Here is a 113,405-nt window from a genome sequence, read left to right as displayed (position 1 = left end):
CTTCACGATCGACGACATCCTGAACGCGGATCAGACGGCTGAGGCCGCCGCAGGGGATGCCGCGCTCGCGGATGCCGAGGACGCGCTCCTGCACGACCTCAAGCGCCTCCAGGCCGAGTACGCCAACTACCGCCGCCGCACCGAAGAGCAGCGTCAGGTCGAGATCGAGCGCGCGAAGGGCGAGGCCGCCAAGGGCCTCATCCCCGTGCTCGACGATCTCGACCGCGCCGCCCAGCACGGCGATCTGGTCGAGGGCACGCCCTTCGCCGTGATCGCGGGCAAGGTGCGCACGGTGGTGGAGCGCCTCGGTGTCGTCTCGTACGGTGAGAAGGGCGAGGAATTCGACCCGCAGCGCCACGAGGCGATCTTCCAGCAGCCCACCCCGGGCGTCGAAAAGACCACGGTGCTCGAAGTCGTCGAGGTGGGTTACCGCCTCGGTGATGTCGAGCTGCGTCCCGCGAAGGTCGTCGTCGCCGTTCCCGCAGAGTAGGTGATCGATGGCTAGCCAGGACTGGTTCGACAAGGACTTCTACAAGACCCTCGGGGTCTCGAAGGACGTCAGCGACGCCGATCTCAAGAAGACGTACCGAAAGCTCGCTCGCAAATACCACCCCGACTCCAATCAGGGTGACGAGAAGGCCGAGGCGAAGTTCAAAGAGATCAGCGAGGCGTACTCGGTGCTCTCTGACGCGGAACAGCGCAAGGAGTACGACGAGATCCGCGCGATGGGCTCGGGCGCACGCTTCACGGCGGGCGGCACGGGCGCGGGCGGCTTCGAAGACGTCTTCAGCCGGTTCGGGCAGCAGGGGCGAGGGCAGCAGCAGTCCGCCGACTTCGAGGACATCTTCGCGATGTTCAATCAGGGTCAGGGTGGCTCGTTCGGCTCCGGTCGGTTCGGGCAGACCTCCGGTGGATTCCGCGGGTTCGGCGGCCCCCAGAAGGGAGCCGACGTCACGGCGCGCACCACGCTCGACTTCGCCACCGCCGTGCAGGGTGAGACCATCAGCCTGCAGGGCGAAGACGGCAAGCCGTTCAAGGTGAAGATCCCCGCCGGCGTCGCCGACGGTCAGAAGATCAGGCTCCGCGGCCGCGGCCGCCCCTCGCCGGACGGCGGGGAGCGCGGTGACGTCGTGGTGCAGATCGCGGTGCGGCCGCATCCGGTGTTCACCCGCGAGGGACTGAACCTGCGGGTGGTCGTGCCGGTGACCTTCACCGAGGCGGCGCTCGGCGCGACCATCGAGGTTCCGACGCTCGGCGGCGACACGGTCAAGCTCCGTGTCGCCCCCGGCACCCCGTCCGGACGCGTGCTGCGCGTCAAGGGACGCGGCGTGACCACCTCGAAGGGCACGGGCGACCTGCTCGCCGAGCTGCAGATCGCGGTGCCGTCGCACCTCGACGAGGCTGCTCGGGAGGCGCTGGAGAAGTTCCAGGCACTCGAGCCGTCTGAGAACCCCCGGGCCGACCTGATGGCCAAGGCCCGTCGGTAGAGATTCGGTCGGAAGAGAACGATGACGAACGCGAGCACCGAGGAAGAGGTGATCCACAGTGGCTGACCAGCGCATGGATGCCGACACCCCGGTGTTCGCGATCGCCGTCGCGGCTGAGCTCTCGGGCATGCACCCCCAGACCCTTCGGCAGTACGACCGCATCGGACTCGTGGTGCCCGGCCGCACATCCGGCGGCTCGCGCCGCTATTCGACCCGCAACATCGAGCAGCTCCGCGAGGTGGCCCAGCTGTCGTCCGAGGGCGTGAGCCTCCCGGCCATCGCCCGACTCCTCGATCTGGAAGACGAGAATCGGATGCTGCGGCGCCGCGTCGCAGAGCTCGACGCCGCGCTGCGTGCGGAGCGGGAGAACCGCCCCGGCGTCCGCGTGTTCGCCGCCGGTGCCGCGGGTGTCATCCCGATGCCCAGTGGTCGCCGCCTCCGCCGCTCGGCCGAGGTCGTCCTCTGGCATCCGGGCGGCGGGCGGGACTGACCCGCCGAGGGCGACCCCTACGACGATCGCCACACCTTGGTGGCGAGGTTCGCGACCTCCTTGTCGAGGGTGTCGAGTCGGTGGTCGAGTATGTCGATGCGACCGTTCAGATGCGCATCGAGCGCTTCGATCTGTCCAGTGAGTCGGTGGTCGAGTGCTTCGATCTGCCCAGTGAGTCGGTGGTCGAGCGCTTCGATCTGCCCAGTGAGTCGGTGGTCGAGTGCTTCGATCTGTCCGGTGAGCCTGCCGTCCAGCGCCTCGATCTTCCCGGTGAGTGTTCCCTCGAGATGGCCGATCTTTCCGGAGAGCGTGCCGTCGAGACGGCCGATCTCGGCCCGCACCACTCTGCCGAAATGCGTCGTCACAAGGGTGAAGCCACCCAGGAGTGCGGCACCGAACACCCCTATGAGCGTCCAGACCTGAGGCTCGTTCATCGTCATGACTCCATCCTGTGAGCGTCGCGCCAGAATGGCAGTGTGGGGTCGTCGGACGCCGACCGCCCGTGCGCGATCCTGCGGGTCTGGGGAGAGTCGGGGCGAGCCCCGCTTCGGTGCAGAAGGGAATACCGAACCCGCGCATCCATCCGCGCGCGGTATCGTTGCGACACGATGAGGATGACGCGTCGCACACTGCTGATGGGCGCCGGAGCCGGCGTTCTGGGGGTCTTGCTGGCCTCCTGCACGCCCGAGCCGGCGCCGTCGCCCACGCCCGACCGGTCGCCGACTCCGAAGCCGACATCCGACACGATCACCCCGGCGGCGTTCGCCCGCAGCTCGTGGTCCACGGATCCCTTCGCGCTCGGCGCCGCGAGCTTCACGCCCGTCGGCACACAGGTCAGCGAACGCGATGCGCTCGCGGAGCCGATCGACGACCGCCTGTTCCTGTCTGGCGAAGCGACTGACACCGAGGCGCCGGGCACGATCGCGGGCGCTCTCCGCTCGGGTGACCGCGCCGCCGGGCAGCTCCTGCGTGCGGCGGCGACAGGCGAACGGGTCGCGGTGATCGGCGCGGGGTTGGCCGGGGCCGCGGCGACAGCACGGCTCGTCGCCGACGGTCTGCAGGTCACGGTCTTCGAGGCGCGCGATCGCGTCGGCGGACGCATCCATTCCGTCGTCGACGACAAGGCCTGGCCCTTCCCGGCGCAGCTGGGAGGATGGCTTCTCGGCGCATCCGACGGTGAGATACGCGACCACCTCACCGAGCTCGATGTCCGCGACGTCTCGCTCACCGGAACGCGATGGCGGTCCGCCGACGGCGACGTCGAGCCGGTCTCCACCGAGCCCGTGCAGGCGGCGATCGCCTCGGCGCAGCAGGGCGTCACCGACATCTCTCTCGAGGATGCGCTGACCGAGGCGGGGGCCGACCCCACCGAGCCGGGGCTCGCGGCGCTGCTCGCCTCGATCACGGCGTTCTCCGGGGCTGACGCCGCGCAGGAGTCGTCGTGGTTCCCGCCGGCGCTTCCGGCCGATGAGTACATCGCGCCGCTCGGCGACCTGACGCCTGTGATCGAGGGGCTGCTCGACGGTGCGAAGCTCAGTCTCTCGTCGCCCGTGAGCCGCATCGCCTACGACGAGAAGGGTGTGAGTCTCGGCATCGCGTCGGGCGAATCGCTGTCGTTCGACCGGGTGCTGATCACGGTGCCGCTCGGAGTGCTCAAGGGTGAGGGGCTGCAGTTCGCTCCGGCGCTGCCGTTCGGCCACCGCGGTGCGATCGCCGCGCTCGGCATGGGGCGCATCGAGACCGTCTGGCTGAGGTTCGACGAGCCGCTCGCCTTCGCGGCGCCGCAGACCGAGGGCGAACCCGAGGCGGCGATCTGGCATGCCGTCGGCGGCGACGGGCTCATCCGCACCTGGTTCAACCTCGCCCCGGTCACGGGGGAGGACGTCGTCGTCGGCATCGTCGGAGGAGAAGCCGCCGACGCGTTCGCGAAGCTCGACGATCAGAAGGTGCTGGAGGCGGCGATCGCCTCGCTCGCGCCGTTCCTCACCGCCGTCTAGCGGGGTCCTGCGCGGGGTTCAGACCTCGGGGCGCTCGTGGCCTCGCCGTCGCATCCTGCTGACGAGCACGATGACCGTTGCGACGAGGGCAAAGATCGCCAGAGCGATCGCGCTCGTCAGCAGGAACTCGGGCGGGCCCGACACCTGACGAGGATCCAGGAAGTAGTAGGGGTACCAGCCCACCGAGGGGCCGCGCCACAGGGTGACCCCTCCCCAGGCGAGGGGAAAGGCCAGTGCCGTCGGCACGACCCACCACGGCACACCGCGGTGCCCCGGCGTGAGCACCCAGGCGATGGCCGTGCACGCGGGCAGATAGAAATGCAGCACCTGATCGGACCAGGGCACGTCGACGCGGATGCCGCGCAATCCCGCCTGCCACACGATCAGCGCGAAGGCGAGCCCTGCGGTGATCGTCCAGGTCAGCACCAGCGCCAAGGAGACGGTGAACCAGCGTGGATCCGCGGGCCGGATGAACGCCAGCACCGCCCCGATCAGCAGCACGACGACGAGCGCGCAGTTGGACTGCACGGTCAGGTAGGCGAAGAAGTTCTCGCCCGCGATCGTGCGCGAGCTCAGGCCCCAGAACAGGCGATGCACGAGCGCGACGGTGCACACGGATGCCGTCGCCAGGCGCAGCACACCGAATGCCGATCGTGCCCTCACCTTCGTCCCTGCCCTCTCCCGGCTGCGACCATCGCCCTCCCCAGCGTGATTCACGCCACCCGGCGAGTCTACGGAAGGCTGCTCGACGCGGGCTCCGAGTAGGGCGCGCTCAGGAGAAGGAAAAGTGCGCTTTCTACCGTGGGAGCAGGGAACGACCCTGCTCCGCGCCTGGCGCGCGGTGTCCTGCCACGAAGGAACATCTCCTCATGACGAACACCACCGCCCCCTCCGCCGCCTCTTCGCTGGGACTCCTCGTCCTGCGCGTCGTCGTCGGCTTCGTCTTCGCCGCTCATGGAGCGCAGAAGATCTTCGAGTACACCCTCCCCGGGGCCATCGGCAGCTTCGCCGGCATGGGCGTCCCGCTGCCCGAGATCGCCGCGCCCGTCGTCGCGTTCGTCGAGCTGATCGGCGGCATCCTGCTGGCGCTCGGACTCTTCACGCGCCCCGTCGGCATCCTGCTCGCGGTCGACATGGTCGTGGCGCTCGTCGCCGTGCACCTGCCCGCGGGCCTGTGGGTGGGCGAGGGCGGATACGAGTTCGTCGCGGTACTCGGGGTCGCAGCGCTCGCGCTGGCCTTCACCGGAGCCGGACGCTTCTCGCTCGACGGGGCGTTCCTCCGCGGACGCGTTCCCGCCTGGCTCAGCTGACGGGAAGGTGCTCGGCGCGAGGCCGAGAGAGGGAGCGCCGTCGCGGCGCTCCCTCCGCCTTGTCGCCCGGTGTGTATCCTGTCAACTGTTAACAGGAGGTCACCGTGACACAGACCGTGAAGCGCGGAGAGTCCCTCGGAGCGCAGGTCGCGCAGGTCCTGCGCCAGCGCATCGTCCGCGGAGAGCTGGCGCCCGGCGCCCGCATCACCGAAGAGGCCCTCGCCGAGGAGTTCTCGGTGAGCAGGGGACCGATCCGCGACGCGCTCACCCAGCTCAGCTTCGAGAAGCTCGTCGAGGTGCAGCGCCCTCGTGGCGTGTACATCACCGGACTCTCGCAGGACGACGTCGATCAGCTGTACAGCCTGCGCGGCGCCCTCGAGCAGCTGGCGCTCTCGCGGGCCATGCGAGTGGACGACGACGCGCGCTGGGCGGCGATGGCTGCGGCCGTCGGGCGGATGGGTGCCGCCGCCGACAGTGGTGATCACGCGGCTTTCGTCGCCGCCGACCTCGAGTTCCACTCGGAGATCTACGCGCTGGCCGACCACCCCCGGCTGCAGGGTGCCTGGAGCCAGTACCTGCCGACCTTCGCCTCGCTCCTCGAGGTCACGATCAATCACGACGACGACCTCCACGAGTCGTCGGACGATCACGTGAAGTTGATGGACGTGATGCGCTCCGGCACACCGGAGGAGGCGGCCTCGGTCCTGACCGCCCATCTCGACGGCGCCCGCGATCGGATGCTCAGCGAGCTCGCCGGCCGCCCGGCCTGACGGTCGACTCTCGATCCCGAACCTGCGCGGACCGACTCGACCGCACGGCTTCGAGCACCACTCCGAGTGTTGACTGTTAACAGTCAACACTGCTACGGTCGGAGGGTCGACAACAAGGTCGACCCACGTAGAGGAGCAAAGATGCCCCGCATGCGCATCACCCGGGCGGCCGCCGCGATCGCGGCCGCCGCCGCCACCGCTCTCGTCCTGTCGGCCTGCACCAAGGTCGAAGAGGGTGAGGATGCGGCATCCGCCTTTCCCGAGAACGACATCCGCCTGATCATCCAGGCCAACCCCGGCGGCGGGTCCGACCTGTCGTCGCGCGCCCTCGCCACCGAGCTCGAGGGGATCCTCGGCGTCAGCGTCATCCCCGAGAACATGCCCGGTGCCGCAGGCGCGCTCGCCATGGAGTACGTCGGCGCGCAGGATCCCGACGGCTACGTGATCGGATTCGCCCCGGTCGAGATCGCGATGCTCAACACCACGCAGAGCGCGAACGTGCTCCCCGAGGACTTCGATCTGCTCGGCCAGATCATGCTGGCTCCCGGAGTCATCACGGTCGGCGCCAACAGCGGCATCGAGTCGCTCGAAGACCTCGTCGCCCAGGCGAAGTCCGGCGCCGTCACGGTCGCCAACTCCGGTGCCGGATCGATCTGGGAGGCCGCGACCGTCGGCCTCGGCGATGCGACCGACGCGACCTTCTCGCCCGTGCCGTACGACGGTGGTGCGACCGCCGTCGCCGCCGCCGCATCCGGAGAGACGGTCGCCGCGGTGTCGGGTCTCGGTGAGGCCCTCGCGCAGGGCGAGGCCGTGCGCATCCTCGCGGTCATGAACGACGAGCGCCACCCGGATGCCGAGGACGTGCCGACGGTCGATGAGGCCATCGGTGAAGACGTGGTCTTCGGAGGGTGGGGTGGCATCTACGCCCCCAAGGGCCTGCCGGACGACGTCAAGGGCGAGCTGGAGTCCGCGGTGAAGGAAGCCGTCGAGTCCGACACCTACCAGCAGTTCCAGAAGGACGCGGGAAACCTCGTGGTCTACCGCGACTCGGCGGAGTGGACGACCTTCGTCGACGAGCAGTTCGACCTCTTCAAGGAGCTCCTGGGCTGACCGGCACTCGGAGAGCGGGGCCGGCTCATCACCGGCCCCGCAGCATCCGATGCCGCACGTCAGACCAGGGAAGGAGCACCATGTCCCACGCCGATGCCACCAGCCCGGCCGAGCAGGACGAGCAGCAGGGCGCACCCGCGTCGCGGCCGCTCGAGATCGTCTTCGGATTCGTCGCCCTCGCGTTCAGCGCGGGCTATCTGTTCCTCGCCACCCAGATCCCGCTGCGCCGCGAGGCTGCGCCCGGTCAGATCGATGCGCGCTTCTGGCCCATGGTCATCGCCGTCACCGCCGTGGTCATCTCGCTCGCCGTTCTCGCGGTGGCCGTCACACGGCCCGCACAGGGCCGCGAGGACCTCGACCGCATCCAGTCGGGAGGTGTGATCCGGGTCGTCGCCACTCTCGCGATCGCGGGTGTGTTCATCGCCGTCTGGTCGCTCGGCACCGTCATCCTGTTCGGCTATCGCATCGAGGTCTTCCCGGTGGCGGCCGCCCTGCTGATGGCCGGCCTCATGCTTCTCTACGGCCACCGCCGCTGGCTGAGCCTGATCATCTACTCCGTCTCCGTCACGGCGTTCGTCTACGTCGTGTTCGGCATGCTACTGAGGATCCCGCTGTGAACGCGCTCATGGAGGGGCTGAACTCGCTCCTCGACATCTCGATCCTGCTCTACATGCTCGTCGGGCTCCTGCTCGGCTTCATGGTCGGAGCCTTCCCCGGCATCACCGCGACCATGGCCGTCGCCCTCGCCGCCGGATTCACACTGACCCTCGAGCCCGTGCAGGGCCTCGCCGTGCTGCTCACGATCTACGTCGCCGCGAACTTCGGTGATCGCGTCCCCTCGATCCTCATCAACACCCCGGGCACCCCGGCGTCGATCGCCACGACGCTCGACGGCTATCCGATGGCGAAGCAGGGCAGAGCAGGCCTCGCCCTGACGATCTCGGCGATCGTCTCGGCCGTCGGCATCCTCGCCTCCCTCGTGCTGTTCGCCGTCGCGGCGGTGCCGATCGCGAGTTTCGCCCGCGACTACTTCAAGTCGCCGGAGCTCTTCGCGCTGGTCGTCTTCGGCATCTCGATCATGATCGGCATCTCGTCGAAGTCGATGCTCAAGGGCATCCTCGCCGGTCTCTTCGGCCTCATGCTCGGCACCGTCGGAACGTACGCCGCCACGGCCGACCAGCGCTTCACCTTCGGGGTGCTCGAGCTGGTCGAGGGCGTCAACTTCATCGCCGTGATCATCGGACTGTTCGGCATCGCCGAGCTCTTCGACCAGCTGCTCACGTATCGGAAGTCGAACGTGCGCCCCATCTCGAGCCTCGGTCGCTGGTGGCCGAATCGCTCGGAGCTGAAGCAGAGCGGGCGGGCGACCGCGGTCGGCGGCGCTGTCGGACTCGGAGTCGGGCTCATCCCCGCGGCCGGTGGCGACATCGCGGGCCTCATCGGCTGGGAGCGTGCCCGCAAGGCCTCGAAGCACCCCGAGATGTTCGGCAAGGGGTCGATCGAGGGCGTCGCCGCCTCCGACACCGCCTCGAGCGCCACACTCGGCGGCTCACTCACGACGACGATGGCGCTCGGCATCCCGGGTGACTCGGTGATGGCGGTGATGATCGGCTCGATGATCATTTGGGGCATCACCCCCGGCCCGACCCTGTTCACGAACCGCCCCGACCTCGTCGTCTCGATCGTGGGCATCATGCTCGTCGCGACGCTGCTCTCGCTGGGTCTGAGCCTCGTCCGCATGAAGGGCATGGTCAAGCTGCTCGACGTGCCGCAGCCGTACCTGTGGAGCGGCATCCTGATCTTCTGCATCATCGGCACGTACGCCACCTCGAACAGCCTCTCGACCGTCGTCACGATGCTCGTGTTCGGTGTGATCGGCGTGCTGCTCAAGCGGATGCAGGTGCCGGCCGGGCCCATCGTGCTCGGCCTGCTCCTCGGCCCGCTTGCGGAGGAGAACCTGGCTCGCACGCTGGCGATCCTGCCGACCCGCCCGTTCTTCGAGGTCGTGAGCCCGATCGCGATCGTGCTGCTGGTGCTCGCGGTGCTGTCGATCGTGATGCCGGCCATCCGTGCGGCCCGCAGCCCTCGTGGTGAGCGCGCCTCGCTCGAGGACTCGATCCTGTCGGCCTCGACGGTCGAGCAGATCGAGAAGGCGCACGAAGAGCTCGCCGCGGACCCCGACCTGCTCACGTCGACCGTGCGCAATGTCGACACCTCAGCCCGCGCGGCCCGCAAGGCCCGCAAGAACTCCAAGGAGACCGAGAAGTGACCCGCTACGACATCCTCACCGCCGTGCCCACCGCCTTCCACAGCGACGGCGCACTCGATCTCGAGGGGTCGCGGGCGATCTTCCGGTTCGTCGCAGAGTCCGGGAACGAGGGCGCCTTCGTGCTCGGCACGACCGGCGAGTTCCCCGCGGTCGACGCCACCGAGTTCGCGGCGATCGTCGAGGCGGCGCTCGCGGAGCTGAAGGATCGGATGCGCGTCGTCGTGCACGTCGGCCAGCCCAGCACGTTCGAGGCCCTGCGCCTGGTCGAGATCGCGAAGGGACTGGGCGCGACCGAGTTCGCCGCGCTCACGCCGTACTACCTGAAGGCGACGGACGACTCGATCTTCGAGTACTTCGCGGCCCTGTCCGATGCGATCGGCGACGGCCGGCTCTACGTCTACATCTATCCGGCCCGCAGCGGCAATCCGGTCTCGGTCGAGCTGCTCGCGCGCCTCGCCGAGCTGCCGAACGTCGTCGGTGCGAAGGTCAGCGAACTGTCGCTCGACGAGATCGCCGCCTACCGCGCCGCGGTGCCCGCCGACTTCGATCTGTACACGGGCGCCGATCGCGACCTGATCGCCGCGGTGCAGGTCGGCGCGCAGGGTGTCGTGTCGGGCGTCTCGTCGGTCACCCCCAAGCCGTTCCGCGCGCTGGCCGACGCAGGACGCTCGGGGGATGCCGGCGCGATCGCCGCCGCCCAGGCCGCGGTCGACGATGTGGTCTCGCTCATCGGCGGCGACATGGCGCGCATGAAGGAGGCCTACCGGGTGCTCGACGTCGTCGACACGCACTGCCGCATGGCGATCGCCGAGCCGACGGATGCCGAGCGCGCCGCGGTCGCGCAGGTCGTGGCCGCCCACCGGTAGGGGGCGGGGGAGGGCGGGGCGGCAGGGCTTCGGCGCTGTCGCCCTTTCTGTCGCCCCTTCTCACAGGCGCCCGCGACATGATGGGGTCATGCCCGTCAATCCGTACGACTCCCGCCCGTGGCTCGACTCCTATGCGGATGGTGTCCCCGCCGACATCGAGACTCCGTCCCAGACGTTGCCCGAGATGATCGAGGCGAGCATCACGACGTTCGGCCGACGACCGGCGCTCGAGTTCTTCGGCGCCGTCACGTCGTATCGTGACCTCGGCGATCAGATCCTGCGCGCCGCCGAGGGGCTGCGGCGCCTGGGCGTGAGCAAGGGCGACCGTGTGGCGCTGGTGCTGCCCAACTGCCCTCAGCACGTCGTGGCCTTCTATGCGGCGCTCCGCCTCGGCGCGATCGTCGTCGAGCACAACCCGCTCTACACCGCCAGGGAGCTGCGGCATCAGTTCGAGGATCACGGGGCCAAGGTCGCGATCGTCTGGGACAAGACGGTCGACACGATCGCGGACTTCCCCGCCGACCTGCGGGTCGAGCACATCGTGAGCGTCGATCTGACCGAGGCCATGCCCGCTGCGCAGCGGCTCCTGCTGCGGTTGCCCCTCCCGAAGGCGCGCGCGTCGGGGGCGAAGCTGACGAGCACCCCGAAGGCGCGCAGAGCGCTGCCCTGGAAGAAGATGGTCGATCATCGCCGCCTCTCGCGCCGCGTCGAGGGCCCGACCCTCGGAGACACCGCACTCCTGCAGTACACGAGCGGGACGACGGGCGTGCCGAAGGGCGCGATCCTCACGCACGCGAACCTGCGCGCCAACGCGATGCAGGGGCAGGCGTGGGTGCCGGGTCTGGTCGCCGGGGAGGAGACCTTCTACGGCGTGCTGCCGCTGTTCCACGCCTACGGCATGACGCTCTGTCTGACCTTCGCGATGAGCATCGGCGCGAAGCTGGTGCTGTTCCCGACGTTCGATCTCGGCCTCGTCACGAAGGCGGCGCGCACGAGCCCACCGACGTTCCTCCCCGCTGTCCCGCCGATCTACGACCAGCTCGCGAGGGCCGCATCCCGCGGAACGATCGACCTCTCGACCGTGAGGTTCGCGATCTCCGGCGCCATGAGCCTGCCGGTCGCGACGGTGCAGCGATGGGAAGAGGCGACCGGAGGGCTGCTCGTCGAGGGCTACGGCATGACCGAGAGCTCACCCGTCGCGCTCGGCAACCCGATGGGTCGCAGTAGGCGCCCCGGAACAGTGGGCGTGCCCTTCCCGAGCACGGAGATCCGCGTCGTCGATCCGGCGGACACCGACATCGACGTTCCCGTGGGGGAGCGGGGCGAGCTGCTGGTCCGCGGCCCGCAGGTGTTCCAGGGATACTGGCGCAGACCGAGTGAGACCGCCGACGTGCTGCTCGCTGACGGGTGGCTGCGCACCGGCGACATCGCCGAGGTGTCGGCCGACGGCTTCGTGACGATCGTCGACCGCCTCAAGGAGCTCATCATCACGGGCGGGTTCAACGTATCTCCCACCGAGGTGGAGGATGCGCTCCAGGCGCACCCCGACGTGCTCGCTGCCGCCGTGGTCGGCCTCCCGCGCTCGAGTGGCGGCGAAGAGGTCGCGGCGGCCGTGGTGCTCCGTGACGGCGCGGAACTCGACGCGGGCGCCCTGCGCGACTTCTGCCGCACGAGGCTCACTCCCTACAAGGTTCCCAAGCGCATCGTCGCAATGGATGATCTTCCGCGCTCGCTCATCGGCAAGGTGCTGCGTCGTCAGGTGCGGGATCGGATGCTCGCGGGTTGAGTCACGGGCGTGCGGGGCCGTGTGTGCTCGCCGCGAATCGTGAAACCGGTTACAGTGTGCCGATGGTCACGATCTACGACGTCGCCCGGCTCGCGCAGGTCTCGCCGGCCACCGTCTCTCGCGTGTTCAACGGGACCAGCGTCTCCGACGAGAAGGTCGCTGCCGTGCGCCGCGCGGCCGAGCAGCTGAGCTTCACGCCCAATCGCACCGCACGCAACCTGCGTCGGCAGAGCTCCGAGGTGATCGCTCTCGTCATCCCGGACATCGAGAATCCGTACTTCACCGAGATGGCCCGCGGTGTCGAGGATATCGCCTCCGAGGCCGGGTACTCCGTGGTGCTGTGCAATACGGACGCCCAGGTCGAGAAGGAGGCGACCTACCTGCGGATCGCCATGGCCGAGCACATGTCGGGCGTCATCATCGCGACCGCCGACGAGGATTCCGACCTCGACAGCATCCTCGCGACCGGTCGTCCCGTCGTCGCGGTCGACCGCAGCACGAGCTACGACATCGACGGCGTCGTCATGGCGAACCGGGCGGCGGGCATTTCGGCAGCGAAAGATCTCATCGATGCCGGATACCGTCGCATCGCCTACATCGGCGGGCCGGAGCACATCGACACGGCCGCCGAGAGAGCCGCCGGATGGCGGTCGGCGCTGGGGGCGGCGCATCCGGATCTCGACCTCGACGAACTCGAACGGTTCGCCACGTTCCGCGTCGACGGAGGGCGCACGGCGATGGAGGAGCTCCTCGCGCTCCCCGAGCCGCCGGATGCCGTCGTGGCCGGGAACAACCTCATCGGCGTCGGCGCGATCCAGGTGCTGACGGAACACGGGCTGACCCCACCGCAGGTCGGCGTCGCCGTGATCGGATCGCTGCCTTTCACCACCCTCTCGCCGACCGCGGTGACGGTCGTTCGGCTGCCCGCCCGTCATATGGGAGTCACAGCGGCGCGCATGCTGCTGGAGCGCATCGGTGGCGACGGCCAGCCCTCGCGCACGGTGGTGCTGCGCAACGAGATCCAGCCGGCCAGCGTCGTCAGGGTCTGACGGAGTCTGCCGCGCTCTCTCGCTGAGACGGGAGCATCCTCACGCCTTGTGCCGTGAAATCGATTTCGCGTACAGTGGCAGAACACGTGCGATCAAGGAGGACGCGAGTCATGACCTACACCCTGCCGGCACCGGCATCCCGACCGGCATCTGCCCCGAAGACCGCGTATCTGATCGCCTCGGGCGACCTGCGCGAAGCCGCGAACACCGGCGGCTGGCCTGTGCAGGTCGAGCTCGAAGCCGGCGTCACCGGAGTCTTCGCGGATCTCGGCTGGACCGTCATCCGCGCCAACGACGTCGACCCCGCCACCGGGCACGGCTTCATCTCGAGCCAGCGCATGGGCCTCGACGTCTTCAAGAACATCCCCACGGATGCTCCGCTCATCGTCGCCGAGGCCGTGTGGCAGTACTCGCACCACGTGCTCGCCGGCCTTCGCACGCACGAGGGGCCGATCCTCACCGTCGCGAACTTCGCGGGGGACTGGCCAGGACTCGTCGGACTGCTCGGCTTGAACGCCGGCCTCACGAAGATGGACAAGCCCTACGCCACGATCTGGTCGGTGGACTTCACCGACGAGTGGTTCAGAGCCGGGATCCGCGAGTGGACGGAGACCGGATCGATCACGCACGACGCCTCGCACGTGCGTCCCCTGCCCGAGCTGCCCGACAGCCCCGAGAAGCAGCTCGGAGAGGCGCTCGCCGCCGAGCTGCTCGCCGAGAAGGCCATCATCGGCGTCTTCGACGAGGGCTGCATGGGCATGTACAACGCGATCTTCGATGACGAGCTGCTGAACCGGACGGGCATCTACAAGGAGCGCCTCTCGCAGTCGGCGCTCTACGCCGAGATGCTCGAGGTCTCGGATGCTGAGGCGGATGCCGCGTACGACTGGCTGATCGACGCCGGCATGACGTTCCGCTACGGCGAGGACGCCGAGACCGAGCTCACCCGTGAGCAGGTGCAGTGGCAGCTGAAGATGTACATCGCCGCCCTCCGCATCGCCGACGACTTCGGGCTCGACGCGGTCGGCATCCAGTACCAGCAGGGTCTGAAAGACCTGGTGCCGGCATCCGACCTCGCCGAAGGCATCCTGAACTCGACCGAGCGCCCGCCGGTGACCTCGCGTGACGGCTCGCGCGTGCTGCACGAGGGCCGCGCCTTCCCGCACTTCAACGAGGCCGACGAGGGCGTCGCCGTCGACGCGCTCGTCACCGATCGGGTGTGGCGCGCGATGGGGCTCGTCCCTGACAACACGCTGCACGACGTGCGCTGGGGTGAGGACTTCGACGGGCAGTTCGTCTGGGTCTACGAGATCTCGGGCTCGGTGCCCGCGTCGCACCTCGGCGGCTGGCAGCACGCCGAGGGCTGGCGTCAGGGGCACGTCTTCTTCCCGGCGGGCGGCGCCACGATCAACGGCGTCTCGAAACCGGGCGAGATCGTGCTGTCGCGCGTGTTCATCGCCGACGGCATCCTGCAGGCCGACATCTTCCGGGCCTCGGTCGTCGAGCTGCCGGACGCAGAGACCCAGCGCCGCAAGGATGCGACGAACCCCGAGTGGCCGATCGCGCACGTGGTGCTGCACGGCATCTCGCGCGACCAGTTCATGGCCCGCCACAAGGCGAACCACGCGCAGCTCGTCTACGCGCCGGACGCAGAGACCGCCGACAGGGCGCTCATCGCGAAGGCCGCGATGTTCGCGGGCATGGGCATCAAGGTCAACGTCGTCGGAGACGCGACGATCTGAGCGAGGGCTGCGGGCCCACGGATCATTACAGTGAGGGGATGAGCCCGGCGAGACGCGTGACGATCACCGACATCGCGCGACTCGCCGGGGTCTCGCCCGGGGCGGTCTCGTTCGCGCTGAACGGGCGCCCGGGGGTGAGCGCGGAGACGCGCGCCCGCATCCTCGAGGTCGCCGCGCAGCACGATTGGCTGCCCAGCTCGACGGCACGCGCGCTGGCGGGCGCTCGTGCCGGGGTCATCGGATTCGCGGTGAACCGGCCTGCCCGCACGCTGGGCGCCGAGGCCTTCTTCACCGATCTCATGGCCGGTGTGCAGTCGGCCCTCGCGCCGCATCGTCTCGCGTTGCAGACGGTGCTCGTGCCGTCGATCGACGACGAGATCGCGACCTATCGGCGCTGGCGCAGCTCGCACCAGGTCGACGGGGTGGTCGTGATCGATCCCCGTGACGATGATCCGCGGATGCCGGTGCTGCGCGACCTTGGCCTGCCCGCCGTGATCATCGGCAGCGTCCGCTCCGAGCCCGGCCACCCTGCGACGCTTCAGGTCGACGACCGGCGGGTCGCGCACACGCTGTTCGCACACCTGGCCGGTCTCGGCCATCGCCGCATCGCGTACGTCTCGGGTCCGGCGGAGTTCCAGCACACCAGGCTGCGGTCCGAGGCTCTGTCAGGGCTTTCCGCTCAGGGGATCGCCGGTGCGGTGATCCCGACCGACTCGTCACCGGCCGCGGCATCCGCCGCACTCGGCCGACTGCTCGCGGATGGGGCGTCGCCGAGTGCCGTCGTCTTCGACAGCGACGTGATGGCGATCGCGGGCCTCCGCGCCGCGCAGGAGCGCCGCATCGCCGTACCCACGGAGCTGTCGATCGCGTCGTTCGACGATTCGACGGTGGCCGCACTCGTGCATCCGTCGATCACGGCCATGACAAGAGACACCTTCGGACTCGGAGCGGATGCCGCGAACTTCCTGATCGACCAGATCGCCGCGCCCGCGCCGCTTCCCGACCGCACCGGCTCGGCGCCTGTGCTGACGGTGCGCGAGAGCACGGCGCGGGCGCGCTGAGGCCCGCCCTCGCCCGCGGTGCGGCCGCGGACTCGGGCTACTCCGCCCTGTGCTCGACCACCGTGTTCTGCGACTCGTACGACCAGGGCTCGACGGTCGGGCGCACGAGTTCGGTGATGCCGCGCGCCGCGAGCACGGACGGATCCGCGGCGTCCTTCGAGGTCACGAACGCGGGATCGGCCCCTGCCTCGCACGCATCGACCCAGGCCTGGAAGATCGACCCCCCGGGGCTCATGGCGCCGCGACTGACGGGAGTCTCGGCCTCGTCGACCTCCACCACGATGCCGAGAGTGCGCGCCGGGGCGGGCTGGCGCTCGCGCAGCTCGGGGATCAGCTCGGCGAATCGGCGTCCGATCGGCTTCGCCTCGCCGTTCTGGTCGACCAGGCCCAGGGTGTACTCGAGCTCGGGGAAGTCCGCGAGACTGCGGCTCACGTCATGCGAGCACCACCACGTGACACCCCAGAGGTCGTCGGTGCGCACGACCGAGCGCAGGGTGGCCTCGAGGAAGTCGGGCGTCTGCTCCGGCGTCAGGCAGTTCGACGGGGCGCCGACCTCCTGCAGCCAGATCGGCTTTCCGGGTTCGGTGGTGAACGCGCGGGCGAGCTCGATCATGTACTCGGCGTGGCGATCGGATGCCACGGACCGGCCGCCGTACTTCTGGGCGGTGCCGTTGAAGATCCAGGAGTGCACGGTCGTGATGTCGCCGAGGCGCGAGGCGAGCGCCGGGGTGAACCCGTGGCCGTCCATGTACCAGGCAGCGTCGTACTCGCTGTGCACGTGCTGTTGCCTTGGCGCCGAGCGGTGCGCGGCGTCCAGCAGCGTGCTGATCCAGTTCGCGGCCTCGGCTTCGGTGACCGGCCACGGCGACGGGTGGGTCCGCGCCGAGAACTGGTTCGTCTCGTTGCCGAGCGTGAAACCGAGGAAGTTGTCGGCGTCTCCGAGCCGCTCGCCCAGACGCGTGACGAGCTCGGCCTGACCGCTCAGGGCGTCGGGATGCGTGAACATGTTCTTGTCGTGCCACGTGAACAGCCATGACGGGATGAAGTCGAAGCTCGACAGGTGCCCTTGGATCACGTCGACACTCGCGTCGAGCCCGAACTCCGCTGCGACGTCGACGACCGCGCGCACGTCGTCGACGGCCTCGGCGCGGATCAGGGTGCGGTTCGGCTGCAGCACGGTCCACAGCGGGAAGATCCGCAGATGATCGAGGCCCAGCTCGGCGAGCGAGGCGAAGTCCCGACGCACGTCGTCGAGGTCGAGCGACATCCATGCGTGCATCCACTGGGAGCGGGGCGTGTAGTTCGCGCCGAAGCGAAGAGGGGCGGCAGAGGAGGGCATCGCTGTCCTTTCGGGGGTCGGTGCACAGACTCTAACGCGATTCGGCTCTCGCAGCTATATCGCTTTAGTAAATTAGGCTGAGAAACCCGGCTTCGATGGAGAACACCGCATGCATGATGGAACCTCGCTCACCGTAGGCCGCGTCAGACGGGTGCTCGACGAGCGCATCCGTCCGGCGATCCACTCGGCATCCGTGCCGCTGGAGGTGGAGGTCAACGAGCTGCCGGGGGAGCCGATCGGCCCGAGTGCGGGGCTCGCGCTCGAGTTCGCGCCCGCATCCGTTCCCCGCACGTGGGGTCCGGCCTGGTCGACCACATGGTTCCGGCTCTCGGGGCGCATCCCGGCCGAGTGGGCCGGCCGCAGGGTCGAGGCGCTGATCGACCTCGGCTTCAGCGATCACATGCCCGGTTTCCAATGCGAGGCCCTCGCCTACCGCCCCGACGGCACTCCGATCAAGAGCATCAACCCGCGCAACCAGTGGCTCGCCATCGCGGATGCCGCCGAGGGCGACGAGAGCGTCGAGTTCTATCTCGAGGCAGCCGCCAATCCGCTGATCCTGGACTTCCCCTCCTTCGCGCCCACGCAGGAGGGTGACATCCGCACCTCGTCGCCCGAGCCGCTGTACCGCACCCGACGCCTCGAGCTCGCGGTGTTCGAGACCGAGGTGTACGAGCTGTCCCTCGACCTCGAGGTGCTGTTCGAGCTGCAGGCCGAACTGCCCGAGACCTCGCCCCGCCGCATGCGCATCCTGCAGGCCATGGATGACGCCCTCGACGTTCTCGACCTGCAGCATGTCGCGGCGACGGCATCCGATGCCCGTGCCGTGCTCGCTCCGGCTCTCTCGGCCCCCGCGGAGGCGAGCGCCCACCGCATCTCGGCCGTGGGCCACGCACACATCGACTCGGCCTGGCTGTGGCCCCTGCGCGAGACGATCCGCAAGGTCGCGCGCACGACCTCGTCGATGACGACGCTCATCGAGGAGCAGCCGGAGTTCCAGTACGGCATGTCCAGTGCGCAGCAGTACGCGTGGCTCAAGGAACACAGGCCGGAGGTGTGGGAGCGGGTGAAGGCGGCCGTGGCGGCCGGGCGCTTCCTGCCGCTGGGCGGTATGTGGGTCGAGTCCGACACCGTCATGCCGTCCGGCGAATCGCTCGTGCGGCAGTTCTCGTACGGTCAGCGGTTCTTCGAGCGCGAGTTCGGCATCCGCTCGAAGGGTGTCTGGCTGCCTGACAGCTTCGGCTACTCCCCGGCGCTGCCGCAGCTCATGCGCCGCGCGGGCTTCGAGTGGTTCTTCACGCAGAAGATCTCGTGGAATCAGCAGAACGTCTTCCCGCACCACAGTTTCCTGTGGGAGGGCATCGACGGCTCCCGCGTCTTCACTCATTTCCCCTCGATGGACACCTACAACTCGCAGCTCAGCGGCATGGAGGTCGCGAAGGCCTCGCGCCAGTTCAAGGAGAACCGCGTCAGCTCGAGGTCGATCGCGCCGGTCGGCTGGGGCGACGGCGGTGGCGGCACGACGCGCGAGATGACCGGCAAGGCGACCCGACTGCAGAACCTCGAGGGCAGCGCTCGGGTCGAGTGGGAGCATCCTGACGTCTTCTTCGACGCCGCTCGCGCCGAGATCCCGAACCCCGCCGTCTGGGTGGGCGAGCTGTATCTCGAGCTGCACCGTGGAACGCTCACCAGCCAGCATGCGACGAAGGCGCTGCACCGCTGGGCCGAGCATACGCTCGTCGAGGCGGAGCTGTGGGCGGCGACGGATGCCGTGCGCACCGGCGCCGCGTATCCGAAGGCCGAGATCGACCGCCTGTGGGAGACCGTGCTGCTGCATGAGTTCCACGACATCCTCCCCGGCACCTCCATAGCGTGGGTGCATCGCGAGGCGGCCGAGGTCCTCTCGGGCGTGGTCTCCGACGCGCAGGCACTCGCGGATGCCGCCCGCCGGTCGCTCGCCGGCGAGGGCGAGCGTGAGCTGCGATTCGTGCCGAGCTCGGTCGGTGCAGGGCGCGCGCTGGGCGCCGCCTTCGCCGAGGCTCCGACCGCGGCATCCGTCTCGCTCACCGAGGAGGACGGCGGATGGCGCCTCGAGAACGAGCTCGTCTCGGTCCTCGTGTCGGCGAACGGTCTCATCGTCTCAGCGGTCGACAAGGCGTCCGGTCGGGAAGCCGTGGCCGAGGGGCGCGCCGCGAACCTGTTCCAGCTGCACCAGGACTTCCCGAACATGTGGGACGCGTGGGACATCGACAAGTACTACCGCAACAGCGTCGACGACCTCACCGAGGTCGCGAAGATCGCGGCGTCCGTCGTCGACGGTTCAGCGGTCGTGACCGTCACGCGGGCGTTCTCGGAGTCGACGATCGAGCAGACGATCGTGCTCGCGCCCGGCTCGCGCTCGGTCGCACTGCGCAACGACATCGACTGGCACGAGACCGAGAAGCTGCTGAAGCTCGCCTTCCCGCTCGACATCCAGGCGGCGCACACCGAGGCGGAGACGCAGTTCGGATACCAGTCGCGCGTCACGCACACGAACACGAGCTGGGAGGCGGCGAAGTTCGAGACCTCGATGCATCGGTTCGTGCTGGTGCGCGAGCAGGACTTCGGCGTCGCGCTCGTGAACGACTCGATCTACGGGTACGACACGTCGCGGGAGGTGTCGGACGACGCGGTCGCCACGACCGTCCGCCTCTCGCTGCTGCGTGCGCCGCGCTTCCCCGACCCCGACACCGATCACGGTCACCACGCGATCGAGGTCGGTTTCGTGATCGGAGCGGATGCCGCGATCGCGACGGCCGAGGGCATCGCGCTCAACAGCCCCGCCACGCGCATGCACGGTGGCCGTGAGGTGGAGCCGCTGGTCTCGGTGGAGGGCGAGGGCATCGTCGTGTCGGGCGTGAAGCTCGCGGATGACGGGTCGGGCGATGTGGTCGTGCGCCTGTACGAGGCGCTCGGGCGCCGCACGACCGGGTCGATCAGCGCAGGGTTCGAGCATCGGGAGATCCGCGAGGTGTCGCTGATCGAGGATGCGATCGACGACGCGCGTATTGGCGGCGAGCTGCGGCTGCGCCCGTTCGAGGTGCGGACGCTGCGTATCGCGCGCTGATCAGGCGGTCTCGCTCTCCGCATTCGCCTCGCGAAAAGCCTCGAAGTCGGCGAGCGAGACCGCGGCGTACGCCCGTGCCCACTCCAGCAGTGCGGTCGCCACCGCTCTGCCTCCGCCGATGTAGCCGGCGACCTCGGCTGCCGTGACCGACTGGCTGTGCGCACGGGCGATGACGGCGGCACAGGCCTGCGCATAGGTGATGAACGGGCCGTCGTCGAGCGCCTCGACCTCGACGCTGCCTTTCATATCGTGGAACTGCCGGGCGTAGAAGTCGGCCGTGGGGCTACGAAGGTGCCCGAGGAACGGATCGGAGAGCGCCTGCAGGATGCGCTGCATCGCGACGACCCTGGCGCCTTCGCCGTGCGCCTGGATCCGCTCGCGCAGAGACGGCGGTTGCTCGATGCGCCCGTATTCGACGAGCACGCTCTGCACGGCCTCCTTCGGCTGCATCAGCAGCGTGCCGTCCTCTCCGTCCTGGAAGAGCACCAGGTAGCAGCGCGTCCCGACGCTGCCGACGCCCACGACTCGTCGCGCGACGTCGCTGACGGTGTAGTGCTCGAACAGCAGAGCGACATCGGGAGTCGCCGTCTTCCGGTACTGCTCGACGAGGCCGTGCACCAGTGCGAGCAGCTGCTCATCGACAGGGGTGGTGGTCGGGGCCTGGTACGAGAAGCGTCGCCGGCCTGCGGCATCCGTCGCTGTGAGCCGACGCACCGCGCGCTCACCGGTGCGTCGCTGCGCCTGGGCGATGGCGGTGCGGATCGCCCTGCGCGAGTCCTTGTCGAGCATCCCCCGCGTCGACTCCACATCGAAATGGGTGAAGTAGCGGTCCCGAGGATTGAGCGAGGTGATCCGGCGGAGACCTCGGGAGTATGAATCGACGGCGGCGAGCACCGCCTGATCGATCACGGCATCCGCCCGTCCCGTGGACTGTCCGCCCACCACGATGCTGGAGACCAGCCGTTTGACATCCCACTCCCACGGCGCCCAGGCGGCCTCGTCGAAGTCGTTGAGATCGAACATGAGGCTGCGCTGAGGTGAGGCGTAGAAGCCGAAGTTCGACACGTGCGCGTCGCCGCAGGAGGCGACGAGGATGCCGCTGTGCGGTGCATCGGCCAGATCTGCCGCCATGAGAGCGGCCGTCCCCCGGTAGAAAGCGAAAGGGCTCGCCGACATCCGCTCGGTGCGGAGGGGCACGAGCTCGGGGATGCGCGTGCGGTTCTGGGCGTCGAGGATGCCGAGGGGGTCGCGCGTCCCGCCGGCGAGCGTCGCGAGCGCGCGGCGCGGTGTTCGTTTGCGCGCAGTCTCGCCACGGGCGAGCAGGTCTGCGGGGGAGGGTGGCGCGGACCACTCGGTGCTCATTCGGCCATTGTGGCAGTGGCCGTGCGGGAGGACGATAGGCAGATGGTCACCCTTGATGATGTGCGTGAGATCGCGCTCGCGCTCCCCGGCGTGACCGAGCGCCCCGGTGGCCATACAGGAGAGCCCTCGTGGCGCCTGCCGAGCGGGCAGATCGCGTGGATCCGTGGGCCCAGCAAGGTCGATCTCCGCCAGCTCGCCGACCTGGGACTCGAGTGGCCGGAGGGGCCGGTGCTCGGTGTGCGGGTGGCGAGCCTCGAAGAGAAGGCCGCGCTGCTCGCGGCGGAGCCCGACGGGTTGTTCTCCATCCCGCACTTCGACGGGTATCCGGGGCTGCTCGTGCAGCTCGACACGGTCGAGAGGGATCGGCTCGCCGAGATCATCGCGGATGCCTGGCTGGTGCGCGCGCCCGTGCTCGTCGCGAAGCAGTGGCTCGCTGAGCGCGGGCTGGACTGATCGCGGCTCGGCTGTGTACTCGGTCAGGGGTGCAGCTCAGCGCTGAAGCCGTGCGCAGCCGTGATGCGGTCATGGCGCGGTTGTGACGCGGTCGTGGCGCGGTTGTGACGCGGCCTTGGCGTTGCCGTGTTGCGGTTGAGGCGCCGTCTTGTTGCTGTCTTCATGCCGCTGTGACGCTGTCTTGACGCGGTCCGGCAGGGAGCGCCGGCGGTGTGTCCGGTTCGGTTCGCATTTGGTTCGGTTTGAAGCGGTTACTCGCAGCATGCCGGAAGGCTGGGATACGTGCTCTGATCTGGGGTAATTCGGGGTTGTTTCGGGGCTCGAATGTCGGTGGTCCCGTGTTGACTCAGGGGTATGAACAGCACTGTGGGGCTTCTGGATCGGGTCGTCGCTGACCTCGACACGGTGCTGTCCGACGACGCGCTCGCGGGGCTGAGTGAGGCGGACCGGATCACCGTGTTGCAGGGCGCGGGGGCCGCGTTCCGGCGGGTCGAGGCGGTGATCGTTGAGACGATCGCGACGGGTGATGCGGGGGATTTTCCGCATGCGGCGGGGTGTCGGGGGATGAATGAGTTGGTGCAGCGGGTGCTGCGGGTGGATGTGCGGGGTGCGGCGCGGGTCGACCGGGTCGTCGATCTGGTGCGGCGCCCGGTGAGTCTGTCGGGGGAGCGGATGCCGGCCCGGTGGGCGGAGCTGCGCCTCGCGTTGCTGGACGGGGTGGTCGGGGTGGCCGGGTTTGTGGCGGCGACTGGTCCGATCGAGAGGGTGTGGGATCGACTCACGATCGATCAACGTTTGGCGGCGGATGTCGCGTTGGCGGGGTGCGCGCGCGGGCACGGGCTCGTGGCCGACGCCGAAGATGCCGATGAGGACCCCGAGGGGGATGGAGACGATGCTGAGTCGGGTCCTGCGCCGACGGTGCAGGATCTGAAGGCTCTCGCGGAGGATCTCGCGTCGATGTTCGACCCCGACGGGGAGGAGCCGAAGGATGAGGACGCGCGTCGGCGCCGGGGGATCACGATCGGCCGGTTGAAAGACGGGATGCATGCGATCCGGGGGTATCTGACCCCGGAGGTCGCGGCGCAACTGCAGCTGATCATCGACGCGATCCTGAACCCGAAAGGCGATGGGCCGCCGATGCCTGGCGTGCACTTCGCCCCGAGCGACGCTGCCGACGACGGGACGGACTTCGATGCGGATGCGCACCTTGGCGCGGACGACGGTGCGAACGCCGGTGCGGACTTTGGTGCTGGTGTTGGTGCTGGTGCTGGTGCGGGTGCTGGGTTTGGTGCCGGTTCCGATGCTGCTGCCGACTTTGGTGCGGGTGCGGGTGCGGGTGCAGGTGACGACGGCGAGGGTTCCGATCCGTTTAACTCTGACCCGCGCTGCGTGCTTGATGATCGCACGGCGGCGCAGAAACGCCATGACGCTCTCATGATGGTTTTCGGAATCGCTGCCCGCCACAAGGACATGCCGACCCTTGGTGGGTCGTCACCGGTCCTCGTCGTGAACGTCGATGCGAAAGACCTCGCCGCCCACGGTGTCAGCCGCAACCGCGGCAATGGCGGGTGGGCGACGATTCCCGGATCCGGCGCCCACGTCCCCGTCTCCGTCGCCGCGCACGTCGGATGCTCGGGGACGATCCAGCGTGTGCTCATGGATGAGGGGCGGATCATCGGGATCACGACCACCGACCGGGTGTTCACCGTGCATCAACGCCGAGCGATCATCGCCCGCGACAAGGAGTGTCTGATCCCCGGGTGCCACGTTCCGGCGTCCTGGTGCGAGATCCACCACGTCACCGAGCATGCGAGGGGTGGGCCGACCCATACGGATAACGGTGTGCCGTTGTGCTGGTGGCATCACCGATCTCTCGGCACGTCGGGGTGGGAGATCCGGATGAGCGCGGGCGTCCCACAGGTGCGAGGGCCACGATGGTGGGACCCCGACCAACGCTGGCGCACCCCACGACTCAGCCTCCCGGCAGGTGAGCACGTTCGTGGTGCCCCGCTGCGGGTCTGACCTGAGCAACGCACACCTGAGCAACGCAGACAGGAACAACGCAGACCTGAGCACCCCGGACAGGAGTAGAACAGGGTCATGAGCACTGACATCACAGGCATCGGCGGACTCTTCTTCCGCAGCAGAGACCCGGAGGCTCGAGCCGCCTGGTACCGCGAGCATCTCGGAATCGGGGCAGGGCACGACGGCATGTGGCAGCAGGAGGCCGGCATGACAGTCTTCGCGCCGTTCGCCGCCGACAGCGACTACTTCGCCGCCGATCAGCAGTTCATGCTCAATCTCAGAGTCTCGAACATCGAGGAGCTCGTCACGCGGTTGGACGCCTCAGGGATTTCGGTCGAGCGACGCGATGATTGGAACACCGCGGAATACGGCACTTTCGCCCGCATCCACGACCCCGAAGGTCTCGCGATCGAACTGTGGCAACCGCCGACCGGGTAAGAGAACTGCACTCAGGCTGGCCCGAGTTCAGGCTGGCCCGAGTTCAGGCGGGTCCGAGGCGCAGCACGTCGGGCGACTCGCCGCCCGACAGCTCGTCGGCGATGCGGATGCTGCGAGCCAGGTCGTCGAGTGCTGCGTCGAGAGTGCCGAAACGCTCACGGTCGCTGCAGACCGCCGTCAGCGTCACGAGGTGAGTGCCCGTGTCCCAGGTGTAGGTGGCGAACGGCGGCGAGGCGGGCGACGGCGGCATCGCCACCACGAGCTTCTCGCCCGCACCCAGCCAGCGGCTCGAGAACGACCCGGTGTCGTCGTAGTCCATCGGCATGGATGCGCGGGCGATGCGCACCTCGGGGGTCAGCGCCTGCACCGTGGCCATCGCGACGACGAGTTCGGGGTCGGCCTTCCATGTCCACACGAGCACGCGACCGTCGGCCCTGCGCATCAGCAGAGGAGCAGCCTGGCTCATCGCCCAGGCACCGAACCGAGAACCGGGCCGCTCAGTGACGCCGATCGCCGAGTTCACCTGCCCCAGCAGCATCCGGATGGCGGCCTTGCGATGACGCCGCCCCCTCCAGCCGAGCGAGTCCGTGACGGGGATCCACTGCTGGGGGTCGGCGTCGGCTGTCAGTCGCATGCCTCCACGCTAGGGGGTGAGGCTGAGGGATGCCGGTATGCCTCGGAGGCTCGATCAGGCCCCTCGGGTAGAGTGGCCAGCGCCCGATCGGGCTCCTTGACCGCCGTACCGTAAGGCAGAATGTCCTCCTCTACCTCCGATCCGACGAGTGCTCCCGACGTCGCCCCCGACCCCGGGCAGCGTCCCCTGCGCATCCTGATCGGATGCGACACCTTCGCGCCCGACATCAACGGCGCAGCCCGCTTCGCCGAACGCCTCGCGGCAGGGCTCGTGCAGCGGGGTGAGGACGTCCACGTCGTCGCTCCGAACGTGGCGTACCGCCGCACGCCCGCGCAGACCGAGGTGATCGAGGGCGAGCCGATGACGATGCACCGCCTTCCGTCGGTGCGCTGGGCCCCCCACGACTGGCTGCGCTTCGTCTGGCCGTGGCGTGTGAAGCACTACGCCCGGAAGATCCTCGACAGCGTGCAGCCGGACGTGGTGCACATCCAGTCGCACATCGTGATCGGCCGCGGCCTCGCCCGGATCGCGCACGAGCGCGGCATCCCGGTGATCGCGACGAACCACGTGATGGCCGAGAACATCCTCGACCACACCACGATGCCCAAATGGGTCGATGACCTCGTGCTGCGCTGGGCCTGGGGTGACGCGAAGCGCACGTTCGCTCTGACTCGCGCGATCACCACGCCCACGCGTCGCGCCGCCGACTTCCTCGAGCGCACCGTCGCCGTCGAGAACGTCATCCCCGTGAGCTGCGGCATCGACCGCACCCAGTACACGCCGGTGATCGCCCCCCGAGAGAGGAACCGCATCATCTTCGTCGGCCGCCTGACCGCCGAGAAGCAGGTCGAGGTGATCCTCGAGGCCATGACGAAGCTCGACCCGGCGCTCGACACGACCTTCGACATCGTCGGAGGCGGCGACCAGCGCAAGCAGCTCGAAAGCCTCACGAATCAGCTGGGTCTCGCGGATCGGGTGACCTTCCACGGCCGCACGACCGACGAAGAGCTCCGGGCGCTGCTGTCACGCGCCTCGGTGTTCACGATCGCCTCGATCGCCGAGCTGCAGTCGATCGCGACCATGGAGGCGATGGCTTCGGCGCTCCCGATCGTCGCGGCGGATGCCGTCGCCCTGCCGCACCTGGTGCACGACGGTGAGAACGGCTACCTGTTCGAGCCGGGCAATGCCGACGCTCTCGCCGCGCGGCTGACCGACGTGCTCACCGCGGCTCCGGCCGAGTACGCGCGGATGCAGCAGGCATCTCTCGACGGCGTCGCGATCCACGACATCAACCGCACCCTCGACACGTTCGAGGCGCTGTACCGCGACGAGCCGCTGCCCGAGTGACGGCCCGCGCCATGCACATCGTCTTCTTCGGCGATCAGCACCTGGACTCCCTCGGCGGCGCGCAGGTGTCGATGCGGCTGCAGCGCGAGTTCCTCGAGCGCGCCGGCCACACGGTGACCGTGGTCGCCCCGAAGATGCACGGATCGCGGGCATCCGATGCTCCCGACCCCGCGAACGTCGACCTGCCGTCCGTGCCGATCACCGTCGACCGCGAGTACTCGATGAGCTGGCCGGGGCGAGCGACCGATCGGTTCCTCGACCGTGCGATGACACACCGCCCCCCGGTCGACCTCGTGCACCTGCAGGCAGACTTCTGGGGCGCGTTCATCGGTCACCGTTACGCTGCGCGGCACGGCATCCCCGTGGTGCACACCATGCACAACAGGGTCGACGTCGGCATCGCCGCGGTGACGCCGCTGCACCGCCCTGTGCTCGGGGCGCTGAACCTCTGGCGGCGCCGAGCGCTGCACGGAGTCGCATCCTCGCGTGTCGACGGCAGTGACGGCTGGGCGTTCCTGCGCGGCATCGCGAGCGGAGCCTCGGCTGTGACCGCCCCCTCGACCCACTTCGCACGCCGCCTCGAGGAGCACGGCGTGTTCAGCCCGGTCGACGTCGTCTGGAACGGCATCGACGATGACGTGCGCGAAGAGACCCTCGCCTCAGCTCCCGCGGAGCGCGCGCCCGGTCGCCCCCGGTTCGTGTGGCTCGGCCGAATGAGTCCCGAGAAGCGGCTGCTGCCCTTCCTGCAGGCGTTCGTCGAATCAGGGGTCGATGCCGATCTCGAGATCATCGGCGGCGGTGCGCAGCGGCCTGCCGCAGAGAAGATCGTCGCGGGGATGGCGAACGTGCGCTTCGTCGGCAAGCTGAGCTACCAGGACACTTTGGCGCGGATCGCCGCTGCGGATGCTCTCGTGCAGACGTCGATCGGTTTCGAGACGCAGGGCATGACGCCGTTCGAAGCGGCGACGCTCGGTACGCCCTCGGTGATCAGCGACCCCGACATCGCGGCCGAGCTCGGCGGTGGTCTCTGGGCCGTTCCCGGAGCAGCGGGCACCGAGGAGCAGCGCAAGGCGGGTCTCATCGACACGTTGCGCCGAGCGGCATCCGACATCGCTGCGGGCGACGCGCCTGTGCCGATGCGCGAGGTCTCGGAGGCGTTCCGGCAGTCGTCGCGCACGGCCGCGATGATCGAGGTCTACGAGCGCGTGCTCGCCGGCTGATCGGGCGCGTCAGAAGAAGTTGTAGAACACGCTCGAGAGCCCCGAAGCGAGCGTCCCCAGAACCGTGTTCACGGCCAGACCGATCGCGATCGCGGCGAGCAGGTGTGGTGCCGGACGCCGCAGTGCCGCGATGCCCAGCACGATTCCGGTCGCGGCGCCCACGAACACGAGGAAGTTCAGGATGCTCGGCACCGCGCCCATCGCTATCCAGTCGATGATCGAGTTCGCGTAGAGGAACTGCAGCAGCAGCTGGGAGACCAGTCCGAATCCGACGGAGAGCACCGCCACGAGGAAGGCGGTACGGCCGAGGGGGTTCGCTCCCTTCGGAGAGCCGGGAGTCCCCGACCCTGCGGTGGGGTGCGGCGTGCCATATGGCTGGCCGGGCTGGGCGTATGGCTGGCCGGGCTGGGCGTATGGCTGGCCGGGCTGAGCGTATGGCTGGCCGGGCTGTGCGGACTGAGACGGCCGGTCGGAGGGCTGAGCCGGCTGAGATGTGGGCGGATACGGCTGTCCGGTGTTCTGGTACTGCTGTCCTGGTGCAGAGTATGGCTGTCCCGGTTGCGGTGCCGGTGGGAACTGCTGGCCCTGGGGAAGGTGGTGTGTGCCGGAGGAGGGCTGTGATTCGCTCATGAAGGGGTGCTCCCGGTCAGTTGTAGGCGAGCGCGAAGGCGAGGTTCGACAACCACGACATCACGATTCCGGCGGTCGCCGATGCGCTGATGCCGATGGCGATCCCTGTGAGGATCTGCTGGCCGGGGCGCCGCATCGACATCAGGCCCAGGATGAGCGCCAGGACGGAGACGACCAGCACCAGCCCGTTGCCGATCGCGCTGAAGGCGCCGATCCCGGACGCGTCATAGAACGAGCGGACGACGAGGGGGAAGGAGAGCGTGACGAGGAGGCCGATCCCGAGAGCCACGAGCGAGATGATGAACGCCAGGCGGCCCAGCGACCCGCCGCTGCTCGGGCTCGTGGCCGCAGAGCCGGGATGAGCGGATGCGGGAGGGTGCTGCGAGCCGTAGGGCTGTCCCGCAAACTGCGGCGGTGCCGGGTGCTGCTGCTGTCCCGCATAGTGCTGCGGTGCCGGGTGCGCTCCCTCGACCGCGGGAGTCTGCGACGAGGGTGGTGACTGCGGCGCCGAGTGCGGGGGAGTTCCGTACGGCTGCGCGGGGGGCTGCTGAGGCTCGCTCATGATGTCGAGCGTAGCCGCGCGATTCGCCGGGCGGATAGAGGGGCTCGGCGGACGTCAGCGGTAGACGCGCCCCGCCTCGGCTCGGTCGAGAGCGTCGCGGCCTGAGACGCGGGACCAGTCGGTGGGAATGCGGCGGTATCCGTCGCGGCGGAGTTCGATGACGGTGGCGACGAGCGCCCACACGCCGAGGGCGAGGAGTGCGATGAGAATGAACATGGCAGAAACGCTACGTTCGCTGTTGTTCCGCCACGAGTGGCCGGATAGACTACGACCGTAGGAAAACTGCCAACCTCGGGAGAGCGCCATGATGAAGACCGTCGCCTGCGTCGTCCAAGACGGATTCGCGCCGTTCGAATTCGGTCTCGCCTGCGAGGCGTTCGGCCTCGACCGTTCGAACGACGGAGTGCCGAACTTCGACTTCCGGGTCATCGCGCCGCATCCCGGGGTCGTGAAGTCGAAGCTCGGATTCTCGATCAACGTCGAGCACGATCTCTCGTTCGCGTACGAGGCAGATCTCGTCGTGCTCTGCCCGGTGCCGCGCGAGTACTGGCCGAACATCGATCCGCTCCTGCTCGATGTGGCCCGCGACGCGGTGGCGCGCGGCGCCTGGCTGCTGACCATCTGCAGTGCGTCGTTCATCCTCGGCGCGGCGGGGGTGCTCGACGGTCGTCGCGCCACCACGCACTGGATGTATGCCGACATCATGGCCGAGATGTACCCGCAGATCGACATCGACCCCGACGTGCTCTTCGTGCAGGACGGGCGGATCATCACGAGCGCGGGCACCGCCGCGGGCATCGACGCGTGCCTGCACCTGCTGCGTCAGGAGCTCGGCGCCGAGCTCACCAATCGCATCGCCCGGCGCATGGTGGTGCCGCCTCAGCGCGACGGTGGGCAGGCGCAGTTCATCGATCGCCCGATCCCGGTGGTCCAGAGCGACTCGCTCGCAGCGGTCGCCGACTGGGCGGTCGAGCACCTGCGCGACGACCTCGGTGTCGATCAGCTCGCGGCCCGCGCGCTCATGTCGCCGCGCACCTTCGCCCGCCGGTTCAAGGCCGAGTACGGCGCGACACCTGCGGCCTGGCTGGCCCGCCAGCGGGTGCTGCACGCCCAGCGCCTGCTGGAGCGCAGCGATCTGTCGCTCGAGCAGATCGCCGACGAGTGCGGCTTCGGGTCGGCCGCGGTACTGAGGCAGAACTTCTCACGCGTGCTCGGCACGACCCCGACCGCTTATCGGGCGCGCTTCTCCTGCGTGGACGACGCGGAGTCCTCCGCGGCCTGATCGGTCTCAGCGTGCCGGGGCGGCGCCGCCCCGGCGGTGCGTCAGTGGTCCCAGTGGCCGGGGCTCGGGAGTGCACGGTAGTCGACCTCGACCCCTGCCGGTGTGACGGATGCCGTGCAGTAGAGCAGCGACTGCGTGGGGTATCCGTGGGGCCGGTTGTCGCGGATGATCGCGCGGTCGTCTTCGGGGTCGAGTCGCGACGACGATGCGAGCAGAGAGGTCCACTCGCGTGTCCAGTCCGTGCTCTCGGCGGCCGGGCCGAGGGCGCGGAACGCGGGCAGCCAGGCGGCGATGCGAGGAGTCCCGAGGTCGTCGAGATCGTCGTGGGCGATCATATGGATGCCATCGCCGATCGGCGTCTCGCGCAGCTCGACACCATCCCAGCTCAGCACGCGCGACCCCTCGGGACGCACCTCGAGCAGATTGAAGCCGTGCATCTGCAGTGGCGCGACGGGGGAGCGGCCCGCCACGGACTCCAGTGCGAGCGAGCCGCGAGAGACAGCCGCGTCGCCGGCGAGATCGACCACGTCGGCGCGGTTGAGCAGCACGGCGAGGCGGCGCTCGGAGAGGTTGACCGCGAGCCAGGCGCCACCCGCCCGTCGGTCGCGGATGCCCGAGACCCCGGGGTGCGCGTCCGGCCACCATTCGCCGAGGGCATCCCACTCGCGCTGCGGATCCTCATCGCGCACCGCGAGCAGACGCGCGGAGTCGGGGCCGGCCACATCGATCACCACGGTGCACACGGGGACAAGTCTAGGTCGGCGGTGTAGGCCGGGATGGTGCGGCGGGCGTCTGGCGGCGTGCAGGGCCGGCGTCGAGCGGCGTGCAGGGCCGGGGTCCCGGCTTCGGGGTTCGCGCGGCATCCCCGGCTCAGCCCCGGTGGGGTGGATGCTGCGGCAGAATCGAACCGTGAACATCGTCGTCGGGGTTACAGGTGGCATCGCCGCATACAAGACAGTGCACCTGGTGCGTCTGCTGACCAAGGCGGGTCATGAGGTGACCGTGGTGCCGACGGAGGACGCACTGCGCTTCGTCGGCACACCGACGTGGGAGGCGCTCAGTCGGCATCCGGTCACGACCAGCGTGCACGACGACGTCGCCCGCGTGCGGCACGTGGCTCTCGGTCAGAACGCCGACCTGGTGATCGTGGCTCCGGCCACCGCCAACACGATCGCGAAGATCACCGCGGGCATCGCCGACGACCTGCTCGGCACCACGCTGCTCGCCACCGAGGCTCCTGTCGTCCTCGCGCCCGCCATGCACGCCGAGATGTGGCGCAATGCGGCGACCCAGGCGAACATCGCGACCCTCGCGTCACGCGGGGTGCACCTGGTCGGCCCGGCTGACGGTGAGCTCGCCGGAGGAGACAGCGGGCCGGGTCGTATGTCGGAGCCCGAGGTCATCGTCGAGGCCGCCCTCGCCCTGCTCGCACCGCGTGACCTCGCCGGACTGCGCGTCGCGATCTCGGCCGGCGGCACCCGCGAGCCCATCGATCCCGTGCGATTCCTCGGAAACCGCTCCAGCGGCCGGCAGGGCATCGCGCTCGCGGCGGAGGCCGCCGCCCGCGGAGCCGACGTGACGGTCGTCGCCGCGAATGTCTCGGCCGACGTGCTCGCCGAGGCACGGCATCCGTCGGTCCGCGTCGTGTCTGTGGGAACCGCCGCCGAGCTCTCGACAGCGATGAAGGATGCCTCCGCGAGCGCTGACCTCGTGATCATGGCGGCCGCGGTCGCCGACTATCGACCCGCATCCGTGTCGGATCAGAAGCTCACGAAGGAGCAGGGCCTGCTGACGCACCTCGAGCTCGTCGAGAACGAGGACGTCGTCGGAGCGCTGGCGGCTCTCCGTGCCGACGGTCATGCGCCGGAGGGGCAGACGATCGTCGCGTTCGCTGCCGAGACCTCCGAGGACGCGGACGAGCGGCTGGATCGCGCTCGCCGCAAGCGCGAGCGCAAGGGCGTCGACCTGCTCGCCGTCAACCTCGCGAACGCCGAGCACGGTTTCGAGAAGAGGGACAACGCGGTCGAGATCGTCGGAGGGGGTGGTGCTGTCGTGGCATCCGCGTCAGGCTCGAAACGCGAGGTGGCAGGAGCGATCCTGGATGCTGTGCGCAGAATGCGCTAAACTTGAGTCAAGTCCACTCAACTTTCGGACGCCGACCATAAGGAGTCTCCTCAGGAGGAACACATGCCCAGCCCACAGAGCACCCAGAACGACGACCAGCAGTCCGCCCTCGAGCAGTTCGGGATCAACCTCACCGACCGCGCCCGTCAGGGCAAGCTCGACCCCGTGATCGGTCGAGACAGCGAGATCCGGCGCGTCAGCCAGGTGCTCACCCGCCGCACCAAGAACAACCCGGTGCTGATCGGTGAGCCCGGCGTCGGCAAGACCGCCGTCGTCGAGGGGCTCGCGCAGCGCATCGTCGCGGGTGACGTCGCCGAATCCCTCAAGGACAAAGAGCTGGTGTCACTCGACATCTCGGCTCTCGTGGCCGGTGCGATGTATCGCGGGCAGTTCGAGGAGCGGCTGAAGAGCGTCCTCAAAGAGATCACCGAGTCCGATGGGCAGATCATCACGTTCATCGACGAGCTGCACGTGCTCATGGGAGCGGGCGGCGGCGAAGGCTCGGTGGCCGCGTCGAACATGCTCAAGCCGATGCTCGCCCGTGGCGAACTGCGCCTGATCGGCGCGACGACGCTCAACGAGTACCGCGAGTTCATCGAGAAGGATGCCGCGCTCGAGCGCCGCTTCCAGCAGGTCTACGTCGGTGAACCCACGGTCGAGGACACCATCGCGATCCTCCGTGGACTCAAGGGCCGGTATGAGGCGCACCACGGGGTGACGATCTCCGACAGCGCCCTGGTCGCCGCCGCGGCTCTGTCGAACCGTTACCTCCCCGCCCGGCAGCTCCCCGACAAGGCGATCGACCTGATCGACGAGTCGATGTCGCGGCTCAAGATGGAGATCGACTCGTCTCCCGTCGAGATCGACCAGCTCAAGCGCCAGGTCGACCGCATGAAGCTCGAAGAGCTCGCCCTCAAGCGCGAGAAGGACGCCGCCTCGAAAGAGCGTCTCGCGGCCCTGCGGGAGCAGCTCGTGGGGATGGAGGCGCAGCTCGCCGACCTCGAGGCCCGCTGGGCGCGCGAGCGCCAGGGTCTGAACCGCGTCGGCGACCTGAAGAAGAAGCTCGACGACGCGGTCACGCAGCGCGATCTCGCCATGCGCGAGGCCGACTACACGCGTGCCTCGAAGCTCGAGTACGAGACCATCAAGCGCCTCGAGCGCGAGATCGCCGAGGCCGAGCAGGCCGAAGCGGCCGTCTCGAGCGAGGGCCGCATGGTCAACGAGCAGGTCACCGACGAGGACATCGCCGCCGTGATCGCGGCGTGGACCGGCATCCCCGTCGGTCGGCTGCTGCAGGGTGAGAGCGAGCGGCTGCTGCACCTCGAATCCGAGCTCGGCAAGCGCCTCATCGGGCAGAAGGATGCGGTGAAGGCCGTGTCCGATGCCGTGCGGCGCTCGCGGGCCGGCATCAGCGACCCGGGTCGCCCCACCGGCTCGTTCCTCTTCCTCGGCCCGACGGGTGTCGGAAAGACCGAGCTCGCGAAGGCCCTCGCCGACTTCCTCTTCGACGACGAGCGCGCCATGGTGCGCATCGACATGTCGGAGTACGGCGAGAAGCACTCGGTCTCCCGGCTCGTCGGCGCCCCTCCCGGGTACGTCGGCTACGAGCAGGGCGGCCAGCTGACCGAGGCCGTGCGGCGGCGTCCGTACAGCGTCGTGCTGCTCGACGAGGTCGAGAAGGCGCACCCCGAGGTGTTCGACGTGCTGCTGCAGGTGCTCGACGACGGTCGTCTGACCGACGGGCAGGGGCGAACGGTCGATTTCACGAACGTGATCCTGATCCTGACCTCGAACCTCGGTTCACCGATCCTCATCGACCCGACGCTGTCGCCCGATGAGAAGCGCGAGCAGGTGATGGCTCTCGTGCACCAGGCGTTCCGGCCCGAGTTCCTCAACCGTCTCGACGACATCGTGATGTTCTCGGCGCTCAGCCAAGACGACCTGGCCCAGATCGTCGAGCTGTCGATCGATCAGCTGCACGACCGGCTGCGCGACCGCCGGCTCACTCTCGCGGTCACTCCCGATGCTCGGGCGTGGCTCGCCGAGCGCGGATACGACCCGATGTTCGGCGCCCGTCCGCTGCGGCGTCTCATCCAGACCGAGGTGCAGAACAAGCTGGCGACGGCACTGCTCTCGGGTGGGGTGCACGACGGCGACACGGTGCGGGTCGATGTGGCGGCCGACGGCACGGGTCTCGTTCTGACGTCGACCGCCCCGGAGCCCGACACAGGAACCGGGCCGGACGACGACGACGTGATCGAGGCCGAGCTCCTCGACGACTAGAGCGCGGCGAGCGGGCGACTGCAGACACACGGAAGAGGGGCGGATGCCGCGGCATCCGCCCCTCTTCCGTGTCCGGATCGCATCAACCTGCTGTCGGTCTGCGGATTCCCTTCAGCGCATCGGCTTCGAGTTCGCGGCCGATGATCGAGTGTCGCCGCGAGTACGCGAAGTAGATGATCAGGCCGAGCGCCAGCCAGATCGCGAAGCGCAGCCAGGTCTCGGTGCTGAGGTTGAGCATCAGCCAGAAGCAGGCGATCGCCGAGATCCAGGGCAGCCACGGCGACAGCGGCACCGTGAACGGGCGCTCGAGGTCCGGGCGGCTCTTGCGCAGGATCGGCACGCCGATGCTCACGAGCACGAACGCCGACAGGGTGCCGATGTTGATCATGTCGCCGAGCACCTGCACGTCGGTGAAGCCCGCGATGATCGCGATGATCACGCCGACGATCAGCTGGATGCGGATCGGTGTTCCCCGCTTGGCGTCGGTGACGCTGAGCGAGCGGGGGAGCAGGCCGTCGCGGCTCATCGCGAACACGACGCGGGCGAGGCCCATGAGCAGCACCATCACGACGGTGGTGAGTCCGACCAGGCTGCCGATCGCGATGACCTGAGCGGCCCAGGTGGCGCCGACCAGCTCGAACGCGCTCGCGAGCGACGGCTCGTCGAGCTTCGCCAGCTCGGTGTACGACACCATGCCGGTGATGACGATCGCGACCATCACGTAGAGCACGGTGACGATGATCAGGCCGAGGATGATGCCGCGGGGCACCGTGCGCTTGGGATCCTTGGTCTCCTCGGCGCTGGTCGCGACGACGTCGAAGCCGATGAACGCGAAGAACACCAGCGCCGCACCGCTGAGGATGCCGAAGACGCCGTACATCGTCGGGTCGGAGCCGGTCATGAACGAGAAGAGCGACTGCGTCCACGCGCTCTCGGAGGCGGCACCCGACTGCGCGGGAGGCACGAACGGGGTGTAGTTGGCGCCGTTGATGAAGAAGAACCCGACGACGATGACGAACAGCACGATCGCGACCTTGATCACCGTGAACACGCTGTTCACCCGGCTCGACAGCTGGGTGCCGAGGGCGAGCAGCACCGTGAAGATCGCGACGATGACGACGGGGCCCCAGTCGAACGACAGCGGGCCGAGCTGCAGGGTCATCGGGATCTCGAGATCGAACAGCGAGACGGCGTCGCCGAGGTAGACGCCCCAGTACTTCGCGATCACCGCCGAGGCCATGAGCATCTCGAGGATGAGGTCCCAGCCGATGATCCACGCGAGGAATTCGCCCAGCGTCGAGTAGGTGAACGTGTATGCGGAGCCGGCGACGGGGATGGATGAGGCGAACTCGGCGTAGCAGAGGATCGCGAGGCCGCACACGGCCGCGGCGATGATGAACGAGATGATCACCGCGGGGCCGGCGTGCCGCGCCGACGCCTCGGCGCCGACCGAGAAGATGCCCGCGCCGACGGCCACCGCGACGCCCATGACCGCCAGGTCCCAGACGCCGAGCGAGCGCTTCAGCGAGCGTTTCTCGTCGTGCGTCTCGGCCATCGACTGCTCGACCGATTTGATCCTTCGCTGAATCGCCATGCGGACGAGTCTAGGTCTGGGCGGCCCACGCACGAAGGGCGCCACCCGGTATATCGGGTGGCGCCCTTCGGCGGTGCGGCTGGGTGTCAGGCGCTGAGGATGACCGTCTCGTCGATCGGGCGACGCACGCGCGGTGCGGTCTCGCCCTGCTGGAGACCCTCGGGAAGACCGGCGGCGTCGCCGTACTCGCCGACGGCGATCACGGTGATGGCCGAGAAACGCGGCGACAGGTCGGCGAACTCGCGGACGACTTCAGGGTCGAAGCCGCTCATCTGGTGCACGAGGAGACCCTCGTGGTGCGCCTGCACCGAGAAGTGGGCGACGGCCTGGCCGAGGTCGTAGACCGCGTGGCTGATGGCCTTGCCCTCTTCGGACTCGGTCTCGGCGATCGCGACGATGAGGGCCGAGGCCTTCGAGGCCCAGAGCTGGTTGAACTCGACGAGCGACTCGACGACCTGGTCGAACAGCGCGGTGCCACGGCGAGCGACGATGAAGCGCCACGGCTGCAGGTTGTATGCCGACGGCGACCAGCGCGCGGCCTCGAGGGCGGCGTTCAGCTTGGCGTCGTCGATCGTGTTCTCGGCGTCGTAGGCGCGAGGGCTCCAGCGCCCGGCGAGGACGTCGAGGACGGGGTGCTCGGTGGGGGCGGTGCGGTCAATCACGGGAGTGCTCACGGAAGTGCCTTTCGGAAAGGAGTCGATCGGACTCCTTCGTCCGGGTACGAGGGTCTCAACGAATGCATGTGAACGCATATTCCCGATGACGCCGTATGACTTTCCCCGGGCGCGTGCCGCGGGCGGATGTCGGGCTCTCGCACGCGTGTCCGGTGGGGAATCCTCTGCCGCCTCCGAAAGCAAGGGGGTTCTGCGGGCTGTGCCGGTCTGGTTGTCTCGCGAGATCGGGCGTGGGGCGGCCGCCCGTCACCCACGCCACGGACGGGAAGGACACGATGGCCGGCAAGACCAAGACCAAGACCCAGACCAAGACCAAGGCCCATGACGAGAAGCACAAGCACCATGACAAGAGGAAGACGCACACACGGCTCGACAAGAAGCGGTACGAGAAGGAACTGAGGCGTCTGCAGATCGAGCTCGTCAGCATGCAGCAGTGGGTCATCGCGGCAGATGCGCGGATTCTCGTGATCTTCGAGGGCCGCGATGCGGCGGGCAAGGGCGGTGCGATCAAGCGCGTGATGCAGTACCTCAATCCGCGTCACGCCCGGGTGGTCGCCCTGCCGCAGCCGTCGGAACGCGAGAGGGGCCAGTGGTACTTCCAGCGGTACATCGAGCGGCTTCCCACCACGGGCGAGATCGTGCTGATGGATCGGTCCTGGTACAACCGCGCCGGCGTCGAGAAGGTGATGGGCTACTGCACGGACGAGGAGTACGACCGCTTCCTCGCGCAGGTCCCCGTCGTCGAGCAGATGCTGGTCGACGACGGGATCATCCTGCTGAAGTACTGGTACTCGGTATCCGACACCGAACAGGAGAAGAGGTTCCGGTCACGCTTGAACGATCCGATGCGACGGTGGAAGCTCTCCGACACCGACCTGGCCTCCATCTCCCGCTGGGAGGACTACTCACAGGCCAAGGATGCGATGTTCGACATCACCGATCGCGAGGCCGCGCCCTGGTGGTCGATCGACAGCGACGACAAGAAGGCCGCGCGGCTCAACACCATCCACCATCTGCTGAGTCAGATCCCCTACCGCCGGCTCGACCCCGAAGAGGTCCACTTCCCCGACCGCCCCGCGGCGTCGGGTGCCCCGCGTCCGCCGATCGACGAGCATGCTTTCGTCCCCGACCACGCGGCGACGCTCTAGGCGCGACCGATCGTACGAGCCCGCGCGCCGACCACGCGAGAGCCGGCGCCGTGCCCTGGACTGCTCAGTCGAGCAGATTGCGAGAAGCGGCGGATGCCAGCGCTCGTCGCACCGCGCGGATCGACGGCGCCGCGGCTGACACGCGCCGCGCCGACGAGAAGATCTCCCGACGCGGTTCGTCGGGCAACGGGGTGAGCGCGACCGTCGGCGGCTCTCCCGCCCACACGAGCTCGGGGAGCAGCCCGACCGCGAGGCCGGCGCGGATGAGACGCACATGGGCGGTGAGGTCGGCGACCTCGAAGCGCACATCGGGTTCGAAGCCGGCGGTGCGGCACAGCTGTTCGGCCCAGGCCCGTGACGCCGTGCCCGCGGGCTCGAGCACCCAGGGCTCGTCCCTCGTCGACCACAGCGCCGCTGTCGCATCGGCATCGGCATCGGCATCGGCATCGGCATCGGCAGCTGTGGCATCCGCAGTCTCCGGCGTGCCCGGCCGCCGGGCCAGCGCGATCGAGTCGTGCACGAGCACCACCCGGTCGAGGTCGGCGTGGATCGGTCGGGTGCGTCCGGGATACTGCTCGGCGAGGATCAGATCGAAGTCGCGGCTCGAGACGCCGACGAGCCCGGTCTCGGGGTCGCTCTCGGTGACCTCGACGCGCAGGGCCGGATGCTGCTCGCGCAGCGCGTTGAGCGCGCCGGGGAGCAGCGAGTGCGCGGTCGACTGGAACACGGCGATGTGGACGGTGCCGGTGACCTCGGTGAGCGACTCGGCGACGGCGACCTCGGCGTGTTCGAGCTGGTCGAGGATGCCGATGGCCTCCGCCACGAGGACGTTGCCCTGCGGGGTGAACTGCACGCCGCGGCCGACCCTGCGCAGCAGCGGGACGCCCACCTCCCGTTCCAGAGCGCTCAGCTGCTGCGACACCGATGCCTTGCTGTAGGAGAGGGCGTCGGCGACGGCTGAGAGGGTTCCTCGGCGGGACAGCTCGACCAACATTCGCAGTCGGTTGACGTCGAGCATCCACACCCTTTCCAGACCCCGTGAATCGTTCAGCTCGACTGAACAGAAATCACGCGGATCGGTTGATAGACGTAGCCTACTCGTGCGCCTGAGAATGATCGAGCCGCACACGTACCCGGGTGTGCGATCCCCTGGAAGGTACCCCCTGATGACTGTCGTCGCCGACACCACCACTCCCGACACGACGCCGCGCACCGAAGAGGTCGCCGCCCTCGTGCAGCGCTGGCTCACCGAGAGCGAGACGCACCCCGTCGAGCCCGCCGCGCAGCGCCTCGCCGAGGTGCTCAAGGACCCGAACGGACTCGCGTTCACCGTCGGCTTCGTCGACGGCGTGATGCGCCCCGAAGACCTCAGCGTCGCCGGCCGCACCCTCGCCGAGCTGTCGGAGATCACCCCGTCGCTGCTGCCCGGCTACCTGCGTGCCGCCATCAGGACCGGCGGCTTCTGGGCTCCCAAGCTGCCCGGCGTCGTCGTGCCGATCTCGCGCCGCGTGCTGCGCGCGATGGTCGGACACCTCGTGCTCGACGCGACCCCCTCGAAGCTCGGCCCCGCGATCGCCAAGCTGCGCAAGAGCGGCAACCGCCTGAACCTCAACCTGCTCGGCGAGGCGGTGCTCGGTGAGCGCGAGGCCGGTCGCCGTCTGCAGGGCACCTACGACTTCCTGGCGCGCAAGGACGTGGACTACGTCTCGATCAAGGTGTCGAGCGTCGTCAGCCAGCTGTCGATGTGGTCGTTCGACGAGGCCGTGGCCGACGTCGTCACCAAGCTGACCCCGCTCTACGAGCTGGCCGCCTCGTCGGAGGCCGCGGGCAGGACGAAGTTCATCAACCTCGACATGGAGGAGTTCCGCGACCTCGACCTGACGATCGCGGCGTTCACCAGCATCCTCGACCAGCCCGGCTTCGAGGATCTCGAGGCCGGCATCGTGCTGCAGGCCTACCTGCCCGACGCGCTCGGCGCGATGCAGCGGCTGCAGGAGTGGGCCGCCGCCCGCCGGGCTAAGGGCGGAGCGCCCATCAAGGTGCGCGTCGTCAAGGGCGCCAACCTCGCCATGGAAGAGGTCGACTCGAAGGTGCACGGCTGGCCTCTCGCGACCTACGGCACCAAGCAGGACTCCGACACGAACTACAAGCGCGTGCTCGACTGGTCGATGACGCCGGAGCGACTGGATGCCGTGCGCATCGGCGTCGCGGGACACAACCTGTTCGACATCGCCTACACGTGGCTGCTCGCCAAGGCCCGGAACGTGACGGATGCCGTGGAGTACGAGATGCTCCTCGGCATGGCGACCGGTCAGGCCGAGGCTGTCCGCAAGGACGTCGGCCAGCTGCTGCTGTACACGCCGGTCGTGAACCCGGCCGAGTTCGACGTCGCGATCGCCTACCTCGTGCGCCGCCTCGAAGAGAACGCGAGCCCCGAGAACTTCATGTCGGCCGTGTTCGAGCTGGCCTCCGACCCCGCGCTGCTCACCCGTGAGCGCGAGCGTTTCGAGCGCTCGCTGGCAGGGCTCGAGGCCGACCGGTCGGTGCCGTCGTCGAATCGCGTGCAGGACCGCGCCGCGGAGGCGGCAGCACAGTCGGATGCCGTGACCACCGGCTTCGAGAACCAGCCAGACAGCGACCCCGCGATCGCCGCGAACCGCACCTGGGGCCGTGAGATCCTGGCGCGGTCGGTCGACTCGACGCTCGGCCTCGACTCGATCGCCCTCGCCAGGGTCGAGACGACCGATGAGCTCGACGGCATCTTCGCCGCCGCATCCGCCGCCGCCGTCCGGTGGGCCGCGCTGCCCGCCGCCGAGCGCGCCGCCGTGCTGCACCGCGCGGGCGACGAGCTCGCTGCCCGACGCGGTCAGCTGATCGAGATCATGGCCCACGAGGCAGGCAAGACGATCGCCGAGGCCGACCCCGAGGTCTCCGAGGCGATCGACTTCGCCCACTACTACGCCGAGCGCGCGCTCGACCTCGAGACCGTCGACGGCGCCGAGTTCGTGCCCTCGAAGGTGACCGTGGTGACGCCGCCGTGGAACTTCCCCGTCGCGATCCCCGCGGGGGGAGTGCTCGCCGGTCTCGCCTCCGGTTCGGGTGTGGTCATCAAGCCCGCCAAGCTGACCCAGCGCTGCGGTGCCGTCATGGTCGAGGCGCTGTGGGCCGCGGGCGTGCCGCGCGACCTGCTCGCGCTCGTCGACCTCGCGAACCGCGACCTCGGCACCCGCCTGGTCGCCAGCCCCGAGGTCGACCGCGTCATCCTCACCGGCGCCTACGAGACGGCGCAGCTGTTCCGGTCGTTCCGCTCCGACCTGCCGCTGCTCGCCGAGACCAGCGGCAAGAACGCGATCATCGTCACGCCGTCGGCCGATCTCGACCTCGCGGCCGCGGACGTCGCCCGCAGCGCGTTCGGTCACGCGGGGCAGAAGTGCTCGGCGGCATCGCTTGCGATCCTCGTCGGCTCCGTGGCCGACTCGAAGCGGTTCGAGCGCCAGCTGGTCGACGCCGTCACCTCGATGCGCGTCGGTCTGCCCGAAGACCCGGCGACGCAGATGGGACCGATCATCGAGCCGGCGAACGGCAAGCTGCTGACCGCGCTGACGACCCTCGAGCGGGGCGAGCGCTGGCTCGTGGAGCCCCGCAAGCTCGACGACGAGGGAAAGCAGTGGACGCCCGGCGTCAAGATCGGCGTCGCACCGGGATCGACCACCCACCTGACCGAGTTCTTCGGACCCGTGCTCGGCATCATGCACGCGAAGGACCTCGACGAGGCGATCCGTCTGCAGAATGCGGTGGACTACGGCCTCACCGCCGGCATCCACTCGCTCGACTCCGAGGAGGTCGCCACCTGGCTCGACCGTGTCGACGCCGGAAACCTCTACGTCAACCGCGGCATCACCGGCGCGATCGTGCAGCGCCAGCCGTTCGGCGGATGGAAGCGCTCGGCCGTCGGCGCCGGAGCCAAGGCCGGTGGACCGAACTACCTGTTCGGCCTCGGCGACTGGGCTCCTGCCGAACTGCCGGCGGCCGCACCGGGTGCTGCCGTGATCCCCGCGGTCGACGCGCTGCTGAACGCTGCCGGCTCCGACCTCGGCGCCGTCGAGATCGAGTGGCTGCACCGCGCCGCCGCCGCCGACGAGCGGGCCTGGACCACCGAGTTCGGCACCGTCAGCGACAAGTCCGGCCTCGGCGTCGAGCGCAACGTGTTCCGGTATCGCCCGGTCGCCGCCGACGTGCGCATCGGTGAGGACGCGGCGCTGGCCGACGGCATCCGCGTGATCGCCGCGGCTCTGCGCAGCGGCAGCCCGTTCACCGTGTCTGCCCCTGCTCTGCCCGCGCGGGTCGAGAAGGCGCTGCGCGCCCAGGGCATCACGGTCACGCACGAGAAGGATGCGGCGTGGGTCAAGCGCTTCGCGAAGGCTGCGGCGAAGGCCGAGCACAGCTGGCAGCGGGTGCGCCTCGTCGGCGGTGACGCGTCGGCCCTGTTCGAGGCTCTCGGTGGAACCCCGGACGTCGCCGTCTGGTCGCACGCCGTCACGGGTGCGGGCCGCGTCGAGATGCTGCCGTTCCTGCACGAGCAGGCCGTGTCGATCACGAACCACCGGTTCGGCAACCCCACCACCCTGTCGGAGGGTCTGATCTGACCCGGGTCTGACCGCCGGAACGACGAGGCCCCACCCTGCAGATGTCTGCGGGGTGGGGCCTCGTCGATGGCGGGGTGATCCGAGCGACCTCAGCCGCGCAGGGCCTCCACGAGCTTGACCCGCGAGCCCATGCGCAGCAGCGAGTTCTCGTAGATCTTCGCGCCGACGACGATCGCGGCGACGCAGCTCGCGAGCAGGATCACGAGGCTCAGCAGCGGCTCCCACCACTGCGCCTCGCCCACGAACAGTCGCATCGGCATGCCGACCGGCGCCGAGAACGGCACGTACGACATGATCGTCAGCACCAGCGGGTTGTCGTTGAAGATGATCACCAGCACGTACGGGGCCATGATCAGCATCGTGATGGGGGTCGTGGTCGAGCCGATGTCCTCCTGACGGGAGACCATGGATGCCGCCGCCGCGAACATCGCCGCGAGCAGGATGAACCCGAACAGGAAGAACACCGCGAACCAGATGATCGGGGCTCCGAGCGTCGACAGCACCTCGCGTTGGCCGGTGACTATCAGCCCGATCGTGGCGACCGCGGCCAGGGCGAGGATCTGACCCATCGCGAGGATCGTGTTGCCGATCACCTTGCCGGCGAGCAGCGTGCGCGCCGAGATGGTCGACAGCAGGATCTCGACCACGCGGGTCTGCTTCTCCTCGACGATGCTCTGGGCGATCGTGCCGCCGAAGGTCGCCGCGGCTCCCATGAACACGATGCCGAAGGCGATCGCGATGAAGTAGCGCAGCAGCGGGTTGGTCGTGGCGGGTTCGAGGATCTCGACCGTCGGAGCCTGGGACAGCGCCGACACGAGACTCGTCGGGGCGTCCTTGAGTGCCACGACGGTGAGACCGGTCGGTCCGTCGCCCGGCAGAACGGCGGCGTCGACCTTCTCGTCACGCAGCAGTTCTTCGGCCGCGGCCTGGTCCGGCACCTCGGTGACGTCGATGTCGGGGAGCGCCGACACCAGGGATGCCGTCTCGGACGTCACGGCGACGGGCATCGCATCCGTGTTCTTGCTCGCGAAGCCGCCGATCACGATGCCCGCGAGCGCGATGAGCAGCAGGACGCCCGTCGAGATCAGGAATGCCTTGCTGCGCAGCTTCGACCCGATCTCGCGCTCGGCGACGAGCCAGATCATCGAGGCCTGGGAGCCGGAGCCGGCAGATCCGGTGGTGTTCGAGGTGCTCACTGGATGACCTCCTTGAAGATCTGTGCGAGGGACGGATGCTGGGGGGCGAAGCTCGCCACGTCGCCGCGGTCGACGGCAGTGCGCAGCACGCGCTGGGCGACCTCGGCGTCGTCGGCGTCGAACAGCGCATAACCGCCCTCGAAGTCGAGCACGGTGACACCCGGTTCGGCGCGCAGCCACCCGGCGTCTCCCGCCGAGACCAGCTCGTAGCGGCTGCCCGCGTGCTGGGCGCGGAGCGCGTCACGGGATCCGGAGGCGCGGATCGTGCCCGCGGCGAGGATCACGAGGTCGTCGCACAGCCGCTCGACGACATCGAGCTGGTGCGACGAGAAGAGGATCGATGCGCCCTTCGAGGCCGAGGCCTGGAGCACTGAGGCGACCACGTCGACCGCGAGCGGGTCGAGGCCCGAGAACGGCTCGTCGAGGATCAGCACCTCGGGGTCGTGCACGAGGGATGCGGCGATCTGCGCACGCTGCTGGTTGCCGAGCGAGAGCGACTCGATCGTGTCGCCGAGGCGCTCCCCGAGTCCGAGCTCGGTGAGCAGCGCGGTCGCGCGGGTGGCGGCATCCGTCTTGCTGAAGCCGTGCAGACGGGCGAGGTACACGATCTGCTCGAGCACCTTCATCTTGGGGTACAGGCCCCGCTCCTCCGGCATGTACCCGAAGAGCCGCCGGTCGGCGGAGGTGAGGGTCTTGCCGTCGAGTTCGACGGTTCCGCCGTCGGAGCTGAGGAGTCCGAGGACGATGCGCATGGTCGTGGTCTTGCCGGCGCCGTTGCCGCCGACGAACCCGGTGAGGCGCCCGGGGGCCACCTCGAACGAGACGTCGTCGAGCACGCGCCGAGAGCCGTAGCTCTTGGTGATCCCGGTCAGTACGAGCTTTCCTGTGGTCATGCCCTCACGCTATGGCGGGGCATGGCGTCGCGGCATCCCCCCTGTGGCGGATCTGTGCGGGTGAGCGCGGTGGAGAGACCGTCCACCCTGCGGGGGAGTGACCTGTGCGGGGGTCAGCCCAGGAACAGGAACGAGAAGATGCCGATCGCGAAGGGCGCCATGGTCACCACGAACATGACGCCGACGATGATGCCGACGATCAGCCAGGGGCTCCGGCGCTTGAGTCGCTGGCCCGGCGGGGCGACGCCCGGTGGCGGGGTCAGCAGGCCCTGTGGAGCCGCGAACGGCAGCGCGGGGGCTCCGGGGATGCCGGGCGAGGCGGCCGGAGACGGAAGCCCCGCCTGCGCGGCGACTCCCGCGAATCCGGGATGCGGGGTGGACAGCCGCAGTCGATCGTCGCGCCATCGGGCCCACTGGTCGAGCTTGGTCAGCAGAGCGCCGACCGCGCCGAACAGCCAGGCCCAGGTCGCCGGGTCGAGCGTCGAGATCTCGCGACGGGCGTAGAGGAACAGCCAGTCGTCGACGATCTCCACGTCGAGCTGCGCGGCGTGATCGATGAAGCGCGCCATGACGTCGGGCGTGAAGAGGTAGAGGGCGTCGACCTCGTAACCCGCGGGGCAGTACAGCGAGAAGTAGCGGTCGAAGTCGCCCTCGAGCGAGAGCCGCTGGTCGCCGCTGAAGGCGCCGGCGATCGTGCTGCCGAGGGTGTTGTTGCCGAGGGCGTCGAGCACGATGTTCGGCAGTGGCACGTCGAGCTTGACGGCGACGTACCCCCACCGATGCGTCTGCGACTGCTTGCCGTTGCTCGTCGTGTACTGGTAGTTGCCGAACTCGACGAATCGGGGATCGACGCCCCGGAGCACGTCGGTCGACATCCGGGCCGATCCGCTCGAGAAGATCATGCCCGGCAGCGGTGGGTCGTCGATGCGAGCGAAGTAGCTCATCGCATTCGCCTGCGCGAAGCGGGCGAGACGGAACCGCGTCAGATTGCGGGTGTGGATGCCGCGGCGCACGAGCATCACGATTCCCACGACCAGTCCGGCGAGCAGCAGCAGGCCGAGGACCCCGCCGACCGCGACTCCCGTTCCCCGACCGATCGCATAGCCCAGGCCCATGATCATGATCGCGATGACGGGCACCACGCACAGCAGCGCGAAGCCGGCGAACACCCACGCGATGATCTGACCGGCAGAGCTGGGGTGGGCGGTGCGCTGGGCGCGCGCGAACGCATCGACCTCGGCGGGATTCACCGGCTCGAGCAGCGGGCGGGCGTCGAAATGACCGGCGGGAGGGCCGGGCGACGGGACGGGCGCTGGTGCGGGAACGGTCACGCCCCCACGCTAGCCGAGGCGATGGATCGGGGCTTCAGCGGCGCCCGGCGTGCAGGGCCGTGCGAACGACGAGTCCGGCGACGAGTGCCCAGAACGCGGCGCTGACCCCCAGCAGCGAGATGCCGGATGCCGCCACCAGGAACGTCACGACGGCGGGGATGCGCTCGCCGGGATCGTCGATCGCCTGCTGCACGGCCGACCCGAACGCCGCGAACAGCGCGAGGCCGGCCACCGCGGGGATGACGGCCTCCGGTGCGAGCAGCACGAGCGCGGCGAACGCGGCGGAGAATCCACCGAGCACGAGGTAGGACGCGCCGGTCGAGACGCCGGCGATCCAGCGCCGCTTCGGGTCGGGGTCGGCGTCGGGGGAGGCGGCGAGCGCGGCGCTGATGGCTGCGAGGTTGATCGCGTGGCCGCCTGCTGTGGCGCCGAGCGCGGTGCCGACGCCGGTGACGAGCATCGCCGGACGCCAGGGGACCTCGTAGCCGAAGCTGCGCATGATCGCGATGCCGGGCACGTTCTGCGACGCCATGGTGACGATGAACAGGGGCAGGGCGACACCGATCATCGCACCGACGGTGAACGTGGGGGCCGTGAAGGCGAACCCCGGTATGAGCAGCCCGGGGTCGACCGGAGCGCCCTCCTGGACGAGCGAGACGGTGACGACGACAGCAGCGGCGAGGAATGCGAGCGGAACGGCCCAGCGCGGTGCGAGACGCGCGAAGACCAGCCAGGTGAGCACGACGGGCACCACGCCCCAGGGGTTGGCGACGAGACCGGTGATCGGCGCGAGGCACAGCGGCAGCAGGACGCCTGCGAGCATCGCCTGCGCGATGGACGGAGGGATGCGGGCGATCAGCGCGCCGAGCGCCGGCCAGAGCGCCGTGAGCAGGATCAATGCCGCCGTCACGAGGAACGCCCCGACGGCCGCCGACCAGCCGCCGTCGACGACGCCGGTCGCGGCGAGCAGTGCGGCCCCGGGCGTCGACCACGCGACCGTGATCGGCATCCGATACCGCCAGGCGAGCACGATGCACGCGAGTCCCATGGTGAGGCTGACCGCGAGCAGTCCGCTGGCCGCCTGCGCCGGTGTCGCCCCCACGGCGCTGAGGCCGGTGAGCACGACGGCGAACGAGCTCGTGAATCCGACCAGCGCGGTGACGACCCCGGCCAGGATCGGTCGGGAGAGCGGTGCGGCTGTCGGCATCCTCCGAGCGTATCGGGGCCGGGGTTACGCGAGTCCCATACGGTGGGCGAGCACGACGGCCTGCACGCGGTCGCGGGCGCCGAGCTTCTGCAGGATCCGCGAGACGTGGGTCTTCACGGTCGCCTCGCCGATGAACAGGGCGCTCGCGATCTCGGCGTTGCTGCGGGCATCCGCGAGCAGGGCGAGAACCTCGGCCTCGCGCTCGGTGAGCGGGTCGGCGAGCAGCGCAGGCGCGGGGACGCTGACGGCGGGGGCGGATGCCGGAGCTGCCGTCGGCTCCGACGTGTGGGCGAACCGGGCGAGCACCCGACGCGTGACCTCGGGTGCGAGCATCCCGTCGCCGGCCGCGAGCGCGCGGACCGCGGCGATGAGGTCTTCGGCGCCGGCGTTCTTGAGCAGGAAGCCGCTCGCTCCGGCATCGAGCGCCTGATAGAGGTAGTCGTCCCGGTCGAAGGTCGTCACGATCGCGATGGCGGCGGAGATCGCGGGATCGGCGACGATCCGCCGGGTCGCCTCGATGCCGTCCATGTCGGGCATCTGCACATCCATCGTGATCACGTCGGGGTGGAGAGCGGATGCCTGGGCCACCGCTTCGGCGCCGGTCGCCGCCTCACCCACGACGGTGATGTCGGGCTGGGTGTCGAGGATCGTGCGGAAACCGGCACGCAGCATCACGTGATCGTCGACGAGGAGCACCCGGATCGGGGGAGTGGGCGTGGTCATGAGGCGGTGCTCGTCTCGGTCGTGGCGGTCAGCGGCGCTGTGCCGGTGAGAGGCCCTGTGTCGGTGAGAGGCGCTGTGCCGGGCAGAGGCACGCGGGCCCGCACGCGCAGCCCTCCCGAGGGGCGAGGGGTCACCTCGAGGGTGCCGCCCGACGCGGCCGCCCGCTCGCGCATGCCGAGCTGACCCAGACCCGGACGCAGCGCCGTCACCGTGCGGCCCGTGTTGACGATCTCGACCTCGACGCCCTCGTCGTCGTAACGGACCCGCACGTCCGCCGTGGCTCCGAGTCCCGCGTGACGGCGGGCGTTCGTGAGGGACTCCTGCGTGATCCGGTACAGGTTCACGGCGACGACGGAGGGGACGGCCGCGGGCTCCCCGATGACCGTGTACACGGTCGGCAGTCCCGCCTCGACCGAGGCCTCGACCAGCGCGCGGATGTCGTCGAGGGCCACGGTCGACGCGGCATCCGGCGTCTCGCTGCCGGGCGAGCGCAGGGTCTCGAGCAGCTGCCGCAGCTCGTGGATGGCATCGCGGGCCGATCCCTCGATCCCGGTCAGGATGCTCTTCGACTTCTCCGGGTCGTGATCGATCACCAGCCGAGCGGCGCCTGCCTGCACACCCATCACCGAGACGTGGTGCGCGACCACGTCGTGCAGCTCGCGCGCGATGCGCACGCGGTCGAGGGCGACGGCCTGCGCCGCTGTGACCTCGCGCTCACGCTCGAGCTCGGCTGTTCGCTCTTCGAGCACCTGGCGCTCCTGCGCCGCATGCCATGAGCGCTCGCCGAAGTAGTAGGCGCCGCCGAAGTAGAGCACGTTCAGCAGCAGCTGGATGAGCATGAAGGCCAGATAGGGCGAGAGCAGACCGGCGGCGACCTCGGCCTTGTCGGCCTCCTCGATCGCCTGGCGATACATCGTGATGATGAGCCAGATGAACATGCCGACGATGATCGAGACGCGCACGATCATCGCGGCTCGGCGGTTGTTCATCCACGCGCCCACCGTGTACAGCGAGACGAACATGGCGATGTTGCCGACGTAGATCTCGGGCACCTGGAACGAGATCGCGAGGAAGTAGGCGGCGCAGATCGCCACGGCCACGGGGCCCGGCCAGCGACGCCGCACCGCGAGCGGCGCGGTGACGGCGAGCGCGTACACGAGCGCCGTCCACGGCTCGGCGCGGGTGTCGCCGTAGATCTCGGCGACCGTCGACAGAGCGGCGCTCAGCACCGCGCCCACGAACATGACCGCAGCGAGCACGAGGTCGCTGCGTTGCTCGCGGACACTGGGCGTGCGGAGGAACGGCGCGGCGGGCATCCCCCCACCGTAGATCGAAGGCGGATGCGGCGGCATCCCCCGTGCGGGGGATCACGTCGTCCGACCTGCAGCTGGGACAATCGACCGTGACCTCGACTCCGCCGCTCGCGACGCCCCGGCTCGCGCCGCTGTACCTCGCCGGCTTCATCACGGCCTTCGGCGCGCACGGCATCGCTGCGGCCCTCGGCGCCGAGACCGAGGACATCGGCTGGACGCTGCTCGCGTTCGGTCTGACACTCGCTCTGTACGACCTCGCCGAGGTGCTGCTCAAGCCGTTCTTCGGCGCGCTGAGCGACCGGGTCGGCGTGCGCCCGGTGATCGTCGGAGGGCTTCTCGCGTTCTCGGCGTTCTCGGTCGTCGGAGCCGTCGTGCCGGGGATGCTCGGACTCGTCATCGGTCGTTTCGGTCAGGGTGCCGCCGCATCCGCGTTCTCCCCCTCGTCGTCGGCCGCGGTCGCCCGGCTCACCGACGATGCCACGCGAGGGAAGTACTTCGGGCGGTACGGATCGTGGAAGAGCCTCGGCTACGCGCTCGGTCCGCTCCTGGGTGCCGTGCTCGTCGTGTGGGGTGGAATGCCTGCGCTGTTCTGGGCGCTCGCGGTGCTCGGACTCGGGGCGGCCGTCTGGGTGGCGGTGGCTGTGCCCGCCGTCCCGGTGCTGCCGCGCACGCGCGTCACCCTCGTGGACCTCGGCCGTGAACTGACCGCACCCGGCTTCGTCGTCCCGACGCTCGTGCTGGCCGCGACCACCGGGGCGCTGGCGGTGGCCGTCGGCTTCCTGCCGCTGCTCGGTCGACAGGCCGGACTCGACACGGTGTGGAGCATGGCGATCGTGACCGTGCTCGCGCTCGCTTCGAGCGTCACGCAGCCCTTCGTCGGCGCTGTTCACGATCGTGGACGCATCTCGGTGCGGCTGGGCACGGCCGGAGGACTCGCGCTGATCGCCGCGGGCATCGCGCTCGCCGCGGTGACACAGGTACCGGTCGCGCTCGTCTCCACCGCGCTGCTCGTCGGCGTCGGGGTCGGCGTCGCGACACCGATCGCGTTCTCGTACCTCGCATCGTCGACGCCTCCTCAGCGTATGGGACGCACGATGGGCAGCGCCGAGCTCGGTCGCGAGCTGGGGGACGCCGGTGGCCCGCTCGTCGCGGGCGCCGTGGCGACGGCATCCGTGCCGGGGGTGGGTCTCGGGGTCGTCGCGGCCCTCACGGCAGGGGCGGGCGCGCTCGCACTGGTGGGGCTCCGGCGTCGCTCGGGCCCTGATGCCGCGGACGAAGCCGCACGGATGAGATGACCATCGAGATGCCCTTGACGAGCCACTTGCATTTTGCAAGTATCAGCACATGAGCCTCTTCATCACCTGCCCCGTCGAGAGCGTCGACCGGGCCACAGCGTTCTACACCGCCCTCGGCTGGACCCTCAACGCCGAGATGTCCGATCACAACGTGTCGTGCTTCGCGATCGCGCCCGAGCAGTACGTCATGCTCGGCAGTCGCGAGATGTACGCGAGCGTCGGCGGCACCGAGGAGCTGATCGGCGGACCCGACACCCCCTCCAAGGTGACGGTCTCGTTCGACCTCGACAGCCGGGAGGCGGTCGATGCTCTCGTCGAGCGCGCCGCTGCCGCCGGTGGGCACGTCGGCGACACGGACGACTACCCGTTCATGTACCAGCGGCAGTTCGACGACCCCGACGGCTACCACTATTCGCCGTTCTGGATGAAGCCGGAATCCGACCCGCAGGCGTGAGCGACCTCGCCGCAACCCTCGATGTCGTCGGGGCCCGGTGGGCTCTCCTCATCGTGGAACGGCTCCTCGACGGGCCGCAGAGGTACGGCGATCTGCAGCGCGATCTCGGGGTGCCGACGAACATGCTCGCGACCCGCCTGAGGGAACTCGAGGCGGCAGGGGTGCTGACCCGGTTGCCCCTTCGGCACAACACGCGTGCCTACGCGCTGACCGACCGGGGCATCGCGTTGCGCGACGCGATCGATGCACTCGGCCGCTGGGGTCGAGAAGAGTAGATCCCCGGGCGGGGACGCGCGGGCGCATACTGTGAGGATCGCCGCAGTCTCGTGCAGAGGAGCACTTCGATGGCCGGACGCATCCTGATCGACCTCTTCACCACCCTCGACGGCGTCGCCCAGGGGCCCGGCGGCACCGACGAGGACACGTCGGGCGGATTCCTCTTCAGCGGCTGGCAGGCCGGATACCCGTCGTCGGGCATGGGCGAGACCGTCTCACAGGGGATGCAGGGGCTCGACGCGCTGCTGCTCGGCCGCCGGACGTATGACATCTTCGCCGGCTACTGGCCGCACCATACCGAAGGGCCGTCCGGCGAGATCGGCCGACTCTTCAACCGCGTCCCGAAGTACGTGGCGTCTCGGAACCCCGATCTGCCGCTCGAGTGGGAGAACAGCCACCGGGTGGGCGAGGACCTCGCCGCCGAGATGTCCGAGCTGCGCGCACAGCACCGCGAGGTGCACGTGATCGGCAGCGTGGACTTCGTGCACTCGCTGCTCGCCGAAGGGCTCTTCGACGAGCTCAACCTGTGGGTGTACCCGATCCTGCTCGGCACGGGCAAGAAGGTGTTCGACGACGGGGCACTGCCGTCGATCCTCACCCTTCTCGAGCAGCCGGTCGCTGACGAGGGCGGCGTGATGCTGCTGCGCTACGGCCGCACGGACCGCACGCCCGAGGTCGGCACGTTCGAGGATTGATCCTTCGAATCGACTATTCCCCTCCTGTGTGCTGATCGCCTAGATTCGGAGGGAACGCTGCCGCATACATATCGGCATTGGACCGAGGTCGAGCGGCACCGTGAGGACATCGCGAGCGCGACCTCCTTCGGAGGGTGGGGACATGGCGCGACGTCGCGCATTCATTCGGGCTGCGTTGAGCGGGGCGGTGGCCGTCGCGCTCGCGCTCGGCGGCGCCACGACGGCGATGGCAGAGGACGAGCCGGTCGCGGGTACGGGGTCGATCACGGGAGTGGTGACCTCGACAGTGGACGGCACGGCACTCGAGGGCGTCTCGGTCCATGCCGAGACCGACGACGGGCTCGGATCCGCGGATGCCGTGACGGACGAGACCGGCGGCTACTCCCTCGACGGCCTCGTCGACGGCGATTACGTCGTGCGCTTCTCCACCGCGGACGCCAGCTTCACCGCCGAGTACTGGAACGACACGAGGGATCAGTGGCGAGCGGAGCGCATCGCGGTCGTCGACGGCGCAGCGGTGTCTGGAATCGATGCCGCTCTGGCACCCGCACCCACCGGCTCGATCAGCGGAACGGTCACGCGCGAGGATGACGCGACTCCCGTCGCCGGCGTCACCGTGACGGCGCAGGGATGGGGTGGCGGCTGGGCGTCGACGACCACCGACCAGACGGGCGCGTACACACTTCCCGGTCTCGCGGATGACTCGTACGTGATCTCCTTCTTCGCCGACGGCACCGACCTGAAGCGCGAGTACTGGGAGGACACCACGGACTACGAATCCGCGACGCGCATCGTCACCGACGGCACCGCCGTGGTCGGCATCGACGCGTCGTTGACGGAAGGCAGCGCGATCGAGGGTGTCGTGACCCGAGCCGATGACGGAGCTCCGATCGAAGGCGTCAACGTCTCGGCGCTCGACGCGAACAACGAGATCATCGGCGCGACCGAGACCGACGCCACCGGCGAGTACAGCCTCGGAGGCCTTCCCGCGGGTTCGTACCGGGTGCGCTTCGGCTCGCCCGACCCCGCGCTGGTCTCCGAGTACTGGAAGGACTCGTACAGCTGGAACGGTGCGACTCTCGTCACCGTCACCGAGAAGGAGTCCGTCGGGAACGTGGATGCGCAGCTCGGCGGCGTCGGGTACATCAGCGGCACGGTCACGAAGAGCGCCGACGGCTCACCCGTCAGCGCGGCCGTCATCCTGTACGACGTGAACAATGCGGTCGAGGACCCGTACATCGACACCGACAGCGAGGGCAACTATCGCATCGCCGTCACGCCGGGCACCTACCGGGTGCTCTTCCACGCGTACGAGACGGGCGTGATGGAGGAGTACTGGGAGGGTGCGCGAGAGTGGGAGGACGCGACCTTCGTCACCGTCGGCGCGAATGAGGAGGTCGAGGGCATCTCGGCTGCACTCGAGGTGGTCTCGACGATCACCGGCACGGTGGCACTCGACTCCGACGAAGACCGGAAGGTCGTGGTCGAGGCCTGGTCCGACGGAGAGCTCGTCCGCTCGGCCGAGGCCAACCCGAACACCGGAGCCTACAAGCTCGTCGTCCCCGAGGGGACCTACGTCCTGAAGGCCTCCGCGACCTTCCCCGGCAGCGCCACGACCGCGGCCCCGCAGTACTTCGACGGTGTCGCGACGGCCGCCGAGGCGACGCCTGTCGTCGCTGTCGGACGCGCCACGCTCACCGGCATCGACTTCACGCTCATCGCGGGCACCGCGCCCGAGCCGAAGCCGGCGCTGACGCTCTCCGCCGCATCGATCCGAGCGGGCAAGGAGATCACGGTCTCCGGCACCGGTTTCGCGCCGGGCCAGAAGGTCGCATTCGAGCTGCACTCCGACCCGGTGGCCCTCGGGTCCCTCACCGCCGATGAGAGCGGTGCGCTCACGGGTTCGCTGCGGGTTCCCGCAGGCACCCCCGCGGGTGCGCACACGCTCGTCGCGCTCGATGCGTCGGGAGCAGTCATCGCCAGCGTCGCCCTCACCGTGAGGGCATCCTCGGGGGGTGCGGTCGCCAGCGGTGAGGATGCTCTCGCGACCACCGGCGCCGAACTGCCGTCGTTCGCCGTGATGATGGCGGCGGCGATGCTGCTCACGGGGCTCGGCCTCGTGCGGCGCCGACGCGCGCACAGCTGACCCCGGCACGACACGAGAGCCCGGCCGTTCCCTTCGGAGCGACCGGGCTCTCGGCGTTCACGGCGGTCAGCCGAGCAGTCGCTCGATGACCCTCGCGACTCCGTCATCATCGTTCGAGGACGTGGTCTCGTCTGCCGCGTCCTGCACGACATCGCTCGCGTCGGCCATCGCGACGCCGTGACCTGCCCAGCGGAGCATCTCGACGTCGTTGAGCGCGTCTCCGAAGGCGATCACATCGCGGCGCTCGATCTCGAGGTGCTCGCAGAGGCGCGCGAGCCCCGTGGCCTTGGTGACGCCCTCGGCCATGACCTCCACGAACGGGGCGCCCGACAGGGTGGCTTCGAAACCGGTCAGGCCGAGATCGCACAGCGCCTCGAACAGCGCCGTGGGTGCGATCTCGGGATGCCGGATCACGAGCTTCAGACTGGGCGCGCCGAGCACCTGATCGAGGCCGACGCCGCCCATCGTGCGCGGATCGCGCTTGTGGTCCGCGAGGTCGGCGATCTCGGCGTAGCCGTGCTGGGCGACGAACGTCTCGCCGCCCTCGCGCACACTCGCGAAGAGGAGCCCCGGCACACTCGCTCGGAGCGCGTCGGCGAGTGTGCGGATCGTCTCGGGCGGAAGTTCTTCGGCGAACAGCAACCGCCCATCGGTGAGGTTCGTGGCGTAGGCGCCGTTGCTGCACAGCGCCCAGCCGTCGAACCCGGCACCGCTCGCGATCGCACGCAGTCCGATCGGCTGGCGAGCCGTCACGGGTACCACGTGGATGCCGCGGGCACGCGCCTGATCGAGTGCGGCCCTCGTGCGTCGGGTGACCGTGGACGTGGAGTCGAGCAGGGTCCCGTCGAGATCGGTGGCGATCAGCCGGAGAGGCACCGGCTCAGGAGAAGATCATCGGCAGGTCGTCGTCGTCCTCGGCGCCGCCGCCGAGGTCGAACTCGACGACCACCGGCACGTGGTCGCTGGGCTGCTCGCCCTTGCGCTCGTCGCGGTGGATGGAGGCGCCGGTGACCGCATCCGCGAGCGTCTTCGACCCGAGGACGAAGTCGATGCGCACGCCCTCGTTGCGGGGGAACTTCAGGCGCTGGTAGTCCCAGTACGTGAAGCCCTCGGGGATCAGCGGTCGCACCACGTCGGTGACGCCCGCATCGGTGAACGCGAAGAAGGCCTGACGCTCTTCGGGAGACACGTGGGTGGAGACGCCCTCGACGATGTCGGGGTCTCCGTTGTCCTTGTCGAACGGGATGATGTTGAAGTCGCCGACCAGCGCGAGAGGCAGATCGGGGTTCGCCGCGAGCTCGGCGGCCGTGGACTTCTTCAGCTGTTCGAGCCAGTGCAGCTTGTACGTGTAGTGCGGGTCGTCGAGCGAGCGGCCGTTCGGCACGTACAGGCTCCACACGCGCACGCCATCGACGAGCACGCCCAGGGCGCGTGCCTCGAGCGGAGCATCCGGCCCCTCATGCCCCTTGGCGAACCCGGGCATGCCGTCGAACGCGGCGCGCACGTCGGTGATCGGCAGGCGGCTCGCGATCGCGACGCCGTTCCACTGATTCAGTCCGTGCACCTCGACGTGGTAGCCGGCCTCTTCGAACGGCCCATAAGGGAACTGCTCGGGCTTGCACTTGATCTCCTGCATCGCCAGCACGTCGATGTCCTCGCGGACGGCGAACTCGACGGTGCGGGTGACACGGGTGCGGATGGAGTTGACGTTCCAGGTGGCCAAGCGCATGCGTCAAGCCTAGGGCCCACCTCCTACACTGGATGCCGTGACCGCACTCGACGCAGACCGCCAGACCCTCCTCGACCTGATCAAGGACGAGGCGGTGTTCCACGGAGACTTCACCCTCTCGAGCGGCAAGAAGGCGACGTACTACGTCGACATGCGCAAGCTCACCCTCGACCACCGCGCGGCCCCCGCGATCGGCCGCATCATGCTCGACCTGATCGGCGACCTCGACGTGGTCGCGGTCGGAGGTCTGACGCTCGGTGCCGACCCCATCGCCAACTCGGTGCTGCACGCGTCCGTCGCGACCGACAAGCCGCTCGATGCCTTCGTCGTGCGCAAGGAGCCCAAGGACCACGGCCGCGGCCGTCAGATCGAGGGCGCCGACGTCAAGGGCAAGCGCGTCGTGGTGCTCGAAGACACCTCGACCACCGGCCAGTCCGCGCTCAAGGCCGTCGAGGCGCTGCGCAAGGAGGGCGCCGAGATCGTCGCCGTCGCCGTGATCGTCGACCGCAAGACCGGGGCGCAGGCCGCGATCGAAGCCGAGGGTCTCGAATGGCGCGCGGCCTTCGACCTCGACGACCTCGGGCTCGACCCCCAGTGACCCGTTACGCGCTCGCCGTCGACGTCGGCGGCACCAAGATGGAGGCCGCGCTCGTCGATGAGCACGGCGTGCTCGAGCGGGGAAGCCGCAGCCGCCGGGCGACGGGCCGGGATGCCACTCCCGAGTCGCTCGACGACGCGATCGCGACACTGATCTCCCATGCGCTGTCCCGTCTTCCCGACGACGCAGAGCTCGTCGGCGTCGGCATCGGCAGTGCGGGGCCGATCGACCGCAACGTCGGTCAGATCCTTCCCGTGAACATGCCTGCAGCCCGCGGGTACGGTCTCGCGGATGCGGTGCGCACGACTGCATCCGGGCTCCTCGGCCGTGCGCTGCCCACGGTCTTCGGCCACGACGGCGGCGCGCTGGCACTGGCTGAGTCCTGGCTCGGTGCGACGAAGGATGCCCGTTCTTCACTGTCGATCGTCGTCTCGACGGGCGTGGGCGGAGGATTCGTTGTCAACGGCGCCTACATCCCCGGTGCCACCGGCAACGCCGGTCACCTCGGACAGGTGCGCCGCGAGGGCGGACTCACGCTCGAGGAGATCGCTTCGGGGCCGGCGAGCGCCGCCTGGGCGCAGCAGCAGGGATGGACCGGATCGACGGGCGAGGATCTCGCGCGGGACGCTACGGCCGGTGACGCCATCGCCCGCGCTGCGATCGAGCGGTCGGCGAAGGCCGTCGGCGAAGCCCTGGCGGATGCCGCGACCCTCGTCGACCTCGACATGGTCGCGATCGGCGGCGGATTCTCTCGGGTGTCGGCCGACTACATCGACCTCGTGCAGCAGGCCCTCACCGCGAGCGCTGCGCACGAGTACTCGCGTCGCACCCGCGTCGTGCGCTCGGGGCTCGGCGACGAGGGTCCGCTCATCGGCGCCGCGGCACTCGTCTTGCGCTGAGTCGCGACTCAGCGCCGGGCAGGTCAGCGCGACGCGACGATCAGATGGCGTTGCGGTCCTTCGAGTCTGGCCATCGCGATCTTGAGCTCGGTCGTGTCGGCAGCGACCGCATCGATGCGTGCTCCGAGCGACGTCTCGACGCCTCTGAGGTCGGCAGCGACCGCGTCGATGCGGGCGGTCAGCCTCTGTTCCACTCCGTCGATACGCGCACCGAGCGACGTCTCGACTCCGACGAGATCGGTGCGGAGGGCGTCGGATCTGCGGATGCACCAGGCGAAGCCCGCGAACATGGTGCCGCCCATAGCCAACAGCAGGCCGACGGCGCTGAGGACGATCGCAATGGTCTCTGCGGACACGAACATGCTCCCATTCTGGGGGTGGTGGGCGGGGTCTCGCAGAATGCTACGCAGCCGTCGGAGAGGGCGTGCCGAGTATGCAGGTACTCCACCGACCGGCGTGGAGAACGCGATTCAGTACGTGATCGTGCAGAAAAGATCGACGCCTTCCGTTCGCCTCCCTAACAAAAGCGGCCTACGCTCGTATCAGGCGACGGAAGGATCACGCATGCGCGTACTCGGATTGCTCTCGGGCACCTCACACGACGGCATCGACGTCACGGTCGTGGACTTCGAGGAGAGCGACGGAGAGCTGCGCGGCACCGTCCTGCACGAGGACAGCGTTCCGTACGACCCCGAGCTGCGGGCTCGTCTCGTGGCGGCGCTGCCGCCCGCGCCGACCACGTTCGCCGAGGTCTGCGAGCTCGACACTCTGATCGGCCAGGCCTTCGCCGAGGTCGCGGCGTCGGCATCCGCCGCGGTCGGGGGAGTGCACGCGGTGTGCACGCACGGACAGACGGTGTTCCACTGGGTCGACGAGGGCCACGCGCTCGGCACCCTGCAGATCGGCCAGCCCGCTTGGATCGCAGAGCGAGTGGGGGCGCCGGTCGTCTCCGACGTCCGCATCCGCGACATCACGGCGGGTGGTCACGGTGCACCGCTCGTCTCGTTCCTCGACGAGCTGCTGCTGCGGGGTCGCGCAGGCGTCTCGGCGGCGGTGAACCTGGGCGGCATCGCGAACATGACGGTGGTGGGGCCGGGCAGTCTGTCGGCCTACGACATCGGCCCGGCCAATGCGCTGGTCGACGCCGTCATCGTCGCCGAGGGCCTGAACGAACGCGGGTACGACGCGGATGCCGCGATCGCGCGCACCGGCGCCGTCGACGAGGATCTCCTCTCAGCCCTCCTCGCCGACCCGTACTACGCGCTCTCAGCCCCCAAGAGCACCGGCAAGGAGCACTTCCACCTCGACTACGTGCGTGCGCACGTCGATCGCCTCACCGGCACGGGCCGTGATCTCTCCGTCCCGGATCTCGTGCGCACGCTCACCGAGCTGACGGTGCGCACCGTCGCTCAGGACGTCCGGGCCGCCGGCATCCGCTTCCTCGCCGTGTCGGGCGGCGGGTGCCACAACCCGCTGATCATGCAGGGCCTGCGCGACGCGCTTCCCGGGGTCGAGGTCGTGCTCGCTGACGAGCTCGGGGCGTCCGTCGACAGCAAGGAGGCGATCCTGTTCGCCCTGATCGGCTGGTGCACCATGCACGGCGTCGCCGCCGTGACGCCCGGAGGCACCGGGGCGCGGGAGCCGCGCATCCTCGGCACGATCACGCCGGGTGCTGGTCCGCTGCGGATGCCGGAGCCGGTCGAGCGCGTGCGCAGTCTGACTCTCGGCTGACTCCGAGACCGACGACGCTCAGCGCTTGCGGTCGTCGTCGTCCCAGGGGCCTTCCCACCAGCCGGCGCGTCCGTCGCCCTCGCCGCCTCCGCGGCGGGAGCGCCAGAACTGCACGACGAACACGGTCAGCGTGCTGAGCAGGATCAGGATCACCACCAGGAACAGCAGGTCCGACTGATTCATGGGCGCTTCCCCTCCGCGGCATCCGCCACGATCTTGGCGATCCGCGCCGCGCGCGTCTCGGCTCGTTTCGCCGTCGCGATGTGTGTCAGGCCGAACTTCTTGACCGACTTCGGGAAGGCATCCCAGTGCGCGCGCGCACTGGGCACGGCATCCAGTGACTCGGTCAGCTCGGGTGGCTCGATGCCCGCCTCCGGACCGTCGAGCACGGTCCAGGATCCGTCGGCCTTCGCAGCCTCGAGCACGCGGATGCCGGCGGGGGCGAGCAGCCCTGCGTCCTCGAGGTCGACCAGACGAGCCTTGTTCGTCGCCGCCCAGCCGCTGCCGCGACGCCGCGGCGAGAACCACTGTCCGACGGTCTGATCGTCGAACGTGCGCACGGGCCCGTCGATCCAGCCGAAGCAGAGTGCCTGGCGCACGGCGTCCTCGTAGCCGACGCCGTCCGCGCGGGTCCCGCGCACGCTCAGCAGCCAGACTCCGGCCGTGCGCTCGTGATGCTCCTCGAGCCAGGCGCGCCAGGTGGCCGCATCCGCTGCGACGACCCGCTCTCCCTCGTCGAGCGCGCCCATGTCAGTCCTCGTCGAGCGTCGGGATCGATTCGGTGACCGTGGGCAGCAGATCGGCGACGGAGTCGACGATCTCGTCGGGACGGAACGGGTACTTCTCGACCTCGGCCTCGTCGCTGATGCCGGTCATCACGAGCACGGTGTGCAGGCCCGCCTCGATGCCGGCGATGATGTCGGTGTCCATACGGTCGCCGATCATGCCGGTCTTCTTCGAGTGCGCGCCGATCTTGTTCAGCGCCGAGCGGAACATCATCGGGTTGGGCTTGCCGACCACGTACGGCTCCTTGCCCGTGGCCTTGGTGATGAGGGCGGCGATCGCGCCGGTGGCGGGCATGACGCCGTCGGCGGAGGGGCCGGTGGCATCCGGGTTCGTGACGATGAAGCGCGCGCCCCTGATGATGAGGCGGATCGCCTTGGTGATCGCCTCGAACGAGTAGTTGCGGGTCTCGCCGACGACCACGAAATCGGGATTCGTCTCGGTCATGATGAACCCGGCCTCGTGCAGTGCGGTGAGGATGCCGGCTTCGCCGATCACGAAGGCGGAGCCGCCGGGCAGCTGCTGGGCGAGGAAGTCGGCGGTCGCGAGGGCGGAGGTCCAGATGCGCTCCTCGGGCACGGTCAGGCCGCTGGCCCGCAGGCGGGCGGAGAGGTCGCGCGCGGTGAAGATCGAGTTGTTCGTCAGCACCAGATACGGGATCTCGTTCTGCTCCCACCCGGCCAGCAGTTCGGCAGCTCCGGGGATGGCGTCGTTCTCATGGACGAGCACGCCGTCCATGTCGGTGAGCCAGCATTCGATGTCATCGCGGTGTGCCATGTGCACAGCCTATTGGCCCGCGGTTACGGGCAGGTGTCAGGTTCTGACGGGGTTCTCAGGCGCTCAGCCAGACCACGTGCGCCGCACCGTCGGGGAGCGCGGTCTCGACACCCTCGAGGTCGACGCCGGATGCCGTGATCGTGACGGTCGCGGCGACGGCGACACCCGCCGCCTCCAGTGCGCGCAGCAGTTCGGGGTCGCGGTCGTCGACGCGCAGCACCCTGCCGGTGTGGCCCGCCGGGGCATCGGCGAGCAGCACGAAGGGCTCGCGGTCGACGACTCCCGCGGCATCCGGGATCGCATCGCCGTGGGGGTCGAATCGGGGTCGTCCGAGGCGCGCGTCGATGCCTTCGAGCAGCCGGTCGCTGATGGTGTGCTCGAGCACCTCGGCCTCGTCGTGCACCTCGTCCCACCCGTACTCGAACTCCTGCACGAGCCAGGTCTCGATCAGACGGTGGCGGCGCACCATCGCCAGTGCGCGCTGCGTGCCCGCGTCCGTCAGGCGCACCGCGCCGTACGGCACATGCGAGACGAGTCCGGCGGCGGCGAGCTTCTTCACCATCTCGGTGACCGACGAGGGGGCGATGCCGAGCTTCGCCGCGAGCACCGACGGGGTGATCGGCGCATCCTGCCATTCGGTGTGCGCGTAGACGGTCTTGAGGTAATCGTCTGCTGCCGGGGATGCCACGAGTCCAGCCTAGATCAGGGGTTGGCGACGTCGACGAGGATTCCGAATGCGACCTGTCCTGCGAAGAAGACGATGAGGAAGCCGAGAAGTGCGGCGAAGAGCGAGAGGCGCCCGTCGAATCCCTCGACCTCGGCGATGCCGATCTTGCGTGCTCGGAACGCGAGCACGAGCGTCGCGACGCCCAGTGCGAGCTGCACCCACGGGCTTGCGGGACCCAGTGTCTTCGGGAACGCGACGAGGAGGCCGCCGATCACGCCGGTCGCGATTCCGATCCAGGTGAGGATGCGGACGTTGCGGCGCGCGGTTTCGGCAGACATGTCTTCGAGCCTAATCGCCGTCGGCCGCTGTGAATCGTCTCAATCCGGTCGGATTCCTTGACGCACGTGGCCTCGGCGGGTAGCTTCGACCGGGCACGGGAAAACGCTATCCGAGCGGGCTTCACGCCCAGAGAAGGATTTCGACGATGAATATCCGACACCGATCATTCCGCGCTGCCGTGGCGGTCGCCGCCGCTGGGTGCCTCCTCGTGGGTGGCGCGCAGAGCGCGGGAGCGGCATCGCCCACCGCTCCCGAGACCGGCCGGCATGGCCCCGGCTCCCAGACGCCGCAGCTGGAGGTCCTCGACCGCGGCCTGGTCGCCGTCTCGACCACCGACGGTGTGTTCCTCAGTTGGAGACTGCTCGCCGCCGAGGCGACCGGTGCCACGGCGACGGGCCTCGCCGGACCCGACTTCGCGGTGTACCGCGACGGCGCCCGTGTGGCGACGGTCACCGACAGCACGAACTACGCGGATGCCGACGGGTCGGCGACCTCGGAGTACTCGGTGGTCCCGATCGTGAACGGCGTGGAGCTGACGGCATCCGCGTCTGCATCCGTCACCGCCTGGGCGGAGGGGCACCACGACCTGCCGCTGCAGAAGCCCGCCGACGGCGTCACGCCGAAGGGTGAGGCCTACACGTACTCGGCGAACGACGTCTCGGTCGGCGACGTCGACGGCGACGGTCAGTACGAGTACGTCGTGAAGTGGGACCCGTCGAATTCGAAGGACGTGTCGCAGCGCGGCTATACGGGTCCGGTCTATCTCGACACGTACGAGCTCGACGGCACGCTGCTCAACCGCCTGGATCTCGGCGTCAACATCCGCGCGGGTGCCCACTACACGCAGTTCCTCGTCTACGACTTCGACGGCGACGGCCGGTCCGAGACGATGCTGAAGACGGCGCCGGGCACGAAGTCGGTGCAGTTCGCCGCCGACGGATCCGTGAAGAAGGAGTCGTACATCACGCTCCCCAAGGCCGACCGCAGGGCCGGATACTCGAACGACGACGACTATCGGCTGAGCGCCGCCGACTACGAGGAGCACCTCGTCGAGATGTTCCTCGGCTGGAGCGAGCGCGACGAGGTCGTCTCGGGGAAGTGGCCGGCGACGCTCGAAGAGGCCTGGGGCATGCCGGTGACGCATGAGTACCCCCTGACGCGCGAGAGCGCCGAGGAGCTCGCCGATACGTTCATCGACGTGTACGCGCCGAGCCGCAGCGCTCGCAATCTGCTGCGCGAGTTCGAGGGATTCATCGTCGACGGGCCCGAGTACCTCACCGTCTTCGACAGCGCGACGGGCAAGGAGCTGCAGACGATCCCGTATCCGACCGAGCGCGGAGACGACGGTCTGCTGTGGGGCGACTATGCCATGTCGCGCATCGAGCCGGCCAACCGTGTCGACCGGTTCCTGTCGGGTGTCGGCTACCTCGACGGTCAGCATCCGTCCGCCGTCTTCGCCCGCGGGTACTACACGCGCACGACCGTCACGGCCTTCGACTGGGACGGCAAGCGACTCAAGGAACGGTGGGATGTCGACAGCGGTCATGTGCCGATGACGAACCCGTTCAACGACTCCCCGCACGGCCGTGACGGCACCGACCCCGAGTTCGGAACGATCACCACCCAGGGCGACCACTCGCTGAGCTTCGCCGACGTGGATGCCGACGGCAAGCAGGAGCTCGTGTACGGATCGGCGACGATCGACGACGACGGCAGCCTGCTGTACAGCTCGTTCGACGTGCTCCCCGAGGGCAGCGCCGACCCCGGAGCGACCGTGCGACTCGGACACGGCGATGCGATGCACGTGACCGACATCGACCCCAGCCGCCCCGGACTCGAGATCTGGACGGCGCACGAGGGCGCCACCTCGGCCCCCTACGGGTCCGTCCTCCGCGATGCCGCGACCGGGGAGTCGCTGTTCGGTGCCTACTCGGGCCGAGACACGGGCCGCGCGATGATCGGCGACGTCCGTCCGGACGTTCCGGGCATCGAGGTGTGGTCGAGCATGCCCGGCGGCACCGAGGGCAGCGGTCTGCTGAGCGCGAAGGGAGAGGTGCTGCAGCCGGAGACCCCGGGCACGAACATGTCGATCCGCTGGGCGGGGGACCTGACCACCCAGATCGTCAACGGCAGTGGAACCCAGACACCGACAATCGACGACTGGACTCGCGGCACCCTTCTCACGGCCACCGGCACTCTCACGAACAACGGCACGAAGGGCAACCCCTCGCTCGTCGCCGACGTTCTCGGAGACTGGCGCGAGGAACTGCTCGTGCGCACGGCCGACTCGAGTGCGCTGCGGTTCTACACGACCACGGAGCCGACCACGCACAAGCTCACGACCCTGATGCACGACGTGCAGTACCGCGTCGAGACCGCCCGCCAGCAGACGACGTACAACCAGCCGGCGTACACCTCGTTCTACTTCGCCAGCGACCTCGACTGGTCGAACGTTCCTGTGCTGACCGCTCCGGTGACGCCCAAGGCACCCAAGTTCACCGACAAGCCGGGTTCATCTCGCGATGAGGTGAAGGTGCCGACGAACGTCACGGGCGTCACGTACTACGTGAACGGCGAGAAGGTCGAGGCGCGCAACGGAAAGGTGCGCGTCACGGGCGAGGTGACCGTGGTGGCGGTGCCGGATGCCGGCTACCGCATCGCGGACGGTGCGACCTCGCAGTGGACGGAGACACTCCGTAAGCGCTGACCCGTGCTGACCCGTGCTGACCCGCGCGGTGGCAGACCGCCGCCCCGAGCCGACTCCTTCCCGTGCCGGCTCGGGGCGGTTCTGTCATGTCTCGTGCGTGCTGCTCCTGCGTGCCGGCTCAGGCCCCCGTCAGCACGAGCCAGAGCAGGGCGCCGTTGAGGGCGATGAGCAGAACGGATGCCACGATGCCCGCCGCCGTCGTCCACACCCGGTTCGCCCAGGGCCCGAGCGTGCGTCGCTGGGCGGTGAGCGCGACGAGCGGGATGAGCGCGAACGGGATGCCGAACGACAGCACGACCTGGCTGAGCACCAGTGCCAGCGTCGGGTCGACTCCGATGCCGAGGATCACGAGCGCGGGGATCAGTGTCACCAGGCGTCTCGCGAGCAGCGGGATGCGCACGTGCAGCAGGCCGTGCATGATCTCCGCTCCCGCATAGGCGCCGACCGAGGTCGAGGCGAGCCCGGATGCGAGCAGACCGACCGCGAAGAAGGTCGCCACGACCGGGCCGAGACCCGCTGCCAGTGCGGCGTGTGCACCCTCGAGCGAGTCGGTCCCCTCGACGCCGGCGAGGTTGGCAGCGGCGAGCAGCAGGATTCCGAGGTTCACCGTGCCCGCGATCAGCATCGCGATCGACACGTCCCAGCGGGTGGCGGTGAGCAGCCGTCGGATGCGCGACGCCTCGGTGCGCGCGGCCTCGGTCGGTGCGTGGGCGGCCGCCGATCCGAACCGATCACGGGTCAGCGACGAATGGGCGTAGATCGCGTGCGGCATGATCGTCGCGCCGAGGATGGATGCCGCCAGCAGCACGGATCCGGTGCCCTCGAAGCGGGGAACGAGCCCACCGATCACGCTGGCCGCGTCGGGTGGGGCGACGAAGAGCCCGGCGATGAAGCCGACTGCGATGATCACCATGAGCCCGATGATCACGAACTCGAAGGGCCGCGCGCCGCGGCGGCTCTGCACCGCCAACAGGATCATCGACACGGCTCCGGTGATGACCCCGCCCAGCAGGAGGGGGATGTCGAACAGCAGGTAGAGAGCGACCGCACCGCCGATGACCTCGGCCAGGTCGGTCGCCATCGCGACGAGCTCGGCCTGCAGCCAGTAGGCCCGTCGAGCCCACGGCTTCGTGAGGCGTGCGCCCAGCACCTCGGGAAGGCTCTGCCCCGTGACCACGCCGAGCTTCGCCGAGAGGTACTGGATCAGCCAGGCCATGACGTTGCCGGCGATCACGACCCAGACCAGCAGGTAGCCGTACTGGGCACCCGCGGTCATGTTGCTCGCGACGTTCCCGGGGTCGAGATAGGCGACTCCGGCGACCAGGGCGGGGCCGAGCAGCCAGAGACTGCGGGGGGCGGTGGCGCGAGCGGCGGGGGTCACCTCATCGAGGGCAACATTTTTAGGCATGCCGAAATCGTAGCGGATTTTTCGGTGTACCTAAATATGCTCCCCGTCGAGTGGCGGATAGCCTGACGGGATGGAAGAGCAGGCGCCCGCGGAGACAGCGGAGACAGGCGGATCGTCGGCGCAGCCCGGATACGGGGTCGGCCCGTGGCCGGGCGGCGAATCCGAATGGCCGCAGGGGGAGCAGTACGATCCCGAACTGCTGGCGGCCGGAGACACCCGCAACGTGATCGATCGCTACCGCTACTGGCGGATGGAGGCGATCGTCGCCGATCTCGACACGCAGCGGCATCCGTTCCACGTCGCGATCGAGAACTGGCAGCACGACATGAACATCGGCTCGATCGTGCGCAGCGCGAACGCGTTCCTCGCCGACACCGTGCACATCATCGGTCGCCGTCGCTGGAACAAGCGCGGTGCCATGGTCACCGACCGCTACCAGCACGTCGTGCACCACGAGGACGTGGAGACCTTCGCGGCGTGGGCGGCCGGCGAGGGCATCCCGATCATCGCTGTCGACAACGTCGACGGCGCCGTGCCCGTGGATCGCGCCGAGCTGCCGCAGACCTGCGTGCTGCTGTTCGGACAGGAGGGGCCGGGTCTGTCGGATGCCGCACTCGCCGCAGCATCCGCCCATATCGAGATCACGCAGTACGGTTCGACCCGATCGATCAACGCCAGTGCGGCAGCCGCCGTGATCATGTACGAATGGTGCCGGAGGTACGCGGACTGACGGGTCCCACGCGCTTCCTGCGCTCGGGCGTCAGTCCCTGTCGATCCCGAAGGTGTTCCGGTAGAGCGCGGTCACATCACGATCGAGTGTGTCGATCCGGTGATGAACGCTCCGGATCTCGGTCTTCACGACGTGGATGAACAGCGTCGACACGACCGTGACCATGCCGAACATCGTCGCGGCGAAGACGCCGATCAGCACCCACACCTGAGGTTCGTTCATGGTCAGCACGCTCCGATTCTCGTTCGCCCGGAACGAGAATGCCAGGCCTGGGCCGGCCCACTTCGCCGGGATTCCGGGATACGTGGAGAACCTCGGATCCCGACGGATCGTGCAGGGCTAGACGCCGGCCGAGATCCAGCGTCCGGATCGCACGCGCCAGCCGAGAGTGCCGAGTCGTGCGAGCAGATAGACGCCGAAGAACGCGACGGCGAGCCAGATGAGGCCGGCGGCACCGTCGACCCCTGTCGCGGCGATGATCCACAGCGCGGGCAGGAACGGAAGCAGGTTGAGCCCGCCCGCGAGTGCGAGGTAGCGCGCGTCGTTCGCGCCCATGAGCACACCGTCGAGCACGAAGACGACGCCCGCGATCGGCTGGGCGACCGCGAGGATCAGGAGGGCCGGCTGCACGAGGGCGGCGACCGACGGGTCGCCCGTGAACACGATGCCGAGCACGCCCGAGAGCGCCGCGATGAGCGCCCCGACCACGACGCCGAACCAGGCGCCCCAGGCCACCGTGCGCCGGAGGACCCGATGCACCTGCCGTTCATCACCCGCGCCGAGCTCCTTGCCGATCAGCGCCTGCGCGGCGATGGCCAGGGCGTCGAGTGCGAAGGCCGCCGCCGAGAAGATCGTGAAGACGATCTGCCATCCGGCGAGCTCGTCCGTGCCGATGCCCGTGGCAACCGCGACGGTCACGAGGAGAGCCGCCCGCAGGCTCACCGTGCGCAGGAACAACCAGCCGCCCGAACGGGCGGTGCTTCCCATGCCCTCTCGCCGCGCCCGCAGTGACGCGTCATGCGTCGCGGCGAGCCGGCGGATCACCAGCACGTAGGCGCCGACCATGCCCCACTGCGCCACGACGGTTCCGGCTGCTGAACCGGCGATGCCCCAGCCGAGCCCGTAGATGAACACGACGTTGAGCAACGCGTTCGCGCCGAAACCGAGCCCTGCGATCCACAGCGGGGTCACGGTGTCCTGCATCCCGCGCAGGAGTCCGGTCGCGGCGAACACGATGAGCATGGCGGGCAGGCCCCACATCGAGATGACGAGGTAGTCGTTCGCCTGCGCGGACACGGCCTCGCTCGCCCCGAACAGCGACACGAGCCACGGGGAGGAGGCGGCGCCCGCCGCGGCGAGCACGGCGCCGATCGCGAGCGCCAGCCACATGCCGTTGATGCCGACCGAGACGGCTTCGCCCGGTCGGCCCGCACCGAAGAGTCGCGCGACAGCCGGGGTGGTCGAGTAGGCGAGGAAGACCATGAGGCCGACGATGGTCTGCAGCACGGCTCCGGCGATGCCGAGGCCGGCCAGCGGGGTGGTGCCGAGGTGCCCGACGAGGGCGGCGTCGACGATGAGGAATGCGGGCTCGGCGATCAGTGCGCCGAGGGCGGGGACGGCGAGGCGCAGGATCTCACGGTTGAGGGTGCGCTCGGTCATCCTCCGAGCCTATGGGCTGGTGCCGACGGCGCGATCGCAGGTGACGCGCGTCGTACCCTGGAAGAACCGGATGCCACGGAGGTGCGTCATGACGGATCCACGCGAGGCCGCGGCGAGATACCGCGCGCGGCAGCAGAGCGACGGCGCGGAGGAGGATGCCGAATCCGGCACGGCTCCGGGGATCGCCGCCGCGACCGATCGGGCGGCGTTCATCGAGACGGCCATCCAGGTCGCGATCCGTCGGGGTGACTTCGACGATCTGCCGGGTGCGGGCAAGCCTCTCGAGGGTCTGGGCACGCATCACGATCCCGACTGGTGGATCCGCCGCAAGATCGAGCAGGAGAACCTGACGGGGCTCGGGCCGCTGGCGATCCTGCTGCGCACCGAGGACCGCGAACTCGACGATCAGCTCGATCTGCTGGGGCGCGAGGCCGACGTGCGCGAGGTGCTCGTGGACTTCAACGGGCGTGTGATCGAGGCCCGCCGTCAGCTGCAGGGGGGTCCTCCGGTGGTCACGGAACCGCGCGACGTCGACGCCGAGGTCGCCGCCTGGGCCGACCGCCGGGCCGCCCGGTTCGACGCCCGTGCGGCGGAGGCGCCGGAGCAGCCGCGGCGACGACGCTTCGGCATCCGCCGCAGGGCGTGAGCATCCGGCGATCCCACCCGAATGTCGGAGCGCCGCATAGGCTGTTCGCATGACCGACGTGCTTCCCTCTGGCCTTGAGACCTCCGAGTTCAGCTCCGACATCCGCCCGCAGGACGACCTCTATCGTCACGTCAACGGAGCGTGGCTCGCACGCACCGAGATCCCCGGTGACAAGGCGCGCTGGGGGTCGTTCCACCTGCTCGCCGAGCAGGCCGAGAAAGACGTCCGCGCCATCATCGAGGAGTCGCAGGATGCCGAAGACGGCACCCTCGCGCGCAAGATCGGCGATCTGTTCGCGAGCTTCATGGACACCGAGCGCATCGCCGCCGCCGGGGTCACGCCGCTCGCGGAGACGCTCTCCGAGATCGATGCGATCGACAGCGTCGCGACCTTCCTCCGCACGGTCGGCTCGTACGACCGCGACGGACGAGCGCACCTGATCGGCTTCTACGTCGACGGCGACCCGGGCAACCCCGAGCGCTACCTGCCCGTCGTCGTGCAGTCGGGCCTGTCGCTGCCCGACGAGAGCTACTTCCGCCTCGACACGTTCGCCGAGACCCGCGCCGCCTACCGCGCGCACCTCGAGCGGCTCCTCGCCCTCGCCGGCATCCCCGACGCGGCGGCGACCGCCGACCGTTCGATCGCCCTCGAGACGGAGCTCGCCGGGCACCACTGGGACAACGTGCGCAGCCGTGATGCCGTCGCGACCTACAACCTCAAGACGTGGGCCGAGCTGCAGGAGCTCGCCGGCGTCGACCTCCAGCCATGGCGCGACGCGGTCGCCCCCGAGCATCCCGAGGCGTTCGCCGAGATCGTGGTGTCGCAGCCGAGCTTCCTCGAGGGCCTCGGCACGCTGCTCGTCGCCGAGCGTCTCGACGACTGGAAGGCGTGGCTCCGCGCGCAGGTCGTGCACGCCGCCGCTCCGTACCTCACCGACGACGTCGTGCAGGAGAACTTCTCGTTCTACGGCACCGAGCTCACCGGCGTCCCCACGATCCGCGAGCGCTGGAAGCGCGGTGTCTCGGTCACCGAGAGCGCGCTGAGCGAGGCGATCGGCAAGGTCTACGTCGAGCGCCACTACCCGCCGACGGCGAAGGCCGCGATGGACGAGCTCGTCGCCCACCTCATCGAGGCGTACCGCCGGAGCATCACCGACCTCGAGTGGATGACGGCCGAGACCCGCGAGCGCGCGCTCGCGAAGCTCGACTCGTTCACCCCCAAGATCGGTCACCCCACGGTGTGGCGCGACTACTCGAGCCTCGTGATCGACCGCGACGACCTGTTCGGCAACGTGCGCCGCGCGGCGATCTTCGAGCACGACCGCAACGTGGCGAAGGTCGGCAAGCCGATCGACCGCGACGAGTGGCACATGCCTCCGCAGATGGTCAACGCGTACTACAACCCGTCGATGAACGAGATCGTCTTCCCGGCGGCGATCCTGCAGTACCCGTTCTTCGACGTCTCCCGCGATGCCGCAGCGAACTACGGCGGCATCGGCGCGGTCATCGGCCACGAGATCGGGCACGGCTTCGACGACCAGGGCAGCCGCTACGACGGCGCGGGCAAGCTCGAGGACTGGTGGACGGACGCCGACCGCTCGGCATTCGAGGAGCGCACCAAGGCCCTCATCGCCCAGTACGACGAGCTCGTGCCCGAGGGGCTCGACGCCGCGCACCACGTCAACGGCGCTCTCACGATCGGCGAGAACATCGGAGACCTCGGCGGCCTCGGCATCGCGCTCAAGGCCTATGAGCTCTCGCTCGACGGGGCAGAGGCGCCGGTCATCGACGGCTACACGGGCGTGCAGCGACTGCTGCTGTCGTGGGCGCAGGTGTGGCAGCAGAAGAGCCGCGACGCCGAGACCCTGAGACTGCTGACGATCGACCCGCACTCGCCCAACGAGTTCCGCTGCAACCAGATCGTCCGCAACATCGATGCGTTCTACGAGGCCTTCGACGTCGCGGAGTCCGACGCGCTGTGGCTCCCGCAGGACTCACGCGTCACGATCTGGTGAGGTCGCGCAGGTAGCCGAATCCGCTTCGGGTGGATGCCCTGCTGACCTCCGCGTGACGATCTGATGACCGAATACCGGAGTATGTAGGGCATCCTCACCTGAGGGGGTTACGATATCCGTGCTGCGGGGGATGAACCCTGCAGCATCCCGCCAATCCAACCCCCCTTTAAGGATCACGCGTGGGTGCTCCCGAGCCTGTCGATGGGCCGTCCCTGGCCTCGCTGCGCCGCTCTCAGCGGACCAGCCGACGCTTGCCGCGTCGTGCCGCAGCGGGGCGGCGCTCGTTCACCTCGACGCTGCGGGCGCTCGAACAGCTGGCCGACGCAGGAGCGCAGGTCTCGGTGCATGTCGTCGATCTCGACAGCCACGTGCACGTGCTCTCGGGCGATGATCACGTCACGATGCCGGTCGCGGGTCTCGGCGTCGTCCCCCTTCTCATCGAGGTCGCCTCGGCCTTCGAGGCCGGAACCCTCGACCCCCTCGAGATCGTCGAACGCAGCGCGATCGACTCGGTGTCGACCTCGGGTCTGTGGCGTCATCTGCATGCCCCTGCGCTCCCGCTCGAAGACCTCGCGGTGCTCGCCGCGACCGCTGGTGACCCGATCGCGGTGAACGCGCTGCTGCAGCGGGTCGGTCATGACAGGGTGCGCGAGCGGATCGAGTCGCTCGGTCTTCGCCGCACGGCGCTGCTCGACAGGTTCCGCGACGAGCGCGGCCCCGATGACGCACCTCAGGTGGCGGTCGGCTCGGCGCGGGAACTCGCCGGGCTCTTCTCCGCCCTCGTCAACTCCCAGGTGGTCGGCGCGTCGGTGAGCGCCCAGGTCTCCGAGTGGCTCAGCCTCAACCAGGATCTCAGCCTGGTCGCGGCGTCGACCGGCCTCGACCCGTTCGCCCACGACCACGACGCGCACGGCCTGCTGTTCATCAACAAGACCGGGCGTGACCGCGGCGTGCGCGCTGAGGCGGGAGTGCTCGCCGGACCCCGCGCGGGTGTCGCCTACTCGCTGATCGTGTGCTTCGACGACCTGTCGATCACGCATCGGCTGCGCGCACACGACGCCTTCCGCGTCCTCGGGGTCGAGCTCATGGAGTACACACACTGAGGTCCCAGGCGCCCCTCGCGCGGCGTCGCTAGCCTGGAGGCATGCCCCGCCCCGACTGGACCCCGCATCGCCGGGATGACCGTGAGCTGCTCGGATGGATCCACCCCGACGGCGATGAGTGGGTCGCTGTCGACGTGCTGGGTCGTCCGGCCTCCGGCCCCACGGAGTGGCTCGACGCGGAGGCTGCTCTCGAGGCGCGAGGGATCGGCTGGCTCGCCGACCCGTGGATGCTCGAGGGCGAAGCCGACAGACCTCTCCGCGTGCGCATCCTCGAGGTCACTCCCGACGACGACGGCGTTCCCGGCCGCATCGTCGTGAAGATCGACGATTTCGGAGACGTCACCCGTCCGCCGGTGCAGCAGTACGTGCTCGAGTGGCCGATCCCTTCGCGGTTGCGGCCGCCGCGAGAGACGGACCCCGACCCGCGTGTGATGTGATCGCGATCGGCGCTGGGCTGACGGTTAGCCCGGGAGCGACGGATGCTGCTCTGCCGCGCGCTGACGCGGGATGAAGAGCGACAGCACCAGCGCCACGATGCCGGCGGCGATCGCCAGCCAGAAGCAGACGTCGAACGCGGCCCGCGTGGGGACGGAGACGCCTCCGACGTCGATGCTCATCGCGGCGAGCACTCCTCCCATCACGGCCGAGGCGCTGGACGTGCCGACAGAGCGGAAGAGAGCGTTCAGTCCGTTCGAGGCGCCCGTCTCGTTCGCCGGCACCGACCGCATGATGATCATCGGCATCGCGGCGAAGGTGAACCCGATGCCGACGCCGATCAGCAGGTTGCCGACCAGGATGTGCCAGACCTCGCTCGACCACAGCAGCACGAACACGTAGGCGAGGACGATCGCGCCGGCGCCGACGGTGAACAGCGGCCGAGGGCCGACCGTGCGTTCGAGCCACCCCGACAGCGGCGAGATGACCATCATCACGAGCCCGGCGGGCATGATGATGAGCGAGGCCGACACCATGTCGAGTCCGAAGCCGGCGCCTGAGGCGGCGGGGCCTTCGAGCAGCTGCGGGAACGTCACGTTCGACGCGAACAGCGCGAAACCCATGCCGATCGCGGCGATGTTCGTGAACAGCACGGCGGGCCGCGCGGCGACGCGCAGGTCGAGCAGCGGATCCTTCGTTCGCAGCTGATACCAGCCCCAGATGAGCAGCACGCCGACACCGCCGATGATGCAGGTGAGGGTCAAGGGCGCCGTCCACCCCCATTCGGCTCCGCGCGAGACGAACAGCAGGATGCCGGTGAGTCCGATCGCGAGTCCGATCGCGCCGAGCACGTCGAGGCGGCCGGGGAACCGCAACACGTCCTCAGGGATCACCAGGAGCACGAGCGCGAGGCCGACGACTCCGAGTCCGGCGGCGAGCCAGAACAGCCAGTGCCAGTCGGCATTCACGGCCAGGAGGGCGGCCACCGGCATCCCGATCGCACCGCCGACGCCCATCGTGGCGCTCATCAGCGCGACGGCCGTGCCCAGACGCTCTGGGGGAAGTACATCGCGCATGATCGCGATTCCCAGCGGGACCACTCCGGTGACCGCGCCCTGGAGTGCTCGGCCGATGATGACGCCGACGATCGAGCCCGAGAGCGCGGCGATCAGTGATCCGAGGATGAGCAGACCGAGCAGCACGATCACGACGCGGCGCTTGCCGTACATGTCGCCGAGGCGGCCCGAGATCGGGGTCGCGACGGCCGCGACGAGCAGGGTGATCGTGACGACCCAGGTGGTGTCTTCGCGCGATGCGTTCAGCAGGCGGGGCAGCTCGGCCTGCAGCGGCACGACGAGCGTGAACATGAACGACGAGCAGAGTCCGGCGAACGCCAGGACCGCGACGATCGCCCACTTCGGGGGTGTTCGGGAGAGTCTTCTGCGCGCGCGATCTTCGTTCTCTCCCATCGCTTCAGGCTATCGGCGTCCGAGGCACCCGAGGCGCGCGCAGATCATCGAGAGCTGCCGCGATGAGTCAGCTCACGCCCTTCATGAGTCGCAGCACGGGCTTGACCGAGAGCAGCAGTCCGAGCCCGACCAGGATCGCGATGCCGCCGAGGATCGAGAAGTACGGCACCTCGTTCGTCGGGTCGTAGAACCGCACGAGCCAGCCCGAGATCGCGGTGCCCAGCGCGATCGACAGGAAGAACAGCGCGACCATCTGCGTGTGGAACGTCTTCGGCGCGAGCTTCGTCGTCACCGAGAGTCCGACCGGCGAGATCAGCAGCTCGGCGATCGTGAACACCAGCAGGATGCCGACGATCGCGATCAGCGGAGTGGAGTTCGCCCCACCGCCCGCGAAGGGGAGAAAGAGGAGGAACGCCGCACCCATGATGATCGCGCCGAGGGCGAACTTCACCGGTGTCGACGGCTGGCGGGTGCCGAGGCGGGTCCAGATCGCCGCGAACACGCCCGACAGGATGATGATGAACACCGGGTTGATCGACTGCACCCACGAGACGGGCATCTCGAATCCGAAGATGTTGCGATCGAGTCGCTCGTCGGAGTAGACCGTGAGCACCGTGAACTGCTGCTGGTACAGCGACCAGAAGGCGACACTGGTGACGAACAGGGGCAGGAAGCCCCACACCCGCGAGCGCTCGGTGCCGTCGATCCGGCGGCTGCTGAGGATGACGGCGAAGTAGGCGACGGCCGCGACGACCGTGGCGATGATGACGATGGTCGACAGGTTGTCGGCCTTGATGACGCCCACGAGCACGAGCACGACGATCAGGGCGATCGCGGCCAGCGCGATGATCGCGACGAGCGGGTAGCGCGAGGAGGGCAGCGGGTTGGGCACGCGACGAGCTTCGTCGGGCAGGGCGCGGCGCCCGAAGGAATACTGAACCAGACCGAGCGTCATACCGATCGCGGCGAGCCCGAACCCGTAGTGGAAACCGAGCGACGACTGCAGGATGCCGGTCAGGATCGGGCCGAGGAAGGCGCCGAGGTTGATGCCGAGGTAGAAGAGCGAGAAACCGGCGTCGCGGCGGGAGTCGTCGGCACTGTAGAGCGTGCCGACCACGGAGGTCGCGTTGGCCTTGAGGCCGCCCGAGCCGAGGGCGACGAGCACGAGGCCGACGCCCACGCCGAGGAATCCGGGGAGCAAGGCGAGGGCGACGTGGCCGGCGACGATCACGATCGCGCTGAGGAACAGCACACGCTCCGAGCCCAGCATCCGGTCGGCGATCCAGGCGCCGAGGATGGTGGAGAGGTAGACCGATCCGCCGTACGCGCCGACGATGCCACCGGCGACGGCCTGCGACAGGCCGAGGCCTCCCTCGCTGACCGAGAAGTACAGGTAGATGAGCAGGATGCCCTGCATGCCGTAGAAGCTGAACCGCTCCCACATCTCGACGCCGAAGATGTGGACGAGTGCCCAGGGCTGGCCGAAGAACCGGGTGTCGGACTTGTCGGCGGTGGTCTCGCTGGATGCCATCCCTCCACGGTACGCCCCGTCACGGCGTGGTTCCCAGCCGGATCGGGAGGCGCGATTCCGAAATCGGCGGCGGGAGGGGCAGACTGGGGGCGTGCGAACCATCCGTGATCTGGACACCGTTGAACTCATCATCGACGCGCAGAGCCTGCTCGACTCCATCCGTGGACCCGAGCGAGTCATCGACGCGGGAACCCTGCGTGCCCTGCAGCAGTCGGGCAACTACGTCGTCGGACTCTTCGACGCCGAGGGCGGAGAGGAGCGGATGGTCGGTGCCTCGATCGCCTTCTTCGGTGCTCCCGCTCGCCGTGCGATGCACTCGCACATCACCGCGCTCCTGCCTGACTACCGCGGTCGCGGCTGGGGTCGGGAGCTCAAGGAGCACCAGCGCCAGTGGGCTTTCTCTCGCGACGTGGGCCGCATCACCTGGACGTTCGACCCGCTCGTCGCCCGCAACGCGCACTTCTTCCTGACGGTGCTCGGCGCACGGGTGACCGGGTACTCCGTCAACCGGTACGGCATCTTCGGGGGCGGAGATGCCGGAGACGAGAGCGACCGGCTCGACGTCGAGTGGGCGCTGGCCGACATCGCCAAGCCCCCGGCATCCGATGCCGTCGTCGAGACGCTCGAGATCCCCTCGGACATCGAGACGATCCGGGTGGAGGATCCGGATGCTGCGCACGAGTGGCGCACCCGCCTGCGCGCGCAGATGGAAGGGCTCCTGGGCAGCGGTCTCACCCTCGCGGGCTTCGACGTCGAGAAGGGCTACCTCTTCACGGCATGAGTCACGGCGGGGGTCGGGGCGCGAGGGGCGCCGGCCCGGTGCTGCGGGGAACCGGTCGCGGATAGGATTGATGTGCCCGTGATCACGGGCTTTCCCACCGCCGACCATTGGAGCCACCGTGGCCGAACAGTCCCGTCTTGACAAGGTCATCGCCCTTGCCCGCCACCGCGGGTTCGTCTTCCAGGCGGGTGAGATCTACGGCGGTTCGCGGTCCGCGTGGGACTACGGGCCCCTCGGTACGGAGCTCAAAGAGAACATCCGCCGCCAGTGGTGGCAGACGTTCGTCCGTGGTCGTGGCGACATGGTGGGTCTCGACTCCAGCATCATCCTGCCCAAGCGCGTCTGGGAGGCGTCGGGTCACGTCGCCACCTTCACCGACCCGCTGGTCGAATGCCTGAGCTGTCACAAGCGCTTCCGCGCCGACAACCTCATCGAGGACTTCGAGGCGCGCAAGGGACGCAAGGCCGAGAACGGCCTCGCCGACGTGCCCTGCCCGAACTGCGGCACGAAGGGCCAGTACACCGAGCCCAAGTCGTTCTCGGGTCTGGTCAAGACGTACCTGGGTGTCGTCGACGACGAGTCGGGCCTGCACTTCCTGCGCCCCGAGACCGCGCAGGGCATCTTCGTGAACTTCTCGAACGTGCTCACCGCCAGCCGCAAGAAGCCGCCGTTCGGCATCGGCCAGGTCGGCAAGGCGTTCCGCAACGAGATCACGCCGGGTAACTTCATCTTCCGCACGCGCGAGTTCGAGCAGATGGAGATCGAGTTCTTCACGCCGCCGGCCGAAGCGCAGGAGTGGTTCGAGCACTGGGTCGAGGCCTGCTGGAACTGGTTCATCGACCTCGGTATCGACCCCGAGAACATGCGGCAGTTCGACGTGCCCGAAGACGACCGGGCGCACTACTCCGCCGGCACGATCGACGTCGAGTACCGCTTCGGTTTCACGGGCAAGGAGTGGGGCGAGCTCATGGGCGTCGCCAACCGCACCGACTACGACCTGTCGAGCCACAGCGAGGCCTCGGGGCAGAGCCTGACCTACTTCGACCAGGCCACGGGCGACCGGTACACCCCGTATGTGATCGAGCCGTCGTTCGGCCTCACCCGCGCCATGATGGCGTTCCTCGTCGACGCCTACCGCGAAGAAGAGGTGCCGAACGCCAAGGGCGGCACCGACGTCCGCACCGTTCTCAAGCTCGACCCGCGTCTCGCCCCGGTCAAGGCCGCCGTGCTGCCGCTGAGTCGCAACGAGCGACTTTCGCCGCTGGCGCGCGAGGTCGCCGACACGCTGCGCAGCTCGTGGGCCGTCGACTTCGACGACGCGGGCGCCATCGGTCGTCGCTACCGCCGACAGGACGAGATCGGCACACCGTTCTGCGTCACGATCGACTTCGACTCGCTCGACGATCGCGCCGTCACCGTGCGCGACCGCGACACCATGGCGCAGGAGCGCGTCTCGATCGACGAGCTGCACCAGTACCTCGCCGAGCGACTCAAGGGTGCCTGACCCGGTCGCCTGAGTGAGAGGCCCGCTGCCCGACAGGGTGGCGGGCCTCTCTCGTCATCCGGTGACGGTCAGCTGCACCTGTTCCGTGCCGCCCGGGTACCGGTCGTGACAGTGGTGGGCTTCATGCCTTCGCTTTCGCCGCTGCCTTCATCGCCTTCTTGTGCTCGCGCACCTTGGTCAGCGACTCGGGCGAGACGATGTCGGCGACGCTCCGGAACGAGCCCTCGACGCCGTAGTCGCCGGCGGCCTCGCGCCAGCCTGCACCGGTGAAGCCGTACTGCTTGCCGAGCAGCGCGAGGAAGATCTTGGCCTTCTGCTCGCCGAAGCCCGGCAGTGCCTTGAGTCTCTTCAGAACCTCGGCACCAGAGGGGTTCCCGTCGGTCCAGATCGCCGACGCGTCTCCGCCCCACTGATCCACGAGCTCCTGGCACAGCGTCTGCACGCGGGTCGCCATCGAACCGGGGAACCGGTGCACGGCCGGAGTCGTCTTGAATGCCTCGAGGAACTCGTCAGGGTCCATGCCGGCGATGGCGGTCGCATCCGCGGCGCCGGTGCGCTGCTCGATCTTGAGCGGGCCTGCGAACGCGGTCTCCATCGGGACCTGCTGATCCAGCAGCATCCCGACCAGCAGAGCGAGCGGGTTGTCGGTGAGCAGGGCGTCTGCGGCGGTGTCTCCGGTGATGTGAAGGGCCATGCGTTCAGTCTGTCACCCCGGTCCGGGCGACGCGCAGTCAGATCCTCTGCAGCTTGGGCAGCGGACCCTCGAGGCGAGCGATCGACACTCTGACGTCCGCGATGTCGGCCTTGAGTTCCGTCTTGACGCCCGCGATCTCCGTCTTGAGTTCGTTCCGGAGTTCGGCGATGTCGTCTTTGAGTTCGGTTCGGAGTTCGGCGATGTCGCCCTTGAGCTCCACCCGGAGTTCGGCGATGTCGCCCTTGAGCTCCACCCGGAGTTCGGTGATGTCGCCCTTGAGTTCCACCCGGAGTTCGGCGATGTCGTCTTTCAGCTCGGCCCGGATGTCGGTGATCTGCGTCTCGACCTTCGTGAACCGTTCATCGATTCTGTCGAAGCGGGCATCCAGCCCTCGCGACTGCTTGGCGAGCATCCGCGAAACCCCGCCGAGCACGGTGGCGGTGAACGCGAAGAGGGCGATGATGATGCCGATCAGATTCGGGTCCACGAGCATCCTCCCAGTCTGCGTCCGGGGATGGGCTTTGTCATGGTTCGACGATATGAAGCACGCGCGACGCGGCGGAGGCATCCGAGGGGAGAGTGCCAGCGTCGGGGGAGATCTCTCCGTCGAGACTGGGTGTGCAGTGAGGGTGGTGGCTCAGGCGGTCGCGGCGGTGCCCGCGTCGGACGACTGCGCGGGCTCGACCGGCTGGATGCCGTAGAGCGTCGAGAGCGCGGCGGCGAACTCATCCGCCTGACCGGTGGCAGCGAGCTCGTGCGCTCGCGTGGTCGGGGTGTGGAGCAGAACGCCGGTCAGGTGGCGCAGTGCCTGCTCGACCTTGCCGTCTTCGTCGCCACGGGCGCGGGCGCGGCCGATCTCGGCCTCGAGCAGCGCGAACATGTGCGAGCGCAGCGCCACGACCGAGGGGGTGACGCTCTGGCGGCTGCCGACGACGTGGAAGGTGTCGGCGGCTTCGCGCACGACCGAGCGGGCGGCATCCGTGGCCTGCAGCTCTTCGAGGGGGGCGTGCAGGCTGATGGTCTCGAGGTCGAGCAGGGCGACGCCTTCGAGCGTGGCGACGGCCGGGTCGACGTTGCGGGGCATGCCGAGGTCGACGACCATCTGGCTGTGCGAGCCCACGGGGCAGCCCTCGGGCGCGATCCCGGTCGGAGCCTGCAGATGCTCGGGCGTCAGCACCGGCTCCGTGGCGGCCGTGCAGGTGATCAGCAGGCTCGAGCGCGAGGCGACGCGGGCGTAGTCCTCGTCGAACACGGGGCGGATGCCGTGCTTCGCGGCGAACTTCTCGGCACGACCGGAGGGCGAGTAGACCGAGATGTTGACGGCGCCGCGCTCACGGAGCGTCGCGAGCGTGACCGCGGCGTAGGCGCCGGTGCCGACGAGCAGCACGCGCTCGGTCGACCAGTCGGCGATGCGGCTGTCGGCCAGCTCGAGGGCGAGGCGCACGAGCGAGCGGCCGGCGCGACCGAGGGCCGTGACGTTCTTCACCTTGCGCTGCGCCTGGCTGGCGCGCTGGAACAGGCGCTCGAGTTCGGGCGACGTGGTGCCCTCCTTGCGAGCGGACTTCAGCGCCCGGCGCACCTGGCCGGCGATCTCACCCTCGCCGGAGACCACGGATTCGAGGCCGGACGCGACCGAGAAGAGGTGCTCGGCGACCCGGCGGCCGGAGTGCACCTCGTAGGCGCCGTCGAGCTCTGCGGCGCTGATGCCGGTCGAGGACTCGACGGCCTCGAGCACGGCCTCGACGCCGATCGCGCCCGCAGCGGTGACGGGCTCGTCCATCTCGACGTAGGCCTCGAAGCGGTTGCAGGTAGCAAGAACGACCGCACCCTGCACGCAGGTCGCCATGTCCACAACGGTGGAGGCGACATCATCGGGGGTGCGGCTCAGGCGTTCGAGCAATTCGAAGGAGGCGGTCTTGTGACTCGCCGAGACAACCAGCAGCACGCATCGATTCTACCTGAGGCTTCATGCAGGTCGGCCCAGAACCGGATGGGAGGATGGATGCATGGCCCTCTCCGACGCTCCACTGCTGCGCGCCCTCACCGGCCCCCGACCCGAGCATGCCCCCGTGTGGTTCATGCGACAGGCGGGGAGGTCGCTTCCCGAGTACCGCGAGCTGCGCGTCGGGACCCGGATGCTGGACGCCTGTCTGACGCCCGACCTCGCCGCCGAGATCACCCTGCAGCCGGTGCGTCGTCACGGCGTGGACGCCGCGGTGTTCTTCAGCGACATCGTCATCCCGCTGCGTCTCGCCGGGGTCGATGTCGAGATCGAGCCCGGACGCGGACCCGTCTTCGCGAACCCCGTGCGCACGGCGGCCGACGTCGACCGCATCACGGCGATCGACCCGCTCTCGCTCGACGGCACCGCGATCGCCGCGGCCGTGGGCATCGTCACCGCAGAGCTCGGCGACACCCCGCTGATCGGCTTCGCCGGCGCGCCGTTCACGCTGGCGGCCTATCTCGTCGAGGGCGGGCCCTCGAAGGAGCACCTGCGCGCCAGGGCCATGATGCACTCCGACCCCGATTCGTGGAACCGACTTGCCGGCTGGCTGGCGCAGGTGTCGCGGCGCTTCCTCGAGATCCAGCGCGACGCCGGAGCATCCGTCGTGCAGCTGTTCGACTCGTGGGCGGGCTCGCTGAGCACCGCCGACTACCGCGCCTTCGTCGCCCCGCACTCCCACGTGGCTCTCGAGGGCATCGGCGTGCCGAGCATCCACTTCGGTGTGGGCACCGGGCCGTTCCTCGCCGACATGCGTCTGGGCGGCATCGCGGACGGCGTGGGTGTCGACTGGCGGCTGCCTCTGGACGAGGCCGCCGCGATCCTCGGACCCGACGTCTCGGTGCAGGGAAACATCGACCCGGCACTGCTGTCGGCTCCGTGGCCGGTCCTCGAAGCTCATGTGCGCGACGTGGTCGAGCGCGGGCGTGCCGCCCGTGGCCACATCGTGAACCTCGGCCACGGCGTTCCGCCCGAGACCGACCCCGACCAGCTCACCCGCATCGTCGAGCTGGTGCACTCGATCTGACGCCACCGACCCCGGCGCCCCGCTGATCTATCTAGCTCGGGTGCTATATTGCAAACATGGCAGATAGCGCGTCAGACATCTTCGCCGCGTTGGCCCACCCGACCCGGCGCCAGATCCTCCAGGACCTCAAAGAGGGTGAACTCGCCGCGGGAGAGATCGCCTCGCGGTTCTCGGCGAGCGGGCCGACCATCTCGCGGCACCTCAGCGTGCTGCGCCAGGCGGGTCTCGTCAGTGAGCGACGCGATGCCAACCGCATCCTCTACTCGCTCGTCGGTGAGCGCCTGGCGCTGGCGGTCGGCGACTTCCTCTCGACCGTGTGCCCCGAGCAGATGGTGCTCCGCGAGGTGCGCAAGCGCAACACCGGCCGAGGCGCAGCCGCCCCTGCGGAGGCCTGATCCGGTTTGTCCGGCCGGCGACCGAGAGTCGTCCAGGCCACGGGTGAAAGGATTGACCCATGACCTCGAAGCCCGCGAACCATGAGTCGGCCCGTGCCGAGCCCGCCGACCTGGCCGCCCGCGCGGCGAAGCGACACATCGTCGTGGTCGGGGGAGGCATCGGCGGGCTGATCGCGGCCCGCGAGTGCGTCAAGGTCGGTATGCGCGTGACACTGCTGGAGGGTTCGGATGCCGTGGGCGGAGCGATCCGCCGGGCCGAACTCGACGGGGTCGTGGTCGACGCCGGCGCCGAGAGCTATGCGACGAGGGGTGGCGGGGTGCGCGCCCTGATCTCGGAGCTCGGCCTCGCCGACCGCATCGTGGCCCCCGCCGCGGGAGGCGCCTGGCTCGCCGGAATCCCCGGCGTCGGGGCGGCTCCGCTGCCCGTCGGCGGCATCCTCGGCATCCCCGGCAATCCCTTCCAGGAGGACGTCCGTCGCATCATCGGATGGTCCGGGGCGTGGCGCGCGTACCTCGACCGTGTCCGCCCGCCGCTGACGATCGGCCACAACCACAGCCTCGGCAAGCTGGTCGCCTCGCGCATGGGGACCAAGGTCCGCGACCGTCTCGTGGCGCCGGTGACGACCGGGGTGTACTCCGCCTCGCCCGACGACGTCGACGTCGACATCGCCGCACCGGGGCTCAACGCCGCGCTGACGAGTGTCGGCTCGCTGTCGGGCGCCGTCCAGGCGCTGCGGGAGCAGAGCGCGGCGCGCGCAGCTCAGGCCCCCGGAGCTGCGGTCGAAGGGCTCGACGGCGGGATGATGACCCTCGTCGAGTCCCTGGTCGCAGACATCGAGAAGCTCGGCGGAGTCGTCCGCACCGATGCCCGCGTGACGCAGATCACGAAGACTGCAGCCGCGTGGACCGTGCGGGCCGACGCGCAGACCGGTGTCGAGACGGGCGACGATCCAGATGCCGGGGAGAGGGAAGACCTCGATCTCGTCGCGGACGGTGTGGTGATCGCCACGTCTGAGGCGGTCGCGCGGCGGCTGCTCGAGCGGTCCGTGCCGGCGCTCGCCGAGACGGCCGCGGCGGATGCGCCCGAGATCGAGATCGTGACGCTGCTGCTCACCGCCACGGCGCTCGCGGGGGCTCCTCGCGGAACCGGTGTGCTGACGGTGCCGGGAAGCCACACGGCCAAGGCGCTGACCCACTCGAGCGCCAAGTGGGACTGGGTGCGGGAAGCGGCGGGTGGGCGACACCTCCTGCGCGTCTCGTTCGGAGCCCAGGGCGAACCGGCCGCCACCGCCGCGCTCGACGACACCGCGGCCGCTCGGCTCGCGCTGCGTGAGGCATCCGCCCTGCTCGGCGTCGCGCTGCCCGAGAGTGCCCTCGTCACTGCGCATCGCGCGCGGTACGTGCAGTCGCAGCCGGCGTCGATCATCGGCTCAGGCGAGCGACGGGAAGCCGCCCGCGCCGCCATCAGGGCCGTGCCCGGTCTCGCGGCGGCGGGCGCGTGGCTCGCCGGCACGGGGCTGGCGCAGGTTATTCCGGATGCGCGCGACGAAGCCGATCGTCTTCGTCGAAGCCTGCTCTGGGACTGACCGGACCCCGAACGCCGCGGCGGTACCGGTGTCCGGTGCGGAACAGCGAGGGGTGTTCGATGATGCCGAAAGTCGCTCCGCTGTCAACCCTCCTCGAGTCAGATGCCGAATTCGGCATACGGGGCTACGCTTGACACCTGGCAGGCGGCGCCGAGCCGCCGGTTCGCCCCAGGCGTTCACACCGGAACAACGTGAGGAGACCCCATGAAGGGGAAGATCGGACTCGTCGTAGGACTCGGCGTGGGATACGTCATCGGAACGCGCGCAGGACGCGAGCGCTACGAGCAGATCAAAACGCAGTGGCTCAAGGTCTGGCACCTCGATCCCGTGCAGGAGCAGGTCGAGAAGGTCAAGGGCTACGTCGGCGACAAGGCCGCGGCCGTGCCCGGTGCGATCTGGACCGGCGTGCAGAAGGTCGTCAAGTCGGCGAGCGGCGGCGACAAGACCGCCGGTCAGCGGCTCGACTCGGCGGTCGCCGCGGGCCGGAAGGCCGCCGAGGACATCGTCGACGCGACCGAGGACGCGGTCGACGAGGCCAAGGACGCCGCTGAGAAGCCCGCCGCGAAGAAGCCGGCGGCGAAGAAGCCGGCATCCTCGCGCTCCACCACTGCGAAGTCCGGGAGCTGACATGCCCCGCGGATACCGCGACCGCGCCGAAGACAGCCTGCTGTCTCTGATCGGCGACCTCCCCGAGCTCATCAGCAGTCTGGTCAAGGCCGAGATCAACGCCGCCAAGGCGTGGGTCTCGAGAACCGCGAAGGACGCGGGAATCGGATCCGTCTGGTTCCTGGTCGCGCTGTTCTTCCTGTTCTGGGCGGTGCCGGTGATCCTGGTGTTCGCGATCGCAGGTCTCTCGTCCTGGTGGCCGGTCTGGCTGTCGGCGCTCGCCGTTCTCGGCATCCTGATCCTCGCCGTGCTGCTGTTCGCGCTGCTCGGCATCCTGAAGTTCCGCAAGGTGCTCGCCCGGAAGAACCCCGCTCAGGCGGTCGGCGAGGACATTCGACTCGTGAAGGAGGCCGGCGATGACGAACTCTGACATCACGAGGTCGCTGCCCAAGACGGCGGTTCCCGCCGGGATCGTCGACCCCGTCGAGTCGGCTCGCGCCGAACTGAAGGCGGCGCTCGCGGCGATCGAGGTCAAGGGAAACTTCCCGAGGCGGATCGACAAGGCGTCCAAGCGCGCCGCGGCCAAGGCCCGCGTGTTCGCCGATCGCAATCCTGCGGCAGCGATCGCCGCGGCGGTCGGTGTCGCCGCAGTCGTCGGCGGAGCCGTCTGGGTGATCGCCCGCGCTCTCTCGCGCTGACCGACGATCGTACGCGTGCTCGTTCCGAGGGTCGGACGGACCTTCGTGGCAGCATCCTGACTCGCGTTCGCGAGTGCTCTGCAAAGGGGGCAGACTGGTCGTATGTCCGATGAGCGCGAAGAGAACCCGTCCGGCTTCACCCTCTGGGCCGTCTGGCGACGAAACCCCGATGTTCCGGTCACCGAATCCGACTCCACCGAGCTGGAGACGATCGTCTCGTACATCGAGGATTCCGGCGTCACCGTCCGCGGCTTCTACGACGTCTCGGGCCTGAAGGCCGACGCCGACCTCCTCGTCTGGCTGCACGGCGACACCGCGGAAGACCTGCAGAAGGCGCTCCGACGCCTCCGCCGCACCGAGCTGCTGCGCACGTTGCTGCCCGTCTGGAACGTCATGGGCGTGCACCGCGACGCCGAGTTCAACCGCGCCCACGTGCCCGGATTCCTGCGCGGCGTCGAGCCCAAGGACTGGCTGTGCCTGTACCCGTTCGTGCGCACCCCCGAGTGGTACCTCGCGCCTGAGGAGGAGCGTCGCAAGATGCTCGCCGACCATGGCCGCAAGGGTGCCGCCTTCACGGGAGTCATCGCGAACACGGTCGCGGCGTTCGCGCTGGGCGACTACGAGTGGATCCTGCCGCTCGAGGCCGACGAGGTCACCGAGCTCGTCGACCTCATGCGCGACCTGCGCTACACCGACGCGCGTCTGTACGTGAAGGAGGAGATCCCGTTCTACACCGGGCGTCGACTCCGGTTCGACGAGATCGCGGACGTGCTGCAGTAGGTCGACGATGAGCATCCAGAGCACACGGACCGCCCCGATCCGACTCGGCACCCGCCGCAGCGCCCTCGCGCAGGCGCAGTCGGGTCACGTCGCCGCCGCCCTCGAGAAGATCTCCGGACGCGCCGTCGAGCTCGTTCCGATCACCAGCGAGGGCGACACGAACCGCGCATCGCTGTCGGAGATCGGCGGGCAGGGAATCTTCGCCACGCGACTGCGTGAGGCGCTGCTCGCGGGGGAGTGCGACTTCCTCGTCCACTCGCTGAAGGACCTGCCCACCGCGATTCCCGCCGGTCTCGTCATCGCGGCGACTCCGGTGCGCGAGGATGCGCGCGATGTCGCGATCACGCGCGGCGGGACACCGCTTCACGAGCTGCGCTCGGGCAGCAAGGTCGGCACCGGGTCCCCTCGCCGCATCGCGCAGGTGCGTCGCAGGGCCCCGCACGCCGAGGTGGTCGACATCCGCGGCAACGTGGACTCCCGCCTGCAGCGGGTCGCATCGGGGGAGCTCGATGCGGTCATCCTCGCGGCCGCCGGACTCTCGCGCCTCGGATCCGACTCGCCGCTGCGCCGTGAGGAGCTCGGGCTCGCCGAGTGGCCGACCGCCCCGGGCCAGGGGGCGCTCGCGGTGGAGACCAGGACGGATGCTCCGGACGAGCTGCTCGCCGCCCTCGCCGAGCTCGACGACGAGGCGACCCGCGTGGCCGTCACGGTCGAGCGCGCCGTGCTCGAAGGGCTCGACGCCGGATGTCAGGCGCCGATGGCCGCTCATGCGGTGCTCGACGGCGACGAGATCCGCGTCAGGACGGTCGTCTACGCGGCCGACGGAACCCGGCGTATCGGTCTCGACGTCACCGAAGGTCTGAACGGGGAGTATATTCGTCGGAACGGCAGCGGCAACGGAGCGGATGCTGCCGGTGGTGCAGACCCGATGCACGCGGCACGCGAGCTCGGGTTGTCTGTCGCCCATCGGCTGCTCGAGCAAGGGGCGGCCGACCTCGTCTCCCGAGAGCATTCCTCATCATGACCAATTCGAAGCAGGACCGACCGCTGGACGGCTGGCGCATCCTCGTACCCCGCGGAGGCCCGTGGGGCGACGGTGTCGCAGCGAGCCTGCGCGCGCAGGGCGCCGTGCCCGTCGTCGCGCCGCTGATCAACTTCGCGCCGACCACGGATCAAGCAGCCCTCGACGTCGCGCTCGCGCAGCTCGCCGGCGGGTCGTATGACTGGCTGACCGTGACCAGCGCGACCACCGTCGACGTGATGTTCGCGCACCGGGCCGTGGTGCCGCGCGGCACGAAGATCGCCGCCGTCGGTGAGACCACGGCTGCCGCTCTGCAGGCGGTCGGCTACGAGGTCGCTCTCGTCCCCGAGCAGGACAACTCCGCCGAGGGCATGGCCGAGCAGCTCATCGCTATCGAGACGCAGCCCCGGCGCATCCTGGCCCTGCGCAGCGAGATCGCGAAGCCCGTGCTCAGCGTGCTGCTGCAGGAGGCCGGCCACGATGTCGACAGCGTCGTGGCGTATCGCACGGTCGGTGTGCCGGTGACGGATCGCATCAAGCGCGACGTCGAGAACGGCCGCATCAACGCCATCCTCATCACGAGCGGTTCCGTCGCGGCGCAGGTGCGCGAGCAGTTCCCCGAGATCCCCGACGAGACGCTTCTGGCGGCGATCGGTCCGCGGACCGCGAAGGATGCCGGAAAGGCGGGCCTCCCGATCACGGTCGTCGCCGACAAGCAGACGGTGGATGCGCTGATCGACGCGGTGTCGACCTTCACCCTCCCGCACGCGGCTGACGAGCTGGCACCGTGAGCTTCCCCGACGTCCGACTGCGCCGACTGCGTCAGTCCCCGGCGGTTCGCGGCCTGGTCCGTGAGACGTCGCTCGAGCCGCGCCAGCTGGTGCTGCCGCTGTTCGTGCGCGAGGGGATCACCGAGGCCGCGCCGATCGGCTCCATGCCTGGGGTCGCCCAGCATTCGCTCGACTCTCTGCGGACGGTCGCGACCGAGGCCGCCGAGGCGGGTGTCGGCGGCGTGATGCTGTTCGGCGTTCCCGCCGTGCGAGATGCGCAGGGCTCGGGCGCGGACGACCCGAAGGGCATCCTGAACCTCGCGACCGAGGTGCTCGCCGCCGAGGTCGGCGACGCGCTCGTCGTGCAGACCGACCTGTGTCTCGATGAGTTCACCGACCACGGGCACTGCGGGGTTCTCGCGGCAGACGGTTCGGTCGACAACGACGCCACACTCGAGCGCTACACCTCGATGGCGCTCGCCCAGGCCCGCGCCGGATCTCAGCTGCTGGGGCTGTCGGGAATGATGGACGGTCAGGTCGGCGTGATCCGCAAGGCGCTGGATGCGGAGGGCTTCACCGACACCCTGCTGCTCGCCTACGCCGCGAAGTACGCGAGCGCGTTCTACGGCCCGTTCCGCGAGGCCGTCGACTCTCAGCTCACGGGCGACCGCCGCACCTACCAGCTCGATCCCGGCAACCGCCGCGAGGGCGTGCGCGAGGCGGTCGTCGACGAGGAGGAGGGTGCGGACATCGTCATGGTGAAGCCGGCCATGGCCTTCCTCGACGTGTTGCGCGAGGTTCGTGACACCGTGCATATTCCTGTGTGGGCATACCAGGTGTCTGGCGAATACGCCATGATCGAGGCCGCCGCCGCGAACGGCTGGATCGATCGCCGCGCGTCCGTTCTGGAGTCGCTGCTGTCGATCCGTCGCGCGGGTGCCGACGTCGTGCTCACCTACTGGGCGACCGAAGCCGCCCGCTGGCTGCGCGGCTGACAGAGGCTCTCTTCGTGGTCCGGGTCCGGGTCCGGGTCCCGGGTCCCGGTCCCGTCTGAGACTCGTGCACAGGTGGGCGGACTAGCCTGGAAGGGATGCCGGGAGAGCTCCGCGCATCGCTGGAGGAGTGTGCTGTGACCGACCGCAATGACGACCTGTTCTCCGCTGCCCGCACGGTGATCCCCGGCGGAGTGAACTCGCCGGTGCGCGCATACGGGTCCGTCGGCGGTACGCCGCGTTTCCTCGCGTCTGCGAAGGGCGCGACGGTGACGGATGCCGCGGGCAACGAGTACGTCGACCTGGTCGCCTCGTGGGGTCCTGCGCTGCTCGGACACGCACAGCCCGAGGTGGTCGCCGCGGTGCAGGAGGCTGCCACCCGGGGGCTGTCGTTCGGCGCTCCGACCGAGGGCGAGGTCGAACTCGCGGCTCTGATCGCCGACCGCGTGCGGTTCGGCGAGGTCCGGCCCATCGAGCGTGTGCGCCTGGTGTCGACGGGCACCGAAGCCACCATGACGGCGATCCGCCTCGCGCGCGGTGCGACCGGACGCGACCTGCTGGTGAAGTTCGCGGGCCACTACCACGGGCACTCCGACGGCCTCCTCGCCGCGGCGGGCTCGGGCGTCGCGACGCTCGCACTGCCGGGTTCTGCGGGCGTTCCGGCTCCGATCGCGGCGCAGACGCTGGTGATCGACTACAACGACCCGGATGCGCTGGCGGCGGTCTTCGCCGAGCACGGCGATCGCATCGCCGCGGTGATCGTCGAGGCGGCGGCCGCCAACATGGGCGTGGTCCCGCCGCTGCCGGGCTTCAACCGCCTGCTGGCCGACACCGCGCACGCACACGGCGCTCTGCTGATCCTCGACGAGGTGCTGACGGGCTTCCGTGTGTATCCGGCCGGCTTCTGGGGGCTCCAGGCAGCGGCCGGTGAGGACTACCTGCCGGACATCATCACGTTCGGCAAGGTCGTCGGCGGAGGCATGCCGCTGGCTGCGCTCGGTGGCCGCGCAGAGGTCATGGACATGCTGGCGCCCCTCGGCCCGGTCTACCAGGCGGGCACGCTCTCGGGTAACCCACTCTCGGTGGCGGCGGGCCTCGCGACGCTGCGTCTGGCGACTCCCGAGGTGTATGCGACGGTCGATGCCGCGGCGGCCCGTGTCGCGCGTGCGCTGGATGCCGCGCTGACGGATGCCGGAGTCACCCACGCCGTGGCCCATGCGGGCAACCTGTTCAGCGCATCGTTCCGCGCCTCTGCACCCCGCACATATGCGGAGGCGCAGGCTCAGGAGTCGTTCCGCTACGCCCCGTTCTTCCACGCCATGCGTGAGCAGGGCGTCGCCTTGCCGCCGAGTGTGTTCGAAGCATGGTTCCTCACCGCCGCCCACGGCGACGAGGAATTGCAGCGCATCGAGGCGGCACTGCCGATCGCGGCGGCTGCGGCGGCCGCAGCGACGGCCTGACGCGACGCTCACCGACTTCAGCCTCTGACGCGAGACTCTGACCGGCGTCGGCCTGACGAGACTCTGACCGGAGTCGGCCTGACGTGACTCTGACCGGTGACGGCCCGCCCGGCTCTGTTCCTGTGCGGACATCAGACGAACATGACGCGTCGAGGTGGCGAGTCGCGATAGGTGCGTCCGAGCGGGCTGTGCCAGTCGATCGTTCCGTCGGGCAGCTGACGGGCCGTCCATCGATGGTCATCGGCGATGTCGGGATGCTTGAGAACGTGGTGGGTCGCGCAGAGATGACCCAGATTGTGGATCTCCGTTCGGCCACCCTTCGCGTGATCGAACGTGTGGTCGATCTGGCACCGATGCAGCGGCATCCTGCATCCGGGGAATCGGCAGTGCTGGTCTCGGGCGCGCAGGAACCGTCGCATGGCTTCCGTGGGCGTGTAGCTGTCGGTCTCGACGACCAGGCCGGTCGGATCGAGGAACAACCGGGACCACCCGCCGTTCCGGCCTGCGAGGTCTCGTGCGATGTCGGGGTGCAGAGGGCCGTGCCCGTCGAGCTGCGCGGAGCGATCGTCACACCCGGCAAGAGTGGTGGCCGCCACGGTGACGTGGATCCGGCCCTGGATGTTGTCGAGTCCTGAGCCGTTCGCGGCGCTCGGGTCGGACGCGAGCAGGAGGTCGATCAGCAGGTCGGTGCGCACCTGATCGATCGTGCGCGTGTCTGCCGGGATGTGCTCGACCTCTGGGCCCGTCGGATCCGTCGTGAATGTCCCGTCGCCGAAGATCGCATAGTCGTCTCGCGAGGGGTCGTCTTGAGCGATGTCCTCGGGATGGATCGGGTCCTCACCGTCGTCGGTCGGCTCGAGGACGGGCTCGTGGTCTCTGCGCCCAGCGATCACCGCTCGCGCGAGCTGCGTGAGGCGGTCGAGGATCGCCGCCGCGAGATGCTCGGGCAGCACGATCGTCAGCACGGCGAGCCCGTCGCCCGCCGGCCGCAGCGTGACGGTGCGCTCGGCTCGTGCCCGAGCGTGACGCTCGGTGGTCGTCGAGCCCGACAGCACCGCTGCGAGCTCGCGCAGATGCACACGCGTGCGCGCCGCGGTCTCGCGCTCGGCGACGATGACGGCGACGGTGTCGTAGAGGGTGAGCGCGTCGGCATCCGCTCGCCCGTTGTTCACCGCTTCGCGCACGACTCCCGCGGCGCGCACGATCTCGCGGACGTGGGCAGCCGTGACGCGCCCCTCACGGAACGCCTGCTGCACGAGGGGGTGGCTGGTGTGGAGGAAGCCGGCATCCGTGAAGGCGTACTCGACGCTGCCCTGAGTCACACGGCCGGCGGCCGCATACTCCGCGATCATCGATCGGTGGATCGCATCTCGGTGGTAGGGATGCTCGTCGGACTCGGCCCGACCCAGCTGCATCCGCTCGGCGAGAAGACCTGCGGCCTCGGCCTCGAGGCAGGCGATCTGACGCCGCTTCTCGACCCACGAATCGAGCAGCTCTCTGCGCTGCTCGAGACCGTTGTCGCTGGCGGATGTCATGCTCCGAGTCTAGTAGATTTGTTCGAAACTCGAGCGGAACACCGGAATGGAAGAGAGGTGGAATCGTGGGAACCGACAACGGATCGTTGCCTTCCTGTGAGCAAGACACAGACATCTGTGAGGGTGCCGCTGGCAGACTGGACGCATGGTGACGTTGCTGCTGGACCAGACGCAACTCGAGATCGTGCTCTCGCCGATCGAGCGTGCAGCGAGCTTCCACCGTGACAACGTGCGGCTCGTGCGCGAGACGATCACCAAGGTGCAGCTGGTGGATGACGCCTGGGCCTGGCTCCGCGGCGTACCGAACCCCGGCACGCACATTCCCGGTGTGCTCGCCGCAGGAACGTGGAAGGCGGCAGGAAGCGTGGACTTCGTGCTGATCCGCCGCCGCCGCCCCAGCGTGGTCATCGACCTGTCGGGTGACGAGCAGTACCGTCGCCTGATCCTCACGACCAAGCACGGCCTCGCGCTGACGCAGGCCCTCAGGCTCGACGTCTCGGACGAGCCCGCGGATGTCGAGGAGATCGTCGCCACGTCGCCGACCCCCGTGTCGAAGGGCAGCCGTCGCCCGGTGATCCGCCCTCGGCCGGCCTGACCACCCTCCGGAACGAGCAACGCCCTCCGCAGCCTTTCGGCGCGGAGGGCGTTCGCATGACGTGCGGCGTCGAAGCCTCAGGACTGGTGGTGCTCACCCTCGTGGTGCTCGTGGTGCTCACCCTCGTCGTGGTGCTCGTGGTGCTCACCCTCGTCGTGGTGGTGCTCACCGTCGTGGTGCTCGCCCTCGTGGTGCTCCTGTGCGTCGGTCGCGTCCTGCACGTCCGACTCGCTGTTCTCCGAGGGATCTGCGGCAGCATCGTCCGGCTGTGCCTCGTCCGACTGCGCCTGGTCCGACTCGGAAGCGTCCGAAACCCCGAGCGGGTAGTCCTTCGGCTCGTCGTCGTAATAGGCGCGCGCGGCTGCGGCGAGCATCGACGTGACAGCCGCGGAGCGCGGGTCGTCGTCCGATGCGTCCGCCTCGACGGCAGCTGAATCGGGATCGTCACCGGACACCGACTCGTCGGATCGCGACTCGTCAGAACCCGACTCCTCCGATGCCGGTACCTCGGTGAAGAATTCGACGCCGGAGTGCTCGTCGAGACCCTCATCCGCGGGCGCAGACCCGTTCTCCGCGCCAGAGTCGGTGTCCGCATCGGCAGACGGTGCCGCATCGTTCATCGGCGCGGTCCCGAACAGGATGTCATCGAACGACGGACGTGCGCCCTCCTCGGAGGTCGCCTCCTCGCCCTCGGATGCCGCATCCACGTCGTGCCCGGCCTGCTCGTGCGATTCGGCGGCCTCAGAGGCCACGTCGGCGGCGTCTTCCGCGTCGTTCGCGTCGGATGCATCGGCCGCGTACCCGAGTTCTGCCGCCGCGTGCTCGACGTCGCGTGCCGCAGCCGCGGCGTAGGCCGCGTCGTCGGCCTTGGCCTCGGCGGCATCCGCGGCAGCGGCGTCGGTCTGCGCGGCATCCGCGGCAGCGGCGTCGGTCTGCGCGGCATCCGAATCCGCAGTGTCCACGGGCGCGTCCGCAGCAGGACCAGTCTCAGAGGCGTCGGCCTCGAGGGGTTCCGCCCCCTCGTCCACGTTCGACGCGTCGTCCGCAGGCGCATCCTCAGCGTCATCCGATCCGTCGTCGGCGTTCACCGTCTCGGGCGAGGTCGCGACGGCGGGCTCGACGACCGCAGGAATCACCGTGGTCGCGGGAGCGGCGTCGAGCGCGGCGTCCGACGGCTCGGCCTCAGGAGCGATGAACTGCGAGGCGGCCGCGATGGCGTGAGGCGCGAGCGTGCCGCCGCGCACGAGCTCGATGAACACGTCCTCGAGGGTCGGGCCGCGCTGCACCAGGGTGGTCAGGGCGATGCCGGCCGATGCGGCGATCGCGCCGACCTTGCCGGCGTTGCTGCCGCGGACGGTGAGCCCGGAGCGCAGGACCTCGACCTCGAGGCCGGCAGCCGAGAGGGCGGCCTTGAGGGCGGCCCGGTCTGCGGCATCCACGACGACCGACCCGGCGGACGGGTCGGCGAGCTTCTCGATGCCGCTCGACAGCATGAGCTGCCCCTTCGAGAGCACGAGCACATGATCGGCGACCTGCTCGATCTCGCTCAGCACGTGCGAGGAGACGAGAACCGTGCGGCCCTCGTCGGCCAGGCGACGCATGAGCAGACGCATCCAGCGGATGCCTTCGGGGTCGAGTCCGTTGGCGGGCTCATCGAACACGAGGGCGCCGGGGTCTCCGAGCAGGGCATGGGCGACGCTCAGGCGCTGGCGCATTCCCAGCGAGAAGCTGCCGATGCGTCCTTCGCTCTCGTGCTCGAGGCCGACCAGCGAGAGGACCTCGTCGACGCGCGACAGCGGGATGCCGTTGGCTTTGGCCGCGATGGTCAGCTGACGCCCCGCCGAGCGGCGAGGGCGGTAGACCGTCTCCTCGAGCACCGAGCCGATCGTGCGCAGGGGGTGGCGCAGGTCGGGGAACGCGACGCCGCCGATCGTGGCCGTGCCGGAGTTGGCGCGGACCTGACCGAGGAGGATGCGCAGTGTCGTCGTCTTCCCGGCTCCGTTCGGGCCGAGGAAAGCGGTCACGACACCGGGCTCGACTCGCGCGGAGAAGTCGGACACCGCCGTCACGTCATTGAATCGCTTGGTGACGCGCGTGAACTCGAGCACCTGTCCGTCGGGCATCTGCGACCTCTCGTTGCAGTGGGCAGTTCTCTCTATCCTGCCGGAAAAGCCGCCGGATCGCGCATTTACCCTACAAACCCACCCGAATGCAAGGCTGCGGCCGAGGGGTAACGTGGCACCCGTGACCGATTCCACCGCCGCTCCCCGGGTCCTCGTCCGCACCGAAGGCGCACTCGGACGGCTCACGCTCAACAGGCCCGAGGCCATCAACGCACTCGATCTCGGCATGATCGGGCTGCTCACGCAGGCGCTCGAGGCGTGGCGCGACGACACCGACGTCCAGATCGTGCTGATCGACGGCGAAGGCGAGCGCGGCATGTGCGCGGGGGGAGACGTCAGAGGGCTGCATGCGCAGATCGTCGCGGGCCGTGCCGACGAGACCGCCGAGTTCTTCCGCGCCGAGTACGCCCTGAACGCGATGATCGCCGAGTACTCGAAGCCCGTGGTCAGTCTGGCCGACGGCATCACCATGGGTGGAGGCATCGGCCTCTCCGGCCACGCGGCCATCCGCATCGTCACCGAGCGTTCGAAGCTCGCGATGCCCGAGACGCGCATCGGCTTCACCCCGGATGTCGGGGGCACCTGGCTGCTCGGGCGGGCTCCTGGTCGTTTCGGCGAGTACTTCGGCCTCACCGGCGGCACCATGAACGGAGCGGATGCCGTGCTGCTCGGCTTCGCCGACCACTTCGTGCCCTCCGACCGCCTCGACGCGCTGCGCGAGGCGCTCGCGTACCGCGCGGACCCCACGGGCCCGGCCGAGATCGTCCTGCTGTTCGACGAGACCCCGGATCCGTCAGAACTGCCCGCCTCGCGTGCATGGATCGACGAGGCGTTCTCCGCCGACACCGTCGCCGAGATCGTCGCACGCCTGCAGGCGCAGGGAACGGCGGATGCCACGGCGACCGCAGAGCTGCTGGAGAGCCTCGCGCCGACGGGCCTCGCGGTGACCCTCGACGCCGTCCGCGAGGCGCGGGCGCTTCCGAGCCTCCGCGCCGCGCTCGAAGCAGAGTATCGGCGGGTCATGTGGTTCGTGACGCGGCACCCCGACCTCGTGGAGGGCATCAGGGCGCAGCTCGTCGACAAGGATCGCAATCCGAAGTGGAACCCCGCGTCGATCGCCGATCTGGCTCCCGATGCAGGTGCCGAGGCTCGTGATTTCGTGCCGGATCGCCCGCTCTTCTGAGAAGTATCGATATATCTGCGGTTCTTCGCCGCGGTGCATAAACCGCTGGCCGTGCGGGAAATGGTTCGCTGTCAGCGAAGGTCCACCTGCAGGGGGATACGAATGTCCCCGGTTCGTGGCACCCTTGCATGTGCGCGATCGTCGGCCCGCGTCCGCCCGTCCGGGAGATCCGCCGCTTCATCCTTCCTAGAAAGTCCGCCTGTGCTGGGAAAAATTCTCGTCCGCTACCTGTCCCGCTATAGGTGGCTCCTGCTGGCCGTTCTGGTCTTCCAGTTCGCCAGTGCGATCGCCACCCTCTACCTTCCGCGTCTCAACGAAGACATCATCAACAAGGGCGTCGCGCAGTCCGACACCGACTACATCTGGCGCACCGGGCTGCTCATGCTCACCGTGTCGCTCGGCCAGATCGTCGCGTCGGTCATCGCCACCTACTTCGCGGCCCGGGCGTCGATGGGCGCCGGCCGAGACATCCGCGCCGATGTGTTCGGCAAGGTGAGCGGATTCTCCGAGCGCGAGGTCTCGCAGTTCGGCGCCGGATCCCTCATCACCCGCAACACGAACGACGTCCAGCAGGTGCAGATGCTCGCGATGATGGGCGCCACGATGCTCGTCACCGCGCCCCTGCTCGCGATCGGCGGCATCATCTTCGCCGTGCAGACCAACATCGGGCTCAGCTGGCTCATCGCCGTCTCCGTCCCGCTGCTGCTGATCGTCGCCGGCCTCGTCGTCAGCCGCATGGTGCCGCTGTTCCGCAGCTACCAGGGAAAGCTCGACACCGTGAACCGCGTCATGCGCGAGCAGCTGACCGGGGTGCGCGTCGTGCGCGCGTTCGTGCGCGAGCGCATCGAGGAGGAGCGCTTCCGCGGCGCGAACACCGACATCATGGTGGTCGGCCGCAAGGTCGGTTCGCTCTTCGTCCTGCTTTTCCCGCTGTTCATGCTGATCCTGAACGTCACGATCGTGGCCGTCGTGTGGTTCGGCGGCATCGAGGTCAACAGCGGCACGGTGCAGGTCGGCACGATCTTCGCCTTCATGCAGTACATCGGTCAGATCATGGGTGGCGTCATCATGGCCAGCTTCATGGCGATCATGATCCCGCGCGCGGCCGTCTCGGCCGAGCGCATCGGCGAGGTCCTCGACACGACGTCGAGCATGGAGCGCCCGGAGAACGGTGTGACCGACTTCCCGACGCCGGGATCCGTCGCGTTCGACGGCGTCGAGTTCACCTACCCCGGTGCGGATTCGCCGGTGCTCACGGGCATCAGCTTCGCTGCTCAGCCCGGCGAGACCGTCGCGATCGTCGGCTCGACCGGAGCGGGCAAGACCACGCTCGTCTCACTGATCCCTCGGCTCTTCGATGTCTCGGGTGGCGCTGTCTTCGTCGGCGGCTCCGATGTCCGCGAGGCCGATGTCGAATCGCTCTGGGCCACGATCGGCCTGGTGCCGCAGCGCCCGTTCCTGTTCACCGGTACCGTCGCGTCCAACCTGCGCTACGGCCGTGAGGACGCGACGGACGACGAGCTGTGGCACGCGCTCGAGATCGCCCAGGGCCGCGACTTCGTCGAGGAGATGCCCGACGGGCTCGAGTCGCGCATCACCCAGGGCGGCACGAACGTCTCCGGTGGTCAGCGTCAGCGTCTCGCGATCGCCCGCGCGATCGTGCGCCAGCCGCAGATCCTCGTGTTCGACGACTCGTTCTCGGCGCTCGACCTCACGACCGATGCGCGGCTTCGGCAGGCGCTGTGGCGAGAACTGCCGCATGTGACCAAGATCGTGGTCGCGCAGCGCGTCTCGTCCATCACTGATGCGGATCGCATCGTCGTGCTCGAAGGGGGCACCATGGTCGGCGTCGGCACTCACGAGGAACTCCTCGAGACGAGCTCGACCTATCGAGAGATCGTCGAGTCGCAGCTGGGGGTGGACGCATGAGCGAGCAGAACGCACCCAAGACCCGACGCGGTCGCGCTGCTGCGCAGGCCGCAGCCACGACCACCGTCGAGCCGGAACTCACCGACGAAGAGAAGTACGAGGCCGAACTCGCCGAGAAGGCACGGCAGAACGGCGGCGGCTGGGACAGCGTCGCGCCGGGCAAGGCCGACAACTTCGGCAAGAGCTTCACCCGGATGATCGGGCTGCTCAAGCCGTCGGCCGTCTGGTTCGTCCTGGTGTCGATCGCCGGTGCCGTGGGCGTCGTGCTCACGGTCGCCGCTCCGAAGGTTCTCGGTGAGGCCACGAACCTCATCTACAAGGGCTTCATCTCGGTGCAGCTCGGGATGCCGAACGGCGACTTCCCGGGCTTCCCGGCAGGGACGTCGCAGGACGACGTGGTCGCCCTGCTCCGCCAGGGCGGACAGGACGACTTCGCGAATCAGGTCGCCGCGCTCGGCAGCTTCCAGGTCGGCGACGGCGTGGACTTCGACGCGCTCCGGTGGGTCATCATCGCGGTCCTCGCGATCTACATCGTGGCCGCCTTCCTGAGCTGGATTCAGGGCTACGTGATCAACGTCATCATGGTGCGCACCATGTGGCGCCTGCGCGAGCAGGTCGAGGCGAAGATCAACCGTCTGCCGCTGTCCTACTTCGACAAGGTGCAGCGCGGCGACCTGATCTCTCGTGTCACGAACGACATCGACAACATCACCCAGACCATGCAGCAGTCGCTGTCGGGTGCGATCACGGCCGTGCTCACGGTCGTGGGCGTGCTGGTGCTGATGTTCTCGATCTCCTGGCAGCTCGCGCTCGTCGCGCTCGTCGCGCTCCCGCTCATGGGTGTGATCTTCGGCGTGATCGGACCGCGGTCGCAGAAGGCGTTCGGAACGCAGTGGCGCAAGGTCGGCCGTCTGAACGCGCGCGTCGAGGAGGCGTTCTCGGGTCACGCGCTCGTGAAGGTCTTCGGACGCGAGCAGGACGCCCTCGACAAGTTCAAGGACGAGAACGAGGAGCTGTTCCAGGCGAGCTTCAAGGCACAGTTCCTCTCGGGCATCATCATGCCCGCGATGACCTTCGTCGGCAGCCTCACCTACGTGGGCATCGCCGTGCTCGGTGGTCTCATGGTCGCGAACGGACAGCTGCGTCTCGGTGACGTGCAGGCGTTCATCCAGTACTCGCAGCAGTTCACGCAGCCGCTGTCGGAACTGGGTGGCATGGCTGCGGTCGTGCAGTCCGGAACGGCGTCGGCCGAGCGGGTGTTCGAGCTGCTCGACACCGAAGAGCAGGAGGCCGACGAGGCGAACGCTCCGGCGATCGCCGAGGGCAAGGGTGTCGTGGAGTTCGAGAACGTCGCATTCTCGTACACTCCCGAGCGCCCCCTCATCACCGACCTCTCGTTCCGTGTCGAGCCGGGTCAGACCGTCGCGATCGTCGGCCCCACGGGAGCCGGAAAGACGACTCTCGTCAACCTGATCATGCGGTTCTACGAGCTGAACGGCGGGCGCATCCTGCTCGACGGTCAGGACATCTCCGAGGTCACGCGCGACCAGCTGCGGTCACGCACCGGCATGGTGCTGCAAGACCCGTGGCTGTTCGCCGGAAGCATCCGCGAGAACATCCGGTATGGCCGCTCCACGGCGACCGACGAAGAGGTCCTCGAGGCCGCCAAGGCGACCTACGTCGACCGCTTCGTGCACGCCCTCCCCGAGGGGTACGACACCGTTCTCGACGAGGACGCGTCGAACGTCTCGGCGGGTGAGCGCCAGCTCATCACGATCGCGCGGGCGTTCGTCGCCCAGCCGTCGATCCTCATCCTCGACGAGGCCACGTCGGCGGTCGACACCCGCACCGAGGTGCTGCTGCAGCACGCGATGGCGGCTCTGCGGCAGGGACGCACGTCGTTCGTGATCGCACACCGCCTGTCGACCATCCGCGACGCCGACCTCATCCTCGTGATGGAGCACGGCGACATCGTCGAGAAGGGCACGCACGACGAGCTGATCTCGGCGCAGGGCGCTTACTGGCGTCTGTACCAGTCGCAGTTCGAGCAGGCGGCGACCGACATCGATGCCGAGGACTCGCTCACCGGCACGACCCCGGTGGTCGTCAGCGGCGACGCCGACGACGAGGCTGCAGCCGCACAGGTCGGCGTCTCGGTCGGAGCGCAAGTGCCCGGTGCCGAGGCGGCGGCAGCACAGGCGATCGTCGAACGGCCGGATGCCGGTGAGCAGAACGCCTGACGCGCGCACGGCGTGAACAGTCGGACGCCCCGCCCCGTTAACTCGGAGCGGGGCGTCTGTCGTGCAGAGAGGCGCCTGTCGTGCAGAGGCGCGACTGCCCGTGCAGAGGCGCGCCTGCCCGTGCAGAGGCGCGCCTGCCCGTGCAGAGGCGCGCCTGTCGTGCAGAGAGGGCGAGACCCGCTCAGCGCTGCTCGTCGGTGATGCCGAGGAGCTCGAAAGGATGGGTCAGGCGCCACCACGGACTCGGCGCCTCGACGTCATCCGCCAGCGATACCGACGTCGTCACGGTGTTCAGCGGGCCGGTGCTCGTCACCGTCCCGATCTCGTCGCCCGACTCGCGACTGTCTCCGAGGTGGAAGGTCGACGTCGTCTGCGCGGTCGCGCCGTTCCACAGCACGACGTCGGCATCGGCATCCGTCACGACGTCCGTCGTCGTGCCCCACAGTGTGGTGACCTCGCCGACGACCGTGCCCTTCGCGACGGCGGGAGCCTGCGCCTGCAGCACGGCCTCCACCTGCGAGAACAGCGATCGGGTCTGGGCGAGCCGCTGCTCGTCATCGGCCTGTCCGAGCACGGCGGCGTACAGGTGCACCGTCGTGTCGTCGATGGTGATGTCCTTGGCCGTCAGCAGGTTCCAGCTGTCGCCGAGCGTGCCGGTCTTGACGCCGACGACACCGGCATCCGCCAGCATCCCGTTCGTGTTCTTCACGGTTCCGGCGCCGGGGAGGTCGACCGACGGCGTGCCGACGATTCCCGCGAACACCGGATTCTGCATCGCCAGCTCGGCGAGAGCGACGAGCGACTCGGGAGTGGCTCTGTTGCGGTCGTCGAACCCGGAGGGCGTGATGATCGTGATCCCGTCGAGTCCGCGATCGCGCAGCCAGGTGGCGGCAGCCGACGTGAAGGCCGACTCCGATCCCCAAACCTCGCGCGCAAGACGGTCGATGTAGTTGTTCGCGGAGCCCAGGAGCGTGCCCTGGAGGAGCTGGAACTCGGTGAGGGTGCCGTCCACGGGCACGTCGAGCGCCGACTGATCCGAGCGACGGTACTCCCAGTACTCCATGCTGTCGGACCACGTGAACCGGAACTCCGGACCTTGCTCGCCCACGGCCAGCGGCATCTGATCGAGCACCATCAGGCTCGAGACCACCTTCGTGACGCTCGCGATCGCCGCAGCATCGAGAGACGACGAGCTGGTCGAGAGTCCACCGACGCCGACTGCCGCGCTTCCCTGCGTGGGCCAGGTGACAGTGGCCGCAGGGGCGGCCGTCGGTGCGAGCTCGACCGCCTGGACCGTCGGCGGCACCTCGTGCAGCGGCCAGAGCAGAGTCGTCCCCGCGTAGGCGGCGACGAGTCCGACGAGCACGCCCAAGGGAACGAGAAGACCGGGGCGCGCGATCGCCGGGCGCAGTCGCGCGCCCTGCAGAAGTGCACTTCCGGCGTCGGCGTCGGCGTCATCGTCGAGCGACCCATCCGTCGTCCGCTGCGCGACGGTCGCGGGGTCGACCCACGTCAGAGGGGTCCCTCCGCTGGCGCCCTCCGCCCACTGCACATCGGGGGCGTCGTCGAGATCCTCGACGGCATCCGCGTCGACGGCGTAACCGTCTGCGACGGGCGCCGTCGAGTGCGCGTCGACAGTTGCGTCGTCATCGGCGGCATCAGTGTCCGGGGCCGGGTCCGTCGGCTCCGCGTCGGCGTCGGCGTCGTCTGCGACGGGTGCCGTCGCCTCTGCGTCGACGGCTTCGCTGCGGTCCACCGCCGTCGTCGCCTCCGTGTCGCTGCCGTCGGACGATGCGTCGGCGGGCGCATCGGAAGCAGTGGCCTCGGCGGAGTCAGGAGCGGTCACCTCCTCACGGTACCGAACTCGCGCTCAGATCCGCGGCGCTGCAACAGGAGCAGACGCGAGTGTCGGCACTGGGTAAGATCGACAGCACAACCACGGGAGTCCGGCGAGCCGGGCTGAGAGGGAGCGAATCGCGCTTCGACCGTCGAACCTGATCTGGGTCATGCCAGCGCAGGGAGGAGTCACTGATGAGTACATCCACGTCCGGATCCACCACGGAATCGCCGTACGCCACCGCCTCCGCATCGAAGGGCCTCGGTCGTCCCGAGCTCTGGCGCTGGAGGGTGGTCGACATCGTCGTCGCCAGCGTCATCGCGGTCGCCTGCGCGCTGGTCTTCCTGCTCTGGAACGTCGGTTACGAGGTGCCGAGCAGCATCCTCACCCCGCTCCTCCCCGGCGTGCAGGGGCTGCTCGCGGGGCCCTGGCTGATCGCCGGCGTGCTCGGCGGTCTCATCATCCGCAAGCCCGGCGCTGCGCTCTACACCGAGCTGGTCGCCGCCATCATCTCGGCTCTCGTCGGCAACGCATGGGGACCGCTGACGATCGTCTCGGGTCTCGTGCAGGGTCTCGGTGCCGAGCTGATCTTCCTGATCTTCCTCTACGGCGTCTGGCGTCTGCCGGTCGTGATGCTGGCGGGAGCGGGAGCGGGCCTCGCCTGCGGCATCAACGACCGCATCCTCTGGTACGTGGGCGCCGACACGCTCTTCACCACGGTCTACATCGTCTCGACCACCATCTCGGGTGCCGTGATCGCGGGACTCGGTGCCTGGCTGATCGCCCGAGGACTCGCGGCGACGGGAGCCCTGAGCCGGTTCGCCGCCGGCCGCGAGGTCACCGCACGGGTGTGAGCGCGCTCACGACGCCCGCCACCCTCGAAGCCCGCGGCTGGGGGTGGCGGTACGCGACGCGCGTCCGCTGGGCGGTGCGCGACGTCGAGCTGCGCATCGAACCGGGGGAGCGGGTGCTGCTGCTCGGCGCCTCGGGCTCGGGCAAGTCCACTCTGCTGCAGGGTTTCGGTGGCGTGCTCGGCGGCGCAGACGAGGGCGAGACGCAGGGTGCGCTGCTGGTCGACGGGAAGCCGCCGACCGAGGCCCGCGGTCGCGTCGGCATGGTGCTGCAGGACCCCGACACCCAGACGATCCTCGCGAGGGTGGGCGACGACGTCGCGTTCGGATGCGAGAACCTCGGAGTCCCTCGCGACGAGATCTGGCAGCGGGTGCGGCAGGCTCTGGATGCCGTCGAGCTCGACGCCGCGCTCGATCGCTCGACCGCGGCGCTGTCAGGCGGCCAGAAGCAGCGTCTCGCGCTCGCCGGTGTGCTCGCGATGCGGCCGGGTGCGATCCTGCTCGACGAGCCGACCGCCAACCTCGACCCGCAGGGCGTGCAGGATGTGCGGGATGCCGTCGCCGCGGCGCTGGATGTCAGTGGTGCGACCCTCGTCGTGATCGAGCATCGCATCGACGTCTGGCTGCCGCTGGTCACCCGAGTGATCGTGCTCGGCGCCGATCCTGGGGGGACGGTCGTCCTCGCCGACGGCAGCCCGGACGAGGTGCTCGGTGCCCGCGGCGCCGAGCTCGCGGCATCCGGAGTGTGGGTTCCGGGGCATCCGCCGGCCACTCCGCCCGCGCCGTCGCGCCCACCGGGGGAACCCCTGCTCGGAGCGCGCGGGCTCACGGTGTCGCGACGCCGCGGACTCGCCGTGGCCGGACCCTTCGATCTCGACGTGCGCGCCGGCGAGGCACTCGGTGTGACCGGCGCCAACGGTGCGGGCAAGTCGACGCTGGGTCTCACTCTCGCCGGCCTCATCCCCGCCGAGAACGGTCGCGTCTCGGCACTGCCGGCGCTCGCCGCGGGGGAGAAGTCCGACCCCTTCCGCTGGTCGTCGCGTGCGCTGCTCACCCGCATCGCCACCGTGATGCAGACGCCCGAGCATCAGCTGCTCGCGAAGACCGTGCGCGACGAGCTGTCGGTCGGCCCCCGAGCTCTGAAGCTCCCCGAGCCCGAGATCGCCGTGCGGGTCGACGACCTCCTCGAACGGCTGCGGCTCACCGCCCTGGCCGGTGCGAATCCGTACACACTCTCGGGCGGAGAGAAGAGGCGGCTCACGGTGGCCGCGGCACTCGCCACCCGGCCCAGGATGCTGGTGCTCGACGAGCCCACGTTCGGACAGGATGCGACGACCTGGGCCGAGCTCGTCGGCCTCATCGCCCGTCTGCGCGACGAGGGCACCGCGGTCGTCGCGATCAGCCATGACGAGGCCGTGCTCGACGCCCTGCACGCTCGACGGATCGAGGTGCGCTGATGATCGATCCGCTCACCGCCCGCGTCGACCGACCGGGACCGATCGCGCCGCGCTCCGCCCTGGCCAAACTCGCCGCGGCGCTGCTCATCGCGCTGCCCCTCGTGCTGACGATCGATGTCGTCTCGGCATCCGTCGCGCTGCTGCTCGAGATCCCGCTGCTGCTTCTCGCTGGCCTCCGCGCGAAGGAGTTCTGGACCCGCACGGCCGTGCTGTGGATCGCCGCGCCGCTGAGCGCCGTGACCATCGCGCTCTACGGCGCCACCAGCGGCACGATCCATGTCGAGTGGTTCGTGATGCGCGTCAGCGACGGATCGCTCGCGCTGGCTGCGGCGACCGCGGTGCGCGTGCTCGCGATCGGCCTTCCCGCGGTGGTGCTCTTCATCACCGTCGATCCGACGGATCTCGCCGACGACCTCGCTCAGCGGATCAAGCTGCCGGCGAGATTCGTCGTCGGCGCGCTGGCCGGGATGCGGATGCTCGGACTGCTCGTCGAGGACTGGCGGGCCCTCGCTCTCGCGCGGCGGGCGCGCGGCGTCGCCGACGAGGGGCGCGTGCGTCGGGCCTTCGGCATGGCGTTCGCGCTGTTCGTGCTCGCGATCCGTCGCGGGTCATCGTTGGCGACCGCCATGGAGGCCCGCGGGTTCGGCGGCAACGGACCGAGGTCGTGGGCCAGGGAGTCGGTCTGGGATCGACGAGACACCCTGCTCGTCGCTCTCGCCGCAGTCATCCCGGTCGTCGCGATCGCCACAGCGGTGCTGACGGGGGCGTGGAACTTCATCCTCGGCCCGACCGCCTGAGCCGCGAGCGGCATCCCACCGTCATCACACGGCGGGTGCCTCCCACGGCGGGTGCCCACACCATCAGCGCATACTCAGCTTTCTCATAGCTGGAATGCCGATGTATTCGCTAGCATCGAATGAACCCAAGGGGAGTACTCCACCACGGGCGGCTCGTCATTACGGATGTCCCTGCATCCCGGGTCCCCGGTCTTCGTTCTCGAAGATGGAGAAGACCTTGGCGTCGACATCGTCACGCCTACGTCTTTTGGAGACCTCCTTGAACATCACGCCTCTCGTGTGGATCATCACGATCGCCGTCACGATCGCCTTCTTCGTGTACGAGTTCTTCGCGCACGTGCGGAAGCCGCATGAGCCCACCATCGGCGAGTCCGCCCGCTGGTCGGCCTTCTACATCGGCCTCGCGCTGCTGTTCGGCGTCGGCATCGGCACCGTCTCGGGGTGGACGTACGGCGGCGAGTACTTCGCCGGATACCTCACCGAGAAGGCGCTGTCGATCGACAACCTCTTCGTCTTCCTGATCGTGATGACCGGGTTCGCCGTGCCGCGCATCTATCAGCAGAAGGTGCTGATGATCGGCATCGTGATCGCGCTGATCATGCGCGGTGGGTTCATCGCCCTCGGCGCCACACTGATCGAGAACTTCTCCTGGATCTTCTACCTCTTCGGCGCCCTGCTGCTGTTCCTCGCGTACCGTCAGGCCTTCGCGCAGGGTGATCACAACCCGGCGAACGGCCGCTTCATGCGCTTCGTGCGCCGCATCCTGCCGGTGAGCGACGAGTACAACGGCGACCGCCTGACCGTGCAGCGCGACGGCAAGCGCTTCTTCACCCCGATGTTCCTCGTGATCATCGCGATCGGCTTCGTCGACCTCATCTTCGCCGTCGACTCGATCCCCGCGATCTACGGTCTGACCGAAGAGGCGTACATCGTCTTCACTGCCAACGCGTTCGCCCTCATGGGTCTGCGCCAGCTGTACTTCCTCATCGGCGGTCTGCTGCAGCGCCTCGTGTACCTCGCGCAGGGCCTCGCGGTCATCCTCGCCTTCATCGGCGTCAAGCTCGTGCTGCACGCGATGCACGTCAACGAGCTGCCGTTCATCAACGGCGGCGAGCCGATGCTGTGGGCTCCCGAGATCCCGATCTGGTTCTCGCTCGTGTTCATCGGCGCGACGATCGCCGTCGCCACCGTCGCGAGCCTCATGAAGACGCGCCGCGACGACAAGCGCGACGCACTCGACAACTCCTCCTCCCCCTCTGCTCCGCTCACCACCGACACCGAAAAGGAACACTCGTGAACACCTCGCGCCGATCCGACGCGTCCGCAGACCCTGACAGACCCGGCGCCCGAATGACCTCGGGCGCCCCCGCACCTCGTGAGGTGACCCGCTGATGGGCGACCTCGCACTGAACATCGCCCTGGTGTTCGTCTTCGTGCTCGTCGGTGGAGTGTTCGCCGCGACCGAGATGGCCCTGGTCACGCTGCGCGAGAGCCAGCTCAACGCGATCGCCGCCCGAGGCAAGCGCGGCGAGAAGGTCGCCGGCCTGGCCCGCAACCCCAACACGTTCCTCTCCGCCGTGCAGATCGGTGTCACCGTCGCCGGCTTCGCCTCGGCCGCCTACGGCGCGACATCCATCGCCCCGTCGGTGGCGCCGCTGCTCGAGAACCTCGGCGTCGCGGCGCCGCTCGCCATGACTCTCGCGACCGTGCTGCTGACGCTGGTGATCGCGTATCTGTCACTCGTGCTCGGCGAGCTCGTGCCCAAGCGTCTCGCGATCCAGCGCAACGCGCAGTTCGCGTACGCGGTCGCGCCGGTGCTCGACGGCTTCGCCACGGTCATGCGTCCGGTGATCTGGCTGCTCTCGATCTCGACCAACGCGCTCGTGCGTCTGCTCGGCGGAGACCCTCACAAGACGGCCGACGAGCTCAGCGACGAGGAGCTGCGCGACATCGTCGCGACGCACCAGAGCCTGCCCGACGACGAGCGGCGGATCCTCGACGACGTGCTGTCACTGCGCGGACGTCAGGTCAGCGAGGTCATGCGGCCGCGCCCCGAGGTGGTCGCGCTCGACGGGGCATCGACGCTCGTGGATGCCATCACCCAGGTGCGGGAGCTGCCGTTCTCGCGGTACCCCGTGATCGACGCCTCGCTCGACGACATCGTCGGCTTCGTGCACGTGCGCGACCTGTTCGAGGCGGCGGCCGAGGATGCGACGCGCTCGGTGCAGGGCCTCATGCGCCCCGTCGAGTACGTGCCCTCGACGGCCGGTGTGCTGCCGACGCTGACCCGTATGCGCGCAGCCGGCCACCAGATCGCCGTGGTCGTCGACGAGTACGGCGGAACCGACGGCATCGTCACCCTCGAAGACCTCGTGGAGGAGGTCGTCGGCGAGATCTTCGACGAGTACGACACCGAAGAGCGGATGCCGGATGCCGGCGGCGCACTCGACGGTCGCCTCAACCTGCAGGACTTCGCCGAGATCACCGGCATCGAGCTGCCCCGCGGAGCCTCCGACACGGTCGCCGGATTCGTGACCGAGATGCTCGGACGCCTCGCGGTGGTCGGCGACTCGGTCGAGGTGCCCGGTGCGACGATTCGCGTGACCGCTGTGGATAGGCGACGGATCGCGGAGATCCGGATGGTGCTGCACGAGGATGCGGATGCGCCCTCAGCGTCTGGGGAGTGAGACTCAGGTCTCGTTCCAGAGCCGGCGGTAGTACTCGAGCCGCTCCCGGTCGGGTGCCACCCCGTACGCCTCGATGAGCGCGTCCTCCCACCCGGGACCGAAGTTCCACGTCGTGCTCATCGAGGCGACCGCGATGTCGGCCCAGCGGTCGGCCGTGCCGAGAGCGGCCAGGTCGACGTGCGCGAGCGGACGACCGTCGTCGTCGAGCAGGGTGTTCGGCATGCAGGCGTCGCCGTGGCAGACGACGAGCCTGTCGACGGGCGGGGGCGTGCGCAGGTCGCCGGGCACGGCGACACCACGCTCGGCGGCGTTGGCGATCCTCCACTCGGGACTCCACGACCAGGGACACTCGTCGACCGGCAGCGCATCGTGCAGCGCCCGCAGGGCCTCCCCGACTCCTCGGACCGCCGTGCGCGGATCGTCGCGCCACCTCGCGTCCACCGCACTGCGGCCGGGCAGCGCCGCCGTGACGAGCCACTCGTGATCGGCATCCTGCCCCTGTGCGAGAACCTCGGGCACGACGATCCATTGCCGCGCCCAGCGCATGCGCTCGGCCTCGTCGCGCATGTTCGCCTCGGCGTCGTGCGGACCCCACTTGATGTAGCGGCCGTCGTCGGTGTGGAACGTGAGTCCGCCGATGCCGTTCAGCCAGACCGGGCTCAGCGCCGCGGCGCCCGCGAGTGCGCGCACGCGTGCCGGAATCTCGATCGATACATCCGGAATGCTCATACGTCGGTTCCCCCGGTCAGAGCGTATATCGGTATGCACATATTCTCCCGGTTCCGGGGGCTCGCCCGCGGTTAGTGTCGGTTCGGGCCGCCGTCGGCGGCCTCTTCACCCATCCATCGACACACAGAGGTCTTCGTGCGCGTTTCGTCCCGGTCGCAGTGGTGGCGAAGGCACGGCAGCGATGCCGACGCCGCATCGCCGGACGCCGCGACCGACGGTTCGGATGCGGCGCCGGGACTCTCGGTCGGTCTGCCCAAGGCGCCGGCGATCTCATCGCAGGAGCCCTCCGAGCATGACCTCGACCAGTTCGTGCAATGGATCTGGGCCGAAGGCGGCACGGAGGCCACGGTCGACGGATCACCCGACGATCGCGCCGACGAACCGGTCGGTGAATCACGCAAGACCCTAGAGGAGCAGTACGACATGAGTTCACTTGACGACGCCCTGCAGCAGTTGCTGGCCATCGAGGGCGCGACCGGCGCCGCGATCGTCGACTACGGCAGCGGTATGGCGCTCGCCCAGGGCGGCAACCCGTCGTTCGACCTCGGCATCGCCGCGGCCGGCAACTCGAACGTCGTGCGCGCGAAGCTCGCCACGATGCGCGATCTCGGGGTAACCGACGAGATCGACGACATCCTCATCACGCTGAGCTCGCAGTACCACCTCATCAACGTGCTGAACACGACGAGCGCGAACGGCCTGTTCATCTACCTCGTGCTGAACCGGGCGGCGGCGAACCTCGCCCTCGCGCGTCACAAGCTGAAGGGGATCGCCGCTCAGATCGAGGTCTGAGCGCACAGAGCCGCGACGGAGGGGGAGGACTGTGGGGGTCCTCTCCCTTCGTCGTGTGTGTGACCGGGGTGCTCCTTCGCCCCGGTGCGCGTCAGCGGGGGTGTCGTAGGCTCGGATCGACGGCTGGTCGGCGGCGGCTCGGCCGCGCGATCAGCTGATACTCGGGATCAGGTAAACTGACACCGAGTCGCACACGTTTCGAAGGAGAACCGCATGCAGATCCAGGGCTCGAGTGCTCTCATCACCGGCGGTGCGTCCGGTCTGGGCCTCGCCACCGCACGCCGACTGGCCGCGGCCGGTGCCGTCGTGACCATCCTCGACCTCCCGTCGTCAGCCGGAGCGGAGATCGCCGACGAGCTCGGCGGAGTGTTCGCCGCCGGAGATGTCACCAGCGCGGATGACGCGGCCGCAGCCGTCGCCGCCGCTCAGGCCGCCGCCCCGCTGCGCGTCGTCGTCAACTGCGCCGGAATCGCGCCTCCGGCCAAGGTCCTCGACCGCGACGGCAACCCGGCGGTGCTCGCCGACTTCGAGCGCATCGTGCGCATCAACCTCGTCGGCACGTTCAACGTGCTCTCGCAGGCATCCGCCGTGATCGCGAAGAACGACGCGACGGATGACGGCGACCGCGGCGTCATCGTGAACACCGCGAGCGTCGCCGCCTTCGACGGTCAGATCGGCCAGCCCGCCTACTCCGCCTCGAAGGGCGGGGTCCACGCCATGACGCTGCCGGTGGCTCGTGAGCTCGCCCGCTACGGCATCCGCGTCTGCACCATCGCCCCGGGCATCATGGAGACCCCGATGCTGATGGGGCTGCCGCAGGCCGCGCAGGACTCGCTCGGCCAGCAGGTGCCGTTCCCCTCGCGGCTCGGCCGCCCCGACGAGTACGCCGCCCTCGTGCAGCAGATCGTCGAGAACGGCTACCTCAACGGCGAGACGATCCGCCTCGACGGCGCCATCCGGATGGCGCCGAAGTAGACCTCCCCGGGCATTCGAATCGCGCACTTGGTGAGATTCGAGCCCGCAAAACTGCAATTCACGCGATTCGAACGAGAAGGTGGCTGATGAGCACACTGGCAGGCAAGACCATCCTCATGTCCGGCGGCAGCCGCGGCATCGGGCTCGCGATCGCCTTGCGCGCCGCGGCTGACGGCGCGAACATCGCGATGCTCGCCAAGACCGACACCCCGCACCCCAAGCTCGAGGGCACGGTGCACACGGCGGCCGAGCAGATCCGCGCCGCGGGTGGCCAGGCACTGCCGATCGTCGGCGACGTGCGCGATGACGACGACATCACCGAGGCCGTGCTCAAGACGCAGGGCGAGTTCGGCGGCATCGACATCGTCATCAACAACGCCAGCGTCATCGACCTCTCGCGCTCGCTCGACCTCGGCGCCAAGAAGTACGACCTGATGCAGGACGTGAACGTGCGCGGAACGTTCATGCTGTCGCGCGCCGCCGTGCCGATCCTCAAGGACGCCGAGAACCCGCACATCCTGTCGCTGTCGCCGCCGCTGAACCCGACGCCGAAGTGGCTCGGCGCCCACACCGGGTACACGCTCGCGAAGTTCGGCATGACGATGGTCACGCTCGGCCTCGCGGCGGAGTTCGCCCGCGACGGCATCGCGGCCAACACGCTGTGGCCCCGCACGACCATCGCCACCGCCGCGGTGCAGAACCTGCTCGGCGGCGACAGGGTCATGGCCGCGAGCCGCACGCCCGACATCTATGCCGACGCCGCCTATGCCGTGCTGCTTAAGCCTGCGGCGGAGTACACCGGCCAGACGCTGATCGTCGAGGATGTGCTCGAAGCCGACGGCGTGACCGACTTCTCGGGCTATGCTGCGGTGCCGGGCACACCCGACGACCGGCTGTTCCCCGACATCTTCCTCGACTGAGCCAGGGTCAGGCGGGGCCGGGTCGGGCTGAGCCGGGCCGCGCTGAGCGCGGCGCCCGGTCAGAACAGCAGGTAGAGCGCCCCGGCGATCGTCAGCACGATCACGATGCGGTCGAACAGCACCTGGTTCATGCGCTTCGCGAGACGGATGCCCGCGAGGGCGCCGATCACGACGAGCGGCGCGAGCACGGCATCCATCAGCAGCACGTGTCCCTCGAACAGGCCGAGACCCGCGAGGAACGGGATCTTCACGAGGTTGATGATCGCGAAGAACCAGGCCGAGGTGCCGAGGAACACCTGCACGGGTGTGCGGGTCGCGAGGAAGTACATCGACATGACGGGTCCGCCGGCGTTCGCGACCATGGTCGTGAAGCCGCCGAGGGTGCCGTAGACCCCCGAGAGCACCAGGCCGCCGGGGGCGGGCGCCACGGCATCCGCCCTGTTCTGCCGCCATCGGCGCCACAGGGTGACGGCGATCATCGCGAGCAGGATCACGCCGATCGCCCGCCGCACGATCCCGTCGCCCGCGAGCGCGAGGAACGCGAACCCGGCGACGAGCCCGGCGATGACTGCGGGCGCGAGACGCAGCAGAGTCGGCCAGTGCGCGTGACGGCGGTAGGTGATCAGCGCGAACACGTCGCCGACGATGAGCAGCAGGAGCATCGCCGCGGTCGACGTGCGCGCGGGCAGTACGGTCGCGAAGAGCGCGATGGCCAGGATGCTGCCACCGGGGAGCGCGGTCTTCGAGATGCCGATCGTGACGGCCGCGAGTCCGAGCGCCACCCAGGCGAGGGGTGCGAGGTCGATCACCGGGTCATCAGCGTTCGAGCAGGGCGACGATGTCGTCGTAGCCGCGAGCCGCGGCGAGGTCGCGGGGGAGCACGCCGTCACCGTCGCGGATCGTGATGTCTGCGCCGCCGGCGATCAGTGCGCGCACGACCTCGACGTACGTGTCGGATCCGTCGCCGAGCACGATGGCCTCGTGCAGGGCCGTCCAGTTCAGGTTGTTGATGTGGTTCGGGTCGACACCCGCCTCGAGCAGGATGCCGATGGTCGAGAGCAGCCCGCGCTCGGATGCCGGGATCAGTGCGGTGCCGCCGAAGCGATTCGTGCTCGCGAGGTCGGCGCCGTTGTCGAGGGTCAGCCGCAGGATCTCGTCGTGGCCGCGGGCGCCGGCGTAGAGATACGCCGAGTCCTGGATGTCGTCCTTGGCGTTCACGTCGGCTCCGGCCTCGATCAAGACGCGGGCGGCCTCGATGTGGTTCTGCTTGGTGGCGGCGACGAGAGCCGTCATCCCGCCCTCGCCGCGTGCCTCGACAGTGGCCCCGACGTCGAGAGCGGTGCGCACGGCATCCGCGTCGCCTGCGGCGGCGGCGTCGAAGAGATCACGAGTGCTGTCGGACATGGAGGACTCCTCAGGCGCGGGTCGCTGCGAGAGCTGCGGCGAAGCGGGCCGAACGCTGTTCGATGTCGGCCCAGTCGGATGCCTTGAGCGAAGCGCCGTTGGCGAGGTCGCCGCCCGCACCCACCGCGACGGCTCCGGCGCGGAACCAGTCGGCGAGGTTGTCGGGGCTGACTCCACCGGTCGGCATCAGCGGCGCATCCGGGAACGGCCCGCGCAGCGCGCCGAGGTACGAGGGGCCGCCGAGGGAGGCGGGGAAGATCTTGACCACGTCGACGCCGAGCTCGAGTGCGCCCATGACCTCGGTCGGGGTCATGGCGCCGGTCATCACGACGCGTCCGGTGTCGAGCATCGCGCGGGTCAGCGTGGGGAGCGTCCCGGGGCTCACGAGGAACTCCGCACCGGCATCCGTGGCGAGGGAGGCCTGCTCGATGGTCGTGACCGTGCCGGCGCCGATGTAGGCGGCATCGCCGTGGCGGGCGACGAGCTCGCGGATCACCGCGGGGGCATCGGGGGTCGAGAAGGTCACCTCGATGCCGGTCACTCCTCCGCGGATGATCGCCTCGGAGGCCTCGAGAGCGAGCTCGGGCGACGGTGCGCGCAGCACAGCGAGCACGCCGGTGGCGCGGGCGCGGGAGAGACGGTCGGGCATCGAGGGCTCCTTCGAGTGGGGGTTCGTCCCCATTCTCCCCGACCGCAACCTGTAATTACAAGTGACGCGGGTGCGGCCAGGCCTCGACGACGTCCTTCGACTCCTTGAGCCCGAGGCCCGTGTGCTCGCGGACGAGCTTGATCGCGTGGATCTTCTGATCGGCCGCGACGAGCCGGTCGACCTCTGTCGCGACGGATGCCGGGAGCGCGCCACGCACCGACGACGGCGTGGCGGTGATCGACGAGTACGCGGCCGAGGCGTTCGAGACGGCCGCGAGATGAGGAGCCGTGGTGCTGACCGACCAGTGATCGATCCGGTCCTTCGCCTCTTTCAGTCCGACCCCCGTGTTCTCGCGGTAGAGCTTGATGGCGTGGATCTTCTTGTCTGCGGCGACCAGGCGGTCGATCTCGGCGATCGCCGCGGGCGTGAGCTGCGAGGCCGACGCGGTCGACGTGGAGGTGGAGGCGACGGACCGCGCCATCGTCGGCGAGGGTGTGTAGGCCTGGGCCTCCGGAGCCTTGGGGCGCATCGACCTCAACGCCGCGGCGACGATCACCGCACCCAGGCCGATGACCACGATGACGCTGCCGACGGCGATGAAGAGGTCCATTCGCTCAGTCTAGGGACGCGTGTGCCCCCGCCCCAGGGCCTTCCCACCCGGCACCGCGTACCCTGGAGGTATGACCGAGACTCCCCGCACGCGCGAGACGCGCCCCGCCACGGCACCCGCGTCGTCCCGTTCGGGAGCCGTCCGTTCCACCAAGGCTCCGCAGGTGCGCCCCGCGACCGAAGGCTGGACCCAGCAGAAGGATGCCGAGGGGCGGCCGCTGC

Annotated in this window: 107 protein-coding genes and 1 riboswitch (2 of these 108 only partly in view); of the genes, 65 read left to right on the top strand and 42 right to left on the bottom strand. The window is 69.2% G+C overall.

The window, feature by feature from the left end; translation table 11 throughout:
• From JOF42_RS01030 to JOF42_RS01020, 3 genes are all read left to right on the top strand, one after another.
• Positions 1–490: the 3' portion of a nucleotide exchange factor GrpE gene (locus JOF42_RS01030; RefSeq protein WP_210096156.1), read on the top strand. The gene continues 128 nt to the left of window position 1, outside the view; 490 of the gene's 618 nt are visible here — the last part of the coding sequence; its start codon lies off the left edge, out of view; its stop codon occupies positions 488–490.
• Between the two features lie 7 nt (positions 491–497).
• Positions 498–1,487: a DnaJ C-terminal domain-containing protein gene (locus JOF42_RS01025; RefSeq protein WP_210096155.1), complete on the top strand. Its 990-nt coding sequence runs from the start codon at positions 498–500 to the stop codon at positions 1,485–1,487.
• Positions 1,488–1,560: 73 nt separating this feature from the next.
• Complete coding sequence (locus tag JOF42_RS01020; RefSeq protein WP_210099027.1) at positions 1,561–1,977, top strand: heat shock protein transcriptional repressor HspR; 417 nt, start codon at positions 1,561–1,563, stop codon at positions 1,975–1,977.
• A gap of 17 nt (positions 1,978–1,994) precedes the next feature.
• On the opposite strand, the gene JOF42_RS01015 is transcribed toward JOF42_RS01020, so the two are convergent.
• Complete coding sequence (locus tag JOF42_RS01015; RefSeq protein ID WP_210096154.1) at positions 1,995–2,417, bottom strand: hypothetical protein; 423 nt, start codon at positions 2,415–2,417, stop codon at positions 1,995–1,997.
• Positions 2,418–2,591: 174 nt separating this feature from the next.
• Here JOF42_RS01015 and JOF42_RS01010 point away from each other — a divergent pair, with 174 nt between their 5' ends.
• Positions 2,592–3,974, top strand: coding sequence for a flavin monoamine oxidase family protein (locus JOF42_RS01010; protein WP_245340684.1), 1,383 nt, complete (start codon positions 2,592–2,594; stop codon positions 3,972–3,974).
• An 18-nt stretch (positions 3,975–3,992) separates the two neighbouring features.
• On the opposite strand, the gene JOF42_RS01005 is transcribed toward JOF42_RS01010, so the two are convergent.
• A complete protein-coding gene (locus JOF42_RS01005) occupies positions 3,993–4,637 on the bottom strand; it encodes a Pr6Pr family membrane protein (protein WP_210096152.1) in 645 nt (214 codons plus the stop codon).
• Between the two features lie 206 nt (positions 4,638–4,843).
• Here JOF42_RS01005 and JOF42_RS01000 point away from each other — a divergent pair, with 206 nt between their 5' ends.
• The 10 genes from JOF42_RS01000 (at position 4,844) to JOF42_RS00955 (ending at position 15,937) form a co-directional block, all read left to right on the top strand.
• Positions 4,844–5,284 (top strand): DoxX family protein, encoded by a 441-nt coding sequence (locus tag JOF42_RS01000; RefSeq protein WP_210096151.1) that lies wholly within the window; start codon positions 4,844–4,846, stop codon positions 5,282–5,284.
• A 104-nt stretch (positions 5,285–5,388) separates the two neighbouring features.
• Positions 5,389–6,054, top strand: coding sequence for a GntR family transcriptional regulator (locus JOF42_RS18140; protein ID WP_210096150.1), 666 nt, complete (start codon positions 5,389–5,391; stop codon positions 6,052–6,054).
• A gap of 141 nt (positions 6,055–6,195) precedes the next feature.
• Complete coding sequence (locus JOF42_RS00990) at positions 6,196–7,164, top strand: tripartite tricarboxylate transporter substrate binding protein (protein ID WP_210096149.1); 969 nt, start codon at positions 6,196–6,198, stop codon at positions 7,162–7,164.
• Positions 7,165–7,244: 80 nt separating this feature from the next.
• On the top strand, positions 7,245–7,781 hold the full coding sequence (locus tag JOF42_RS00985) for a tripartite tricarboxylate transporter TctB family protein (protein WP_210096148.1): 537 nt from the start codon (positions 7,245–7,247) through the stop codon (positions 7,779–7,781).
• Positions 7,778–9,433, top strand: coding sequence for a tripartite tricarboxylate transporter permease (locus JOF42_RS00980; protein WP_210096147.1), 1,656 nt, complete (start codon positions 7,778–7,780; stop codon positions 9,431–9,433). Before JOF42_RS00985 ends, JOF42_RS00980 begins: the two co-directional genes overlap by 4 nt.
• Positions 9,430–10,299 (top strand): dihydrodipicolinate synthase family protein, encoded by an 870-nt coding sequence (locus JOF42_RS00975; RefSeq protein ID WP_210096146.1) that lies wholly within the window; start codon positions 9,430–9,432, stop codon positions 10,297–10,299. The genes JOF42_RS00980 and JOF42_RS00975 overlap by 4 nt, the downstream gene beginning before the upstream one ends.
• An 88-nt stretch (positions 10,300–10,387) precedes the next feature.
• The gene (locus JOF42_RS00970) at positions 10,388–12,085 is read left to right on the top strand and encodes a long-chain-fatty-acid--CoA ligase (RefSeq protein ID WP_210096145.1); all 1,698 of its coding nucleotides are present in this window, start codon (positions 10,388–10,390) and stop codon (positions 12,083–12,085) included.
• A 62-nt stretch (positions 12,086–12,147) separates the two neighbouring features.
• A complete protein-coding gene (locus tag JOF42_RS00965) occupies positions 12,148–13,134 on the top strand; it encodes a LacI family DNA-binding transcriptional regulator (RefSeq protein ID WP_210096144.1) in 987 nt (328 codons plus the stop codon).
• A 110-nt stretch (positions 13,135–13,244) separates the two neighbouring features.
• Positions 13,245–14,876: a fucose isomerase gene (locus JOF42_RS00960; protein WP_210096143.1), complete on the top strand. Its 1,632-nt coding sequence runs from the start codon at positions 13,245–13,247 to the stop codon at positions 14,874–14,876.
• A gap of 38 nt (positions 14,877–14,914) precedes the next feature.
• Positions 14,915–15,937: a LacI family DNA-binding transcriptional regulator gene (locus JOF42_RS00955; protein WP_210096142.1), complete on the top strand. Its 1,023-nt coding sequence runs from the start codon at positions 14,915–14,917 to the stop codon at positions 15,935–15,937.
• A gap of 37 nt (positions 15,938–15,974) precedes the next feature.
• Here the strand turns inward: JOF42_RS00955 and JOF42_RS00950 are convergent, their stop codons facing one another.
• Entirely contained in the window at positions 15,975–17,276 is a 1,302-nt protein-coding gene (locus tag JOF42_RS00950) for a glycoside hydrolase 5 family protein (protein ID WP_210096141.1), read from the bottom strand.
• Positions 17,277–17,385: 109 nt separating this feature from the next.
• On the opposite strand from JOF42_RS00950, the gene JOF42_RS00945 reads away from it, so the two are divergent.
• Complete coding sequence (locus JOF42_RS00945) at positions 17,386–20,379, top strand: alpha-mannosidase (RefSeq protein ID WP_210096140.1); 2,994 nt, start codon at positions 17,386–17,388, stop codon at positions 20,377–20,379.
• Here JOF42_RS00945 and JOF42_RS00940 read toward each other — a convergent pair whose 3' ends face one another.
• Positions 20,380–21,741, bottom strand: coding sequence for a DUF2252 domain-containing protein (locus JOF42_RS00940; RefSeq protein WP_210096139.1), 1,362 nt, complete (start codon positions 21,739–21,741; stop codon positions 20,380–20,382).
• A 42-nt stretch (positions 21,742–21,783) separates the two neighbouring features.
• On the opposite strand from JOF42_RS00940, the gene JOF42_RS00935 reads away from it, so the two are divergent.
• The 3 genes from JOF42_RS00935 to JOF42_RS00925 all read left to right on the top strand — a co-directional run bounded on the left by JOF42_RS00935 (position 21,784) and on the right by JOF42_RS00925 (position 24,657).
• On the top strand, positions 21,784–22,194 hold the full coding sequence (locus tag JOF42_RS00935; protein ID WP_210096138.1) for an MmcQ/YjbR family DNA-binding protein: 411 nt from the start codon (positions 21,784–21,786) through the stop codon (positions 22,192–22,194).
• A gap of 354 nt (positions 22,195–22,548) precedes the next feature.
• Positions 22,549–24,216, top strand: a complete 1,668-nt coding sequence (locus JOF42_RS00930) for an HNH endonuclease signature motif containing protein (protein WP_210096137.1) — start codon at positions 22,549–22,551, stop codon at positions 24,214–24,216.
• 78 nt (positions 24,217–24,294) lie between these two features.
• Positions 24,295–24,657, top strand: coding sequence for a VOC family protein (locus JOF42_RS00925; protein WP_210096136.1), 363 nt, complete (start codon positions 24,295–24,297; stop codon positions 24,655–24,657).
• Positions 24,658–24,700: 43 nt separating this feature from the next.
• Here JOF42_RS00925 and JOF42_RS00920 read toward each other — a convergent pair whose 3' ends face one another.
• Complete coding sequence (locus JOF42_RS00920; RefSeq protein WP_210096135.1) at positions 24,701–25,291, bottom strand: hypothetical protein; 591 nt, start codon at positions 25,289–25,291, stop codon at positions 24,701–24,703.
• A gap of 120 nt (positions 25,292–25,411) precedes the next feature.
• Here JOF42_RS00920 and JOF42_RS00915 point away from each other — a divergent pair, with 120 nt between their 5' ends.
• Together JOF42_RS00915 and JOF42_RS00910 are read left to right on the top strand one after the other, a co-directional pair.
• Entirely contained in the window at positions 25,412–26,638 is a 1,227-nt protein-coding gene (locus tag JOF42_RS00915; RefSeq protein WP_210096134.1) for a glycosyltransferase, read from the top strand.
• Positions 26,635–27,858, top strand: coding sequence for a glycosyltransferase (locus JOF42_RS00910; RefSeq protein ID WP_307803493.1), 1,224 nt, complete (start codon positions 26,635–26,637; stop codon positions 27,856–27,858). Before JOF42_RS00915 ends, JOF42_RS00910 begins: the two co-directional genes overlap by 4 nt.
• Before the next feature lie 9 nt (positions 27,859–27,867).
• Here the strand turns inward: JOF42_RS00910 and JOF42_RS00905 are convergent, their stop codons facing one another.
• The 3 genes from JOF42_RS00905 to JOF42_RS00895 form a co-directional block, all read right to left on the bottom strand.
• Positions 27,868–28,146: a hypothetical protein gene (locus JOF42_RS00905; protein WP_210096133.1), complete on the bottom strand. Its 279-nt coding sequence runs from the start codon at positions 28,144–28,146 to the stop codon at positions 27,868–27,870.
• 358 nt (positions 28,147–28,504) lie between these two features.
• Entirely contained in the window at positions 28,505–29,050 is a 546-nt protein-coding gene (locus JOF42_RS00900) for a hypothetical protein (protein ID WP_210096132.1), read from the bottom strand.
• A 54-nt stretch (positions 29,051–29,104) separates the two neighbouring features.
• The gene (locus JOF42_RS00895; protein ID WP_210096131.1) at positions 29,105–29,266 is read right to left on the bottom strand and encodes a hypothetical protein; all 162 of its coding nucleotides are present in this window, start codon (positions 29,264–29,266) and stop codon (positions 29,105–29,107) included.
• 91 nt (positions 29,267–29,357) lie between these two features.
• Between JOF42_RS00895 and JOF42_RS00890 the strand changes: the two genes are divergently transcribed.
• A complete protein-coding gene (locus JOF42_RS00890) occupies positions 29,358–30,332 on the top strand; it encodes a GlxA family transcriptional regulator (RefSeq protein WP_210099025.1) in 975 nt (324 codons plus the stop codon).
• A 41-nt stretch (positions 30,333–30,373) separates the two neighbouring features.
• Here JOF42_RS00890 and JOF42_RS00885 read toward each other — a convergent pair whose 3' ends face one another.
• Positions 30,374–31,075 carry an NRDE family protein gene (locus tag JOF42_RS00885; RefSeq protein ID WP_210096130.1) on the bottom strand — a complete coding sequence of 234 codons (702 nt, stop codon included), beginning with the start codon at positions 31,073–31,075 and terminating at the stop codon, positions 30,374–30,376.
• A 166-nt stretch (positions 31,076–31,241) separates the two neighbouring features.
• On the opposite strand from JOF42_RS00885, the gene coaBC reads away from it, so the two are divergent.
• Positions 31,242–32,456, top strand: a complete 1,215-nt coding sequence (gene coaBC / locus JOF42_RS00880) for a bifunctional phosphopantothenoylcysteine decarboxylase/phosphopantothenate--cysteine ligase CoaBC (protein ID WP_210096129.1) — start codon at positions 31,242–31,244, stop codon at positions 32,454–32,456.
• Between the two features lie 63 nt (positions 32,457–32,519).
• Positions 32,520–34,739, top strand: a complete 2,220-nt coding sequence (locus JOF42_RS00875; protein ID WP_210096128.1) for an ATP-dependent Clp protease ATP-binding subunit — start codon at positions 32,520–32,522, stop codon at positions 34,737–34,739.
• A gap of 82 nt (positions 34,740–34,821) precedes the next feature.
• Here JOF42_RS00875 and JOF42_RS00870 read toward each other — a convergent pair whose 3' ends face one another.
• The gene (locus tag JOF42_RS00870; RefSeq protein WP_210096127.1) at positions 34,822–36,333 is read right to left on the bottom strand and encodes an APC family permease; all 1,512 of its coding nucleotides are present in this window, start codon (positions 36,331–36,333) and stop codon (positions 34,822–34,824) included.
• Positions 36,334–36,419: 86 nt separating this feature from the next.
• On the bottom strand, positions 36,420–37,007 hold the full coding sequence (locus JOF42_RS00865) for a nitroreductase family protein (protein WP_307803492.1): 588 nt from the start codon (positions 37,005–37,007) through the stop codon (positions 36,420–36,422).
• A 275-nt stretch (positions 37,008–37,282) separates the two neighbouring features.
• On the opposite strand from JOF42_RS00865, the gene ppk2 reads away from it, so the two are divergent.
• Complete coding sequence (gene ppk2, locus JOF42_RS00860; RefSeq protein WP_210096125.1) at positions 37,283–38,155, top strand: polyphosphate kinase 2; 873 nt, start codon at positions 37,283–37,285, stop codon at positions 38,153–38,155.
• 64 nt (positions 38,156–38,219) lie between these two features.
• Here the strand turns inward: ppk2 and JOF42_RS00855 are convergent, their stop codons facing one another.
• Positions 38,220–39,173 carry a LysR substrate-binding domain-containing protein gene (locus tag JOF42_RS00855; RefSeq protein ID WP_210096124.1) on the bottom strand — a complete coding sequence of 318 codons (954 nt, stop codon included), beginning with the start codon at positions 39,171–39,173 and terminating at the stop codon, positions 38,220–38,222.
• A 148-nt stretch (positions 39,174–39,321) separates the two neighbouring features.
• Here JOF42_RS00855 and JOF42_RS00850 point away from each other — a divergent pair, with 148 nt between their 5' ends.
• Positions 39,322–42,801, top strand: coding sequence for a bifunctional proline dehydrogenase/L-glutamate gamma-semialdehyde dehydrogenase (locus tag JOF42_RS00850; RefSeq protein WP_210096123.1), 3,480 nt, complete (start codon positions 39,322–39,324; stop codon positions 42,799–42,801).
• A gap of 89 nt (positions 42,802–42,890) precedes the next feature.
• Here JOF42_RS00850 and JOF42_RS00845 read toward each other — a convergent pair whose 3' ends face one another.
• From JOF42_RS00845 to JOF42_RS00820, 6 genes are all read right to left on the bottom strand, one after another.
• Positions 42,891–43,946, bottom strand: a complete 1,056-nt coding sequence (locus JOF42_RS00845) for an ABC transporter permease (protein WP_210099024.1) — start codon at positions 43,944–43,946, stop codon at positions 42,891–42,893.
• A 47-nt stretch (positions 43,947–43,993) separates the two neighbouring features.
• Positions 43,994–44,890 carry an ABC transporter ATP-binding protein gene (locus JOF42_RS00840; protein WP_210096122.1) on the bottom strand — a complete coding sequence of 299 codons (897 nt, stop codon included), beginning with the start codon at positions 44,888–44,890 and terminating at the stop codon, positions 43,994–43,996.
• Positions 44,891–45,003: 113 nt separating this feature from the next.
• Positions 45,004–46,221 carry a hypothetical protein gene (locus JOF42_RS00835; protein ID WP_210096121.1) on the bottom strand — a complete coding sequence of 406 codons (1,218 nt, stop codon included), beginning with the start codon at positions 46,219–46,221 and terminating at the stop codon, positions 45,004–45,006.
• Between the two features lie 34 nt (positions 46,222–46,255).
• Positions 46,256–47,428: a benzoate/H(+) symporter BenE family transporter gene (locus tag JOF42_RS00830; protein WP_210096120.1), complete on the bottom strand. Its 1,173-nt coding sequence runs from the start codon at positions 47,426–47,428 to the stop codon at positions 46,256–46,258.
• Positions 47,429–47,452: 24 nt separating this feature from the next.
• Positions 47,453–48,151, bottom strand: a complete 699-nt coding sequence (locus tag JOF42_RS00825) for a response regulator (RefSeq protein WP_210096119.1) — start codon at positions 48,149–48,151, stop codon at positions 47,453–47,455.
• Positions 48,148–49,467, bottom strand: coding sequence for a sensor histidine kinase (locus tag JOF42_RS00820; RefSeq protein ID WP_210096118.1), 1,320 nt, complete (start codon positions 49,465–49,467; stop codon positions 48,148–48,150). Before JOF42_RS00820 ends, JOF42_RS00825 begins: the two co-directional genes overlap by 4 nt.
• A gap of 86 nt (positions 49,468–49,553) precedes the next feature.
• Here JOF42_RS00820 and JOF42_RS00815 point away from each other — a divergent pair, with 86 nt between their 5' ends.
• From JOF42_RS00815 to JOF42_RS00795, 5 genes are all read left to right on the top strand, one after another.
• Positions 49,554–50,759, top strand: a complete 1,206-nt coding sequence (locus JOF42_RS00815; RefSeq protein WP_210096117.1) for an MFS transporter — start codon at positions 49,554–49,556, stop codon at positions 50,757–50,759.
• 49 nt (positions 50,760–50,808) lie between these two features.
• Positions 50,809–51,213 (top strand): VOC family protein, encoded by a 405-nt coding sequence (locus JOF42_RS00810; RefSeq protein ID WP_210096116.1) that lies wholly within the window; start codon positions 50,809–50,811, stop codon positions 51,211–51,213.
• Positions 51,210–51,488, top strand: a complete 279-nt coding sequence (locus tag JOF42_RS00805) for a winged helix-turn-helix transcriptional regulator (protein ID WP_210096115.1) — start codon at positions 51,210–51,212, stop codon at positions 51,486–51,488. The genes JOF42_RS00810 and JOF42_RS00805 overlap by 4 nt, the downstream gene beginning before the upstream one ends.
• 69 nt (positions 51,489–51,557) lie before the next feature.
• The gene (locus JOF42_RS00800) at positions 51,558–52,184 is read left to right on the top strand and encodes a dihydrofolate reductase family protein (RefSeq protein ID WP_210096114.1); all 627 of its coding nucleotides are present in this window, start codon (positions 51,558–51,560) and stop codon (positions 52,182–52,184) included.
• Positions 52,185–52,326: 142 nt separating this feature from the next.
• On the top strand, positions 52,327–54,330 hold the full coding sequence (locus JOF42_RS00795) for an MSCRAMM family protein (RefSeq protein ID WP_210096113.1): 2,004 nt from the start codon (positions 52,327–52,329) through the stop codon (positions 54,328–54,330).
• A 66-nt stretch (positions 54,331–54,396) separates the two neighbouring features.
• Here the strand turns inward: JOF42_RS00795 and JOF42_RS00790 are convergent, their stop codons facing one another.
• Together JOF42_RS00790 and JOF42_RS00785 are read right to left on the bottom strand one after the other, a co-directional pair.
• Positions 54,397–55,206, bottom strand: coding sequence for an HAD family hydrolase (locus tag JOF42_RS00790; protein WP_210096112.1), 810 nt, complete (start codon positions 55,204–55,206; stop codon positions 54,397–54,399).
• A gap of 4 nt (positions 55,207–55,210) precedes the next feature.
• A complete protein-coding gene (locus tag JOF42_RS00785; protein WP_210096111.1) occupies positions 55,211–56,059 on the bottom strand; it encodes an exodeoxyribonuclease III in 849 nt (282 codons plus the stop codon).
• A gap of 37 nt (positions 56,060–56,096) precedes the next feature.
• Between JOF42_RS00785 and pyrE the strand changes: the two genes are divergently transcribed.
• Together pyrE and JOF42_RS00775 are read left to right on the top strand one after the other, a co-directional pair.
• The gene (gene pyrE / locus JOF42_RS00780; RefSeq protein WP_210096110.1) at positions 56,097–56,657 is read left to right on the top strand and encodes an orotate phosphoribosyltransferase; all 561 of its coding nucleotides are present in this window, start codon (positions 56,097–56,099) and stop codon (positions 56,655–56,657) included.
• Entirely contained in the window at positions 56,654–57,556 is a 903-nt protein-coding gene (locus tag JOF42_RS00775) for an ROK family protein (RefSeq protein ID WP_210096109.1), read from the top strand. Before pyrE ends, JOF42_RS00775 begins: the two co-directional genes overlap by 4 nt.
• 23 nt (positions 57,557–57,579) lie before the next feature.
• On the opposite strand, the gene JOF42_RS00770 is transcribed toward JOF42_RS00775, so the two are convergent.
• Positions 57,580–57,918: a hypothetical protein gene (locus tag JOF42_RS00770; RefSeq protein ID WP_245340681.1), complete on the bottom strand. Its 339-nt coding sequence runs from the start codon at positions 57,916–57,918 to the stop codon at positions 57,580–57,582.
• 202 nt (positions 57,919–58,120) lie between these two features.
• Between JOF42_RS00770 and JOF42_RS00765 the strand changes: the two genes are divergently transcribed.
• The gene (locus JOF42_RS00765; protein WP_210096108.1) at positions 58,121–59,287 is read left to right on the top strand and encodes an anhydro-N-acetylmuramic acid kinase; all 1,167 of its coding nucleotides are present in this window, start codon (positions 58,121–58,123) and stop codon (positions 59,285–59,287) included.
• A gap of 18 nt (positions 59,288–59,305) precedes the next feature.
• Here JOF42_RS00765 and JOF42_RS00760 read toward each other — a convergent pair whose 3' ends face one another.
• The 5 genes from JOF42_RS00760 to JOF42_RS00740 are packed head-to-tail and all read right to left on the bottom strand — an operon-like array spanning position 59,306 to position 61,852.
• Complete coding sequence (locus JOF42_RS00760) at positions 59,306–59,470, bottom strand: hypothetical protein (RefSeq protein WP_210096107.1); 165 nt, start codon at positions 59,468–59,470, stop codon at positions 59,306–59,308.
• Positions 59,467–60,036 (bottom strand): YdeI/OmpD-associated family protein, encoded by a 570-nt coding sequence (locus JOF42_RS00755; RefSeq protein ID WP_210096106.1) that lies wholly within the window; start codon positions 60,034–60,036, stop codon positions 59,467–59,469. The genes JOF42_RS00760 and JOF42_RS00755 overlap by 4 nt, the downstream gene beginning before the upstream one ends.
• A gap of 1 nt (position 60,037) precedes the next feature.
• The gene (locus JOF42_RS00750) at positions 60,038–60,847 is read right to left on the bottom strand and encodes an HAD-IIA family hydrolase (protein ID WP_056311519.1); all 810 of its coding nucleotides are present in this window, start codon (positions 60,845–60,847) and stop codon (positions 60,038–60,040) included.
• Between the two features lie 55 nt (positions 60,848–60,902).
• Positions 60,903–61,535 carry a metal-dependent transcriptional regulator gene (locus tag JOF42_RS00745; protein WP_210096105.1) on the bottom strand — a complete coding sequence of 211 codons (633 nt, stop codon included), beginning with the start codon at positions 61,533–61,535 and terminating at the stop codon, positions 60,903–60,905.
• A gap of 14 nt (positions 61,536–61,549) precedes the next feature.
• Positions 61,550–61,852 (bottom strand): hypothetical protein, encoded by a 303-nt coding sequence (locus tag JOF42_RS00740; protein ID WP_210096104.1) that lies wholly within the window; start codon positions 61,850–61,852, stop codon positions 61,550–61,552.
• A 146-nt stretch (positions 61,853–61,998) separates the two neighbouring features.
• On the opposite strand from JOF42_RS00740, the gene JOF42_RS00735 reads away from it, so the two are divergent.
• Entirely contained in the window at positions 61,999–64,560 is a 2,562-nt protein-coding gene (locus tag JOF42_RS00735) for a rhamnogalacturonan lyase (protein WP_210096103.1), read from the top strand.
• Positions 64,561–64,678: 118 nt separating this feature from the next.
• Here JOF42_RS00735 and JOF42_RS00730 read toward each other — a convergent pair whose 3' ends face one another.
• The gene (locus tag JOF42_RS00730) at positions 64,679–65,968 is read right to left on the bottom strand and encodes an Nramp family divalent metal transporter (RefSeq protein WP_210096102.1); all 1,290 of its coding nucleotides are present in this window, start codon (positions 65,966–65,968) and stop codon (positions 64,679–64,681) included.
• A 70-nt stretch (positions 65,969–66,038) separates the two neighbouring features.
• On the opposite strand from JOF42_RS00730, the gene JOF42_RS00725 reads away from it, so the two are divergent.
• The gene (locus JOF42_RS00725) at positions 66,039–66,698 is read left to right on the top strand and encodes a TrmH family RNA methyltransferase (RefSeq protein WP_210096101.1); all 660 of its coding nucleotides are present in this window, start codon (positions 66,039–66,041) and stop codon (positions 66,696–66,698) included.
• Between the two features lie 30 nt (positions 66,699–66,728).
• On the opposite strand, the gene JOF42_RS00720 is transcribed toward JOF42_RS00725, so the two are convergent.
• Together JOF42_RS00720 and JOF42_RS00715 are read right to left on the bottom strand one after the other, a co-directional pair.
• The gene (locus JOF42_RS00720) at positions 66,729–66,920 is read right to left on the bottom strand and encodes a hypothetical protein (protein ID WP_194762431.1); all 192 of its coding nucleotides are present in this window, start codon (positions 66,918–66,920) and stop codon (positions 66,729–66,731) included.
• A gap of 117 nt (positions 66,921–67,037) precedes the next feature.
• Positions 67,038–68,357, bottom strand: coding sequence for an MATE family efflux transporter (locus JOF42_RS00715; RefSeq protein WP_210096100.1), 1,320 nt, complete (start codon positions 68,355–68,357; stop codon positions 67,038–67,040).
• 88 nt (positions 68,358–68,445) lie between these two features.
• Between JOF42_RS00715 and JOF42_RS00710 the strand changes: the two genes are divergently transcribed.
• The 4 genes from JOF42_RS00710 (at position 68,446) to JOF42_RS00695 (ending at position 72,557) form a co-directional block, all read left to right on the top strand.
• A complete protein-coding gene (locus JOF42_RS00710; protein ID WP_245340680.1) occupies positions 68,446–69,003 on the top strand; it encodes a DnaJ family domain-containing protein in 558 nt (185 codons plus the stop codon).
• 49 nt (positions 69,004–69,052) lie between these two features.
• Entirely contained in the window at positions 69,053–71,017 is a 1,965-nt protein-coding gene (locus JOF42_RS00705) for a M13 family metallopeptidase (RefSeq protein WP_210096098.1), read from the top strand.
• A gap of 179 nt (positions 71,018–71,196) precedes the next feature.
• Positions 71,197–72,120, top strand: a complete 924-nt coding sequence (locus JOF42_RS00700) for a serine hydrolase (protein WP_259161587.1) — start codon at positions 71,197–71,199, stop codon at positions 72,118–72,120.
• Positions 72,121–72,161: 41 nt separating this feature from the next.
• The gene (locus tag JOF42_RS00695) at positions 72,162–72,557 is read left to right on the top strand and encodes a hypothetical protein (protein ID WP_210096097.1); all 396 of its coding nucleotides are present in this window, start codon (positions 72,162–72,164) and stop codon (positions 72,555–72,557) included.
• 24 nt (positions 72,558–72,581) lie between these two features.
• Here the strand turns inward: JOF42_RS00695 and JOF42_RS00690 are convergent, their stop codons facing one another.
• Together JOF42_RS00690 and JOF42_RS00685 are read right to left on the bottom strand one after the other, a co-directional pair.
• Positions 72,582–74,024 carry an MFS transporter gene (locus JOF42_RS00690; RefSeq protein ID WP_210096096.1) on the bottom strand — a complete coding sequence of 481 codons (1,443 nt, stop codon included), beginning with the start codon at positions 74,022–74,024 and terminating at the stop codon, positions 72,582–72,584.
• A gap of 67 nt (positions 74,025–74,091) precedes the next feature.
• The gene (locus tag JOF42_RS00685; protein WP_210096095.1) at positions 74,092–75,555 is read right to left on the bottom strand and encodes a peptide MFS transporter; all 1,464 of its coding nucleotides are present in this window, start codon (positions 75,553–75,555) and stop codon (positions 74,092–74,094) included.
• A 91-nt stretch (positions 75,556–75,646) separates the two neighbouring features.
• On the opposite strand from JOF42_RS00685, the gene JOF42_RS00680 reads away from it, so the two are divergent.
• Both JOF42_RS00680 and JOF42_RS00675 read left to right on the top strand, forming a co-directional pair.
• Positions 75,647–76,336, top strand: a complete 690-nt coding sequence (locus JOF42_RS00680; RefSeq protein ID WP_210096094.1) for a GNAT family N-acetyltransferase — start codon at positions 75,647–75,649, stop codon at positions 76,334–76,336.
• A gap of 118 nt (positions 76,337–76,454) precedes the next feature.
• On the top strand, positions 76,455–77,840 hold the full coding sequence (locus tag JOF42_RS00675) for a glycine--tRNA ligase (RefSeq protein ID WP_210096093.1): 1,386 nt from the start codon (positions 76,455–76,457) through the stop codon (positions 77,838–77,840).
• 121 nt (positions 77,841–77,961) lie between these two features.
• Here the strand turns inward: JOF42_RS00675 and JOF42_RS00670 are convergent, their stop codons facing one another.
• The 3 genes from JOF42_RS00670 to JOF42_RS00660 all read right to left on the bottom strand — a co-directional run bounded on the left by JOF42_RS00670 (position 77,962) and on the right by JOF42_RS00660 (position 80,479).
• Positions 77,962–78,534 carry an HhH-GPD-type base excision DNA repair protein gene (locus JOF42_RS00670; protein ID WP_210096092.1) on the bottom strand — a complete coding sequence of 191 codons (573 nt, stop codon included), beginning with the start codon at positions 78,532–78,534 and terminating at the stop codon, positions 77,962–77,964.
• A 37-nt stretch (positions 78,535–78,571) separates the two neighbouring features.
• Positions 78,572–79,027, bottom strand: coding sequence for a hypothetical protein (locus JOF42_RS00665; protein ID WP_210096091.1), 456 nt, complete (start codon positions 79,025–79,027; stop codon positions 78,572–78,574).
• Positions 79,028–79,171: 144 nt separating this feature from the next.
• Entirely contained in the window at positions 79,172–80,479 is a 1,308-nt protein-coding gene (locus JOF42_RS00660) for a glutamyl-tRNA reductase (RefSeq protein ID WP_210096090.1), read from the bottom strand.
• A 61-nt stretch (positions 80,480–80,540) separates the two neighbouring features.
• On the opposite strand from JOF42_RS00660, the gene hemE reads away from it, so the two are divergent.
• From hemE to JOF42_RS00605, 11 genes are all read left to right on the top strand, one after another.
• On the top strand, positions 80,541–81,563 hold the full coding sequence (gene hemE / locus JOF42_RS00655; protein ID WP_210096089.1) for a uroporphyrinogen decarboxylase: 1,023 nt from the start codon (positions 80,541–80,543) through the stop codon (positions 81,561–81,563).
• A 56-nt stretch (positions 81,564–81,619) separates the two neighbouring features.
• Positions 81,620–81,958, top strand: coding sequence for a metalloregulator ArsR/SmtB family transcription factor (locus JOF42_RS00650; protein WP_210096088.1), 339 nt, complete (start codon positions 81,620–81,622; stop codon positions 81,956–81,958).
• A gap of 59 nt (positions 81,959–82,017) precedes the next feature.
• A complete protein-coding gene (gene hemG / locus JOF42_RS00645) occupies positions 82,018–83,544 on the top strand; it encodes a protoporphyrinogen oxidase (RefSeq protein ID WP_210096087.1) in 1,527 nt (508 codons plus the stop codon).
• Between the two features lie 204 nt (positions 83,545–83,748).
• Positions 83,749–84,171: a hypothetical protein gene (locus tag JOF42_RS00640; RefSeq protein ID WP_210096086.1), complete on the top strand. Its 423-nt coding sequence runs from the start codon at positions 83,749–83,751 to the stop codon at positions 84,169–84,171.
• 1 nt (position 84,172) lies between these two features.
• Positions 84,173–84,580: a phage holin family protein gene (locus tag JOF42_RS00635; RefSeq protein ID WP_210096085.1), complete on the top strand. Its 408-nt coding sequence runs from the start codon at positions 84,173–84,175 to the stop codon at positions 84,578–84,580.
• Positions 84,567–84,848, top strand: a complete 282-nt coding sequence (locus tag JOF42_RS00630; RefSeq protein WP_210096084.1) for a hypothetical protein — start codon at positions 84,567–84,569, stop codon at positions 84,846–84,848. The genes JOF42_RS00635 and JOF42_RS00630 overlap by 14 nt, the downstream gene beginning before the upstream one ends.
• A 102-nt stretch (positions 84,849–84,950) precedes the next feature.
• Positions 84,951–85,628, top strand: a complete 678-nt coding sequence (hemQ, locus tag JOF42_RS00625; protein ID WP_210096083.1) for a hydrogen peroxide-dependent heme synthase — start codon at positions 84,951–84,953, stop codon at positions 85,626–85,628.
• A 7-nt stretch (positions 85,629–85,635) separates the two neighbouring features.
• Positions 85,636–86,652 carry a hydroxymethylbilane synthase gene (gene hemC / locus JOF42_RS00620; protein WP_210096082.1) on the top strand — a complete coding sequence of 339 codons (1,017 nt, stop codon included), beginning with the start codon at positions 85,636–85,638 and terminating at the stop codon, positions 86,650–86,652.
• The gene (locus tag JOF42_RS00615; protein WP_210096081.1) at positions 86,649–87,440 is read left to right on the top strand and encodes a uroporphyrinogen-III synthase; all 792 of its coding nucleotides are present in this window, start codon (positions 86,649–86,651) and stop codon (positions 87,438–87,440) included. The genes hemC and JOF42_RS00615 overlap by 4 nt, the downstream gene beginning before the upstream one ends.
• The gene (gene hemB, locus JOF42_RS00610) at positions 87,437–88,414 is read left to right on the top strand and encodes a porphobilinogen synthase (protein ID WP_210096080.1); all 978 of its coding nucleotides are present in this window, start codon (positions 87,437–87,439) and stop codon (positions 88,412–88,414) included. The genes JOF42_RS00615 and hemB overlap by 4 nt, the downstream gene beginning before the upstream one ends.
• A gap of 95 nt (positions 88,415–88,509) precedes the next feature.
• A complete protein-coding gene (locus JOF42_RS00605; protein WP_210096079.1) occupies positions 88,510–89,871 on the top strand; it encodes a glutamate-1-semialdehyde 2,1-aminomutase in 1,362 nt (453 codons plus the stop codon).
• A 131-nt stretch (positions 89,872–90,002) separates the two neighbouring features.
• Here JOF42_RS00605 and JOF42_RS00600 read toward each other — a convergent pair whose 3' ends face one another.
• Positions 90,003–91,406: an HNH endonuclease signature motif containing protein gene (locus tag JOF42_RS00600; protein ID WP_210096078.1), complete on the bottom strand. Its 1,404-nt coding sequence runs from the start codon at positions 91,404–91,406 to the stop codon at positions 90,003–90,005.
• A 145-nt stretch (positions 91,407–91,551) separates the two neighbouring features.
• Between JOF42_RS00600 and JOF42_RS00595 the strand changes: the two genes are divergently transcribed.
• Positions 91,552–92,001, top strand: a complete 450-nt coding sequence (locus tag JOF42_RS00595) for a hypothetical protein (RefSeq protein ID WP_210096077.1) — start codon at positions 91,552–91,554, stop codon at positions 91,999–92,001.
• Positions 92,002–92,078: 77 nt separating this feature from the next.
• On the opposite strand, the gene JOF42_RS00590 is transcribed toward JOF42_RS00595, so the two are convergent.
• Positions 92,079–94,124 (bottom strand): ATP-binding cassette domain-containing protein, encoded by a 2,046-nt coding sequence (locus JOF42_RS00590; RefSeq protein ID WP_210096076.1) that lies wholly within the window; start codon positions 94,122–94,124, stop codon positions 92,079–92,081.
• Positions 94,125–94,245: 121 nt separating this feature from the next.
• Here JOF42_RS00590 and JOF42_RS00585 point away from each other — a divergent pair, with 121 nt between their 5' ends.
• From JOF42_RS00585 to JOF42_RS00575, 3 genes are all read left to right on the top strand, one after another.
• Positions 94,246–95,307 (top strand): enoyl-CoA hydratase/isomerase family protein, encoded by a 1,062-nt coding sequence (locus JOF42_RS00585; RefSeq protein WP_210096075.1) that lies wholly within the window; start codon positions 94,246–94,248, stop codon positions 95,305–95,307.
• A 201-nt stretch (positions 95,308–95,508) separates the two neighbouring features.
• Positions 95,509–97,236: an ABC transporter ATP-binding protein gene (locus tag JOF42_RS00580; protein ID WP_210096074.1), complete on the top strand. Its 1,728-nt coding sequence runs from the start codon at positions 95,509–95,511 to the stop codon at positions 97,234–97,236.
• Complete coding sequence (locus tag JOF42_RS00575; RefSeq protein ID WP_210096073.1) at positions 97,233–99,476, top strand: ABC transporter ATP-binding protein; 2,244 nt, start codon at positions 97,233–97,235, stop codon at positions 99,474–99,476. Before JOF42_RS00580 ends, JOF42_RS00575 begins: the two co-directional genes overlap by 4 nt.
• Positions 99,477–99,657: 181 nt before the next feature.
• Here JOF42_RS00575 and JOF42_RS17780 read toward each other — a convergent pair whose 3' ends face one another.
• Positions 99,658–101,322, bottom strand: a complete 1,665-nt coding sequence (locus JOF42_RS17780) for a D-alanyl-D-alanine carboxypeptidase family protein (RefSeq protein ID WP_210096072.1) — start codon at positions 101,320–101,322, stop codon at positions 99,658–99,660.
• A gap of 82 nt (positions 101,323–101,404) precedes the next feature.
• Positions 101,405–101,514: riboswitch (TPP riboswitch) on the top strand.
• On the opposite strand from JOF42_RS17780, the gene JOF42_RS17775 reads away from it, so the two are divergent.
• The 5 genes from JOF42_RS17775 to JOF42_RS00550 all read left to right on the top strand — a co-directional run bounded on the left by JOF42_RS17775 (position 101,508) and on the right by JOF42_RS00550 (position 107,105).
• On the top strand, positions 101,508–102,167 hold the full coding sequence (locus tag JOF42_RS17775) for an ECF transporter S component (RefSeq protein ID WP_245340679.1): 660 nt from the start codon (positions 101,508–101,510) through the stop codon (positions 102,165–102,167). (Overlaps the previous riboswitch by 7 nt.)
• On the top strand, positions 102,164–103,621 hold the full coding sequence (locus tag JOF42_RS00565; protein ID WP_307803491.1) for an ABC transporter ATP-binding protein: 1,458 nt from the start codon (positions 102,164–102,166) through the stop codon (positions 103,619–103,621). The genes JOF42_RS17775 and JOF42_RS00565 overlap by 4 nt, the downstream gene beginning before the upstream one ends.
• Positions 103,621–104,418 carry an energy-coupling factor transporter transmembrane component T family protein gene (locus tag JOF42_RS00560; protein ID WP_210096070.1) on the top strand — a complete coding sequence of 266 codons (798 nt, stop codon included), beginning with the start codon at positions 103,621–103,623 and terminating at the stop codon, positions 104,416–104,418. Before JOF42_RS00565 ends, JOF42_RS00560 begins: the two co-directional genes overlap by 1 nt.
• 259 nt (positions 104,419–104,677) lie before the next feature.
• Positions 104,678–105,715: a TerC family protein gene (locus tag JOF42_RS00555; protein WP_210096069.1), complete on the top strand. Its 1,038-nt coding sequence runs from the start codon at positions 104,678–104,680 to the stop codon at positions 105,713–105,715.
• Between the two features lie 94 nt (positions 105,716–105,809).
• The gene (locus JOF42_RS00550; RefSeq protein ID WP_210096068.1) at positions 105,810–107,105 is read left to right on the top strand and encodes a hemolysin family protein; all 1,296 of its coding nucleotides are present in this window, start codon (positions 105,810–105,812) and stop codon (positions 107,103–107,105) included.
• Positions 107,106–107,108: 3 nt separating this feature from the next.
• Here the strand turns inward: JOF42_RS00550 and JOF42_RS00545 are convergent, their stop codons facing one another.
• The gene (locus tag JOF42_RS00545) at positions 107,109–107,834 is read right to left on the bottom strand and encodes an aminoglycoside 3'-phosphotransferase (protein WP_210096067.1); all 726 of its coding nucleotides are present in this window, start codon (positions 107,832–107,834) and stop codon (positions 107,109–107,111) included.
• A 135-nt stretch (positions 107,835–107,969) separates the two neighbouring features.
• Between JOF42_RS00545 and JOF42_RS00540 the strand changes: the two genes are divergently transcribed.
• The 3 genes from JOF42_RS00540 (at position 107,970) to JOF42_RS00530 (ending at position 110,521) form a co-directional block, all read left to right on the top strand.
• On the top strand, positions 107,970–108,626 hold the full coding sequence (locus tag JOF42_RS00540) for a hypothetical protein (protein ID WP_307803490.1): 657 nt from the start codon (positions 107,970–107,972) through the stop codon (positions 108,624–108,626).
• Positions 108,627–108,839: 213 nt separating this feature from the next.
• Entirely contained in the window at positions 108,840–109,601 is a 762-nt protein-coding gene (locus JOF42_RS00535) for an SDR family NAD(P)-dependent oxidoreductase (protein WP_210096066.1), read from the top strand.
• Positions 109,602–109,687: 86 nt separating this feature from the next.
• The gene (locus tag JOF42_RS00530) at positions 109,688–110,521 is read left to right on the top strand and encodes an SDR family oxidoreductase (RefSeq protein WP_210096065.1); all 834 of its coding nucleotides are present in this window, start codon (positions 109,688–109,690) and stop codon (positions 110,519–110,521) included.
• A 59-nt stretch (positions 110,522–110,580) separates the two neighbouring features.
• Here JOF42_RS00530 and JOF42_RS00525 read toward each other — a convergent pair whose 3' ends face one another.
• From JOF42_RS00525 to JOF42_RS00510, 4 genes are read right to left on the bottom strand one after another with little or no spacing between them, the layout of a single operon-like run.
• On the bottom strand, positions 110,581–111,330 hold the full coding sequence (locus JOF42_RS00525) for a sulfite exporter TauE/SafE family protein (protein ID WP_210096064.1): 750 nt from the start codon (positions 111,328–111,330) through the stop codon (positions 110,581–110,583).
• Positions 111,331–111,337: 7 nt separating this feature from the next.
• Complete coding sequence (locus JOF42_RS00520; protein ID WP_210096063.1) at positions 111,338–111,925, bottom strand: ankyrin repeat domain-containing protein; 588 nt, start codon at positions 111,923–111,925, stop codon at positions 111,338–111,340.
• A gap of 10 nt (positions 111,926–111,935) precedes the next feature.
• Entirely contained in the window at positions 111,936–112,574 is a 639-nt protein-coding gene (locus JOF42_RS00515) for a bifunctional 4-hydroxy-2-oxoglutarate aldolase/2-dehydro-3-deoxy-phosphogluconate aldolase (protein WP_210096062.1), read from the bottom strand.
• A gap of 55 nt (positions 112,575–112,629) precedes the next feature.
• Positions 112,630–113,184, bottom strand: a complete 555-nt coding sequence (locus tag JOF42_RS00510; protein WP_245340678.1) for a ribosomal protein L7/L12 — start codon at positions 113,182–113,184, stop codon at positions 112,630–112,632.
• A gap of 70 nt (positions 113,185–113,254) precedes the next feature.
• Between JOF42_RS00510 and rlmN the strand changes: the two genes are divergently transcribed.
• Positions 113,255–113,405, top strand: partial view of a dual-specificity RNA methyltransferase RlmN gene (gene rlmN / locus JOF42_RS00505; protein WP_210096061.1) — the 5' end (the start) only. Its footprint extends 1,139 nt past the window's final position; the window shows 151 of its 1,290 coding nt (coding positions 1–151); its start codon is at positions 113,255–113,257; the stop codon falls past the right edge of the window.

It is taken from the genome of Microbacterium phyllosphaerae (assembly GCF_017876435.1).
Classification (GTDB): Bacteria; Actinomycetota; Actinomycetes; order Actinomycetales; family Microbacteriaceae; genus Microbacterium; species Microbacterium phyllosphaerae.
This window is presented reverse-complemented; position numbering and strand designations above follow the sequence as displayed.

Excerpts from the sequence above, each read along its gene's own strand:
- JOF42_RS01025 (WP_210096155.1), top strand. The coding sequence starts at position 498 with ATGGCTAGCCAGGACTGGTTCGACAAGGACTTCTACAAGACCCTCGGG.
- JOF42_RS01020 (WP_210099027.1), top strand. The coding sequence starts at position 1,561 with ATGGATGCCGACACCCCGGTGTTCGCGATCGCCGTCGCGGCTGAGCTC.
- JOF42_RS01015 (WP_210096154.1), bottom strand. The coding sequence starts at position 2,417 with ATGACGATGAACGAGCCTCAGGTCTGGACGCTCATAGGGGTGTTCGGT.
- JOF42_RS01010 (WP_245340684.1), top strand. The coding sequence starts at position 2,592 with ATGACGCGTCGCACACTGCTGATGGGCGCCGGAGCCGGCGTTCTGGGG.
- JOF42_RS01000 (WP_210096151.1), top strand. The coding sequence starts at position 4,844 with ATGACGAACACCACCGCCCCCTCCGCCGCCTCTTCGCTGGGACTCCTC.
- JOF42_RS00990 (WP_210096149.1), top strand. The coding sequence starts at position 6,196 with ATGCCCCGCATGCGCATCACCCGGGCGGCCGCCGCGATCGCGGCCGCC.
- JOF42_RS00985 (WP_210096148.1), top strand. The coding sequence starts at position 7,245 with ATGTCCCACGCCGATGCCACCAGCCCGGCCGAGCAGGACGAGCAGCAG.
- JOF42_RS00970 (WP_210096145.1), top strand. The coding sequence starts at position 10,388 with ATGCCCGTCAATCCGTACGACTCCCGCCCGTGGCTCGACTCCTATGCG.
- JOF42_RS00965 (WP_210096144.1), top strand. The coding sequence starts at position 12,148 with ATGGTCACGATCTACGACGTCGCCCGGCTCGCGCAGGTCTCGCCGGCC.
- JOF42_RS00960 (WP_210096143.1), top strand. The coding sequence starts at position 13,245 with ATGACCTACACCCTGCCGGCACCGGCATCCCGACCGGCATCTGCCCCG.
- JOF42_RS00955 (WP_210096142.1), top strand. The coding sequence starts at position 14,915 with ATGAGCCCGGCGAGACGCGTGACGATCACCGACATCGCGCGACTCGCC.
- JOF42_RS00950 (WP_210096141.1), bottom strand. The coding sequence starts at position 17,276 with ATGCCCTCCTCTGCCGCCCCTCTTCGCTTCGGCGCGAACTACACGCCC.
- JOF42_RS00945 (WP_210096140.1), top strand. The coding sequence starts at position 17,386 with ATGCATGATGGAACCTCGCTCACCGTAGGCCGCGTCAGACGGGTGCTC.
- JOF42_RS00940 (WP_210096139.1), bottom strand. The coding sequence starts at position 21,741 with ATGAGCACCGAGTGGTCCGCGCCACCCTCCCCCGCAGACCTGCTCGCC.
- JOF42_RS00935 (WP_210096138.1), top strand. The coding sequence starts at position 21,784 with ATGGTCACCCTTGATGATGTGCGTGAGATCGCGCTCGCGCTCCCCGGC.
- JOF42_RS00930 (WP_210096137.1), top strand. The coding sequence starts at position 22,549 with ATGAACAGCACTGTGGGGCTTCTGGATCGGGTCGTCGCTGACCTCGAC.
- JOF42_RS00925 (WP_210096136.1), top strand. The coding sequence starts at position 24,295 with ATGAGCACTGACATCACAGGCATCGGCGGACTCTTCTTCCGCAGCAGA.
- JOF42_RS00920 (WP_210096135.1), bottom strand. The coding sequence starts at position 25,291 with ATGCGACTGACAGCCGACGCCGACCCCCAGCAGTGGATCCCCGTCACG.
- JOF42_RS00915 (WP_210096134.1), top strand. The coding sequence starts at position 25,412 with ATGTCCTCCTCTACCTCCGATCCGACGAGTGCTCCCGACGTCGCCCCC.
- JOF42_RS00900 (WP_210096132.1), bottom strand. The coding sequence starts at position 29,050 with ATGAGCGAGCCTCAGCAGCCCCCCGCGCAGCCGTACGGAACTCCCCCG.
- JOF42_RS00895 (WP_210096131.1), bottom strand. The coding sequence starts at position 29,266 with ATGTTCATTCTCATCGCACTCCTCGCCCTCGGCGTGTGGGCGCTCGTC.
- JOF42_RS00890 (WP_210099025.1), top strand. The coding sequence starts at position 29,358 with ATGAAGACCGTCGCCTGCGTCGTCCAAGACGGATTCGCGCCGTTCGAA.
- JOF42_RS00875 (WP_210096128.1), top strand. The coding sequence starts at position 32,520 with ATGCCCAGCCCACAGAGCACCCAGAACGACGACCAGCAGTCCGCCCTC.
- JOF42_RS00870 (WP_210096127.1), bottom strand. The coding sequence starts at position 36,333 with ATGGCGATTCAGCGAAGGATCAAATCGGTCGAGCAGTCGATGGCCGAG.
- ppk2 (WP_210096125.1), top strand. The coding sequence starts at position 37,283 with ATGGCCGGCAAGACCAAGACCAAGACCCAGACCAAGACCAAGGCCCAT.
- JOF42_RS00855 (WP_210096124.1), bottom strand. The coding sequence starts at position 39,173 with ATGCTCGACGTCAACCGACTGCGAATGTTGGTCGAGCTGTCCCGCCGA.
- JOF42_RS00850 (WP_210096123.1), top strand. The coding sequence starts at position 39,322 with ATGACTGTCGTCGCCGACACCACCACTCCCGACACGACGCCGCGCACC.
- JOF42_RS00845 (WP_210099024.1), bottom strand. The coding sequence starts at position 43,946 with ATGATCTGGCTCGTCGCCGAGCGCGAGATCGGGTCGAAGCTGCGCAGC.
- JOF42_RS00840 (WP_210096122.1), bottom strand. The coding sequence starts at position 44,890 with ATGACCACAGGAAAGCTCGTACTGACCGGGATCACCAAGAGCTACGGC.
- JOF42_RS00830 (WP_210096120.1), bottom strand. The coding sequence starts at position 47,428 with ATGCCGACAGCCGCACCGCTCTCCCGACCGATCCTGGCCGGGGTCGTC.
- JOF42_RS00825 (WP_210096119.1), bottom strand. The coding sequence starts at position 48,151 with ATGACCACGCCCACTCCCCCGATCCGGGTGCTCCTCGTCGACGATCAC.
- JOF42_RS00820 (WP_210096118.1), bottom strand. The coding sequence starts at position 49,467 with ATGCCCGCCGCGCCGTTCCTCCGCACGCCCAGTGTCCGCGAGCAACGC.
- JOF42_RS00810 (WP_210096116.1), top strand. The coding sequence starts at position 50,809 with ATGAGCCTCTTCATCACCTGCCCCGTCGAGAGCGTCGACCGGGCCACA.
- JOF42_RS00800 (WP_210096114.1), top strand. The coding sequence starts at position 51,558 with ATGGCCGGACGCATCCTGATCGACCTCTTCACCACCCTCGACGGCGTC.
- JOF42_RS00795 (WP_210096113.1), top strand. The coding sequence starts at position 52,327 with ATGGCGCGACGTCGCGCATTCATTCGGGCTGCGTTGAGCGGGGCGGTG.
- JOF42_RS00785 (WP_210096111.1), bottom strand. The coding sequence starts at position 56,059 with ATGCGCTTGGCCACCTGGAACGTCAACTCCATCCGCACCCGTGTCACC.
- JOF42_RS00770 (WP_245340681.1), bottom strand. The coding sequence starts at position 57,918 with ATGTTCGTGTCCGCAGAGACCATTGCGATCGTCCTCAGCGCCGTCGGC.
- JOF42_RS00765 (WP_210096108.1), top strand. The coding sequence starts at position 58,121 with ATGCGCGTACTCGGATTGCTCTCGGGCACCTCACACGACGGCATCGAC.
- JOF42_RS00760 (WP_210096107.1), bottom strand. The coding sequence starts at position 59,470 with ATGAATCAGTCGGACCTGCTGTTCCTGGTGGTGATCCTGATCCTGCTC.
- JOF42_RS00755 (WP_210096106.1), bottom strand. The coding sequence starts at position 60,036 with ATGGGCGCGCTCGACGAGGGAGAGCGGGTCGTCGCAGCGGATGCGGCC.
- JOF42_RS00750 (WP_056311519.1), bottom strand. The coding sequence starts at position 60,847 with ATGGCACACCGCGATGACATCGAATGCTGGCTCACCGACATGGACGGC.
- JOF42_RS00740 (WP_210096104.1), bottom strand. The coding sequence starts at position 61,852 with ATGTCTGCCGAAACCGCGCGCCGCAACGTCCGCATCCTCACCTGGATC.
- JOF42_RS00735 (WP_210096103.1), top strand. The coding sequence starts at position 61,999 with ATGAATATCCGACACCGATCATTCCGCGCTGCCGTGGCGGTCGCCGCC.
- JOF42_RS00730 (WP_210096102.1), bottom strand. The coding sequence starts at position 65,968 with ATGCCTAAAAATGTTGCCCTCGATGAGGTGACCCCCGCCGCTCGCGCC.
- JOF42_RS00725 (WP_210096101.1), top strand. The coding sequence starts at position 66,039 with ATGGAAGAGCAGGCGCCCGCGGAGACAGCGGAGACAGGCGGATCGTCG.
- JOF42_RS00720 (WP_194762431.1), bottom strand. The coding sequence starts at position 66,920 with ATGAACGAACCTCAGGTGTGGGTGCTGATCGGCGTCTTCGCCGCGACG.
- JOF42_RS00715 (WP_210096100.1), bottom strand. The coding sequence starts at position 68,357 with ATGACCGAGCGCACCCTCAACCGTGAGATCCTGCGCCTCGCCGTCCCC.
- JOF42_RS00710 (WP_245340680.1), top strand. The coding sequence starts at position 68,446 with ATGACGGATCCACGCGAGGCCGCGGCGAGATACCGCGCGCGGCAGCAG.
- JOF42_RS00705 (WP_210096098.1), top strand. The coding sequence starts at position 69,053 with ATGACCGACGTGCTTCCCTCTGGCCTTGAGACCTCCGAGTTCAGCTCC.
- JOF42_RS00695 (WP_210096097.1), top strand. The coding sequence starts at position 72,162 with ATGCCCCGCCCCGACTGGACCCCGCATCGCCGGGATGACCGTGAGCTG.
- JOF42_RS00690 (WP_210096096.1), bottom strand. The coding sequence starts at position 74,024 with ATGGGAGAGAACGAAGATCGCGCGCGCAGAAGACTCTCCCGAACACCC.
- JOF42_RS00685 (WP_210096095.1), bottom strand. The coding sequence starts at position 75,555 with ATGGCATCCAGCGAGACCACCGCCGACAAGTCCGACACCCGGTTCTTC.
- JOF42_RS00670 (WP_210096092.1), bottom strand. The coding sequence starts at position 78,534 with ATGGCCCTTCACATCACCGGAGACACCGCCGCAGACGCCCTGCTCACC.
- JOF42_RS00665 (WP_210096091.1), bottom strand. The coding sequence starts at position 79,027 with ATGCTCGTGGACCCGAATCTGATCGGCATCATCATCGCCCTCTTCGCG.
- hemE (WP_210096089.1), top strand. The coding sequence starts at position 80,541 with ATGGCCCTCTCCGACGCTCCACTGCTGCGCGCCCTCACCGGCCCCCGA.
- JOF42_RS00650 (WP_210096088.1), top strand. The coding sequence starts at position 81,620 with ATGGCAGATAGCGCGTCAGACATCTTCGCCGCGTTGGCCCACCCGACC.
- hemG (WP_210096087.1), top strand. The coding sequence starts at position 82,018 with ATGACCTCGAAGCCCGCGAACCATGAGTCGGCCCGTGCCGAGCCCGCC.
- JOF42_RS00640 (WP_210096086.1), top strand. The coding sequence starts at position 83,749 with ATGAAGGGGAAGATCGGACTCGTCGTAGGACTCGGCGTGGGATACGTC.
- JOF42_RS00635 (WP_210096085.1), top strand. The coding sequence starts at position 84,173 with ATGCCCCGCGGATACCGCGACCGCGCCGAAGACAGCCTGCTGTCTCTG.
- JOF42_RS00630 (WP_210096084.1), top strand. The coding sequence starts at position 84,567 with ATGACGAACTCTGACATCACGAGGTCGCTGCCCAAGACGGCGGTTCCC.
- hemQ (WP_210096083.1), top strand. The coding sequence starts at position 84,951 with ATGTCCGATGAGCGCGAAGAGAACCCGTCCGGCTTCACCCTCTGGGCC.
- hemC (WP_210096082.1), top strand. The coding sequence starts at position 85,636 with ATGAGCATCCAGAGCACACGGACCGCCCCGATCCGACTCGGCACCCGC.
- JOF42_RS00615 (WP_210096081.1), top strand. The coding sequence starts at position 86,649 with ATGACCAATTCGAAGCAGGACCGACCGCTGGACGGCTGGCGCATCCTC.
- JOF42_RS00605 (WP_210096079.1), top strand. The coding sequence starts at position 88,510 with ATGCCGGGAGAGCTCCGCGCATCGCTGGAGGAGTGTGCTGTGACCGAC.
- JOF42_RS00600 (WP_210096078.1), bottom strand. The coding sequence starts at position 91,406 with ATGACATCCGCCAGCGACAACGGTCTCGAGCAGCGCAGAGAGCTGCTC.
- JOF42_RS00595 (WP_210096077.1), top strand. The coding sequence starts at position 91,552 with ATGGTGACGTTGCTGCTGGACCAGACGCAACTCGAGATCGTGCTCTCG.
- JOF42_RS00590 (WP_210096076.1), bottom strand. The coding sequence starts at position 94,124 with ATGCCCGACGGACAGGTGCTCGAGTTCACGCGCGTCACCAAGCGATTC.
- JOF42_RS00575 (WP_210096073.1), top strand. The coding sequence starts at position 97,233 with ATGAGCGAGCAGAACGCACCCAAGACCCGACGCGGTCGCGCTGCTGCG.
- JOF42_RS17775 (WP_245340679.1), top strand. The coding sequence starts at position 101,508 with ATGAGTACATCCACGTCCGGATCCACCACGGAATCGCCGTACGCCACC.
- JOF42_RS00560 (WP_210096070.1), top strand. The coding sequence starts at position 103,621 with ATGATCGATCCGCTCACCGCCCGCGTCGACCGACCGGGACCGATCGCG.
- JOF42_RS00550 (WP_210096068.1), top strand. The coding sequence starts at position 105,810 with ATGGGCGACCTCGCACTGAACATCGCCCTGGTGTTCGTCTTCGTGCTC.
- JOF42_RS00545 (WP_210096067.1), bottom strand. The coding sequence starts at position 107,834 with ATGAGCATTCCGGATGTATCGATCGAGATTCCGGCACGCGTGCGCGCA.
- JOF42_RS00535 (WP_210096066.1), top strand. The coding sequence starts at position 108,840 with ATGCAGATCCAGGGCTCGAGTGCTCTCATCACCGGCGGTGCGTCCGGT.
- JOF42_RS00530 (WP_210096065.1), top strand. The coding sequence starts at position 109,688 with ATGAGCACACTGGCAGGCAAGACCATCCTCATGTCCGGCGGCAGCCGC.
- JOF42_RS00520 (WP_210096063.1), bottom strand. The coding sequence starts at position 111,925 with ATGTCCGACAGCACTCGTGATCTCTTCGACGCCGCCGCCGCAGGCGAC.
- JOF42_RS00515 (WP_210096062.1), bottom strand. The coding sequence starts at position 112,574 with ATGCCCGACCGTCTCTCCCGCGCCCGCGCCACCGGCGTGCTCGCTGTG.
- JOF42_RS00510 (WP_245340678.1), bottom strand. The coding sequence starts at position 113,184 with ATGGACCTCTTCATCGCCGTCGGCAGCGTCATCGTGGTCATCGGCCTG.